This is a genomic window from Actinoallomurus purpureus, assembly GCF_024055795.1.
Classification (GTDB): domain Bacteria; phylum Actinomycetota; class Actinomycetes; order Streptosporangiales; family Streptosporangiaceae; genus Actinoallomurus; species Actinoallomurus purpureus.
The window spans coordinates 227,877-341,143 of sequence record NZ_JAMXMY010000006.1 but is presented as its reverse complement, the minus strand read 5'-3'; the positions used below and the strand labels follow the sequence as shown (position 1 = coordinate 341,143).

Sequence of the window (113,267 nt, the reverse complement as noted above, 5' to 3'; positions counted from 1 at the left end):
CCGCCGCCCCGACGGCGCAGTTCGTACGCCAGGTGCAGGACGAGGCGCGCTCCGGACATGCCGATCGGGTGCCCGAGCGCGATGGCCCCTCCGTTGACGTTGACCTTGCTCGCGTCGACGCCGAGGTCGCGCGTCGACTGGATGCCCACCGACGCGAACGCCTCGTTGATCTCGATGACGTCCAGGTCGCCGACGGTCAGCCCCTGCTTGCCCAGGGCGTGCTTGATGGCGTTGGCCGGCTGGGACTGCAGCGAGTTGTCCGGACCGGCGACGTTGCCGTGCGCGCCGATCTCGGCCAGCCAGGTCAGCCCGAGCTCCTCCGCCTTGGCCTTGGACATGACGACGACGGCGCACGCCCCGTCGGAGATCTGCGAGGACGACCCCGCGGTGATCGTGCCGTCCTTGCTGAAGGCGGGCCGCAGGCGCGCCAGCGACTCGGCGGTGGTGTCGGGACGCACGCCCTCATCGGCGGCGAACACGATCGGTTCGCGCTGCTTTCCACCCCCCTGGCTACGCCCCGCCGCCCCCGGACGCTGCGGGATCTCGACGGGGACGATCTCGTCATCGAACAGCTGGTTCTTGATCGCGTCGGCGGCCCGCTGGTGCGAGCGGGCGGCGAACTCGTCCTGCTCCTCACGGGAGATGCCCAGCTTCGCGTTGTACCGCTCGGTCGACTCGCCCATCGAGACGCCGTCGAAGGCGTCGGTGAGGCCGTCGTGCGCGGTGACGTCGAGCACCTCGATCGAGCCGTACTTGTAGCCCTGGCGCGATTTCGGCAGCAGGTGCGGCGCGTTGGTCATCGACTCCATGCCGCCCGCCACGACGACGTCGAACTCGCCCGCCCGGATGAGCTGGTCGGCGAGGGCGATGGCGTCCAGGCCGGACAGGCAGACCTTGTTGATCGTCAGCGAGGGGACGCTCATCGGGATGCCGGCCTTGACGGCGGCCTGCCGGGACGGGATCTGTCCCGCGCCCGCCTGCAGCACGTGGCCCATGATGACGTACTCGACCTGGTCGCCGGTGAGGCCGGCACGCTCGAGGGCGGCACGGATCGCGATCGCGCCGAGGTCCACCGCTGCGAAGTCCTTGAGAGAGCCGAGCAGGCGCCCGATGGGCGTCCGCGCTCCGGCGACGATGACGGATCCGGCCATGAAACGAGACCTCCGGCGAGTAATGGGGGCGACGTTTGCCAACATACCCACAAGAGAGCCGGGACTTTCCAGGGAGGCCAGTGCCATGCTCACCCGAATCGATCATGTCGGGATCGCGTGCCATGATCTTGAAGAGAAGATCGCTTTCTACGAGGGCGCGTTCGGTCTTGTCGTCGCGTCGCGGGAGGTCAATGAGCAGCAGGGGGTGAAGGAGGCGATGCTCCACGTCGCGGACGGCCCGGCGGGCGCGTCGTACGTCCAGCTGCTGGAGCCGTTGCACGCCGATACCCCGGTGGGGAGGTTCCTGGCGAAACGGGGAGAGGGCGTGCACCACATCGGATACGGCGTCGACGACGTGGTGGCGGCGCTGGAGACCGTCGGGGCGACGGGCGTGCGCCTGCTGGACGAGCGGCCGCGGCACGGTTCGATGGGGGCCTCGATCGCGTTCCTGCACCCCAAGGACGTCGGTGGCGTGCTGACCGAGCTCGTACAGGCGAGACCGCTCGACCACTGATCCCCGGATCACCGCCGGCATGGCGGGTGCCTTACCACGCGGCCACATGGGCTCAGACAATGACGACAAAGCGCCCAGGTCGTAAAGTTGAGCCCCCAACACGGCAGTGTCCGGAGTACTCTGCTGTCGCCGGAAAGTGGTCCCGCCCGTGCCGTACCCCGTAACACGCAGTACTCGCGCGGCCATCGTCTGGTACCTCCACCACTTGTAGCCGTCTCGTCACAGCAGGATTGAGCCTCATGCAGTCCGACATCGACGCCCAGCTCAGCAACTTCTTCGAAGACAGCACGCCCCCACGCGAGTTCGACGTGGTGCTGCGCGGCTACGACCGGCACCAGGTCGAAGAGCACATCAAGCAGCTCGACGGCGAGGTCCGACAAAGTCGTGAGCAGACCCAGGCGATGCAGCGGGAGCTTTCTGACGCCCATCGTCAGCTCCAGGAGCAGGAACGCCCCACCTATTCCGGCCTCGGCGCGCGCATCGAGCAGTTGCTGCGCCTCGCCGAGGAACAGGCGACCGAGCTCGTCCAGGCCGCCCGCACGGAGGCCAACGAGATCAAGGCGGCCGCCAAGGTCGACGCCGCCGAGCTGCGCGCCGCAGCTGAGAGCGAGGCGGCCGATGTCCGCGCCACCGCCAAGCGCGAGGGCGACGACATGCGCCAGAGCGCCGAGCGCGAGGCCGAGGAGGTGCGCACGACGGCACGCCGGCACGCCGACGAGCTGACCTCCACGACCGAGCGGGAGGTGGCGAAGCTGCGCGCCACCGCCGACCACGAGGTCGCCGAGAAGCGCGCCGCCGCCGAGCGGGAGATCGCCAAGCTCCGGACCACCACCGAGCGGGAGGTCGCCCAGCTACGGGCGTCCACCAAGCGCGAGCGCGACGAGATTCTCACCACGGCCAAGCGCCAGGCCGACGAGATGCGGGCACAGGCAACGCGCATCATGGAGGAGAGCGAGGCGCAGCGGGCTCAGGCCGAGGCCGAGTTCGAGATCCAGCTGGCCGCCCGGCGCGAAGAGGCCGAGCGGCAGGACGCCGAGCGGCACGCGGCGGCGCAGAGCGCCACGCAGAAGCTCGTGGCCGAGGCCGAGCAGCGGGCCGCGTCCGCCGAGCAGCGCGCCACGAAGGCGACCCAGCAGGCCGAGCAGACGCGCCGCGAGGCCGACAGCCACGCCAAGCAGCTCGTCGCCAACGCCCGCAAGAACTCCGACCAGATCATCGCCGAGGCGAAGTCCCAGGCGGAGCAGCTGCTCGGCGACACCAAGAGCGAAGCCGAGCGGATGCGCACCACGGCGCAGCGTCAGGTGGACGAGCTCACGCGTCAGCGCGACAGCATCACCAGCCACCTCAACCAGCTGCGTCAGCTCATCGGCGGGGTGTCCGCGCCGCTGGGCGGCGGGACCGAGGAGGCCATCTCCGCGCCGCCGGAGAAGCCCGCGATCGCTCCGGCCGAGCCGAGGCCCGCGCCCAAGCCGGCGCCCGCCGCGGCCGTCCCGCCGCCGGCGGAGGCCAAGAAGAAGGACGAGGAAGACGACTGGTGGCAGGAGTGACGTCGTCCGCCGCCCGGCTCCGCTGAGCGGCGGACGACGAACCGGTCCGCGGTGACCTGCGTCACCGCGGACCGTCGCACGAGATGGTGAAGAGCCTGGGGGCGATCTCCTAGGCTCTTTGTCATCATTGGGATAGTTCAAGGAGACGTGCGTGCCTGCCGAATCCCCCCACGACGGCGAACAGCGCGAGGAGGCCACCGTCCTCGCGGACAGTCCACGGCCCGCGGGCGAGGCAGAGAACCCGCGGTCCACCACGGGCGAGGCGGAGAGCCCACGGACCACGGGCGAGGCAGAGGGCCCACGGTCCGCGGGCGAGGTCGCCGCCGTCGACCCGGTCACCGACATCGAAGCCCGGCAGCGCGAGGCGGGCGTCGACGCGCTGTTCCCGTTCGGCCGCCCGGGCCGGCCGCTCACCCACAATCACCCGTTCGTGTTCGGCTTCTACGGCGCGCTCGGGGTGCTGGCCGCCTACATGATGGTCAAGGCGGTCACCGACGCCCGACAGGTGATCATCCTCATCGTCGTCGCGCTGTTCCTCGCCGTCGGCCTCAACCCGGCGGTCGAGGCCCTCACGCGGGTCGGGGTGTCCCGCCGGTGGGGCGTGCTCATCGTCTTCCTGTGCCTGGTCGGCTTCTTCGTCGGCTTCGGTTTCGCCATCGTGCCGCCGCTGACCGAGCAGATCACCGCGTTCGTCAACAACCTGACCAGCGGCAACGGCTACATCGAGCAGCTACAGCACAATCCGAAGCTCATGGACTGGGACCACCGCTACCACCTGCTCGAACGCGCCAGGAGCGCGCTGCAGAGCAAGGACCTCGGCAAGCAGGCCGCCAGCGGGATCATGGGCGTCGGCCAGGTCGTGATCAGCGGGGTGTTCAGCACGTTCACGGTGCTGATCCTCACGCTCTACTTCCTCGGGTCGCTGCCGAGCATCACGGGCTTCATGTACCGCCTGGCGCCACGGTCCCGGCGCGCCCGGGTCGCGCTGCTCGGCGACGAGATCCTCTCCCGCATCGGCGGGTACGTCGCCGGCAACGTCCTCATCTCGATCATCGCGGGCGTCGCCGCGTACATCTTCCTGCTGATCGTTGACGTGCCGTACGCGATCGCGCTGGCGCTGCTGGTGGCCATCACCGACCTGATCCCGCTGATCGGAGCGACGATCGGGGCGGTCCTCGTCACCGCGATCGCGTTCTTCTCCGGCTTCTGGGTCGGCATCGCGTCCCTGATCTACTTCCTGATCTACCAGCAGGTCGAGAACTACGTGATCCAGCCGCGCGTGATGAAGAAGTCCGTCGACGTCCAGCCGGCCGTCACGGTCATCGCCGCCCTGCTCGGCGGCGCGCTCCTCGGCGTGATCGGCGCGCTGCTCGCCATTCCTGCGGCCGCCGCGGTCGCGCTGATCATCCGCGAGGTCGCCATGCCCCGCCAGGAGAGCCTCTGATCGCGTCCCTCGCCGCAGTGGGCGGTCAGCGGGTCGTACGGCCCAGCGCCGCCGCGAACGCCGCGACCGCCTCGTTGAACGGCTGCGGCTGCTCGACCGCCGTGAGGTGACCCGATCGGGGCACGAGGACGAGCTCCGCGTTCGGCAGCGCCTCGGCCATCGCTCGGGCGTCCTCCGCCGTCGCGACGGCGTCCTCCGCGCCGTGGATCACCAGGGCGGGGGCCTGAAGCCCCGCGAGCATCTCAAGGGCGTCAGGACGGGCCGCCATGGCCCGCTGCGCCCACGCCGCAGCCGACGGAGGCGCCGACTGCACCAGGCCGCGCACGCGCCCGTAGATCAGCGCCCGCTGCCTCATGGTCGTCGGCCCGACCAGCCGCGGCAGTAATTCCTCGAGGAGGACGTCGACGGTCTGGTCCGACTCCAGCCGCTCGGCGATGCGCAGGCGCGTCGCACGCGCCGTGTCGGTGTCCGCCGTGGCCTTCGTGTCGGCGAGCACCACGCCCAGGACCCGGTCGGCGTGCCGTCGGCAGAACGCCAGCGTGACATAACCGCCCATCGACAGGCCGCCGACGACGGCCCGGTCGATTCCCTTCGCGTCGAGCAACGCCGCCACGTCGTCCGCCATGACGTCGACCGAGGGGTCGGCGGTGCCGAGCGGAGACCCCCCGAAGCCCCGCAGGTCCGGTGTCACCACCCGGAACCGCGCGGACAGGGCCTCCCGCTGAGCGAGCCACATGGCCGACGACAGCGGGAACGCGTGCAGAAGCACCAGCGGTGTCCCGTCTCCTACGTCACGGCAGTACAACTGCACGGCCATCACCTCATCAGGTACGAATCCCGCCCAGCCCGGCGAACGCAGGAGCCCAGATCATCCTCACCGCTGGGGATGGATCCGCCGAGAGGGTGGCCGTGTTCGGTCGTGGAGGTTTAGCGAACGTTGACGTCGGTCGCAGCTCTCTTACACCGATGCGACGAAAGCTTCTACTCCACCTCGGTGGGCAGCGGGAACGCCTCGGGCACGACGCGACGAACGATCTCGTTCAGCACGATCCGGACGTACGGCTCGCCCACCCACAGGTGCTTGGCGTCGTCGACGCCGACGACCTCCGCCTGCGGGACCCGCGTGAAGCGCTCGCGCGCCTCCGCCGGCCGCAGGTAGTCGTCGCGTTCCGGAACGAGCGCGACGAGCGGCCGGCCGAACTCCGCCCACGCGTCGAGGTCGGCGTCGGTCGCCCGGTGCAGCGGCGGGGACAGCAGGATCGCGCCCTCCACGAGCGGGTCGCGGCCCCACTTGAGGGCCAGCTCGGTGCCGAATGACCAGCCGAGCAGCCATGCGCGGGGGAGATCGTGGTAGTCGGCGTACTCCAGCGCCGCCGCCACGTCGTACCGTTCGGAGTCGCCGCCGCCGAACTCCCCCTCGCTCGTCCCCCGTTCACTGCTCGTCCCGCGCGTGTTGAACCGCAGTACGGCGAACCCGGCGAGGGCCGGCAGGCGGTACGACGCCTTGCGCAGCACGTGGCTGTCCATCATGCCGCCGTGGGTCGGCAGCGGGTGCAGGCAGATGAGGGTGGCGACCGGCGGGCGGTCCTCCGGCAGGGCCAGCTCGCCGACGAGGGTGAGGCCGTCGGCCGTCCGCAGGTCGATGTCCGTACGACGCGCGGGCAGCACCGTGCTCGCCCGGATCTCCCCCATCTCGTTCCCCTCAGTAGCGCGGGCCGCGGTGGGACCGCTGGATCTTCGGCAGCCGGGTGATCCGGTGGTTCCAGCACGGCCGGTGCCAGTGGCGCCGGTCGTCGGGCCCGCCGCCCTCGGCGGGCCAGGCCACGAGGTGCCCGACACCCGGCATGATCTCCTGGTCGCAGCCGGGGCAGCGGTACGCCTTCGACGCGCCCGCCACCGGCCGTACGACCCAGTCGCCGTCGGGGCCCTCCTCGATCCGCTGCGGACCGCCGTACGCGCCGGGCCCGGTCTCCCGGGCGGCGTCGCTGCTACGGCGGTTCTTGCGCGGACTCATGCCGTTCAGGGTACGGGCACCGGAACAGTCCAGGACGAACCACCCGCTTGTCGGCGCACCGACTCGCGGGGCACTAACGGGCGCGGGGCCTCGACCGAGTAATGGTTGCCACTCGGCCTCGTACGCGGACCGTTTACACCAAAGTAGTCCCGTTTCGTCAGCGGGACCCAACACAGAAGAGGTGTGGACGCATGACCAACGAGCAGCCGAAGCCGAAGCCGACGAACTACCCCAGCCCGTCTGCCAAGTCCCGGAACAACCTCACCCTTGAGGGCACCAGGGGCGTCGAGCCGACGCCCCGCTGGACGAGCTCCCCGAGCACGGCCAGGAAGACGGTGCGGTAGCCGACACCGGCGACCGCGACAACACCGGAGCGGCCCCCTGCGGGGCCGCTCCTTCCTTTTTGGGGTACCGGTCGTCTCAGCGGAATGTGCGGCCCGCGGTGAGCAGCTCCTCCAGTAGCGCGGCGGGCGCGTACGCGGGCTCGCGGTGCTCGGTGTAGAGGGCGCGCAGCACCTCCACCGCGTGGCCCAGGCCGATCCGGTCCAGGTCGGCGATCGGACCGATCGGGTACCCACAGCCGTACCGCATCGCGGCGTCGATCGCGTCCGCGTCGGCGTACCCGGACTCCAGCATCCGGACGGCGTCGCCCAGGTACGGGACGCGCAGCGCGTCGACGATGAAGCCGGCGCGGTCCCGGCAGCGCACCGGATGCTTGCCGAGCGCGGTGACGTACTCGGTGGCCCGTCGCACGACCTCCGGCGCGGTCACCACGGTCGCGGCGATCTCGGTGAGTTCGCCCTCCGGGTCGGGCAGGTGCAGCCCGATGACGTCCTGGGGCCGGTCCGTGGCGGTCGCCAGCTCGATCACCGGCACGGTCGTGGCCGTCGTGGCGAGGATGGCGCCCGGCTTGGCCACGTCGTCGACGGCGGCGAACAGCGACCGCTTCACCGAGGTGTCCTCGGCGACCGCCTCGATGATCAGATCGCACTCGGCGAGCAGGGTGAGCTCGGTGCCGCCCTCGACGGGCTGCTCGATCGCCGTACGGACGGCGTCGGCCTTCTCCTCGTCCCCCGCGACGAACCGGACGTAGGCGCCGGACCGCAGACACCCCCGGATGAGGGCGACGGCCAGCGGTCCCGAACCGACGACCCCGACCCGAGGCGGTGCCCCCGACGGTTCGTTCTCGGCGGCCTCGGCCGGCTCCTCGTACGAGTAGAAGCCGCGGCCGGTCTTGCGCCCCAGCAGTCCGGCGGCGACCAGCTGGCGGAGGATCGGCGCCGGTGCGTGCCGCCGGTCCCGCGTCTCCCGGTAGATCGCCTCGCAGACCTCCAGCGAGACGTCGAGGCCGATGAGGTCCATCAGCGTCAGCGGCCCCATGGGCAGGCCGGTGGCCTTCATCGCCGCGTCGATGTCCTCACGGGTGGCGTGCCCGGAGTCGTACATCGCCGCGGCCTGGTTCAGGTAGCCGAACAGCAGCCGGTTCGCGATGAACCCGGCCCGGTCGCCGACGGTGACCCCCACCTTGCCGAGCCGCTCCACCAGCCCCTGGACGACCGCCAGAGCCTCCGGCCGGGTCAGCACGGAGTGGATGATCTCGACCAGCTTCATCACCGGGGCCGGGTTGAAGAAGTGCACCCCGACCACCTGCTCCGGCCGGCTGGTGCTGACGGCGATCTCGGTGACCGACAGGGACGAGGTGTTCGTGGCGAGCACGGCGTCGGCCCGGCACACCTCGTCCAACTGCTCGAACACCCGCCGCTTGAGCGACATGCGCTCCGGCACCGCCTCGATGACCAGGTCACAGTCGGCGAGCGCGCCGAACGACGTGGACAACGTGATCCGGTCGAAAATCGCCTGCTGCTCCTCCGCCGAGAGCCTGCCGCGTTTCACCGCGCGGCCGGTCGAGCTCTCCAGGTGACCACGACCGCGCTTCAGCGCCTCGTCACCGACCTCGACCCCGACGACGTCCAGCCCGCTCCGGGCGAGCACCTCGGCGATCCCGGCCCCCATCGTGCCGAGCCCCACGACCCCGACCTTGTTCAGCGAAGCACCCATGCCCGCAGTCTCCCAGAATCGCCCGGCGTCACCCAAGGCCACGCCCGACGTCCTTCGCCTGCCCCAACGAACCCGTCCGCACACGAACGAGCCGCGGGGGGGGTGCGTTCGCTCAGGTGTGAGTGGTCGCCGGCGCGACTTCGTGTGCAAACGGGTCCGGCCACCAGACCAGCGCTCTTGGCCCTCCGCGGTCTCAGTGTTCCAAAACCGTCACGGGCTGATCCGACGATGACGACGAGTCGCAGTGGGGCGACATGACCTTGTGCATGAAGAAACTCTGAACGCCGAGGCCGCCTGAGCCGCCGTCATGGCGGCGGCTCAGGGCTCTCGATCGGCGGTGGGTCAGCGTAGTCCGTGGGCGAGGCTCATGGTCTGGGCCACACTGTCGCCCTTCCCGGAGCGGCAGGGTCGGTGGTCGGGCGCGTCCGGCTCATCCCGGGTCAGCCCTGAGCGATCTTCGGTGTCCACGTCGAGAGTTTTCGTCGTTCTGAGTGCGAAAACCCTCGACGGTACCGCCTTGGGCGGGTCACGGCCTGTACCTCTACTCCGCCGAGACCCTCGGTGTCGACTGGGTCGACCCGGCTTTGCCGCGCCGGGCCGTTGCTCATCATGAGCCGATGACCCCGCAGGCGACCCGCCGTCCAGTGTCGCCGGCCTTGCGCGTCTCGGCGTCGGGTCCGGTGGCACCGCCGGCGTGCCGGTAGCGGGGAGGGATATTCGACTGGTTGTCCGGAAGGGCGTGGATGACGACCGAACTACCGTCACGATCCAGCAACTGCCTCACCCGGAAACGGTCGGTCGCGAACGACGCTCTTCCGGAACCATTCGCGTTGACCAGCAGATCGGGCAGATCGCCGGAATGGTCGGGATGCGCGCTCGAGGTCAGGTCGAAATGCGGGCCCGCGCTGAAGAACGGACTTCCGGTGGCCGGGTCGGTCGACTTGGGATCGCAGACGCCTTTGGCGTGGATGTGGATGCCGTGGTATCCGGCGGGCAGGCCGTTCACCGTGACCGTGACCATGGGCCTGCCGTTCCCGTCATCGGCGATCCGCAGGGAACCGACCGCCTTACCGCCCACGTCCTTGATGACGGCCCCGGCCGACGAGCCGGACCGGCCGAACATCGCCTCGGCCGCCGCGGTGGCGCCGAGCGCGACCGCTCCCGCTCCGAGAGCGCCGACCACGACGAGATGCACCTTGCCTGGCATGAAGCTCCCATACCCAGGTGACATCGGCCCGGCGCCTGCCGTCCGTACGGATACACGGACCTGACGAAATGCTTACCGAGCCGCACGCCAGGCCTGCTGGAGGCCCAAGGAGTCAACCGCGGAGACGGAACCAGGTCGTGGTGCCGTCGCGTTCGGTCTCCACGCCCCATTCAGCGGCGAGCGCGGTCACGATGACGATGCCGCGGCCGTCCTCCGCGAACGGCTCATCCCGTACGTGCGGCACCTCGCCACCCGCGCCGTCGTCCGCGACGCAGACCTCCAGCGTGTCCCCGTCCCGCGCGACGGTGACGGTGACGTGGCCGCCCTTGCCGGAGTCGGAGTGCACGACGGCGTTGGTGACCAGCTCGCTGGTGCACAGCTCGGCGTCGTCGACGGCCGGATGGTCCTCACCCACCAGGTCGCGAACGAAGCGGCGGGCGTGCGCGACACACCGCTCGCTGCCCGGAAGCGTCAGCGTCCCCAGCACGATCATCGCCCCCATGACGGCTCCTCTCGCCGATGTCGCGGTAAGCATCGTCGCGGGGCGTGACACACTCAATGCGTTCCGTCAAAGGAGAGCGGCGGCGAGGAGCCGATTTGCACATCGGCGATTTCCGTGACGGCGGGACTTCTGCCTGGTCAAGATGGCGTCATGGCGACCATCACGCCGACGATCCGGCTGCGCAGGCTCGGCATGGCCCTCCGCGACCACCGCGAAGCGGCCGGCCTCACGTTAGATGAGGCCGCCCGCGTCCTGATGCGCTCGCCGTCGTCGCTGAGCCGCATCGAGAAGGGCCTGCACCACGTTCCGGTCCGCGACCTGGAGTACATCCTCGGCAAGTACGGCGTCACCGACCCCGCCGTGACCGACCGGCTGTTCGACTGGTGCCGCAACGGCCGCAAGAAGGGCTGGTGGCAACGCTACGCCACCGACCTGTCCCCCGAAATGATGGACTTCATCGGCCTCGAAGCCGACGCCACAACCATCGATTTCTTCGAGGTGATGCTAATTCCTGGGCTGCTTCAGACAGAGGAATATGCTCGCGCACTGATCAAAGCTGGCCCGTTCGCGAACGCATCTGATCGAGTAGAGCGCCTGGTCGCCATAAGAATGAAACGGCAAGAGGTCCTCAGCCGAGCTCACCCGCCACGCATCCACGCAGTCGTTGACGAGGCAGCGGTGAGACGGCGGGTCGGCGGGTCTTCGACCATGAAGAGGCAGCTCCAGCACCTGATAGAGGCATATGAGGCGCCGAACACGACACTGCAGATTCTGCCGTTGGAGCTCGGCGAATATCAGGGCATGACAGGCGCGTTCACGATCATGAACATAGCCACTCCTGGCGACCTCAGCCTCGTAACAGTCGATTCGCTGACTTCAATCTCCTACCGCGAGGAATTCGAAGATGTGCACGCCTACCTCGCCGCATTCGAGCGTCTACACACCAAGGCACTCTCCAAATACCGTTCCCGCACGATGATCGAGGGGCTAATGTCGCAGCTATGACACAAATCGATCTGACAAGTGCCACTTGGCGTACCAGCAGGCGCAGCGGCGAGCAGGGTGGGACCTGCGTGCAGGTGGCCGCCGCGTGGCGGACGAGCAGTCACAGCGCGGACCAAGGCGGCGAATGCGTGCAGGTCGCCGTCGTGAGTCCTGGGTTCAGCGGCCGGTAGCCGAGTTCCCGACTCGGTCGCGGGCCGGTCTGCACACAAAGTGCTCGCGGATCTCGCGTTTGGCCAGGTGGCGCTGATCAATGCTGCCCCTTTGTGTGCGAACGGGACCGGCCACCCAGGGCAAGTGCCGTCGGCGTTCGCTGGGGGCGTACCCAATGCTCGGTTCAGGCCTCCGACCGGCCGCACTATGTCCCCATTGACCTAATCTTCGCCCTCCCCTGCCGAGCCTTTCGCCCAGCCGTCGGCGTGGGCCTCACGGGTGCTGGTGACTCGTCGTCAGACCGGATCGTTCCAGCCCTCGCGGCGGGCGACGTCGCGCGCGGTGTCGATCAGAAGCCTGAGCGCGGCCGACGCGTTGCTCCGCTTCCACACCATCTGCAGTTCCAGGGGTGGCACGTCATCCGTGAGGGCGATGGTCACGGTGCCGACGGGCACCCGGCCGACCACGCTGGCCGCCACGAGAGCGAAGCTGCGCCGGTCCTGGAGGTCGAGGTGGCTCAGGCCGTGGATGGGGCTCTCCCAGTACTCGAAGGTCTCCCCCGTCCGTTCGAGGGCTTTCGCCATGAAGTCGTACCGGTCCGGTGCCAGGCGTCGAGCAGGGTGGCAGAACCGCTGTCCGGCGAACTCCCGCAGTCCGACCCGGCCTCGCCGGACCAGCGCGTGGCCCTCGTCGACGACCGCGACGATGCGCTCGCACCGCAACGTCTCGCGCCGGTACTCAGGACGCTGCGGAATGTCGCGCGACAGCACGAGGTCATGGCCGTCGGCCAGCAGTGCCGCGTCAAGCTCGGGAGTCCAGCCGTCGCGGACGTCGACCGTCACCCCGGGATGGCTCTCGCCCATCGCGGCGACGAGCCGCGGCAGGGTCTCGAAGACGGCTGAGAAGATGTAGCCGACGCGGACGGTGCCCAGCTCTCCGCGTCCGGCCAGCACGGTCCGCTCCACCAGACGGTCCGACTCGGCGAGGATCGTGCGCGCGGACTCCACGAAGATCCGGCCCGCCTCCGTCAGCCGGACGGCCGGCCGCCGCTCGAACAGCGTCACGCCCAACTCGCGCTCCAGGTCGCGGATCTGGCGGCTCAGCGGCGGCTGCGCGATCAACAGCCGATCGGCCGCTCGCTGAAAGCCGCCCTCTTCCGCCACGGCTACCACGTAGCGCATGAGCCGAAGATCGATCGCCATACCCGGAGGGTATCCGGAGGTGACCGAATTGATCTTGGACGTCCAGCGTCGCTCGAAACGACACTGGGCTCCGTGATCATCGCCGGCACCGACATGATCACGGCCGAGCGCGTGGCGATCGAGCGGGGCGGACGGCCCGCAAATCCGCGATCTCGCCGCGTCGTCGATCGCCCCTGGCGGCACTCCCCGAACAAGGAGAAGGACTGATGGAGACCCGTCGGCTCGTGGTGGGAATCAGCGGCGCGACCGGCATCGCGTACGGCATGCGGGTGTTGGAGCTGGCCCGCAAGGCAGGTGTGGAGACCCACCTGGTCGTCACTCCGGCCGGCCAGCAGACGCGGGCCTACGAGACGGATCTGTCTTTCCGGGATCTGGCGGCCATGGCGGACGTCTGCCATCGGCCCGCCGACGTCGGCGCGTCGATCGCGTCCGGGTCCTTCCGCACCGCCGGAATGATCGTTGCGCCGTGCTCCGTCAGAACCCTTTCGGCGATCGCCTACGCAGGCGGCGACAACCTGCTCACGCGTGCCGCCGACGTCACGCTCAAGGAACGGCGCCGACTGGTCCTCCTGGTCCGCGAGACGCCGCTGACACTGGGGCACCTGCGGGCCATGACCGCCGTGACCGAGTCCGGCGGGATCGTCATGCCGCCGGTGCCGGCCTTCTACCTGCGTCCGAACACCGTGGCGGACATCGTCGACCACACGGTGGGCCGGGCACTGGACCTGCTCGGGATCGAGGTCCCGGACATGCCCCGCTGGGGCGAGTGACATCAGACCTTTCGAGAGGATCCTTGCGTTGAAACACCTGCGTAGTCTGCGCGAGTTCGTGGAAGAGCTGGAGAGCATCGGCGAGCTCCGGAAGATCGACGAGGAGGTCGACTGGAGCCTGGAGATCGGAGCGGTCATCCGCCGCTCCTACGACCTGCGCGCTCCGGCCCCGTTGTTCACCAACATCACCGGGTACCAGGGCACCGGGTTCCGGGTGCTGGGCGCCCCCGGCGGCCTGTCCGGGCCGGGCCACCCGCTGGCCCGGATCGCGCTGGCACTCGGACTGCCCGCCGACGCTCCTGGGCGGGACATCATGGAGACGATCGTCGCCGCCCGGGACAAGCCGGGAGTCCCCCCGCAGGTCGTTTCCGCCCAGAACGCCCCGTGCAAGGAGAACATCCTGCTCGGCGACGACATCGACCTGTACACGTTCCCGACCCCGCTGATCCACGGCAACGACGGCGGCCGTTACATCCAGACCTACGGCATGAACATCGCCCGTACCCCGGATGGGTCGTGGACCAACTGGTCGGTCAACCGCATGATGATCGCCGGACGCGACACCCTGGCCTGCCTCATCCCCGGGCCGCAGCACCTGGGCATCATCCGCGCCCAGTGGGCCAAGGAGAACAAGCCGATGCCCGTCGCGCTCGCCCTGGGTGTCGAACCGGGCCTGCCCTACGTCGGGGCGATGCCGCTGCCCGAAGGGGCCGATGAGTCCCACTTCCTGGGGGCGCTGTTCGGCGAGGGCGTCGAGGTGGTCCCCGCCGAAACCGTCGACCTGCTGGTCCCCGCCACCGCCGAGATCGTCATCGAGGGCCACATCGCCTTCGACGAGACGGTCATGGAGGGGCCGATGAACGAGTACCCGGGCTACAACGCCCTGGAGAAGTCGCCCAAGCCCGTCTTCCATGTCACGGCGATCACTCACCGCGATGGCGCGATCCTGCCCGTCGTCGCCGCCGGCCCGCCGGTGGAGGAGGACCACACCGTCACCGGCACCATGCACGCCGCCGAAATCCTCTACCAGCTCCGCAAGGCCGACCTCCCCGTCGTCTCCACCTGGTTCTCCTTCGAATCGGCGATGCACTGGCTGATCGTGGCGGTCCGCTCCGACTGGCACGACACCCTGCCCGTCCCATCCGCCGACCTCGCCCACAAGATCGGCGAGGTGGTCTTCGCGGGCAAGGCCGGGTTCGGCGTCCCCAAGGTGCTGCTGGTCGAAGACGACATCGACATCACCAACATCAACGACATCGTGTGGGCCTTCGCCACCCGCACCCACCCCGAACACGGCGAGGTCCACTTCCCCGCCGAACCCCACGTCCAGCTCTCGGTCTACCTCTCCGAAGCCGAAGCGCACTCCTACCGGGCCGGAAAAGTTCTGTACAACTGCCTGCTCGCCGACCTCTTCGACGAAAAAAACCGCCCCGTCAAGGGCAGCTTCGAGAACGGGTGGCCGAAGGTGATCCGGGAGCGCGTGCTCAGCAGGTGGGAGGCGTACGGCTACCGCTGAGTCGACTTCGACCAGGACCCGGGTCCGGCGGCGCTCGTCACGGCGTCGCGGACCCAGCGCCGCCCGCGCCGTACGCCGGAGACCCGGGGCGCGACCGGCTTTCGCGCATCACCAGCGTTCCGACGCCGAGGGGGCGCCCCAGGGTTACGTGGTGGCCTAACTCGGCCGCGGATTCAGCCCTGGCTGAAAGACGGCCCCGTTCGGCGTCGAGCCGGACGAGCGTGGGGGCCGCACCTTCGCTCGGAGGTGTGTGCGAGGGGCTCATGCCCAGCAGAGCCCCTCCACCCCCGGAAGCCCCAGGAGGGCAACCATGCACCACTCGTCCACCAAGCGGAGGATCGGGAAGGCCGCGGCACTCGCGTTCGCCGCCGGCACCCTCACCGCGGCCGGTGCGCTCAGCGCCGGCTCGGCGAACGCCATCACCCCCGCCCACGCCGACTTCACCGCCCAGGCGAAGAGCGCGGGCCTCTCCAGCGCCAACGCCAAGGTGCTGCAGACGCGGGTCGACGGCTATCTCGCCAGGTACCACGGCACGCAGATCGCAGCCAACAAGGTCTCCGCGAAGGGCATGTACGTCACCGTCGCTCTTCCCGGCGAGAAGTACGCCCGCACTCTGCCGGACACCTCGGAAGTGCACGCCAACGACGCGTGGCAGGACAAGTGCCTTAATGGCAGCCCGGTCTACAGCGGATGGTTCTGCCTGTACAAGGGCGAGACCTTCCAGGGCGACGTCCTGTCGATGTACACGTGCGGTGACCACGCGATCTCCGGCTGGTACGGCAACGGCTCGTGGGTCAACGACCAGACGCAGAACACCGTCGCTCTGCTCCGGAGCGCCAGCGGGGGCTACAAGTTCTACACCCCTGGCGCGTACTCCTCCTCGTACAGCTTCAACTGGACGCCGGTGGACGTCGTTCACCCCTGCTGATCGAACATGACGGGTGCCGAGCCGACGGCGCTCCGGCGGGTGAGGGACCGAACCGTCACCCGTCGGGCGCCCGTCGCCGGATCATCTGCCGGTGCCGGGCCGGGGCGGCCGGAACGCCGCTCCGGCCCGGCACCGATTCCCGTCTTCGCGGCAGCCGTCCTGCGACACCCGCATCGGCCGCCAATCGTCCCAATCGTACGGACATGACCACATGCGGACATTGCTCGAAATTCAGGCTGACTCCGGCGAAACTGGTGAGTCGAACCATGAGTCATTCGGGGGAATCTCATGCTGCGTGTCCACTTCACGGGGGAAGACCTGTCCCGGACCCTGCTCTCCGCAGGACCGGATCCACTGTGGGACGTCCTCCTCAGCCTGCACCAACTGCCCGGCCACGACGGCGCACTGACATTCGGCCCCTGGCGGCGCCAGGTGCGCGCCGAGCTTCCGCCATCGCTCCGGTGGCTCGGAGGGCTCGCTCCACCGCGCGGATACTCTCCGGACTTCCTGACTCCGGGTGCCGACGGCCTGGAGCATGGGCTCGACCTGATCGCATCGACGCCACTCCGGGTGATCCGCCAAGACCTGCGCATCCTGGCCGTACAGCAGCGGTCGCGCGCTCCGGCCAGGGGCCTCGCCGACGGCTCCGCGGCGGCGATGCGCGGGCTGGTGGACGCCCTTCGCCGCTATCACCAGGTGGCTCTCGCGCCCTTCACACGACGGATCGAGCGGAGCGTGCGCACCGACGTCGCCGCGCGGGGCCGGACGCTGCAGCACGCCGGCATCGAGGGGCTGTTCGTCGGGCTGCACCATCAGGCCCGGTGGCGGCCGCCCGTGCTCGAACTGCCCTATCCGGTCGACCGGGACGTGCGTCTCGAGGGCCGTGGGCTGCGCCTGGTGCCGTCGTTCTTCTGCTGGAAGTATCCGATCGTGCTCCGGGATCCGGAACGGACGCCGGTGCTCGTGTTCCCGCTCGAACGCGACTTCGCCTGGTCCGTCGTGGACCTGAGGTCGGCGTCGCCCCGTTCCCTGGAGGCCCTGCTGGGCCGTACCCGGGCGAGCATCCTGTCCACGGTCGCGACGCGGGCGTGCAGCACGAGCGAGCTGGCCGCCAGGGTCGGTGTGTCCAAGTCCATGGCGAGTCAGCACGCCACCGTCCTGCGCGACGCCGGTCTGATCACGACGCATCGGATCGGCCGGCAGGTGATGCACAGCTCGACCGCCGCCGCGGACACGCTCCTGGAATCGGCGAGCTGACCCCCGCCGACCGATCGGACAGGTCCCCTCGCGTACCGAATGCTCGGTGGAACCGGCCTACCAGGGGCGACATGTCGCGGTTCGCCGCGTCTCCGCCGCGCTTCACCGAGCGTTGCGCCCGTGCCGTCGTCGCCGAAGCCCAGCGAGAGACTCAGCGGGACCAGTAGCCCCCTCTCAGACCTGATGACCGGCGGTAAGCCCGCCTTGCGGCGGGACGGCGAGACCGGACAGTGATTCCTGCGGCAAAAGCCGTGAAGGAATACAAAAACAGGAGTCACTGCCATGACATCAACTCAGACAATCCCGAAGGGCGCCAACGCCCCGATCGCCGCCGCCTCGTTCGACGTCGTGATGACGTGGAACCGGGGGCCGGACGCAAACATCTGCGTTCTCCTCCTCGGGGCGGACGGCAAGGTCCGTTCCGACGAGGACTTCGTGTTCTACAACCAGCCGAGGCACCCCTCCGAGGCCGCCTCGTACACCGGGAAGTCGACGGTCGGCACGATCCGCGACACGTTCCGGATCGACCTCGCGCAGGTCCCCGCGGACGTCGAACGGCTCGTCGTCGGCGCCTCTGTCGACGGCGGCACGTTCGGTCAGCTCGTGGGGCTCGGGCTCACGATGACCGGCGCGGGGAGCGGCGGAGCGGACCTCGTCTTCGAGGTCCCTGACGCCACCACCGAGGCCGCCCTCCTGCTGGGCGAGCTCTATCGCCGCGACGGAGCCTGGAAGGTCCGCGCGGTGGGCCAGGGGTACGACTCCGGGCTGGCCGGCTTCGCCACCGAGTTCGGTGTCGATGTCGGTGCGCCGGAGGCCCCGGCCGACGCCCAGCCCCCGGTCAGCAAGAGAGACAAGCTGATCAAGATGGAGAAGGAGGTCGCGAAGGTCAGCCCGGCACTGCTGAGCATGACCAAAACGGCAGCGTTCAGCCTTCACAAGCGAGGGCTGTCCGAGCACACGGCACGAGTGGGCCTGGTCGTCGACGTGTCCTTCTCCATGAAGTCGGACTTCTCGAAGTACCAGCTGCTCGTGGAGCGCGTGCTGGCCCTCGCGCTGCGGTTCGACGACAACGGCGAGATCGACGTGTGGCTGTTCGATGGTCGCACCATCCACGCCGAGCCGGTCACGCTGGCGAACTACGCGACGTACATCAAGGACGTCGCGAAGCGGTACCAGAACAAGATCTGGGGTGGTACGCAGTACGCCCAGGCCATGTGCAAGGTCCGCGAGCACTACTTCGGCAGCTCGCAGGTGCGCCGCACTCCGCTGGGCGCCCCCGTTCCCGTCTACGTCATGTTCGTGACGGACGGCGGCACGTGGGGTGACATACCGGAAACGGTGGAGCAGGTGCGTTCCAGCTCCTACGAACCGCTGTTCTGGCAGTTCATGGCGATCGGGAGCAAGGTGGACAGCGCCCGACCGCAGAAGTTCAAGAAGGGCTGGAGGCGTCCCGCCGGGCGGCGTGAGTTCGAGCTCCTGGAGGGGCTGGACGATCTCAACAACCGGCACGTGGACAACGCCGACTTCTTCGCCGTCAAGGATCCGGGCACCCTGAAGGATGAGGAGCTCTACGAGCTCCTCATGACCGAGTACCCCGGATGGTTCACCCAGGCACCCGCCAAGGGGCTCCTCCCCGTCGGCGCGTAGCCCGAACCCGGAGCCTCCCGTCTGTTCCAGGCGGGAGGCTTCTCTCTTTCTTACTTGGTCTGGCCCCCAGCGTTGCGCCCGTGCCGTCGTCGCCGGAGGCCCACCATGGGGGCCGGTCGGTCGGGCTCGCGGGTCGACGTGTAAAGGTGTGCCCGCCCCGGGGCGGGGCGCGGGGCGGGCGGCTCGTGGGTCGTGCGGGGACCGGGTGGCCCGCCCCGGAGGGCGGGTCACCCGGGGATTCACGGAGTGGCGTCGGGGTGCACACCGACGACGACGGTGGCGAGGAGGCCGTGAGTGGTCGGTCCCTTGCGCAGCGGCCGGAGGGTGAGGAGGCCGGCCGAGCCACCGTTGCGGTAGATGCCGTCCTCGTCCAGCGTCGTGCGGTGCGTGGTGTTGATCACGTACGGCTGGAGCTTGGCGATCCGCTCGGTGACCTTCTCGTCGAAGAAGAACTGGCCGGTGTGGGCGACGTGGCCGCCGGTGTACTTCCTGCCGACGACCTTGCCGCCGATGTGGACCTTGGCGTGGATGTGGATGGCCCTGCCCATGTACCAGCCGGGGTAGAGCGTGCGGAACTCCACGACGCCGTGCCGGTCGGTGAGCTGGACGCCCCGCAGGAAGGTCAGCTTGTCGGTCGGTTCGGCGTGACCTCCGCCGCCGCCCGGAGGCGGGGAGCCGGGGGGAGGTGCCGTCGGCGTGCCGGTGGGCGGTGTCCCGCCACCCGGGCCGCCGGGGCCGCCGCCGTTCGCGCCGCCGACGCCCATGGCCGTGTAGCCGGAGTACTCGCCGAGCGCGTCGGTGTGCCAGATGTCGAGCGCGGCCCGCGGGATGGGCGCGCAGGTGGTGGCGTCGACGACGACGGCGCGCAGGATGAGGGGCACGCCGTCCTTGTGCTCGGTGATGTCGCGGCGGAAGAGGTCGTAGTCGAGGTAGTAGGGGCCCTCGACCAATTCCGGCGCCAGCACGCAGGCCGGTCGCGGGGCCGAGGGTCGGTGGGCGGTGGAGGCGCCCGCCGTGCTGCCGAGCGCGACGATCCCGGCCGCTCCGAGACTCGCGCCGCCGAGGGCGGTGAGTGCGGCCCGGCGGTTCACCGCGCCGGATTCGGGTGACTGTCCCTGGTTTTCGTGGTCGGTCATGCGTTCGCCACCTTGGGTTGACAACGATGTTGACTACCAGTCGACCCCCGCACCGCGCGACGCTATCGGCGTCGCATGAGGATGGAATGAGAACGATCTGAGAACCATGAGATCTTCGATGCCGGTGCGGGCCACGAACGAATCTCAAGACACCGCGCGACGCCTGTCGATCCGGCGGGGGGACGTTCGTACAGAGGGCGAGAGCCGGCACGGCGCCGGTACCGCGAGAGGAGCACACCCGATGAAGCAGTACATGCTCAGCGTCTACCAGCCCGACGGGGCTCCGCCGCCCTCCGTCGACCTCGAGAAGATCATGAACGAGGTCGAGGCCTGGCGTCAGGAGGTGAAGGACGCCGGCGAGTGGGTCTTCACCGGACGCCTGCACGCTCCGGGCACGGCCACCGTGGTACGGCTCCGCGACGACGAGATGCTCATCACCGACGGCCCGTTCATCGAGGGCAAGGAGCACATCGGCGGCTTCACGATCGTCCAGGTGGCCGATCTGGACGCCGCCCTGGACTGGGCCGAGAAGTTCATCCGCATCGCCGGTCTCCCGGTGGAGGTGCGTCCACTTCTGGACGAAGACTGACATGTCAGCTCCTTCCGCCACCGCGAAGGTCGAGCGGGTCTTCCGCGAGGAGTACGGCCGCGCGGTGGCCGTCCTGGTCCGCGTCTTCGGTGACATCGGCATCGCCGAAGAGGCGATCCAGGACGCCTTCGCCGAGGCGCTGCGGCGCTGGCGGTCCGCCGGTCCGCCTCCGAGCCCGGCAGGGTGGATCATCACGACCGCCCGCAACCGGGCGATCGACCGGCTGCGACGCGAGGCGTCGCGTGCGGACCGGCACGCCCAGGCCGCCCTGCTGCACGCGGCCGACGAACCGCCCGAGGAGGGTCCGGTGCGCGACGACCGGCTGCGTCTCGTCTTCACCTGCTGTCACCCCGCGCTGGCGCCCGCCGCGCGGGTCGCGCTGACGCTCCGGCTGGTGGGCGGGCTCACGACGGCGGAGATCGCCCGCGCCTTCCTCGTCCCCGAGCCGACGATGGCCCAGCGGCTGGTCCGGGCCAAGGGCAAGATCCGCGATGCGCGCATCCCGTACCGGATTCCGAAGGACGCCGACCTGCCGGATCGTCTGAAGGCCGTGCTGGCCGTCGTCTATCTGATCTTCAACGAGGGCTACGTGGCCGGCTCGGGGGACCGGCTGATCCGGGAGGACCTGTGCGCGGAGGCGATCCGCCTCGGGCGGCTTCTGGCCCAGCTGATGCCCGACGAGCCGGAGGTGATGGGCCTGCTCGCGCTGATGCTGCTGATCGAGTCGCGCCGGGCGGCCCGTACCGGCCCCGGCGGCTCCCTCGTCCCGCTGGCCGAGCAGGACCGGGGCCGGTGGGACCGCGACCTGGTCGCCGAGGGCCAGGACCTCGTCCGTCGATGCCTCCGGCGGGACCGGCCGGGGCCGCACCAGATCCAGGCGGCGATCAACGCGGTGCACAGTGACGCGCCGGACGCGGAGGCCACGGACTGGGGGCAGATCCTGCGGCTGTACGACCTTCACCTCGCCCTCGCCCCGAGCCCGATCGTGGCCCTCAACCGCGCCGTCGCCGTGGCCGAGGTGGAGGGACCGGGTCCGGCGCTCGCCCTCGTCGACGGCCTGGACCTGGACCGCCACCACGTCTACCACGCCATCCGCGCCGACCTGCTCCGGCGCCTGGGCCGTACCGCCGAGGCGGCGGAGGCGTACGAGGCGGCGATCACCCGCACCGAGAACACGGTCGAGCGCGACTTCCTGCGGCGCCGCCTCAGGGCGCTCGCGACGTAAGAGCTCGCGCGGAAGGGCCTGCCGGGCTCGCGACGCCCATTCCGCGCGAGCTCCAAGCCGGGCGATTGCGCGCGGCGGGGACGCGCTGCGGCTAAGGTGGGCGACCGTGCGTCTCGTCATCGCCCGCTGCAGCGTCGATTATGCGGGCAAGCTCACCGCCCACCTGCCCCTGGCCACCCGGCTGATCCTCATGAAGTCCGACGGCAGCGTGTCGATCCACGCCGACGACCGCGCGTACAAGCCGCTCAACTGGATGAACCCGCCGTGCTCCCTCAAGGAGGAGGAGGGCCGGTGGACGGTCACGCACGGCAAGTCCGGCGAGCAGCTGATCCTGACGATCGAGGAGATCCTGCACGACTCCCGCCACGAGCTGGGCGTCGACCCGGGCCTGCAGAAGGACGGCGTCGAGGCGCACCTGCAGGAGCTGCTCGCCGAGCACATCACGACGCTGGGCGAGGGCTGGAAGCTCATCCGCCGGGAGTACCCCACCGCGATCGGCCCGGTCGACATCCTGTGCCGCGACCAGACGAGCACGACCGTGGCCGTCGAGATCAAACGGCGCGGCGAGATCGACGGTGTCGAGCAGCTCACCCGCTACCTCGAGCTGCTGAACCGCGATCCGCTGCTGGCACCCGTCCGCGGCATCTTCGCCGCGCAGGAGATCAAGCCGCAGGCGCGGGTGCTCGCCGCGGACCGCGGCATCGACTGCGTCACCCTCGACTACGACGCCCTCCGCGGCATCGAACGGGACGGCACCCTCTTTTAGCGCCGTTTCAACCAATAAACAGATATCGGCGCGAAAAGCGAATGAGCGGGAAGACCCGGCACCGGCCCCTCCCGCTCACTTCAGTGGCGCTTCGTCATGAGACGGTGGCCACGTGGACGTGGTCCTTGTGGCAGTCGGTCACTCCCTTGCACGGGTAGGGGCGCGCCTTCCAGTTACCCCCCGAGTAGATCCGGCTCTGCCAGATCACGTGGTGGAGGGAGTACTTCGAGTGGTGGGCGACGAGCCACTTGACCAGCTTGTTGCCGTCTTTGAGGTTGCCCTGCTTGGCCGGCGAGCCGAGCTTGCCGTAGATGAGGTCACAGGCGCGCCCACTCGGGTGCCAGTTCAGACGGTCGGCAGACTTACACCGGCCGGTCCGATCCCAGTGGTAGCCGCCGGCGCGGGATGCCTTGTCGGCCGCCTTGAACACCGCGCACATCTTCTTCGTGACCTTGTGGGCGGCACCGCATTCGACGTACGTCGGCTTGGCTGCCGCGTCGGCCGTCGTGGCGGCGCCGGCGAACACCGTCGTCATGAGACCGGCCGCAGCGAGAACTGTCGGGATCTTCGTCTTGAGCGTCACGTCAGACCTTTCTGATCGGGCTCTGATCCGTTCGGTTCGATGATGCTGACCTATCCGTTCCAACCACGACAACAGTTTTGAATCACGTCAAAAGAAGTCCAATCACGAACAGAAGGGACTAGACTCCCCAAAAAATGGCAGCCTTAATGCTCCAGGTCGCACGTAGCGATTTCAGATGCGTGCACTTCGGCGAGGATGAGCGGGCCGGCACGGTCTCTGCGGGGATACCTGACAGAGGATGGCAGTCTCCGCTGCGATGCTCCCGGCATGAGCAAGCGAGCAGAAGGCACGTTCGTCCTCGACACGTGGGACGCCGAGAAGCCGTACGACGAGCGGGAGGGCACGGCGCTCACGCGCGTCCACGTTGGGAAGACGTTCAGCGGTGACCTGTCCGGCACCAGCACCGCCGAGCTGATCACGGTGAGCACCGAGGCCGGTCCCGCCGCGTACGTCGGGGTCGAGCGCTTCACGGGCACGCTGAACGGCCGCACGGGGGGCTTCGTCCTCCAGCACAACGCGGGTGGCGAGAACGGCAGGCCCTGGCTGACCTGGAAGATCGTGGAGACGAGCGGAACCGGCGACCTCAAGGGGATCAAGGGCGAAGGGCAGATCACCATCGAGGAGGGCGGCGGCCACTCCTTCTCCCTCGACTACGAGCTCGGCTGAAGCCGGCCTGCCGGCGGGGCGCCGGTCAGCGTTTGTCCCGCTGGCTCTCGGAGAGCGCCCGGGTGATCTTCTGCGCGCCGGCCAGCCGCTGGACCCGGGCGGACAGGCCGGGTGCCAGGGCCGCGAGCCTCACGCCGAGGCGGACGGCCGGCGGCGCGACGTCGACCTCCGCGGCGTCGCGCTCGATGGCGCGGGCGACGGCGCGCGCCACGTCGCCGGGCGTGCGGGTGCCCACACCGGGAGGCAGGGTCACCCCGCTGTCGGCGAACATCCCGGCGTCCCGGATGAATCCCGGGTAGATCGCCGAGACACCGACGCCGTGCGGCCGCAGGTCCTCACGCAGGCCCAGGGCGAGGCCGCGCAGCCCGAACTTGGTCGCGTTGTACAGCGACGCGCCTCCTGTCGCGGTCTTGCCCCCGATCGACGACACGAAGACCAGGTGCCCGCGCCCGCGGGCGGTCATCTGCTCGGCCGCCAGCCGGGCCATGACGAGCGGCACGCGCAGGTTGACGTCGAGCGTCCGGTCGATGTCCTCGAGGGAGAAGCCGGTGAGCGGCCCGGTCGCGGGAAGCCCGGCGTTGGCGACGAGGATGTCCACCTCCCCGGCTTGGTCCAGGAGGCGCTCCGCGCCGTCCCGGTCGGAGAGGTCGGCGACGATCGCCCGGCCGCCGAGCTCGGCGGCGAGCGGTTCGAGTACGTCGGCGCGGCGGCCCGTGAGGACGACCGACGCGCCTCGAGCGGCGAGCTCGCGGGCGATGGCCTGGCCGATGCCTCCGGTCGCCCCGGTCACGAGGGCCTTCGCCCCAGAGATCCTCATGGTTCGCATCCTGTCATGTCAGGACACGGCCTCCACGGGGGCCGCGGCGCAGCGGGCCCGCGCCTCGTCGATCATCCGGTACCGGACGCCGTACCGGAGCGTGCGCACGAGGGCGTGGCCAGCGGCCCGCGTCGCGTACGGGAGGGGCGGGCGTCCGCCGAGGAGGGCGAGCGCCCAGTCCGGGAGCAGGTCGGTCGCGACCCGGGCGAGGAGCGCGCTGGAGATCCGGGTCGCCGGGCCGGCGCCCTTGGGCCTGCGCAGGAACGCGACGGCCTGGAGCACCTCCTCGCTGACGGTGAGCCGGGGGCGCATCGCCGTGAAGTAGTCCTCCGCCTCGGCGAGCGTCCGGGGCGAGTCGCGCGCGCCGAGCATCTCGTTGATCACCGCGTACTCGGCGAAGTACCGGTCGAGGTCGGGCCCGGTGAGCGGGCGCGGGTGGTACGCGACGTGCGCGCGGGCGACGGAGTACGCCTGGGTGATGCCGACCCACAGAATGTCGTCCGGGTCGGTGGCGGAGAAGGTGCGGCCGTCGGGCATCGCGCCCCGCACACGCTGGTGCATCGCCGTGACCGTGGCGGCGAGCCGCTCCGCCACGGGCGTCGAGCCGTACGTCATGCCGAGCACGAACGACGCGGTGAAGCCGAGCCGTTTGATCGGATCCTGGAGGTAGTCGGAGAAGCGGTTCGTCCCGTGGGTGACCGGCTCGTTCAGCGTGCCGAGGATGAGTCCGGACACGCCGCCGAGGACGGCCGAGACGTCGCCGTGGACGTGCCAGATGGCCGAGTCCGGCCCGAACAGCCCCGGATCACCGGGCGGTTCGGTGTACTGCTCCCCCGGCAGGTGCGCGGCGGCCATCATCGCCCAGAACGCGTCGTCGATGGAAATACGCGGATTCATCCGGCCTCCGGCGCTCGGGGGGTGCGGCGACCACGCTACGCCGATTGCACCAAGATACGAAATATGTCTCGTGTGTCGCACCACACGGGACCGGTACTCTGCCAGGCATGCCGCAGGTCACCACCGACGTCCGGGAGCGGATCGTCAACGCCGCCGAGCGTTGCTTCGCGCGGTACGGCGTCGGCAAGACGACGGTGGAGGACATCGCGGCGGCGGCGGGGCTGTCCCGGGCGACCGTCTACCGCAGCTTCGCCGGCGGGCGGGACGAGGTGATCCTCGCCGTCCTCCTCCGTGACATGCGCCGCTTCCTCGACCGCCTGGCCGTGCGGCTCGGCAAGGAGTCCTCGGTCGCCGACGGCATCGTCGAAGGCGTGGTCGACGCGGTCGCGTTCGTGCGCCGCGAGCCGAGGGTGGCCGCCCTGCTCACCCCGGAGGCGGCCGGTCACACCCAGACGGCCGTCGCCGGGGCCTCCGAGAGCGTCCTGCGCCTGTGCGCCGACCGCGTCCGGCCGTACTTCGCGACGGCCCAGCGCGAGCGCCTGCTCCGCGCGGACATCACGGTCGAGGGCACGATCGAGTTCCTCTTCCGGATCATCTCCTCGCTGATCGCCCTGCCCCGCGACGGCGACCCCCGAGACTTCCTGCGCACCTATGTCCTCCCCGCCCTCGTAGAGAGCGAATAATCGATGTCCACCAACGTAAGCGCGGTGCGGTCCTCCGTGCGCCCCAGCCCGGCGTTCCTGTTCGTCCTCGGCCTGTTCGCGCTGTCCGGCCTGGCGGTCTGGCAATACGGCATCAGCCCGGATCGGACCGCCCGGTTGTTCCTGTTCGTGTTCGTCGTCAGCGGGTGGATCGTGTCGCTGTGCCTGCACGAGTTCGGGCACGCGTTCTTCGCCTGGCGCTCCGGTGACCGGAGCGTCGCGACCAACGGCTACCTGACGCTGAACCCGCTGAAGTACGGCGACATCACGCTGAGCTTCCTGCTGCCCGTACTGTTCGTGCTGCTCGGCGGGATCGGCCTGCCGGGCGGCGCCGTCTACATCGACCGCGGGGCGATCCCCGGGAGGATCCGGCACAGCCTGATCTCCGCCGCCGGACCGATCGCCAACCTCATCTTCGCGATCGTCCTCGGCATCGTCATCACCAACCTCGCGAAGGACCCGGCACACCTGCTGTTCTGGACCGGCGCGGCGTTCCTGGCCTTCCTGCAGGTCACCGCCGCCGTGCTGAACCTGCTGCCGGTGCCCGGCCTGGACGGCTTCGGCATCGTCGAGCCCTACCTGCCGCGCAACTGGGTCGCGCAGGCGGACAAGATCGGCGGGTACGCCTTCATGGCGCTGCTCGCTCTGCTGTGGATCCCGGCGGTCAACGAGCAGTTCTTCTCCCTCGTCTACCACCTGACCGACCTGTTCGGCGTCGACCAGAACCTCATCGCCGTCGGACACGAGCTGTTCCGGTTCTGGCAGAGCGTCGACTTCGCGGGCTGAGGCCCCCGTGTCCACCGTTCGGTGGACACGGGAATGACCGGACCACCGATCCCGGACCGGCCAGGTCGCCGGGACGCTGGAGCCATGAACGAGACGGCGGTGCGGGTCCGCGGCCTGCGCAAGCGATACGGCGACGTCGACGCGGTGAACGGCGTCGACCTGGACATCTTCCGCGGTGAGGTCTTCGCCCTGCTCGGCCCCAACGGCGCCGGCAAGAGCACCACGGTCGAGATCCTCGAAGGACACCGGCGGCGGACCGGCGGTGACGTGTCCGTCCTCGGGGTGGACCCCGGAAAGCCGACCCGGGAGTGGCGCGCCCGGCTGGGCATCGTGCTGCAGACCTCGAACGAGCAGCCGGAGCTGAGCGTCCGGGAGATCGTCCGGCACTTCGCGGGCTACTACCCCCGGCCCCGTGACGTCGACGAGGTGATCGAGGCGGTCGGCCTCACCGAGAAGGCCGGGGCGCGGCTGGCGCTCCTGTCCGGCGGCCAGCGCCGGCGGGTCGACGTCGCCCTCGGCATCGTCGGCGGTCCCGAGCTGCTGTTCCTCGACGAGCCGACGACCGGGTTCGACCCGGACGCCCGGCGGCAATTCTGGAAGCTCATCGAAGGGCTGGCGCACGGCGGCACGACGATCCTGCTGACCACCCACTACCTGGACGAGGCCGAGACGCTCGCGGACCGCGTCGGCGTGATCGTCGGCGGCCGGGTCGTCGAGGTCGGCTCGCCGATGGAGCTGGGGGGCCGTGCCAACGCCACGGCGCGCGTCGGCTGGCTCGGTCCCCAGGGCCGGCAGTCCATCGAGACGGACTCCCCCACGCAGGTGGTGGCCGAGCTGAGCCAGAAGTTCGACGGCGAGGTGCCGGAGCTGACCGTCGCCCGTCCCACCCTCGAGGACGTCTACCTCGCCATGATCGGAGCAGACCGATGACCACCCCCGCCCTGCCGTCCACCGCGCGGATCGGGCTGTCCCGGGGAGCCCTGGAACTGAAGGGCTACTTCCGCGAGACGTCGGCCGTGGTCTTCACGCTCGCCATGCCCGTCATCCTGATGCTGATCTTCGGCTCGATCTTCAAGGGAGAGGTCGGCCATACGGGCGTGGACTTCCGGCAGTACTTCGCCGCCGGGATCATCGCCAGCGGCATCATGTCGACGACGTTCGTCAGCCTGGGCGTCTCCATCGCGCAGGAACGCGACGACGGCACGCTCAAGAGGCTGTACGGCACGCCGATGCCCAAGGCGGCGTACTTCATCGGCAAGACGATCTCGGCACTGGTGCTGTCGCTGCTGGAGACCCTCCTCCTGTTCGTGCTCGGGAACGTCCTGTTCGGCCTGAAGCCCCCGAGCACGCCGGAGCGCTGGCTCACGTTCGCGTGGGTCTTCGTGGCCGGGGTGGCCGTCTGCACGCTGCTCGGCATCGCGATCAGCAGCGTGCCGCGTTCGGGCCGGGGCGCGGCGGCCGTGCTCAACCTGCCGTACCTCGTCCTGCAGTTCATCTCCGGCGTCTACTTCACCTTCGGTGACCTGCCCTCGGGCGTGCGGCAGGTGGGCGCGATCTTCCCGCTCAAGTGGATGTGCCAGGGCCTGCGGTCGGCGCTGCTGCCGGACACGCTGCTGGCTGCGGAGCCCGCGCACGCGTGGGAGCACGGGCGCACCGGACTGGTGCTGGCCGCCTGGGGCGTCGCAGGATTGGCGCTGTGCATGACGACCTTCCGCTGGAAACGGCGCCGCGACGGATGACGACCAAGGACGCCTGGGAGTGGGGACTGGGCCGATGGGAGGCGTACTTCGGCCTGGTCCTGGTCTCCACCGTCATCTACGTGCTGGCGACCGAGCCGGTCGGCAGGAGCGCGGTCGCCGCCGCCGTTCTCCTGGCCCTGCTGCCGTGGTACCTGCTCCTCGGCCGGCGGCTCCTCGGGCACGAGCAGGCCGGCCCGATGTCGTACGTCTACATCGGCGGCATGGTCGTGCTGTCCGGTTCGGCCGCGCTGGCTGCCCCGGAGAGCTCGCTGGTCCTGTTCGCGGCGTCCCCGCAGTGCTTCATGCTGGTTCGCTGGCAGGAGAGCCTCGTCGCCCTGATCCTCCTCAACGCCGTCCCGGCGACGCGGTTCCTCGACAGCGACCCCGACGCCGGTTCGATCGCGTCGTTCGTGCTGTGGACGGTCGTGGTCATCGGATTCTCGACGTTCTTCGGGATCTGGATCGAGCGGATCATCGCCCAGAGCACGGACCGCCGGAACCTGATCCAGCAGCTGGAGACGACGCGAGCGGAGCTGGCCGAGGTCAGCCGGGAGGCCGGCGTGATGGCCGAGCGCGAGCGGATGGCCGCGGAGATCCACGACACGCTCGCCCAGGGGTTCACCAGCATCCTGATGCTGCTGCAGGCGGCCGACGCGTATGTCGGCCGTGCACCGGAAGAGGCGCGACGGCAGCTCGGCCTGGCGGCCCGCACCGCGCGGGAGAACCTCGCCGAGGCCCGCGCCCTGGTGGCCGCCCTGCCGCCCGCCCCGCTCGGCGGTTCCTCGCTGGACGAGGCCGTCGGCCGCCTGACGGAACGGATCCGTGAGGAGTTGGGGATGGCGGCGGACTACACGCTGACGGGCGAGCCGCGACGGCTGACCGCCAGGGCGGAGGTCGTGCTGCTGCGCGCCGCCCAGGAGGGCCTGGCCAACGTCCGCAAGCACGCGAAGGCGGACCGGGTCGAGGTGCGCCTGGCGTACGCGGCGGAGTCGGTACGCCTGGAGATACGCGATGATGGCGTCGGTTTCTCCCCCGGAACGGCGCGCGGCTTCGGCCTGCTCGGCATGCGCGAACGCGTCGGCCAGGTCGGCGGCACCCTCGACGTACGGAGCGAGCCGGGCGCGGGAACGGCCGTCGCGGTGGAGGTACCGGCGTGATCAAGGTGTTGCTCGTCGACGACCATCCGGTCGTACGCGAGGGGCTACGCGGCATGCTGTCGGCCGAGGACGACCTGACGGTCGTGGCCGAGGCCGGTGGCGCCGCCGAGGCGGTCGCGGCGGTCCGGGCGCACGAACCGGACGTCGTGCTGATGGACCTGCGGATGCCGGGCGGTGACGGCGTGGAGGCGACCGCGCGGGTGCTCGTCCAGCGCCCGCAGACCCGCGTCGTGGTGCTGACGACGTACGACACGGACGCCGACATCCTCCGCGCGGTCGAGGCGGGCGCCGCCGGATACCTGCTCAAGGACGCCTCGCGGCACGACCTCGCGCAGGCCGTCCGCGCGGCCGCGCGCGGCGAGACGGTGCTGGCCCCCTCGGTGGCCGCGAAGCTGGTGTCGCGGATACGCTCCCCCGTCGAGCTGTCCCGCCGGGAGATCGACGTGCTGCGGCTCGTCGCCCGCGGCCGTACCAACGCCGAGATCGGCCGGGAGTTGCTCATCAGCGAGGCGACGGTCAAGACCCACCTCCTGCGGACGTTCGGCAAGCTGGGGGTCTCCGGCCGGACCGCCGCGGTGACCGCGGCCATCGAACGCGGCATCCTCCCCTCCCCTGGGCGGTGACTTTCGGGCAGACCGCATTGGGACTGCAGACCCTTGACCCCGACGGCGCCGAGCCCCGACAGTTGATCTTCAAAATCCCGCTACCGAGGAGCGCCATGTCCTTCCTGTCCCGGCGCAGGGTCGCGGCCGTCGGCGCGGCCGCCGCCGTCGCCTGCGGCACCCTGGCCGTCGCCACCCCGGCCTATGCCTCATTGCCGCAGCCGATCACCTGTAAGAACAAGAAGTCGGGCGACGTCGCGACGTTCTACATCCACTTCACGCTCGGCAAGAACCGCACCAGGCACGTCAACTACATCACCTACAACATCAAGAAGAAGTACGCGAAGTCGAGGAACAAGAACAACATCTCCTTCAAGGACTACGGCGTCAATCCCACGAAAGAATGGGAGAACAGGGACAACGGCATGGGTGACGGCAAGACCCGCCACCTGCTGACGCCTGCGAAGAAGGATATTTCCTACACCCGCCATCAGCAGAGCATGTACATGTACGTCACCTTCGATCACCCAGGCGACGACCCGTCATGCAGTTCGGGACCGGTCTACTGGTAGTCCGGCGACCACCGGCTGCGCTCGGCCCGCCGTACGCTCGCCCGGGCGCACGGCGGGCCGCGGTTCGCGTTCCGCGCCGTTCCCACGCGGCGCGTAAGCGATAGATTACGGGGAAACCGAACCTCGTTATGGACCGGGTGACGCCGATGACCGCGACTGCGAACGAGAAGACCGCCGAGACGTTCCGTTCCCTGAACCCGGCGACCGGCGAGGTCCTCGGCGAGCACCCGGTCCACGACGAGGCCGCAGTGAACGCCGCCGTCGAGCGCGCCCGCGTCGCCTCGGTGTGGTGGGCGGACCTCGGCTGGAAGGAGCGCCGGGCCCGGCTGCTCAACATCAAGGGCGCCCTGACCCGCGCGCTGAACCGCGTGGCGGCCGCGATCCACCAGGAGACCGGCAAGCCGGTGGCCGACGCCCAGCTCGAGACGGTGCTGGCGATCACGCACCTGGACTGGGCGGCGCGTAACGCTCAGAAGGTCCTCGGCCCGCGCGGCGTCTTCCCGGGCCTCGTCGCGATCAACCAGAAGTGCGTCCTGGAGTACCAGCCGCTCGGCGTCGTCGGCGTGATCGGGCCGTGGAACTACCCACTCTTCACCCCCGTCGGCTCGATCGCGTACGCGCTGGCGGCGGGCAACGCGGTCGTCTTCAAACCCTCGGAGTACACCCCCGGCGTCGGCCTGCTGCTCGCCGAGATCGTCTCCGAGGTCATCCCGGAGCAGCCGGTGTTCCAGGTCGTGACCGGCCTGGGCGAGACCGGCGCGGCGCTCACCCGCGGTGCCGTCGACAAGATCGCCTTCACCGGGTCCGCGCCCACCGCGCGGAAGGTCATGGCGGCCTGCGCCGAGCGCCTCACCCCCATCGTCGCCGAGTGCGGCGGCAAGGACGCGTTCATCGTCGACGCCGACGCCGACCTCGACGAAGCCGCCGAGGCGGCGCTGTGGGGCGCGATGTCCAACGCGGGCCAGACCTGCGCCGGTGTCGAGCGGGTGTACGTCATCGACGGTGTCTACGACGATTTCGTCGCCAAGCTGACCGAACAGGCCAGGACGCTGCGGCCCGGCGAGGACCGCACCGCCGCGTACGGCCCGATCACCATGCCCGGCCAGCTCGACGTCATCAAGCGGCACGTCGACGACGCCCTGGCACGGGGCGGCCGGGCGATCGTCGGCGGCGCCGACGCGGTGAAGGAACCCTACGTCGAACCGGTGATCCTCGTGGACGTTCCGGACGACGCCCCCGCGGTCCGCGAGGAGACCTTCGGCCCGACCATCACCGTGCACCGGGTCAAGTCCATGGACGAGGCCGTCACCCGCGCCAACGCCACCCCGTACGCCCTGGCGGGCGCGATCTACTCCCGGAGCCGCTCGACGGCCATGGACACGGCGCGCCGGCTCCGCAGCGGCATGACCTCGATCAACGCCGTGATCGCCTTCGCGGCCGTCCCGGCCCTGCCGTTCGGCGGGGTGGGCGACTCCGGCTTCGGCCGCATCCACGGCGCCGACGGCCTGCGGGAGTTCGCCCGCGCCAAGGCCATCACCCGGCAGCGGTTCGCCGCGCCGATGAACCTCACGTCGTTCAAGCGCACCGACAAGGACATGGCCAAGCTGCTGCAGCTCGTCGGCCTGCTGCACGGCCGCCGCTACCGCTGACCAAGCGCGCGTGCGGCCGGCACCGCGCCGGCGCTACCGCTGACCGGGGCGCGGGAGCGGCCGGCCGCTCCCGCGCGCCGCTCACCAGTCGTGCATGCCGCCGTCCGGCAGCCGCGCGACCGGCAGGTACTTCGGGTCGTAGGGGTATCGCCGCGCGGCCTCCTCGTCGACCTCGACGCCGAGCCCCGGCCGGTCCGACAGCCACAGCATCCCGCTCTCGTACCGGTAGCCCCAGTCGAAGACCTCGCCGGCCGGGTCGCGGTGGCCCATGTACTCCTGGATCCCGAAGTTCGGGATGGCCAGGTCGAGATGCAGGTTGGCGGCCAGGCCGACCGGTGAGACGTCGCCCGGGCCGTGTGAGCCGGAGCGGACGCCGTACAGGTCGGCCAGGTCCATGATCCGGCGTACGTGGGAGATGCCGCCCGCGTGCGCGACGGACGTCCGGATGTAGTCGATGAGCCGTTCGGTGATCAGCTGCCGGCAGTCCCAGATGGTGTTGAAGACCTCGCCGACCGCCAGCGGCGTGACCGTGTGCGAGCGGATGAGGCGGAACGCCTCCTGGTCCTCGGCCGGGGTGGCGTCCTCCAGCCAGAACATGCGGTACGGCTCCAGCGCGCCGCCGAGCCGGGCCGCCTCGATCGGGGTCAGCCGGTGATGCGCGTCGTGCAGCAGGTGGAAGCCGTATCCGAACTCCTCGCGGACCCGCTTCATCAGGGTCGGGACGAAGTCGAGGTACGCGGCGGTGTTCCAGGTCTCCTCCCGGGGCAGCGCGCCGGACGCGGGCTCGTAGATCTGCGAGCCGGTGTGCATCCCGTACGTGGAGTCCATCCCGGGGATCTTGGCCTGCACGCGAACGGCGGTGTAGCCGAGCTCGAGGTGCCGCGCGACGTCGGCGAGGAGGTCGTCGACGTCGACGCCGCTGGCGTGCCCGTACACGGTGAGCGCCTCCCGTGCCCTGCCGCCGAGCAGCTGGTACACCGGCAGGCCCGCGGCCTTGCCCTTGATGTCCCACAGTGCCTGGTCGACCGCTGAGATCGCGGTCATCGTGACCGGGCCGCGCCGCCAGTACGCGCCCTTGTAGAGGTACTGCCAGGTGTCGCCGATCCGGGAGGCGTCGCGGCCGGCCAGCAGCGGCAGCACGTGCTCGCTCAGGTAGGCGGCGACGGCCAGCTCGCGTCCGTTCAGGGTCGCGTCGCCGTACCCGACGATGCCGTCGTCGGTCGTCAGTCTGAGGGTGACGTAGTTGCGTCCCGGCGCGGTGACGATGACCGCGGCGTCAGTGATCTTCATGTGCCCTCCGGGGCGACCAGCAGCTTCATCGCGGTCCCCGCCCGCAGCCGCTCGACCGCCTTCGCGGCGTCGCGCAGCGGCACGACCTCGGTCACGAAACGGGAGACGTCGACGCGGCCGGTCGCGATCAGCTCGATCGCGGCCAGGATGTCCGGGCGGGTGTAGATCCGCGTGCCGACGAGGGTGAGCTCGGCGAACATGATCGACAGTAGGGCCGTCCGCTGCGGCGCCGGCGGGTACGCCCCGACGAGGACGATGCGCCCGCCCGGCCGCGCCCATGACGTGATCTCGGGTGCCGCCGCCGGGTGCCCGGTCGCGTCGAAGACGACGTCGGCCGTCGGGGTGGCGCCGCCGTCCACGACGGTCAGGCCGAGCGCCGCCGCCTGCTCCCGCCGGAACGCCGACGGCTCGGACACGGTCACCTCGACGGCCCCGGCCATCCTGGCCAGCAGGCCGACGATGCAGCCGATCGGCCCCGCCCCGATGACGTGCACGCGGTCACCGAGACGCACCTCACCACGCCGGACGGCCCGTACGCCGACGGCGAGGGGCTCCACCAGTGCGGCGTCGGCGAGCGGCATCCCGGGCGGCAGCGGGTACAGCCCGTAGTCGGGCACCACGACCTCGGGGCAGGCGGCTCCGGGGTAGTCGATGCCGACCGACGTGAGGGACTGGCAGATGTTCACCCGGCCGCGCGTACAGGCGTCGCAGACGCCGCAGTGCACCATCGGATTGACGAACACGGGCGTGCCCGCCTCCAGCCCGGCGGCCGGTTCGTCGAGCGTGCCGGCGAACTCGTGCCCGATCACGATGCCCGGCTGCGCCCGGATGTGCTCACCGGCCAGGATGTGCAGGTCGCTGCCGCACAGCCCGGCGTACCCGACGCGGACCCGTGACCAGCCCTCGCGCGCCGCCGGACGCGGCACGTCGACGACGGCCGCCTCGCTCCCACCCCGCCAGATCAACGCCGGAAGTGTGGCCATGTGTCCTCCATGTTGAATTGCGCTCGCTTCGCGAGCGCGGTTCGCGGCGCCCAATGCGCCGTCTTCCCTCGTCGCTCCGGTCGCTTCGCTCCCTGCGCTCCTCAGTCCAGACGACGCGCGCCGCTCACGTGTCGATTGGGATCAGCGTGTCACCTCGGCCGCCGCGGCGTGGGCGCCGCCCCTCTGGAGGACGCCGACGTCAACGGACCGAAGCTCTGGGACATCTCTAACCGCCGCCGCGTCCCCCGCACCCGGGTGGCCTGAGGCGGCCTTAGGCGGCGTACGCGCGTCGGAGGGGTGCTTAGACCCCGGGCGGCCGAAGGATGAGGCATTGTTCCGATGCCCCGGACCCCGCCTTAGAACGAACCTTATGAGTGCGAGGCCGGATCGACCGGCTCGCACCGCAAGGAGCACGAAGATGCATCCGGACATCGTCAAGGCCCTCATGGACGAGCGCGTCCGCGAGCTGCGCGTCCAGGCGCGGGAGGAGAACCAGCCCCGCCGCCTTCTGCGTCGTCGTACGCGGTGACCCCGCCGGATCCGGGCGCCCCACGGATCGGGGCGCCCCTGCCGGATCTGTGCGCCCCCGCTGGGCCCCGCCCGTACAGGCGCCCTCCATCCGGGCGGGGCTCAACGCGGGCGCACAGCTCCCAGGGCCGCGAGACCACGATCTCCGGTCTACGGTCAGGCGAATTCGACCGGAGGCAGCAGCGTGCCGCCGGCGATCAGGTCGGCGGCCCGCTCGGCGATCGCGATCGTCGGGGCGTTCGTGTTGCCCCGGGGCACCGCCGGCATCACCGACGCGTCGACGACGCGCAGGCCGTCCACGCCGCGCACCCGTAGTTCGGGGTCGCAGACCGCGTCATCGGCCCCGCCCATCGCGCACGTGCTGGTGGGGTGGTAGAGCGTCACGACCTGCCCCCGGACCCACTCGGCGAGGTCCTCGACGTCCTCGCCGGGGGCGTACTCCCCGCCGACGATCCGGGCCAGCGGGCCGGTCGCCGCGATCTCCCGGGCCTGGCGGACGCCCGCGAGGAGCACGTCGAGATCCGCCGCGTCACCCAGGTAGTCCGGGTCGATCAGGGGCTTCCAGCGCGGGTCGGCGGACCGCAGGGTCACGCTGCCGCGACCGGCCACGGCCACGGTGGTGGCGAACACCGAGATGATCCGCTTGTTCGGGTCGGTCAGGCCCTGGTCGAGGTACGGCGTCGGCAGCACGTGGTACTGCAGGTCCGGCGCCGGCAGGTCGGGACGGGTCCGTACGAAGCCGCCGGCCTCGGCGACGTTCGAGGCGTACGGTCCGCGCCCCAGGGCCTGGTACAGCAGGAGGCTGCGCGTGTTGACGCCCTCCCAGAGCGCCTTCTTGCCCGGCGTGTGCCACATGACGGGCACCATCGGGTGATCCTGCAGCCCGGTTCCCACGGCGGGCAGGTCCACGACCACGTCGATGCCGAGCGAGCGCAGGTGGTCGGCGGGCCCCACGCCGGACAGCATGAGGACCTGCGGTGAGTTGACCGCTCCGCCGGACAGGATGACCTCGCGCCGGGCGACGGCCCGCTGCTCCGCCCCGCCGCGCACGTACGCGACGCCGGTGGCCCGGCCGTTCTCGATGACCACCCGGGTGACCAGCGCGTCGGTCGCCACCGTCAGGTTCGGGCGCTCCGCCGCTCGCGCCAGGTAGGCGTCGGCCGTCGACCACCGGCGGCCCCGCCGCTGCGTCACCTGGTAGAACCCGACCCCGTCCTGCTCGGCGCCGTTGAAGTCGTTGTTGGCGGGCAGGCCGAAGGCCGTCGCCGACTCGACCCAGGCACGGGTGAGCGGATGCTTGTAGCGCAGGTCCTCGACGCGGAGCGGCCCGTCGATGCCGTGGTAGTCCGACGCGCCGCGCTGCTGGTCCTCCGCGCGCAGGAAGTAGGGCAGCAGGTCGGCGTAGCCCCAGCCCTTGCAGCCGTACTCGTCGCGCCAGGTGTCGAAGTCGTGCCGGTGACCCCTGATGTAGATCATCGCGTTGGTCGACGAGCTGCCGCCCAGGGTCCGGCCGCGCGGCCAGTAGACCGTGCGGTCTCCCGCGCCGGGTTGCGGGGTGGTCGTGTAGTCCCAGTCGTACTGGCTCTTGAACAGCGCCGAGATCCCCGCCGGAATGTGGATCTCGGGGGCGTCATCGGGCGGTCCGGCCTCCAGGAGCAGGACCTTCGTCCCCGGGTCCGCACTGAGCCGCTCGGCGAGCACGCAGCCCGCGCTGCCGGCACCGACGATGACGAAGTCGTACACGGCCGCCTCCACGCCTTGTGAGCCTGCGCGAAACACTATCGATCACGGACGATTCCGGACAGTGCACCGAATCACGTTCTGGCGAACCGTTCCGATCTTCCGCAACGAGTCGGTCTCATGTCTGGCGGCGAGACTCCCGGCGATGTCACGATTTGCGCATTACCTCCCTTTTACCGTTTCAAGGGGCCCTCATTGCGCAAACTGGCCATCAGTACCCTCATCGGCCTGGCCGCCGCCTCCATCGGGGCGGCGGCCCCCGCTGACGCGGCCGCACGGCCGCGCCTCGACAAGCTGGTGAAGCTCAAGGACATCCGCCGGCATCAGAAAGACCTCCAGACGATCGCCACCTACAACGGCGGCACCCGCGCGGCGGGCGAATCCGGCTTCGAGATCTCCACGAAGTACGTCGTCAAGCAGCTGAAGAAGGCCGGCTACCGCCCGACGGTGCAGGACTTCCCCTTCGACTACTACAAGGAGAAGACGCCCGCGGTCCTCGACCGGCCGGGCGGCCCCTCGTACGTCTACGGCACCGACTACGCGACCCTGGACTTCTCCGGCTCCGGTGACGTCACCGCCGTCGCCACGGCGGTCGACGCGGCGGGCGCCGGCGTGGGCAGCGGCTGCGAGGCCGACGACTTCGCCGGCTTCCCGAAGGGGAACATCGCCCTGGTCAAGCGCGGCGGTTGCAACTTCTCGGTGAAGGCCGGCAACGCCCAGACCGCCGGCGCCGCCGCCATCGCGATCTACAACGACGGCGCGTCGCCCGAGCGCATGGGCCCGGTGCAGGGCACCGCCAGCACGCCGTGGAAGATCCCGGTGATCGGCCCGACCTACCAGCTCGGTACCGACCTGGTGAAGGATTCGGCGTCCGGAACGCTGAAGCTGCACATCAAGACCGACACGTTCAGCGAGAAGCGCACCGCGCACAACGTCCTCGCCGAGACCAGGCGCGGCCGCGCCGACAACGTCGTCGTCCTCGGCGCGCACCTCGACAGCGTCACGGCCGGCCCCGGCATCAACGACAACGGCAGCGGCACCGCCACGGTCCTCACCATCGCCGAGCAGATCGACAAGCTCGGCAAGGGCATCAAGAACAAGGTGCGATTCGCGTTCTGGGGTGCCGAGGAGGAGGGCCTGCTCGGCTCGGAGTACTACGTCGAGCACCTGACGGCCGCCCAGAAGTCCAGGATCGCCCTCAACCTCAACTTCGACATGCTCGGCTCGCCCAACGGCGTGCGCGGCGTGTACGACGGCGACGACTCGGAGGGCGCGGGCACCAACCCGCCCGCCGGCTCCGGCGCGATCGAGAAGGTCTTCCTCGACTACTACGGCACGCGGAAGCTGGCGACCTCGCCGAGCGAGTTCAACGGGCGCTCCGACTACGGGCCGTTCATCGAGAACGGCATCCCGGCCGGCGGCCTCGACTCCGGCGCGGAGAAGCTGAAGACCGAGGCCGAGGCGAAGATCTACGGCGGTGAGGCGGGCAAGGCGTACGACCCCTGCTACCACTTGGCTTGCGACACGTACGCCAACAACAACAGCACCATCCTCGACCAGCTCGCGGACGGTGCCGCGCACGCCGCGCAGGTGTTCGCGGGCAGCACCCTGCCGGTCAACGGCGGACGCGTCGCGGCTCCCAAGGCCGCCAAGGCCCGTGCCCACACCCCCGTGGGCCGCGACCTTCGCTGACCCCACACACCCCGTGACCACGCCGGGCGTGGTCACGGGTGTGAGGCCCGCCGCCGAGGTAGGCGGCGGGCCTCACACCCGCTTGCTCGTGTCGTAGACGGTGAAGAGCCGAGTCGTACTGGTCGCCGTCGCCGTGGTGGCGAAGCCGATGCAGAGCCGTGGTGCTCCGTTCACCACCTGGATCGCCAGTCCCTCCGGCTCACGCGTGTACAGGGACGAGCCCGCCGTGGTCCGCACCTGCCGCTGTTCGACCCGACCGGTGGCGAGGTCCACCGAGGTGAGCATGGTGTCGCCCTTTCCCGAGCGAGCGTTGTCGGTCCCGTACGCGGTGCCCTGGACCATGTAGAGATGACGGTCGTACGTCGTGTAGCCCTGGAAGGACGGAGTGCTCATCCATGAGGGCTCCTTGATGTCCGCGTAGACCTTCGTGAAGACGTGCTTCTTCTGGAAGGCCGCCAGGTCGTACGTCGCGTAGTGCTTGCTCGTCCCCTTGAAGTACCGGAGAACGATCCGCTTGTAGGTCTGGTCGATCGACACCGTCTCCGCCGTCGCCCCCGGCACGAGGTCGAACTTCTTCAGCGCGGATGAGGTGCTGGTCAGCGTCCTGCCGGCGGCGTACTTGAAGCGGGCGATGCGGCGGCCGCGTCCCTTCTTCGGATCGACGTCCACCTCGGTCCACAGGTACGGCGTGGAGCCCATCACCTCCAGGCCGATCGACACTCCGTGGCCGAATCCCTTGAGCGTCATGTGCCCGAGCCGGGTGCCGGACCAGTTCAGCTGGGTGATGTAAAGGTTGCCGCCGGATGTCGCGCCCGGGCCGAGCTCGGCGACATAGATACGCCGATGAGCGTTGTCGAACGCGAATGACTGCGCCGCCCGGGAGCCGGCCAGCCGTTTGTTCCGGAACAGCAGCGCCCAGGACCCCTTCAGCTCGAACCTGTTCGCGAACGCCGCCGGCGCCGAGTCCGTCACGGCGGTACCCCGGGCCGGGCTCGGCCCGCCGGCCGCGACGGCGGCCGTCGCGGCGAGGAGCACGCCACATCCGGCGAGGACTACCCTGCGCTTCATTCGATATGCACCTTTTGTCGCGTTCAATGGGGGAAGCGACCCTATCGCTGCGGGGGCATTCATGATCGATACGCCTGGCTCCTCGCGGCCGACGGCGTCATCGGGCGCAGGCGCGGGGACCGTCTCTCGTTAGGGTTACGGCATGGCCAAGAAGCGTGATGACCAGCCCGTCGTCCTGTCGAAGATCTACACGCGGACCGGCGACGACGGCACGACCAGCCTCGGCGACATGAGCCGCACCGCCAAGACCGATCCGCGGCTCGTGGCGTACGCGGACGTCGACGAGGCGAACAGCGCGATCGGCGTCGCCCTCGCCATGGGCGGCCTGCCCGAGGACATCGCGACGCTGCTCATCCGGGTGCAGAACGACCTGTTCGATGTCGGCGCGGACCTGTGCGTGCCGGTCGTCGCCGAGCCGGAGTTCCCGCCGCTGCGGGTCACCGAGGACTACGTCACCCTGCTGGAGCACGCCTGCGACGAGCACAACGCCGATCTGCCGAAACTGCGCAGCTTCGTGCTTCCCGGCGGCACTCCCGGCGCCGCCCTCCTCCACGTCGCCCGTACGGTCGTCCGGCGCGCCGAGCGCTCGGCGTGGACGGCCCTGTCGGCGCACGAGGACATGAACCCGCTGACCGCGCAGTACCTCAACCGGCTGTCCGACCTGCTGTTCATCCTCGCCCGCAAGGCCAACGCCGACCACGGCGACGTGCTGTGGAAGCCGGGCGGCGAACGCTGACCCGATCGCGGACGGATCTCAGGCGCGCCCTCGTCAGGTGATGGGCGACCCCGGCGGGGCCGCCTCCATCCAGGCGAGGAAGCCGGTCAGCGCCGATCCGCTCATCGCCAGCTCCACGGTGCCGCTGCCATCCTGGAGTTCGACGATGCCGACGTCCGGCTGGAGCGCGGCCTCCTCCTCGCCCTCCGGCTTGCGGCGGCCGGAAACGACGAGGCCCCGGCGGTGTACCACCCGCCGGGGCCTCAGCCGAACGCCGAAAATCGCGAACCAGAGCAGCTCGTCACCGTTGTAACGACCGATGCCGAGCCGCCATACGCCACGGCCGTGAGGGTCACGAAGGCTACATTCGACCGTGCCGCCGCGGCGTTCGAGTAGCCAACGCCGCACCGACAGCAGGGCGAACGTGGCGAGCACCGCCACCAGAATGACGACGAGCACCCCGCCGATGTCCCAAGCCAGGTACTCGCCCACTCCCCCCTGCTTCCCCCACGCGATCCGAGACGGTCAGACCTCTTGCCCTGCGGCCCGCAGTCGTGCCCGGGCGCGGCGCTGTGCGAGCGCCGCGTCCTCGCCCTCGAGCCCGGAGACCCGCTCGTACTCCTCGCGGGCGGCGTCGAGATCAATCTCGCCGCCCAGCTCGGCGTACTCGGCGAGCACCGACACCTCGTTGGAGGCGACCGAGAAGAAACCGCCGGAGACCATCGCGGAGATGATCTCCGACTCGTCGGCGGGCTTGATCCGCACGACACTGCCGTCCACCAGCAGGCCAAGGACCGGCGCGTGACCGGGCAGGATGCCCATCTCACCCTCGATGGTCTTGGCGACGACCATATCGGCTTCGCCGGCCCAGATCTCACGCTCCGGTGAGACGAGCTCGACGTGCAGCTTTGCCACTTGCTTCTCCTCCGAACGCCCGAGGCGTTACTTCTGCAGCTCCTGGGCCTTCTTCTCGGCCTGCTCGATGCCACCGACCATGAAGAACGCCTGCTCAGGGAGGTGGTCGTACTTGCCCTCGGTGATCGCCTTGAAGGACGAGATCGTCTCGCTCAGCGGGACGTTCTCACCGACCTGGCCGGTGAAGGCCTCGGCCATGTACATCGGGTGCGACAGGAACCGCTCAATACGGCGCGCGCGCTCGACCGTGACCTTGTCCTCTTCGGCGAGCTCGTCGATGCCGAGCAGGGAGATGATGTCCTGCAGCTCCTTGTAGCGCTGCAGGATCTGCTTCACCGCCTGGGCGGTGTCGTAGTGCTCCCGGCCGAGGATCACCGGGTCCATGATCCGCGACGTGGAGTCGAGCGGGTCCACCGCCGGGTAGATGCCCTTCTCCGTGATCGCGCGGGAGAGCACCGTGGTGGCGTCGAGGTGCGCGAACGTGGTGTGCGGCGCGGGGTCGGTGATGTCGTCCGCGGGCACGTAGATCGCCTGCATCGAGGTGATCGAGTGACCGCGGGTCGAGGTGATCCGCTCCTGCAGCTCGCCCATCTCGTCGGCCAGGGTCGGCTGGTAACCCACCGCGGACGGCATACGGCCGAGCAGCGTGGAGACCTCCGAACCCGCCTGGGTGAACCGGAAGATGTTGTCGATGAACAGCAGCACGTCCTGGTTCTGCACATCGCGGAAGTACTCCGCCATGGTCAGCGCGGACAGGGCCACCCGCAGACGGGTACCCGGCGGCTCGTCCATCTGGCCGAAGACGAGCGCCGTGTCCTTGAGGACGTCGGCCTCCTTCATCTCCAGCAGCAGGTCGGTGCCCTCACGGGTGCGCTCACCGACGCCCGCGAACACCGAGGTACCCCGGTGGTTACGCGCGACTCGGGTGATCATCTCCTGGATGAGGACCGTCTTGCCCACACCGGCGCCGCCGAACAGGCCGATCTTGCCGCCCTTGACGTACGGCGTGAGCAGGTCGATGACCTTGATGCCGGTCTCGAGGATCTCGGTCTTGCTCTCGAGCTGGTCGAACGCCGGCGCGTGCCGGTGGATCGGCCAGCGCTCGGTGACCTCGAGCGAGGCGGTCGGGACGTCGAGGGACTCGCCGATCGTGTTGAAGACGTGGCCCTTGACCCCGTCGCCGACCGGAACCGAGATCGCGGCGCCGGTGTCGACGACCGGGGCGCCGCGGACGACGCCGTCGGTCGGCTGCAGCGAGATGGCGCGGACCATGCTGTCGCCGATGTGCTGGGCGACCTCAAGGGTCAGCGTCCGGCTCCTGTCGCCGATCGTGACGTCGATCTTCAGCGCGTTGTAGATCTCCGGCATCGTCTCGACGGAGAACTCCACGTCGATGACGGCGCCGGTGACGCGGGCGACGCGGCCCGTCGCCGTGGCTGTTTCTACCGAAGCAGTCATGGTGACTCTCACTCACTCCCCGCGGAGCTCTCGGCGAGCGCGTTCGCGCCACCGACGATCTCGCTGATTTCCTGCGTGATCTCTGCCTGACGGGCCTGGTTCGCAACGCGCGTCAGGTTCTCGATCACATCGTTGGCGTTGTCGGTCGCCGACTTCATCGCTCGCCGCCGCTGCGCGTGCTCGGAGGCGGCCGACTGGAGCAGCATGTGCCAGATCCGGCTCTCGATGTAGTTCGGCAGGAGGGCATCGAGCACCGTCTCGGCCGACGGCTCGAACTCGTACGCGGGAAGCACCCCGTCGGACTGTTCCGACGGCGCTTCCTCGGCCTCTTCGATCTCCAGCGGAAGAAGACGGCGGACCTGCGCCGTCTGCGTCAGCATTGACATGAACTCGGTGTAGACGACGTGGATCTCGGCGACGCCGCCCTCGTCGGCGGGCTTCTCGAACTCCCCGACGAGGGTGCGGCCGATGGCCTCGGCGTGCTGGAACCGCGGCTTGTCGCTGAAGCCGGTCCACTCGGCCGCGAACTCGCGCTCGCGGAAGCGGTACCAGCCGACGCCCTTGCGTCCGACGATGTACGGGACGGGCTCCTTGCCCTGCTCCCGCAGCAGCGTCATCAGGCCCTCGGCCTCACGGATGACGTTGGCGTTGTAGCCGCCGGCGAACCCGCGGTCACTCGTGATGAGGAGCACGGCGACACGGTTGCTGTCGGTCCGCTCCGTCAGCAGCGGGTGGCCGACGCCGACGTTGTGGCTGACGAGCGCCGAGATCGCGCGTGTGATCTGCCGGGCGTACGGCCCCGACTCCCGCACCCGCTGCTGTGCCTTGACGATCCGCGAGGAAGCGATGAGCTCCTGGGCGCGCGTGATCTTCGCCATCGACTTGGTCGTGGCGATACGGCGCCGGATCGTCCGAAGCTGGGCACCCATGCCTTACTTCTTCCTCACGCGGGTGATCTTCTCCTGCTCGACGTCACCCTCATCGATGGCCTCGACCGGCTGTTCCTGGACCAGCAGGCCGTGGTGGGTGGTCTCGAAGCCCTTCTTGAACTCCGCGATGGAGTCCTTCAGGGTCGAGATGGCGTCGTCGTCGAGCTTGCCGGTCTCCCGGATGCTGTCCAGCAGACCCGCGTTGTTGCGCCTGACGTGGTCGAGGAGCTCCGCCTCGAACCGGCGGACGTCCTCGATCGGCACGTCGTCGAGCTCGCCGTTCGTGCCGGACCAGATCGAGACGACCTGCTGCTCCATCGGGAACGGTGCGTTCTGCGGCTGCTTGAGCAGCTCGACCAGGCGGACACCGCGGTCCAGCTGGGCGCGCGACGCGGCGTCGAGGTCGGACGCGAAGGCGGCGAACGCCTCCAGGTCACGGAACTGCGACAGGAACAGCTTCAGGTTGCTCGTGGCCTTCCGCATGGCCTTGGTCATCGCGGCGCCGCCGACGCGGGACACCGAGATACCGACGTTGATGGCCGGGCGGACACCCTGGTTGAACAGGTCCGTCTCCAGGAAGACCTGGCCGTCGGTGATCGAGATGACGTTGGTCGGGATGTAGGCCGAGACGTCGTTGCCCTTGGTCTCGATGATCGGCAGACCAGTCATCGAGCCGGCGCCCATGTCGTCCGACAGCTTCGCGCACCGCTCCAGCAGCCGCGAGTGCAGGTAGAACACGTCGCCGGGGTAGGCCTCACGGCCCGGCGGGCGGCGCAGCAGCAGCGAGATCGCGCGGTACGACTCGGCCTGCTTGGACAGGTCGTCGAACACGATCAGGACGTGCTTGCCCTCGTACATCCAGTGCTGGCCGATGGCCGAACCGGTGTAGGGGGCGATGTACTTGTAGCCCGCGGGCTCGGACGCCGGGGCCGCCACGATCGTGGTGTACTCCAGCGCGCCGGCCTCTTCGAGGGTGGCCCGCACCTGCGCGATGGTCGAGCCCTTCTGGCCGACCGCGACGTAGATGCAGCGGACCTGCTTGCTCGGGTCGCCGGTCTCCCACGCCTGCTTCTGGTTCAGGATGGTGTCGATCGCGACCGTGGTCTTGCCGGTCTGCCGGTCACCGATGATCAGCTGCCGCTGACCGCGGCCGATCGGCGTCAGCGCGTCGATCGCCTTGATGCCCGTCTGCAGCGGCTCGCCCACCGGCTGGCGCTGCATGACGCCCGGCGCCTGCAGCTCCAGCTCGCGACGGCCGGTCGTCTCGATCCCGCCCTTGCCGTCGATGGGGTTGCCCAGCGAGTCCACGACGCGGCCGAGGTAGCCATCGCCGATGGGGACCGAGAGGACCTCGCCGGTACGGCGTACCTGCTGGCCCTCTTCGATCTTGGAGAAGTCGCCCAGGATGACGACACCGATCTGCCGAACGTCAAGGTTCAGCGCGATACCGCGCGTGCCGTCCTCGAACTCAAGGAGCTCGTTCGCCATGGCCGAGGGCAGGCCCTCGACGAAGGCGATGCCGTCGAAGCACTCGACGACGGTCCCGACCTCCTCGCGCGCGGCGGTCTCCGGCTCATAGGCCTGGACGAAGCGCTCAAGTGCGCCCCGAATCTCCTCCGGCCGGATCGTCAGCTCCGCCATGTCTTCTTCGTCTCTCTCCGTGAGTCCGATGCTTGGTTCAGCTCGCCCGTTCGATTCGCCGGCGGACGTCTTCCAGCCGGCGAGCGATGGTGCCGTCGATTTCCTCGTCCCCGATTTGAACGGAAATACCGCCCAGAACCGAAGGATCCACCTCGATGTTCAGATGAACGTCGCGGCCGTACTGCGCCGAAAGCGCGGTGGTCAGGCGCGTCTTCTGCCCTTCGTCGAGCTCGACCGCCGTGCGGACCACCGCGACCAGCCGGTGACGACGCTCGGCCGCGATCCGTCCGTAGGTCTCGAGCGCTCGCTCCAGACTACGTCCTCGCGTGTGCGTCACCGCCTCGGTGACCAGCCGCAGCGTCGCCGCGGTGGTCTTGCCCTCCAGCAGCGTGGTCAGCAGCTCAGCCTTGGGCCCGCCCGGCACACGCCGGTCGACCAGCGCCCCGCGCAGCGCCGACTGCGCCTCGACGATCCGCCCGAACCGGAAGAGCTCGTCCTCCAGGTCGTCGATCCGCCGCTGCGCCTCGGCACCGGCCGCGACGGCCGACACCGCGAGCTCCTCGAACGCGTCGGCCAGCTCGACCGAGCGCACCCACCGGAGCCGGACGACGTCGGCGACGAAGTCGCGGACCGCCGCGGAGACCTTGCCGTCGAACACGGCCGTGGCCAGCCCGGCCCGCCGCTCGGCCGGCTGGGCCGGGTCCGACAGGGCCCGGCGCAGCACGTGCTCACGATCGAGCAGGTGCACCACGGCGAACAGCTCGTCGCCGAACGCCGCCGGGTCACCGGCGGACAGGGCGGCCTCGAGCCGCTCCCTTGCCTCGACGAACGAGGCCCTGCTCGCGCCGATCATTACGCCCCCGCCCGAGCCCGGTCCTCGAGCTCGTCGAGGAACCGGTCGACGGTGCCACGACGCCGGGACTCGTCCTCCAGGGACTCGCCGACGACACGACCGGCCAGCTCGACCGCGAGCTGCCCGATCTCCGCGCGGAGCTGGGTGAACGCCAGCTGCCGGTCCGCGTCGATCTGGGCGTGTGCCTGGTCGATGACCCGCTGCGCCTCGGCCTGCGCCTGGTCGCGCAGCTCCGCGATGATCTGGGCGCCCTGCTCGCGCGCCTCCTCGCGGATCCGCGCGGCCTCCTGCCGGGCCTCGGCCAGCTGCGTCTGGTACTGCTCAAGCGTCCGCTGGGCCTCGGCCTGCGCCTCCTCGGCCCGCTTGATCCCGCCCTCGATCGCGTCCGTACGCTCTTCGAGCGCCTTCTGGATGCGCGGCACGAGGATCTTGCCGAGGAAGAACAGCACGACGAGGAACGCGAAGATGCCGACGACCATCTCTGCCACGTCGGGCAGCAGAGGGTTCGGGTTCTCCGTGTTCTCGGCGAGTAGCCCGACGGTGTGTTCGGCCAAAAACATGGCGTGCACAGCCTTCCGTCAGAAGTGAGCCTGGGTCACTTGGCGTAGATGAAGGGCGCGACCAGACCGATGAGGGCGAGCGCCTCGGAGAAGGCGAAGCCCAGCAGCATGTTGGTCCGGATCACGCCGGTGAGCTCCGGCTGGCGGGCGATCGCGTTGACGCCCTGACCGAAGACGATGCCGACGCCGATGCCCGGGCCGATGGCCGACAGGCCATACCCGATGGACTTCAGACCGGGGTTGATGTTGGTCTCGGCGACGACGTGGAGAAGCGACATCTCTTTTCCTTTTCACTCGGCCGGCGGTCCGCCCGCCGGTCATGTCGTGGGGTTGAGTCTCAGTGGTCGGCGTGCAGGCCGGCGCTGATGTAGAACGCGGCCAGCAGCGTGAAGACGTAGGCTTGCACCGCCTGGATGAACAGCTCGAAGGCGGTCATGGCGATGGTGAGGACCACACCGAGCACGCCGACGCCGAAGCCCAGCGGGGTGACCTTCTCCCACAGGAAGTGGAAGCCGACGGTCGCGAACAGCGCGATCAGAATGTGACCCGCGAACATGTTGGCGAACAGCCGGACCGCATGGGTGAAGGGCCGGATGAAGAAGGTCGACACGAACTCGATCGGGATGACGATGAAGTACAGCGCCACCGGCAGGTCGGGCGGCATCGTCGCGTTCTTGAGCAGTCCGAAGAAGCCCTGGTTCTTCACGCCGACGACCCAGAAGGTCACGTAGACCAGCACGGCGAGGACCATCGGGAACGCGATCCGAGAGTTCACCGGGAACTGCGCGAACGGGATGACCGACATGAGGTTGCCGATCCACACGAAGAAGAAGAGCGGCACGAGCAGGCGCATCCACTTCTCGGCGTCCTTGCCGAGGAAGGGGCGGCCCATCTCGTCCCGGACGAAGATGTAGGCGACCTCGCCGAGGTTCTGCACGCCCCGCGGGACGATCTTCGGCTTGGCGAACGCGGCCCAGAAGAAGGCCACGACGATCACCATGACGAGCAGGCTCAGCACCATCGGTTTCGCGACGGCGACCGGGCCGATGTGGAAGAGGGGCTTCCACTGGAAAAGCCAGAGCCCAGGGGCTTCGAAGTCCTTGGCGAGGACGTGCGGCGCACTCACCCGGCGTTCCTTTCGCAGTCGTAGCTCATCAAGGCGGCAACCTTGCTGTCGTCTCGGTGGGCTACGGCTCCGCCGGACGCGCTCAGCGGCCGTAGCGGGCGTAGACCAGGTAGCCAGCGAAGACCAGGCCGAACACCAGCCCGATGGGGAACAACGCTGACAGGTGCAGCCAGCGAGCGAGCACCCAGCCCGCACCGCCATAGACCAGCATCCCAGCCACGATGGTGGCAGGTGCGGCCGACACGTCGTTGGCGAACTTGCGGTTCTCCGCTTCGCTGGGCTGACGCCCATTCCCGGTCATCGCGTCTCGGACGATAGCAGGCCACCTCCCGCGTAGTCATATTGGAGTAGTCCATTGTCATCATCCGCCCGACTTCTCCTGGTCACGCGACCGGGGGGCGGTTTCCGTGTACGGCGTCTTCGTGTTGATCGTCGCGTTCGTCTCGGCGGCGAGCCAGACGAGCGTGAGGGCGAGGACGGTCCATCCGAAGGCGTGCGCGCTCCAGAGGGTCACGCCTTTGAACGCCGCGATCAGGGCGAACACCGCGATGAACTTGATCAGAAAGCTGATCAGCCCCGCCATCATCATCAGCTGCTGGGAAATTTTCGTGACATAGCTGACGACGAGCACCCCGAAGGTGAAGAATACGAGAACAACCGCGACACCGATCGCGGAGCCGAGGGCTCCCTTAGCTCCGGCGAGCACCAGGCCGGCGACGATGGCCACCAGCCCGACGATGCCAGTCGGGATCGCGGCGCCGCGGAGAATCCGGGCGTCGTTGGACTGCATGAGTGCTCCGAGTGTTCACGGTGAGTGTTCGCTTGTCCGTTCGTGAAAGGTATCACAAGCTTCTCACACCTCGGAATTACCTGCCAAGTAACGGTAAAGTCCCCAGGTCAGGCAGCCTGCCGAGGACGCTTGTCCGAGGGGGTCTCGTCCTCCGTACGGTGCCGCCTCCCGTGCGGGCGCAACTGCGGAAACGCCATCACGACGAGCGCGGCGATGGCCACGACACTCGCGGCCGCCAGCACCACCAGCGGCGACTTGGCGGCGGACAGGGCGACCACCCCGAAGGAGAACAGCGCCGTCCAGAGGTACATGACCAGCGCGGCCCCCCGGTGCGAGTGGCCGAGGTTGAGCAGCCGGTGGTGCATGTGCTTCTTGTCCGGCGCGAACGGCGACCGCCCGCCGTACGTCCGGCGCACGACGGCCATGAGCATGTCGGCGTACGGCACGACCAGGATCGCGACCGGCAAGAGCGGCAGGATCGTCGGGAACCGGTTGATCGACCCCTTCAGCGCCGCCGGGTCGAAGCCCGACACCGTGATCATCGACGTGGCCAGCATCAGGCCGATCAGCATGGACCCGGTGTCGCCCATGAAGATCCGGGCCGGACTGAAGTTGTGCGGGAGGAACCCGACGCACATGCCGGCGAGGACCGCCGCGATCAACGCCGGAGCGCTCTGGTGGTCCAGGTGCGCCACGACCGTGACCAGATAGGCGTACACGAAGAAGGCGAGCGCCGAGACGCCCACGATGCCGGCAGCCAGGCCGTCGAGCCCGTCGATGAAGTTCACCGCGTTGATGGTCGCGACGACGATGAGGATCGTCAGCGGAACACCGTACGACGGCGGCAGCGCGAGAGTCTTACCCGGCAACGGGATCCACAGCAGCTGGACGCCGTTCATGATGAGCAGCCCGGCCGCCGCGACCTGACCGGCCATCTTCGTCAGCGCGTCGATCTCCCAGCGGTCGTCGGCGATGCCCACGACGACCAGCAGGCCGCCGGCCGACAACAGGCCGATCCACGTGGAGTTCTCGGTGAACACCTTGTGCAGGTGGGGCAGGCGGGAGGCCATCAGGAGCGCCGCGCACATCCCGAAGAACATCGCCAGGCCGCCGAGCCGTGGCGTGGGGATGGCGTGCACGTCCCGGTCGCGCACCGGGGTCATCGCCTTGAAGGCGATCGCGAACTTCAGCACCAAGGGGACGAGAAGGTAGGTGACGATCGACGCCGTCAAGAACGTGAGGATGTACTCCCGCACCGCCCACCTCCCTCCACCGTCGCCGAGCCTGCCGTGCGGGACCCAACTCTATTGCGGATGACCGAGCGACGGCGGTCACTCGCCCCCGACAGGCGAAGGATGATCGGCCGCGTCGCTCCCGGAGACGGCGCCCGCGACGCGCGTCGCCCCTCCGGGTGTGCGGGTGATCACATGGCCCCGCCGGTTCCTCCGAGACTGCTACGGTCCATGATCCTTAACCCCGTACCCACCACGGAGGATCAGTGCGTCGCATTGCGACTTCTCTCGCCGCGGGGACCGTCGCGGCCACCGCGGCCGCCGCTCTCCTCGCGGCACCGGCCACCGCCGCGACACCGGCGAACGGCGACGGGACAGGCCCCCTTCGGGGCGCCCGGCCGGTCATGACGATCGAGGCCCTCAAGCTCCACCCGTGGAAGACCGGCGGCGCGTCCGGCGTCGCGGGGGCGGCCGCCCAGGGCACGTGGGCGCGCTACACGAAGAACGGCAAGAAGAAGGTCAGGCTCGACATCAAGCTCAAGGACACCGCCCCGAAGGACGGCCTGAGCCCCGCCATCGGGATCAAGTTCCCCGGCCAGGCGGAGTACTTCCTGTTCCTGTGGCCGGGCGAAACCTCCGGCGAAGGGATCCTCACCTACACGGCCACCAGCGTCAAGGTACGCGAGGCGGTCGGCGTTCCGGTGTCGTCCAACCACTTCAAGACGTCCAGGGCCGGCAAGAAGTTCAAGAAGCTGTTCTGAGCCCCTCCACCGGGACTCACGAAAGGGCCTCGCGGCGCGGCGAGGCCCTTTCACTTCCCATGGCGTGTGCCCCCAGGGCGATTTGAAGGTTGTCTGCCTGGGGTTATTGCCGCCTGATGTCCAGATTGGATGCGACTGCGTTGCGTGGCCGGTAGGCAGCCGATCCACCGCAGGAGCTGTCGCGGTTGCCGGGCGCCCGCCGAGATCCGGTCGGACAGCGGTTCGCCGCGCCGAGTAGGGGACACCCGCCGGGGGTGCCGGTCACCACCGACACCGCGCGCACCCGCGCCGACACCGCCCGCTATCGCCCTGGCCTCGCGTGATATATACCCATGTAATGGGCGCCGACGGCACGTCACCGCCTCAGCCGCCTTCCACTGAGACGATAATTTTCCCGTCTCAGCGGACGGCGTGGAAATACACGGGTCCCCCCGGGACGATTTCGAGTTTGCCCGTCTGGGGCTATCGTCACCTGATGTCCGGATCGATTGCGGCTACTTAGCGTGACGTGAAAATGAGGATGACCTTCTGTAAGGTCACCGGCGCCAGTTTCGCATGGCCAATCTCAGGTCTCGTCGCTACTGGAGATGTTGGCGGGCATCACCGACCCGAGCGAGCCCTTCCGCTCATCACATAGCGTCACCGGCACTCGTCAGCCACCGGCTTTGAAATCGCCCTGGCGTGCCCCCTTCGGCCGATCTCGGGTCGACGCACCCCTGCGCTCCGCTCTTAGAGCTTGGCGAGCTCGCAACGGTTCCATCCTTTTTATGGCCGTAACCTGCCATAAAAATCGGTAAGTTGATCTTTCCGGAAGTGCTACGGTCCTTGATCGTTCGTCCAGAATCGATCACGGAGGATCAATGCGTCGCATCGCGACTCTTGTCGCCACGGGGGCCGTCGCAGCAACCACGGCCATCGCCCTCACGGCGGGACCGGCCAGCGCCGACACGGTACGTACGGCCGAGCCTCTTCGGGGCGGCCCGCAGGTCTCGGTCGATGCCGTCAACCACGCCTGGAAGACCTCCGGCAAGTACGGCATCTCGGGCGTCCAGGCTTACGGCTCTTGGGCCCACTACACCAAGAACGGCAAGAAGAAGATCAAGATCAACCTGACGGTGAAGGACACCAACCTGAAGGACGGCCTGACTGCCGCCCTCGAGGTCATCCACGGCAATAAGGTGGTCATCCTTCCCCTGCCCGCGGGCACCGTCAAGGCCTCCGGCACGGTGTACTACGCGGTCACGAAGGTGTATGTCCGCGAAGTGCTGGGCTACCCGATCTCCAGCACCAAGTTCAGGGTCACCAAGCACGCCAAGAGCTACAAGAAGCTGGGCTGACCGCCCTTCGCACAACGGATCGGCCCCGCCACACGGCGGGGCCTTTCCCGCTTTCTCACACAAAGCCAAAGCGGTCAAGATGGTAAGATCGCCAGCCGATTCCGCAAAAAAGCGATCCTGGAGGATCAATGCGGCGAATTGCGACGGCGACCCTCGCAGCCGGCGTTCTCATCACGACCTTCGCCCTGACCACCACGCCCGCGGACGCGGCGGTCGGCTTCTGGCGCACGGTGGGACTGTCCGGCGTCGACGCCTTCGGCTACTACAACGCCGAAGCGACCAAGGTCACGCTGAACTTCGACCTCAAGGACACGAAGAAGGACGGCTACAGCGCCGCGCTCCGCTTCACCTTCACCGGCACGAAGAAGCAGAAGGACGACGTGCGAGTCGTCGCGCTCCAGGGCGACCGGGTCCAGGACAAGTGGCAGACGGTGTCGTCCACCCGGCTCAAGCACCTGTACGTCCAGGAGTGCCGGGGCACGTGGAGCAAGGGCACCTTCAAGACCAAGAAGTGCGCCGGCTGGCGCCAGCACTACTGATCGTTCCCCTCCGCATTGCGTCGAGGTCTCAGAGCAGCCATCCGGCAGCGGGCTTCTATTCGGCTTTGGCCAGACCGAGACCGGACCTGCGCCCGGGTGACCGGGCGCAGGTTTCGAGATCAGCCCTGCGGCGGCTTCGGCAGGGTGTGCCGCGTGAAAGCCGGTCCGTTCACTCGGAGCGCGCTTGAGGCCGTTGATGAGATCGTGTAGACGCTGGTCTGGTTGTCCGTGTTGCGCACGACGTAGGCCCAAGCAGGCCCGTTGCTGTCTGTGTAGGTGAAGAGAGTGGGGTCCGTGGCCCATGTCGCGGCGTCCCCATCGGGCTGGGCGATCTTCCAGTCACCGAACGCCCCAGATCCCTGTGCCGTCTCAGTCGAGAAGTAAATGTGACCGTCCGTACCTCGTGAGAGCGCCGTGACCTTTCCCGACTGTGGGCTGATAACGGCAGTGGGAGAGCCAGCGGCGGAGAAGCCACTGCCGCCTACCCCATCCCAAGTGCCAGGGAAGGCACCGCTGTCGGTCTGGATCTGAGTCACGATCCTGCCCGTGCCATCACGACCGAAGACTCGGAGCCGATATCCCGGATAAAGCACGACGGAGGGAGTACCCGAAAACCCGGAGCCGCCGAGCGCCGTCCACGCAGAGACCTTGTTGTTCTGGTAGGTCGCCAGGTTGATCGCCCCGTTCGCGTCGTACGCGGTCACGGCGACAGCCTGATTGGCGATTCCTGTGGTGGTGATGGGACCGCGCATCCCTGTTCCCCCGAGTATCCGCCATCCCATGAAATCGCCGTTGGGGCCATCCTGCGGCCGACACCACAATCGCCCGTCCGAGTCCAAGGCGAACATGACAAGCGAGTTATCTGTCAGACGTGCCACTGCGGGATGTGACTTCATGGCACCAGCGAGATCATCCCATGGCTTCCAATCCGAGCTGCCGGCTGCCGACTGAGTACGCAACCAGGCGTTGCTGGTCGTATTCTGGGCTGCCACCTGCACTCGGCCGTCCTGATTCTGCGCAAGCGCCGGTATCCCTGAGAACGCTTCGTTTCCCGACAAGGGCGCCCACTGAATCGACTCGAAGTTCGCCGGATCGGTCTGCCTGCCGTATATGAGCCGCCCGAGATTGTCGGTAAAGGCGTATTCAAGGGATCCCGCAGATGACTGCATCGCATTAGTTGCGGTATAGCTCTCTGCTGGATTAGACGGGGTTGCAATCGCCGCCCTCGATAGCTTGCAACCATCAGCGTCCGCAGTCGTCGGGTAGTCGGGTACTACAGTACCTCCGCTATCATTATCAGCGATCTTCTTTCCAGAATTCTTGTGCCACGTAGCAGTATCGGGCAGGAAACGGTACCAATAGACATCCCCAGCGCCATTGGCAGTCATTTGTATGGCATAAAGGACGTCACCACCCGGAGAGAATACATTACTGTACTTCTGCCATCCAGTACCTACCTGCTTACCCCTTTCCAACCATCGCTGGCTGTTGATGTCATATATGTAGCGCTGCAGCACTCCAGCCCCCGTGCGCGCATAGAGAACGCCGTTGCCGGCCGCAACGATCAGATTGAAAGAATCCCAGCCGTTATCGATCACCTTCCCTCGGACGGTCCACGCCTTCGCAGTTTCATCATAATGATAAATGCGCAGCTTGCCGGCGGCATCTACTGCATAAAAGTAGCCAGCAGAATCAGCGGTGACCTGATTATGGCGAGCCGCCTGAGAGTAGTAACTCCAGCCGGTGTCAATCTGCTGGCGAAGTGGAGTATCCCAATCAGAACCATTCAGACGGTAACGCCATAGGTTACCGTTGGGCTCTATCGCGTATACCCTCCCGTCCGCTCCCCCGAAGACGTGGCCATACTTCTGCCATCCACTCCCGTGATCGGCCGCGAAGGAAGAAAGAGTCCCTCCGTCCTCGGCATCCGCCTTTGAGTGGTCGTACTCCGAAAATATGCCATCCCCGATCGAGTAAAGCCTGACTTCAGTATCACAGGCGAAGTCTGAGGCATTTGCAGAGCTCGGATGCGTCAGAAGCGGGCCAATCAATGCGGCCATCGCAAGCGCGGTCGCCAAGGACCGCGGAGTGCCGCAATGCAGGCCGCCAAACTTTCTCTTCATGACTTAACTCCTCAAACGTGAGACACCGGATGGACGCGTCGAGAACGCAGGAACGACGGAGATGCATGCGTTTGGCCGCAGCTAAAAATTCTTAGCCCCGCTGCCGACAATAACAGGACGAGCCATTCGGGGTATGTCCGCTTTTGGCCAGCTCCATCTACGTAACCAGTGACAGGAAAAGCAACGGACATCGGTCCACGTCAGCACACATGCAGGGCATTCGGTTTACATCAACAGATGTGACGTAGGCCACATTCGACCTACCTGTTCGAGCAGCCTTACCTTGCGCATGGATGCAACTCGGGTTACGTTCCAGAACGTTTTGCGTCATAACAGGTTTACCGAAATTGTAATGCCTTGAATGCGATAAGTGTTGATGCTGCTCCAGCTGGGGGATCCTCGTGCGCGGTCGCTTCCACTCAGTCCCTTCGCTGCTACGGATTACCGGCCAGCCTTATGCATGGCTTCGGCTGACCGCCGCGATCATGGCGTTGCTCGTGGTAGTCGGGCCGGCGCAGATACCGGTGACGGTCGGACACGGTGTGCCGAGCCATCGCGCACCGCGGCAGATGTGGGGATCGGCAAAAAGACTGCCGCACCTGGTCGGCTCGCAACGGAATCGTCGCGAACCCCGAACCTTGCGATCGCGGTACCCGGTGACGCAGTCCATGCAGGCCCGATCGGTGCAGCCGAACGTCGCCTCTGTGGCTCGTGCGCAGGTCTCATCGTCCTCAACACCCGAGGCACAACGGTTCGCCACGGATCTCGCCACGGGTGACGTCCAGAGGGCCGACGGCACGCCGCAGCTCGTGGACGCAAACACACGGACCGTGATCAACCCGGACGGTTCGCAGACGACCGAGCTCTCTCCCGGCCCGATCAATTTTCGGCGAGCCGACGGGAGCTGGGCGCCGATCGACACCCACGTCACACCGGTAGGTGAGAGCGGCACCGCCCGTGGTGCTGGAGACAACGGAGACACCTCAACGCCCCCTGCGGGTTGGAGGAACACGGCCGACGCGGTGGACGTCCGGCTGGCGGCACAGGCCGGCTCGGCGGGAATGGTCCAGATCGGTGTGGACTCTGACCACGCGATCGCCTTCGGGCTGCAGGACTCAGCGAAGGCGCCTGGCACTGCGGGTGAGCAGAACGTCCTCTACCCGGATGTCAGGCCCGATACCGATCTGAAGCTCGACATCGCGCCTGGCGGCGTCAAAGAGACGATCGTGCTGCGCTCGGCCGACGCGCCCAGCAGCTTCGTGTTCCCCCTCCAGCTGGAGGGCCTTACCGCCCAAGTGACCGGTGGGCAGGTCATCTTCACCGACGCGGCAGGTCGCACCCGCGCCGTGATCCCGGCCGGCTCCATGACGGATTCCGGGGCGAAGCCGCAGACTTCCACGGGCGTGACCTATCGCGTCATCTCGTCCGGAGGGACTCCGGCGCTCCAGGTGACTGCTGATCCCGGATGGCTGCACGACAAGGCACGTACATATCCCGTCAAGATCGACCCGAGCGTCTTCACCTCGGTCGCGGGCTCCGGGATATCGGTCAGCGACAGTGGGGCCAGCAGCGGCGCGCAGGACCTGACCATCGGTGCCCGATCGGCCGCGTACCTGTCGTTCCCGCAGCTCGAAGAGAAGCTGAAGTACCACCGGATCTTCGGAGCGTGGCTCTCGCTGGTCAATTATGACTCGGCGACATGCCGGTCGCGGCCGGTCACGGTGAACCCGGTCACCGAGGCTTGGGCGGGGAAGTCTGGGCTGGCGTATCCGGGGCCGAACACGAGTTCGCCCGTTGCGCGCTCGTCTTTCTCCTATGGCTACATCGCGACCGGCTCCACCAAGTCGGCCTGCCCGCCGAAGAAGGCCCAGCTGATCGACCTCGGTAAGGGCGGCCGTGACCTGGTTCAGCGATGGGTCAACGGAGACCAGCCCGACTATGGGCTTTCGGTGCGCGACGGATCGTCCGACGGCCTCGGTTACAAGAAGTTCACCGGCTACGACACGGCGAACCCGCCGCGCTTGTTCGTCACGCACAGCGCGTACAACGCCTCCTACTCGATCACCGACCCCGTGCCGAACCCACCGGTCACCCAGGCCCAGAACGGCAAGATCAAGATCGCCGTCAAGAACCTGGGTGCGGAGACGTGGACGCCGAGCACCTACTACCTCGGGTACCGCGTCTACGACACCAAGGGCAAGATCGTCACTCAGCAGCGATCGGCCAACCTGACGCAGGACGTGGCGCGCGGCGCGAAGGTGAAGCTCGACGCGACGATCAAACCGCTGAAGCCCGGTACGTACTCGATCGACTTCACGATGGTCCACACCGGCGGCCCGGTGTTCATTGACGAGCAGGTTCCACCGGTCCGTCTGATCATCAAGATCATTGACATCCCGCCAGTGCTGCAGGGCCTGTATCCGGAGAACGGGTACCAGGCGCCCACGCTGACTCCCGAGCTGTGGGCTACGGCGGTGGACCTGGACGCCCCGACCGGCTCGACGCTGCAGTACAAGTTCGAAGTCTGCGAGCGCCAGCCCGATGGCAGCGCCGCCAACTGCTTCGACTCGGGCTATTCGACAGCCTGGGCGTGGACCGTGCCGGCCGGAAAGCTGTCATGGAGCAGGGCGTACCTTTGGCGTGTCTTCGTCAAGGACACCGGCAGCGAGGTGCCCTCACCTCGCGTGGCGCTGCTCGCCTCGGTGCCGCAGCCCGTGGTGACATCCAAGCTGGCCGACGCGACGCAGGACTCCCAAGGCCGGGACTTCAACCCACAGGTCGGTAACTACTCCTCCAGCGCGCTGGACGCGTCGGTCGCGTCTGTGGGGCCGGAACTGAGTGTGGAACGCACCTACAACAGCCTGGATCCGCGGCGTGATGCGGCCTTCGGTGCGGGCTGGTCGACGCGTTACGACATGAAGCTGGTCGAGGATCAGGACGGTTCCGGCAACGTCGTGGTCACCTATCCCGACGGTCGGCAAGTGAGATTCGGCAAGAACCCGGACGGCTCGTACGCTCCGCCGGATGGTCATCAGGCCATTCTGACCAGCGATTCGGCGAACTCCTGGAAGCTCGTCGACAAGACCGGCACCGCGTATCAGTTCTCCTACGGGCGGCTGAGCAAGATCAGCGATGCCGCCGGCCATTCGGTCACGCTCACGTACGACACGAGCAACGGAAAACTGAGCAAGGTCTCGGCGCAGCCGGGAACCCGGGCCCTGTCCTTCACCTGGAACGGCGGCCACGTCGCGACGGTCAGCACCGACCCGGTCAACGGCAAGGCCCTGACGTGGGTGTACACGTACAGCGGCGACCTGCTGAAGACGGTGTGCGCCCCGGGAAACCGATGCACCTCCTACGACTACGGCCAGGGCTCGCACTATCGGAGCGTCGTCCTGGATTCCCAGCCGGAGTCCTACTACCGCCTCGGGGAGGACGACGGTTCGGCCGCGAACAGCGAAATCGCGGTCAATCTGGGCAAGGACCGCGGCACCTACAAGAACGTGACCCTGGGCGCGACCGGCGCGATCACCGGGGTGAACGACACCGCTGGCACGTTCAACGGCAACACCTCCTACGTGGCGCTGCCGAACGGCGCGGTGAAGAAGAGCCGCGATCTCGCGGTCGAGGTCTGGTTCAAGACGATCGCCACCGGCCTGGGCGGTCCCCTGATCGGTTATCAGGACAAGTCACTGGACTCCACCTCCACCCTCGGGGTGCCCGCCCTGTACGTGGGCACGGACGGGAAGCTGCGCGGACAGTTCTGGAGCGGCGCGATCTCCCCGATCACTTCTCTCGTCGCGGTCAACGACGGCAAGTGGCACCACGCCGTGCTGTCCGCCATGGGATCGACCCAGAACCTGTACCTGGACGGGAAGTCGATCGGGACGCTGACGGGCCAGACCCCTGGGCACAGCACGTTGACCTACGACCAGATCGGCGCGGCGTACGCCACCACGCCCGGATCCTGGCCCGGTTGGGGCAGCAGCCCCAAGCGCTTCTTCGCCGGCACCATCGACGAGACCGCCATCTATCAGCATCCGCTCGGACCCGAGGCCGTCGCGGCGCACTACCGCGAGGCGCTGCGCACCTCCGACCAGGTCACCAAAGTGACGCTACCGAACGGAACCACCGCCGCCGAGATCGACTATGACACCGAGGCCGACCGCGTCTCGGAGTACACCGACCAAGACGGTGGAACCTGGAAGATCAAGAAACCGGTCGTCTACGGCGATGACACGAACCTCCGGCGGGCGGTCGAGGTCAGTGACCCGGCCGACCACCCGTACCTGTACGAGTACGACGCCCTGACCGGAGCCATGGTCCGGCTCGGGATGCCGACCGGCTTGGGCGCTCGTGACGACGAACCCTCCGACTCCCCGAGCCCGACCCCGTCGCCGACGTACACCTGCACCAGCCCAGACCCGGGCGACCCGACGTTCTGCACCACTCTGCCGCCCGGAACCGGCGACGAGCCGGACTTCGTCCGGCACGACCTGGACGGGATGGCGCTTCGCACCTACGACTATGACGACGACGGATACCTCTCCCTCGTCACCAACGAGAACGGCGACTCGATCAACTTCGGGTACGACCAGCGCGGCAACATCACGTCGCGTACGACCTGCCGGGCGAAAGGCGACTGCCACACCGCGTACTCCACCTACCCCGCCACGGTGACCAACCTCGCCGATCCGCGTAACGACCGGCCTCTCGAAACCCGGGACGCACGATCGACCAGCGCGACCGACAACCGCTACAAGACCGCCTACACCTACACCACCATGGGGAACCTGGCGACACAGGCCAACCCCGATGGCGGATTGATCAAGTACACCTATACGAACGGAACCGAGCCCGCCACAGGTGGCGGTCAGATGCCCGCGGGGTTGCTCCTCACCGCCGCCGACGCCCGGAGCGCCACGACGCGTTACGCCTACTACAGCAACGGCGACCTGGCTCAGATCACCGATCCGTCCGACCTGGTGACCAAGTACACCTACGACGAGCTCGGCCGGCGGGCCTCTCAGACGGTCGTGTCCGACAGCGTTCCCGGCGGAGCCACCACGTCCTACGGGTACGACGAGTTGTCACGGATGACCAGCGTCATCTACCCGGCGGCGAAGAACGCGGTGACCGGTACCGCCCAGCAGCTTCGGACCGACAGTGCCTATGACGACGACGGGAACCTCCTAAGGCTCCAGAGCAGCGACACGGCACCGGACGCCGTACCACGGGTCGCGACGTTCGACTACGACGATCACGACCGCGTCGAGAAGGTCACCGACCCGGAGGGGAACGAGACCGACTACGACTACGACAGGTCCGGCAACGTCACCGCGATGGTCGACGGGAACCAGAACCGGTACGAGTACCGCTACACCGCGCGGAACATGATCGCCGAAGTTCGGCTCCGGGACTACGACGGTGATCCGGATGGGGCTCCTGACACCGGTGACTACCTCGTCCTGCACTCCTACGCCTACGACTGGGCCGGCCGGCAGGTACGGGACACCGACGCGATGGGACGGGAGATCGATTACGCCTATTACGGCGACGACCTGCTCAAGAACGTCACCCTCAAGGGCTTCCACAACCCCGACGGGACGAAGCGTGACTACGTCCTCCAGGCCCTTGAGTACGACGGAGACGGAAACCCGGCCAAGGAGACCACGGGCAACGGTACGACGATCACCCAGAACGAATTCGATGAAAGCGGCCAGCTCAAGGCCACGACCCTCGACCCGGGCGGGCTGAACCGCCGCACCGCCTACGCCTACGACCATGCGGGGAACGTCACCCAGCTCGCCTGGTCCGGCCTGGCGTCCAACGTCACGTGGCCGATGCCGACCGCGGCGCAGACCGTCGGCTACGAATACGACGCGGCCGAACGCCTCAGCAAACAGACCGAGATCAACGGTACCGACACCCGCGTCACCACATACGGGTACGACCAGCGCGGCCTGACCACCTCGATCACCGATCCCCGCGGCAATGTGGCCGGAGCCGACAAGACCGCCTTCACCACCAACGTCGACTACGACGAGCTCGGACGTCCGGTGAAGACGACCGGGCCGCCCGTCGCGGCGGAGAGCAACGGCGGTGCACCCGGCACCGTCCGGCCCGAGAGCGTGACGGGCTACAGCGCGTTCGACGAGCAGACGGAAGCCAAAGACCCGCTCGGAAACATCAACCGGATCGAGTACGACAAACTCGGCCGGATCGTGAAGGCGACCGCGCCGTCCTACACGCCGCCTGGATCGACGACACCGCTCACGCCGACGACCCGGTTCAAGTACGACGCCCTCGGAAACACCACCGAGGTCATCGACCCGCGCGACAACACCAGCCGCTACACCTACGACCGGCTCAACCACGTGAGCGCGGCGGACGAACCGGCCAAGGACGACGACGACCGCGCCAAGACCCGCTACACCCACACGCGCACCGGACAGCTGCTATCGGTCACCGGTCCGCTCGGTGCCCGCCTCGAGGCGACGTACGACGATCTTGATCGCCAGGTCACCACGACCCAGGTGGAGCGCTACCCGAACGCGGAGAACTACATAACCCGCAACTCGTACGACGATGCGGACAACCTCGTCGGAACGGCCAGGCCGAGCGGGGCGACGGCCGTGAACGTCTACGACAAGGTCGGCGAGCTGACAAAGGCCACCGACCCGGCCGGAACCGTCGCCCAGTACGGCTACGACTTCGGGGGCAGGCAGGTCCGCGTCAGCGATGGTCTGGGGCGTACCACCCGATCGGATTACGACCTCTTCGGGCAGTTGGTCGATCAGGCGGACCTCGACCCGAAGGGCAACGAGCTTCGCAGGGCCAAGTACGCCTACGACCCCGCCGGGAACCCGACGGAGGCGACCGACGCCCTCCACCACACGACGACCTTTGGCTACGACGCCGCGAACCAACTGACCAGGCAAGTCGAGCCCGTCACCGACAACTCATCGATCACCACGACTTTCGGCTACGACGCCGCGGGCGATCGAACCCGCTTCACCGACGGGCGTGGTAATTCGACCGTCTACACGGTGAACAGCCTCGGACTACCCGAGGCGGTCATCGAGCCGGCCACCAGCGCGACCCCGAATGCGGCCGACCGAACCTGGACCGCCTCCTACGACAAGGCGGGGAACCCATTCAAGCTCACCGCACCTGGCGGCGTGACCCAGGAACGCACGTTCGACGCGAACGGGCGAGTGCTGCAGGAAACGGGTACCGGAGCGGAGGCACCGACCGCCGACCGGATCCGCAGCTACGACCAGGCCGGCCGCCTCACGGAGGTCAACGCCGGCAATGACAAGAACACCTACACCTACAACGACCGGGACCTGCTCCTCTCCGCTGACGGGCCATCCGGCAAGGCCGGCTACACGTACAACCCTGACGGACAGGTCACCAGCCGTACCGACGGCGCGGGAACCAGTTCCTTCGGCTACGCCAAGGGCCGTCTCAACGCCGCGCAAGACGGCATCACCGGCCTGACGCGAACGATCGGCTATGACGACGCCGGGCAGCTCGACCAGATCGACTACGGAGCGGGCCGGACGCTGACCGTCGGCTACGACGACCTGTCCCGCCCCAAGTCCGACACCCTGAAGAACGCGGCCGGGAACACCGTCGCGTCGGTGAGCTACGGCTACGACGACAACGACAACACGACGAGCAAGACCACCGTCGGAACCGCGGGCGCAGGCGAGAACACCTACACCTATGACCAGGCCAACCGGCTTACGTCCTGGAAACAGGGCGACAAGACCACCGCCTACGCCTGGGACGACTCCGGAAACCGCACCAAGGCCGGGGACCGATCGGCCACCTTCGACGAGCGCAATCGCCGTATCACCGACGGACCCGACGCCTACACCTACACCCCCCGCGGCACCGTCGCGTCCAAGACCACGGACGGGAAGCAAGAGAAGTTCGACTTCGACGCCTTCGACCGGCTCATCGCCGACGACGCCACCCATTACACATACGACGGGCTCGACCGGCCGGCCGATCGCAACGGCACTGCCTTCAGCTATGCCGGTCTCAGCGCCGCGCCCGTCACCGACGGCACCAGCCGATACGCGCGCGGCCCGGACGATGGGGTCCTGGCCACCGGACAGGGCAGTGACGCGCGTATCCCGCTGACGGACGACCACGGTGACCTGATCGGTGACTTCAGCCCGACGGCCGACCTCAACGCGCTCACCAGCTCAACCGCCTATGACCCGTTCGGGCAGGTGACCGCAGCGTCCGGGACGCGATCCAACCTCGGCTTCCAAGGCGCCTGGACCGACCCGGATACCGGCAACGTCAATATGGGCGCCCGCTGGTACGACCCAAGTCAGGGCAGCTTCAGCTCCCGTGACAGCTGGAGCCTCGACCCGAGCCCCGCTTCGGTCAGCGCGAACCGCTACACCTACGGCGACGGCGACCCGCTCGACAACAGCGATCCCACCGGCCATAACCCCTGCGATGCGCGGATGACCACGCTGAGCAGCGGCTGTGGCGATAACGGTGGTTACTGGTGCAGTAAATACGGGATCAGCTACCCCTGCAGCAGCACGCCCCCTTCCCCCTGCATGCTCATGAGCACCGACGGATGTGGTGGCGGCGGTGGAGGGGGCAACCCCGGCAGCGGAGGCGGCGGCTCGAACGGTGGATCAACGGGCGGCGGAGGCGGCCAGGTCCACAGGGGACCTTCGCCGGCCGAACTCGCAAGGCGCCGGACCGAGGCCGCCCGCCGCCAAGCGGCCTACGCCGCCAAGCACCACGCCTTCGGGATCAACAAGAAGGCCAGGCTCCCCCACTTCGCCGACCCGCGAGAGAAGGTATCCAAGAACCCCCGGCAGCCTGCCGCCAAGACGTCCCAGACGCACAACGTCGTACGCGATACATCGGCCTCACTGAACGCCATCCACGCCAACGCAGTGAAGGCCGCCGGACCTGTCGTTTCAAATCTGTCACTAGCATCACAGGCACCACCGGAGATCACTCCCACCAGCGCCATGGATAGTGGCTCTGGGTCGACTCCTGCTTCGGTTCCGTACTTCGACGGCGAGCCTCCGAGGTGGGCAAAAACCGACGTCCGACCATACAACGTTGAAAAACCATCAAGTAGAGATAGGGAAGTTCAAAGCAAGCTTGGGCTTGTCGTTGTGGGCGGGGTGGTATCAGGGAAGGCCCCTGCAGCCAGCTATCTACTCAATCATTGGCTGGACAACTCAGGGTCTCCAGTAGTGACCGACCCCAAGGCCCTTATGGCACGGAGCCCATCGATGAATTCCCTAGTTAAGAGCCTGGTCGAAGCACACAAGGGAGAGCTCGCCTTCGACACCGGATGGAAGAGTACTAGATTCAACGAAAGAGAAAATCTAGATCTGTATTATGCATTCAATGGATACCAGGTCCGAGTTAGCGGCGGCTCCTACTCCACAGACGGCAAGACGGTATACCAAACCTATAGAGTAGACTTCTACAAACGGTACAACTTTGGAACCAAGGAGGAGGGACGCCGGCCCGTAAACTTCCCCCTGGTAGGCCAGATACCACAGGAGGACATTTCCCACCTCCACACATCGGGAGTAGCACGCGACTTCGACGTGTATGGTTCGGTAACGATCACACGCCGCGTGGACGGTGTTGACCCGGGTTCAGTATATTGGCCATGGAGGTAAACTCTCTTGCGAAGCCGAGCTGCAACGAAGCATGCATCCCAAGTGATCACTTGGTTTTCAGTGCCACTCTGCCTAATCAGCTTCGCGGGAGCCTGCGGCTTTGGGAACGGACCCCTATCGGACAAGAACAGCGATCCGCGAGCACAGCCCGGCAGCGACCCTGGAATCAGCTTGGGACGCACGCTCTCGGATCACTCCATAGAATTGCCGAAAAGTGCGGGAAAGGTGAGATTCAAGACTCGCCACGACGGAAATGCCTACTGGCTGGAGTTGACGTTCAGTCTCCACTGCAGCGAGTCATCACAATTCGCCTACCAGAGCCGACTAGCGAAGCGCCCTGGAAATACGGACGATGACATACTGGGATTGAACGAACTCGATCAAGCAGCCAATGAGTTTAAAATCCCTCCGCCAACGAGCGCGCCCCACACGCTCTATCGCGATGCTCACAGATCCGCTGCCGTCATCCCGCTCGGTAAAGACGAATGTCGAGCTTTGGTTTCCGCTCAATAGCTCCGGATTGGCCCCGGCCATATAGACGATGCCGAGAAGGATGGCCGTGCCGGGTCGGCCAATCCTCATTCGCGCCACTCCTACCGAATGACCGTCGGCGACGACATTCGCTGCGGATTAACCGGAGCATTGGGCGCGCCCAAGCTCCAGCATGCTCCGTGACGCGGTGCGAGCCATGGCCACCCATGTGCCTGGATGACCGCGTGTGTCAACTGCTCCGGGTCTGTCGCCTCGACCAGCCGCGGGCCGTCCGGAGGGGAAACCAGTGCCCACCACGTTCCCGTACGCCTGCCATACCAGAACACTAAGCCGGGAAAGCGCCGCCTCAGCACCGTAACGGGATCGGGCATCGCGCTCACGCCCCGGGTCCCGCGTCGCGTCGGTTGAGGTACTCGGTGATCTCAGCCGCCGCTCCGGCCGGATCGTTCACCGCGCGATGGACCCGGTCATCCAGCCGCCATACGAAGAACTCGCCGGTCGGATCGATCTCGATCCACAGCTTCCGCTCGACCAGAGCGCCCCGTACGGACAACGCCGGCCGCGCATCGCTCAAGCCGACCTTGACCCCGAGCTTGATCAGTTCCTGGCACAGCGCCACCAGCGTCTGAAGCTTCCGATCAGATGTCGATCCGCTCATACGGCACTCCTTCGTTCATGGGGAGACGATCGAAGTTCCATCTCGGAGGTTCGCGGATCGCAGGGGGTAAACCAATCTCATGGGATTAACCAGGCGTTGGATATAGGCTTCTCGTCATCGGTCACGCGACGTTATTGCCGCGCGTTTTGAGGAGATGGCTCCGTATGTCCGGGTCCGCGTTCGAGCCGATCAAGCTGCCGGATCAGCTCTGGCGGGACAAGGCGACAGTCGCCATGCTTCGCACTCGTGACATCGGCAGCCTCTTCCATCTCGCGAAGAAGTACGCCGGCGCCAGCCAGAACCGCATCGCCGCCGCAACCGGAGTGCCCCAGGGTCGGGTCAACGCTATGATGAGAAGAACCGGCGGACCGGTCCTCCAACTGGAGGTCTTCGAGCGCATCGCAGACGGTCTTAACATGCCCGATCACGCCCGCGTCCATCTTGGCCTCGCTCCCCGCAGCACTTTCCAGGAATCGCCTCAGGGGCGGCAAGATGAAGGAAGGATGCGGGTAGCGTCACTCCTTCCTGTTGTCGAGGGTACGGACATCGCCGCTGGCCTACGAGGAATCCTCAGAGCCCATGTTCGCGCAGAGGCCGGTATAGGCTCGCTCCTACTCTTGCCTGCCGCGGAAGCTCAAATACCTATCGTTGAGTTCCTATGTCGGACGGCAAGGGGGCCTGATCGTAGGCAGGTGCTGGACTTCGGCAGTGAATTCCTCGAATTCTGCGGATGGCTTCACCAAGATTCCGGCTCGTTCGAGAAAGCCATGTACTGGACCACCAGGGCACTGGATTACGCCTTGGAGCTCGGTGATCCACGGGTGACCTCCTATATCCTGATGCGCAAGAGCGATATCGCCGTCGAAGCGGGCGATCCCGGCCACGCGCTAAGCCTCGCTGACACTGCACTCAAGAACGTCGGCGACCTGACTCCTCGCCTGAAAGCCGTGACTCTTCGGTCGCGGGCGAAGGCCCATGCGATGCTCGGAGAGCAGAGCAAGTTCCAGGCCGACTCCGAGGAGGCCCTCGCCCAAGCCATGGAGGGCTCGAACAGTCACGAACAGGATCGCGCCGACTACTGCTCACCGGCGTTCATCCGGATGGAGGTAGGGGCTTCGCTCGTCGCATTAGGGCAGGCGGCCGCCGCAATCCCCGTCTTCGAGCGAAGCAGAGTCCACTTGCAGGGCTCAACTCAAACCCGAGATCGGGCCCTCTGCCTCGCCAGGCTGGCCACTGCTTATGCCACCGCCGACGAGCCGGAAGAGGCGCGCCACGTCACGTCCGAGGTGGTGCCACTCGCTCAGTCCCTTGGGTCGACCAGACTGCTGGCTCAACTCAAGCGCCTACATGATCATTTGACCCGATGGTCTCGGAATCCTGCGACGGCAGAATTGCTCGCAACGCTGGATCTCTTGATCGACTGATCCTCTCCCCCGTACCGCAGCCAGAGGAAGCCACCTGATGGACCTACTGTCAACGGCAACGACTGCCGAAGAGCAAGCCCGAAACGCACACATAGCGGTCCTGCCGGTCGGAAGTTTCGAACAGCACGGTGACTATCTGCCACTGATCACCGACACCGTCATAGCAGGCGCGATTTCGCGGAGGCTGGCGGACGCCTATGGGCTCCTCCTACTCCCACCTGTGACCATCTCATGTTCACACGAACACAGTGCATGGCCAGGGACGACCAGCATCTCGGCGCGGACTCTCCACGCCATCGTCACTGACGTCTACGACTCGGTCATCAGATCGGGTCTCTCCGCTCTCATCGTCGTGAACGGCCACGGCGGAAACTACGTACTCGGCAATGTCGTTCAGGAGGCCAACTCACAAGGACGCCGGATGGCCCTTTTCCCTCAGCATGCCGACTGGGACGACGCACGTGTAGCCGGTCGACTCACCACCACAACGAGTGAGGATATGCATGCGGGAGAGATCGAGACTTCCATCCTGCTACACGTCGCTCCGGATCTCGTGCGGGACGGCTACGAGTCCGCCGACTGCATCGCAAACGATCGCCGTCATTTGCTGATGACAGGCATGCAGGCCTACACCGAGAGTGGCGTGATCGGTCGACCTTCACTCGGCACCGCCGACAAGGGCAAGGCCGTCCTCGACTCCCTTGTGAGTGGCTTCGCCTCGGTGCTAAGCCTGTTGGACGACTCGCAGGGGCAAGATCAAGGAGTGCGCCGACCGCGGCAACACCACTGACCGCTCTCCCGGAGATCCACAAGGGGATCGTCAGCGATCGGCCGGCGGCGCGTCCTTCTCGGCGGCCGTACGGGTGGCCGGGCCAGCGGGCTTGGCTTCCTCGTCCCCTGCCGGGGAACGGCCGTCCTGGGTGCTCTCAGCGGCCTTCACGGCACCGTCCGGAGCCGCGTCCGCGCCCTCGTCGGTCGGGGTCTCTGCCGGCTCGGGGGCCGGGTCGTCCTCGTCGCTGAGGAGGACGCCGCAGACCTCGCGGAGGCGCTCCTCGGAGATGGCACCCGCGCGCAGCAGGCGGGGCACCGCGCCCGTCAGGTCGACGATCGACGACGGCATGCCGTCGCCGCTCGGTCCGTTGTCCAGGTAGACCGCCACCGAGTCGCCGAGCTGGGTCTCCGCCTCCTCGGCCGTACGCGCCGGGGCGGCGCCCGACCGGTTGGCGCTGCTGACCGCCATCGGGCCGGTCTCCTTCAGCAGCTCCAAGGCCAGCTGGTGCAGCGGCATCCGGATCGCGACGGTGCCCTTGGTCTCGCCGAGGTCCCACGCGAGGGTCGTGTTGGCGCGGCACACGATCGTCAGCGCGCCGGGCCAGAACTCGTCGATGAGGTCCTGGCCGTACGTGCCGAGGTCGTCGACCAGCGCCTGCGCGGCGCGCACCGACCCGACCAGCACGGGGGCCGGCATGTCGCGGCCTCGACCCTTGGCGTCGAGCAGGCCCGTCACCGCCGACGGCGTGAACGCGTCGGCGCCGATCCCGTACACCGTGTCGGTGGGCAGCACCACCAGCTCACCACGGCGGATCACCGAGACGGCGTCCGCGATCCCTTTCGTCCGCTCCAGCGGGTCCGAGCAGTCGTATCGTCGGCTCACGATCGCCATTCTTCCACTGCGGCGCACGCGCCCGGACAAGGATCGCCCCGGAGCAGGCCGATCGGCCAGGGTCAGACGGCCCCGATCAGCAACTCAGTCGGTGCCGAGGCGGGCGGTGACGAAGCGGTCGCGGCCGGTGAGGTCCTTGTGGTTGCGGACGTCGCGCCAGCCGTTCTCCTCGGAGAAGATCCAGTAGACCGGGTGGCCCTGGAGGTCGCTGTGCTCGACCGCGCTCCAGCCGCCTGGGCGCAGCAGTCGCCGGGCGGTGTGCTCGACGGCGCGCATGGCGTCGAGGCCGTCGTCTCCCCCACCCCACAGGGCCGCCGCCGGGTCGAAGTCGCGGACGTCCCCGGGGACGTACTCCCACTCCGACATCGGGATGTACGGCGGGTTGCTCACGACCAGGTCGACGGTGCCGTCCAGCTCACGGAGCGCGTCGGCGAAGTCGCCGAGGTGGAGCTGGACGCGGCCGCGCTCGTCGAGCTCCTCGACGTTGCGGGCGGCGTGGACGTACGCCTTGGGGTCCTTCTCGACCGCGTGCACCCGTGCGCGCGGCACCTCCTGGGCGATGGACAGCGCGATCGCGCCCGAGCCGGTGCCGAGGTCGACGACGAGGGGATCGCCGACGTCCATCTTGTGGAGCGTGTCGATGGCCCAGCCCGCCATCACCTCGGTCTCGGGACGGGGGACGAAGACGCCCGGCCCGACCTTCAGCTCGAGGTAGCGGAAGAACGCCCGCCCGGTGATGTGCTGGAGGGGCTCACCCGCCTCACGCCGCGCGATGCCCGCCCAGAACCGGGCGTCGAAGGAGGCATCGGGCACGGTGTGCAGCTCGGCGCGCTTGACGCCGTGCACGAATGCCGCGAGCTCCTCGGCGTCGGCGCGCGGGGACGGGACTCCCGCGGCGGCCAGGCGGGCCGTCGCGCGGGCGATCTCGTCGGAGAGCAGGTGGGTCATGTGGCTTCGGCGAGTCTTTGCTCCATGTCGGCGTCGACGAGCGCCTGCGTGACATTGTGCAGGTCCCCGTCAAGTACCTGGTCGAGGTTATATGCCTTGTAGCCCACGCGGTGGTCGGAGATGCGATTCTCCGGAAAGTTGTAGGTGCGAACCCGCTCAGAACGGTCGACCGTGCGCACCTGGCTCTTCCGCTCGGCCGACGCGGCGGCCTCGGCCTCCTCCTGGGCGGCGGCCAGCATCCGGGCGCGCAGGATGCGCATCGCCTGTTCCTTGTTCTGGAGCTGGCTCTTCTCGTTCTGGCAGGAGACGACGATGCCGGTGGGCACGTGGGTGATCCGGACGGCGGAGTCGGTCGTGTTCACGCTCTGGCCGCCGGGGCCGCTCGATCGGAAGACGTCGATGCGCAGGTCGTTCGGGTCGATCTGGACGTCGATGTCCTCGGCCTCGGGCATGACGAACACGCCGGCCGCGCTCGTGTGGATGCGCCCCTGCGACTCTGTGGCGGGGACCCGCTGGACGCGGTGCACGCCGCCCTCGTATTTCAGGCGCGCCCAGACGCCATCCTCGGACCCGCGGGACTTCACGGCGACCGTGACGTCCTTGTACCCGCCGAGGTCGGAGTGCTGGGCATCGATGACCTCGGTCTTCCACCCGGCGCGCTCGGCGTACCGCAGGTACATCCGCAGCAGGTCGCCGGCGAACAGCGCGGACTCCTCGCCGCCCTCCCCGGCCTTGATCTGGAGGATGGCGTCCTTGTCGTCGTTGGGGTCGCGGGGCACGAGCAGCCGCCGCAGCGTCTCCTCGAGCTCGCTGATGCGCTTGTCGAGGTCGGCCGCCTCCTCCGCGAAGGCGGGGTCCTCATCGGCCAGTTCGCGCGCGGCGGCGGCGTCGCCCTGGGCGGCCCGCAGGTCGCGGGCGGTCTCGACGATCGGCCGCAGCTCGGCGTAGCGCTTGCCCAGCCGGCGCGCCACGGCCTGGTCGGCGTGCACCGACGGATCGGAGAGCCGCTTTTCGATGTCGGCGTATTCGCCGACCAGATCGTCGAGATTCACGTCAGGGTCCTCGGGTTGGCTCGGTCGTGAACAGCCGGAACGCCGGCCGGAGGGGCGTGCCTCCGGCCGGCGTGGCGGTACGACCTACTTCTTGCCGCCCGCGGCCTTCTTGCCGAAACGCTTCTCGAAGCGCGCCACGCGACCGCCGGTGTCGAGGATCTTCTGCTTGCCCGTGTAGAACGGGTGGCAGCTCGAGCACACGTCGGCGTGGATCGCGCCGTTCTGCGCAGTGCTGCGGGTCTGGAAGGTGCTCCCGCACGTGCACGTCACCGTGGTGACGACGTATTCGGGGTGGATATCAGGCTTCACGACTTCTCCTCGCTTCTGGCGGTCGCCGGGTCATCCCAGAGGGAATTCGGGGATGTGAACCGGTACCACAGCGCGTACCAGTGTGCCAGAGATGACAACATGCCGAGGCCACCGGGCATTCCCCGGCCCGGCGGGTCACCGCAGGGGCTCGCCGACGGCCTGCAGGTGGCCGAGTGCGTGGGCGTAGGACTCGATGAGGCCCTCCTCGGCGTACGGGAGGCCGAGCCGCTCGCAGTGCGCCCGTACGAGGGGCTGCGCGCGGCGCAGGTTCGGGCGCGGCATGCCGGGGAAGAGGTGATGCTCGATCTGGTAGTTCAGCCCGCCCAGGAACCAGTCGGTGAGGAGGCCGCCGCGGACGTTCCGGGAGGTGAGGACCTGCTTGCGGAGGTGGTCCCACCGATCGTCCGGGCCGGGCATCGGCATGCCCTTGTGGTTCGGGGCGAACGCGGAGCCGAGGTGGACGCCGAGCAGCGCCTGGTGCACGAAGATGAAGGCGACCGCCTTGCCCGGGGACATGACGCTGAAGACCAGGCCGAGGTAGCCGGCGACGTGCACGGCCAGCAGGACCGCCTCGACGAGCGCGATGCGGCGCTGCCGGGCCCCGCACCGGCCGCGCGTCGCCGCGATGACCGACTGCACGCTGGAGACCTTGAGGTTGAACCCCTCCAGGAGGAGCAGCGGGAAGAACATCCGGCCCTGGTTCCGCGTCAGCCACCGGATGAGGGCGCCCTGGCGGTCCGCGGCCTGCTCGGCCGTCCAGACGAGGACCCCGACGCCGACGTCCGGGTCCTTGTCCACGTGGTTCGGGTTGGCGTGGTGCCGGTTGTGCTTGTCGGTCCACCAGCCGTAGCTCAGGCCGACCGAAAGGTTGCCGATCAGCAGCCCCATGAGCCGGTTCACGCGGCGGGTCCCGGCGATCTGCCCGTGCCCGGCGTCGTGACCGACGAAGTACAGCCGGGTGGTCAGGATCGCCGCGGGCACGGCCACCGCGAGCTGCCACCACGAATCGCCGACGAAGGCGACCAGGGCGAACACGGCGCCGTACAGCACCACGTCGAGCCCCATGGTGCCGGCGTAGCGCCGGGTGCGCCGCTCCAGCAGACCGGCGGCGCGCACCTCCCGGATCAGCGGCGCGAAGTCGCCTTTGGGCAGCGTGACGGTCTCGGGCATGCGGGATTCTCCTCGCGGTCGTCGGGATCCGTACTGACTGTCGCGAAACGCTACGGACCTGCCGACGACGCTCCCAGCCGGTGAGCACCCTAGGGGCCCGGAGGTATGCCCCAAGTAAAGAGTGGTGGTGGCACCACCATCGTCTGCCTCCCACACCCCGTGACCCGAGCGCCCGCCTCCGGCACGCTCGGTGGTGAATGATTGGCCTTGATCGGGAGGAACTATGAAGATAGGTGCCGCACTGCTCGCGGCCGTTCGCGGCCTCGCGCTGGCACTCTCCGCCATGCTCGGGTCGCTCGTGCTGTTCATCTTCTTCGTGGTGTCGTTCGCGCTGTCGATCATCGGCCTGGGCGTCTTCCTCGTGCCCCTCGTCACGAGCGCCATCCGGGGCTACACGAACGTGCGGCGGCGGCTGGCGCACCAGTGGTTCGGTGTGGAGATCAAGGAACCGTACAAGCCCACCCCGCGTTTCCGCGGCGGCCTGATCGGCATCGTGGAGCGCTACCGCTGGATCGTGACCGACCCGGCGACCTGGCGGGACCTGCTGTGGCTGATCGTGGACCCGACGGCGGGCTTCGTCCTGGCGATCTTGGCGTTCACCCTCCCGATGTACGGCCCGTACGGCTGGGTGCTCGCCGCCGGTGTGTGGAAGCCGATCTACAACTCGGGCGGCGGCGACTGGTACACCTTCGTCCACATCGTCAGTCAGGACGCGGCCGACAAGGCGGGGCTCCTCGGCATCGTCTACTCGGTGCTCGGCCTCTGGCTGGCTCCGAAACTGATGCGGGCCAACTCGAGCCTCGCACGCGGACTGCTCGCCCCGACGCGGGAGCGGGAACTGGCACTGCGCGTCGCCCACCTGACCGAGTCCCGCTCCGACGCCCTGGACACCCAGGCCGCCGAGCTGCGGCGGATCGAGCGCGACCTGCACGACGGCGCGCAGGCCCGGCTGGTCGCCATGGGCATGAGCCTCGGCACCATCGAGCACCTGATGACACGCGACCCGGAGAAGGCCCGGAAGCTGCTGGCGGAGGCGCGCGAGTCGTCCTCCAAGGCCCTCACCGAGCTGCGGGACCTCGTGCGCGGCATCCACCCGCCGGTGCTCGCCGAACGCGGCCTGGGCGACGCCGTACGCGCGCTGGCCATGGCGAGCCCCCTGAACACCGAGGTCGCCGTGGACCTCCCCGGCCGCCTCGAGGCCCCCGTCGAGTCCGCGGCCTATTTCGCGGTGTCGGAGGTGCTGACCAACGCCGCCAAGCACTCCGGTGCGGATCGTGTCTGGCTCGACCTCCGCTACGAAGGCGACCGGCTGCGAATCATGGTCACCGACGACGGCCGGGGCGGTGCGGACCTGGGCCACGGCACGGGACTGCGCGGAATCGAGCGGCGGCTCGGTACATTCGACGGTGTCCTCGCCCTGAGCAGCCCCATGGGCGGCCCGACGATCGTGACGATGGAGTTGCCGTGCGTCCTGTCCTCCCCTCGCAGCCGCCCTTCCTGAGGGAGATGTGATGCGCGTCGTCCTCGCGGAGGACCTGTTCCTGCTGCGTGACGGGCTCATCCGGCTGCTGGAGGCGTACGGCTTCGAGATCGCCGCGGCCGTCGACAACGGTCCCGAGCTGACCCGGGCGCTGCTGTCGGTCAAGCCCGACGTGGCCGTCGTCGACGTGCGCCTGCCGCCGACCTTCACCGACGAGGGCCTGCAGGCGGCGCTGCACGCCCGGCGGGAGATCCCTGGCCTGCCCGTGCTGGTGCTGTCCCAACACGTCGAGCAGCTGTACGCCCGGGAGCTCCTCGCCGACGGCAGCGGCGCCATCGGTTACCTGCTGAAGGACCGGGTCTTCGACGCGGACCAGTTCGTCGACGCCGTACGGCGCGTGGCGGGCGGCGGGACCGCGATGGATCCGCAGGTGATCTCCCAGCTGCTGGCGCGCAACTCCCGCAACGAACCGCTCGGCGGGCTGACACCCCGCGAGCGCGAGGTGCTGGAACTCATGGCCGAGGGGCGGTCCAACGTCGCGATCGCCCAGCGGCTCGTCGTCACCGAACGCGCCATCGCCAAGCACACGTCCAACATCTTCGCGAAGCTCGACCTGCCGCCGTCGGACGACGACAACCGCCGCGTCCTCGCCGTGCTGGCCTTCCTCGACGGCTCTTAGCTCTGGCCTAGGTAGGCGAGCACGGCCTTCACGCGGCGGTGGGTGCTGTCGGCGTGCTGCAGGTCCAGCTTGGCGAAGATGTTGGAGATGTGCTTCTCCACCGCGCCGTCGGTGACGTAGAGCTTGCGGGCCACGGCGGCGTTCGACAGGCCCTCCGCCATCAGGCCGAGCACCTCCCGCTCGCGCGGCGTGAGCGCCTCCAGCCGGTCGCCGCGGCGCCGCCGGCCCAGCAGCTGGGCGATCACCTCCGGGTCGATGACCGTGCCGCCGTCGGCGACCCGGCGTACGGCGGCGGTGAACTCCGCGACGTCGGCGACCCGCTCCTTCAGGAGGTATCCGACGCCTTCCGCGCCGGCCCCGATCAGGTCGGTGGCGTAGCGCTCCTCGACGTACTGGGAGAAGACCAGGATCGGCGTGCCCGGAACCCGGCGCCGGGCCTCCAGCGCGGCCCGCAGGCCCTCGTCGGTGAAGGAGGGCGGCATCCGGACGTCGACGATGGCCAGGTCCGGGCGGTGCTCCTCGACGATCGTGATCAGCCCGGGACCGTCACCCGACGTGGCGACCGTCTCGATGTCCTCGTCGGCGAGTAGGCGGATGAGCCCCTCGCGCAGCATTACGGCGTCTTCCGCGATCACCACCCGCACGGAGATCAGCGTAGAGGAAACTCACCAGACGCAGGGAAGATCCGCACGGATCACGGTCGGCCCCCCGACGGGGCTGTTCACCGTCAGGATGCCGTCGATGCCGGCCGCGCGGTCCGCGAGACCGGCCAGCCCGCCGCCGGGGGTGGCCTCGGCCCCGCCGACGCCGTTGTCGGCGACCTCGACGACGACCCAGTTCTGGTCCCGGGTGATCTGCACGGAGGCCTGCGTCGCCCGGGCGTACTTCGCCGCGTTGGTGAGCGCCTCGGAGACGATGAAGTACGCGATGCTCTCCACGGCGGCGGGCGGCCTGGTCGGCAGGTCGACCTCCACCTCGACGGGCAGGTGCGCCCGGGCCGCGACCGCGGAGATCGCCGCGTCCAGCCCCCGGTCGGTGAGGATCGCCGGGTAGATGCCGCGCGCGAGGTTGCGCAGCTCGACGATGGCCTCCTTGGCGCCCGCGTGGGCCTGCTGGAGCAGCTCCTGGGCGGCCACCGGGTCGGTCTCCAGCTTCGCCCGCGCACGGCCGAGGTCCATGGCGACGGCCAGCAGCTGCTGCTGGGCGCCGTCGTGCAGGTCGCGCTCGATCCGCCGGCGCTCGGCCTCCGCGGCGTCCACGCCGCGCGCCCGGCTCGCCTGCAGCTGCGCCGTACGGACTCGCAGCGCCTGCGTCTCGCTCGGCCCCAGGAGGTAGCGGCCGATCGCCCCGTGCGCCGCGCCGACGATGCGCACGGCGTACATCGCGAGGACGAAGACTCCCAGCCCCAGCGGCACCGCCGGCAGCGTGGTGATCGGGTCGTCCAGCCAGATCTCGTGGCCGCCGATCGTCACGTAGAGGTAGCCGCCGTGGTTCGTCATGATCCAGGCCGGCATCGTGACCAGCCACAACGCCGTCGACCACAGCGTGAGCGACAGCACGAACTCCGCCGTGCCGAGCGGGAACACCAGGATCAGGTAGAGCAGATCCTTCCAGGTGGCCGGGTCGGCGGCCATCGCCCTCCACTTGCGCAGCAGGTTGTTGCCGGGCGGGAGGGCGCGGTACGGGGCACGGAGCTCGACGCCGAAGGCCAGGTGCATGAGCCGTCGTTCCAGGATCGCGGCCCCCCGCCAGAGGATCATGGTGAGGGCGAAGCCGAGGACGCCCACCCAGATCACGATCGTCCCGACCGAGACCGACAGCAGCACGGCGAGGCCGATGAAGTAGGCCAGGCCAAGGGGGAAGTGGAGTAGAAGGTACGCGGCCGACCGCCAGGTCAGCGGGTCCTTCAACAGCCGTGTCGGGCCGTGTCTCCCGGAGGACGATGTGTCGACGGTGCCGTTCACCGGGGTCCCTTCTGCCGTATGGGCGTACGGGTCAAGCCTCCTGAACGGCGGAGCGTCCCACCATGGAGCATCCCAGCCTTCGGCGGGTAGGGCTATCCCTACCGGGCGCGGACACAACGACGCCCCGGAGACATGTCTCCGGGGCGTCGTCTACCGCTGGGTCAGTCGTTCAGCGTGGTCTTCTGCACCTGCAGGAGGAACTCGGCGTTCGACTTGGTCTCCTTCATCTTCTCGATGAGGAGCTCCAGCGCCTGCTGGGTGTCGAGCGCGTGCAGCACCCGGCGCAGCTGCCAGACGATCCGCAGCTCCTCCGGAGCCAGCAGGATCTCTTCCTTACGGGTGCTGGAGGCGTCGACGTCGATCGCCGGGAACACCCGCTTGTCGGCGAGCTCGCGGCGGAGGCGCACCTCCAGGTTGCCGGTGCCCTTGAACTCCTCGAAGATGACCTCGTCCATCCGCGAGCCGGTCTCGATCAGCGCGGTGGCCAGGATCGTCAGCGATCCGCCGTTCTCGATGTTGCGGGCGGCGCCGAAGAACCGCTTCGGCGGGTACAGCGCCGTGGAGTCCACACCACCGGACAGGATCCGGCCGCTGGCCGGGGCCGCCAGGTTGTAGGCGCGCCCGAGACGGGTGATCGAGTCGAGCAGCACGACGACGTCGTGGCCCAGCTCGACGAGCCGCTTGGCCCGCTCGATCGCCAGCTCGGCGACCATCGTGTGGTCCTCGGCGGGCCGGTCGAAGGTCGAGTGGATGACCTCGCCCTTCACCGACCGCTGCATGTCGGTGACCTCTTCCGGCCGCTCGTCGACGAGGACGACCATGAGGTGGCACTCGGGGTTGTTCTTGGTGATCGCGTTGGCGATCGCCTGCAGCACCATCGTCTTACCGGCCTTCGGCGGCGAGACGATCAGACCGCGCTGGCCCTTGCCGATCGGGCTGACCAGGTCGATGATCCGCGTGGTCAGCTGGTTCGGCTCGGTCTCCAGGCGGAGCCGATCCTGCGGGTACAGCGGGGTCAGTTTGGAGAAGTCGACGCGGCCCTTGGCCTGCTCCGGCTCCATGCCGTTGACGGTGTCGAGGCGCACGAGCGCGTTGAACTTCTCCCGGCGCTCGCCGTCGCGGGGCTGGCGCACCGCACCGGTGATCACGTCGCCCTTGCGCAGGCCGTTCTTGCGAACCTGGGCGAGGGAGACGTAGACGTCCTGCGGGCCCGGAAGGTAGCCGGTGGTCCGCACGAACGCGTAGTTGTCGCGGATGTCGAGGATGCCGGAGACCGGGATGAGGACGTCGTCCTCGCTGACCACGGGCTCGGGCTCGCCGAAACGCTCGCGCCCGCCACGGCCGCGGTTGCGCTCCCGGAACCGGCCGCGCCGACGCCGGCCGCTGGCGTCCTCGTCGTCGGAGTCGTTCTGCTGACGCTGGTTGGGACCGCGCTGGCCCTGGCCGCGGTCCTCGCCGCGCTGGCCGCGGTCGTCGTCACCGCGCTGCCGGCGGTTGTCCTCGCCGCGCTGGCCGCGGTTGTCGTCGCGCTGGCCGCGGTTGTCGTCGCGCTGGCCGCGGTTGTCCTCGCGCTGCCCGCGATTGTCGTCGCGCTGCCCACGGTTATCGTCGCGCTGGCCGCGGTTGTCGTTGCGGTTGCCGCGCTGGCGCTGACGCTGCTGGCCGCCCTCGCGGCCGGCGCTCTCACGCGCTCCGCTCTCGCCGGCGGTGGAGTCGGTGTCGACCTTGATCTCCTGCTGCTCCTGTGTCGGTGCCTCGTCGCGCTTGGCGGAGCGCTCGCGCTGCGGCTTCTGCGTCGTCGCGGCGGCCGAGGTGGTCGCCGCGACGGTGTCCTGCGCGACGGAGGGCTCGGCGTCGGTCTTGGCTTCAGTCTTGGTGGCGTCAGCCTTGGCGGAGGTCGCCGGCTCACCGCCTCCGGTGTTCTGCGCCTGCCGCTCTTGAATGGCGGCGATGAGCTGGCTCTTCCGCATTCCGCCCGTACCGCTGATCCCGAGGCTGGAGGCGAGTGCCTTCAGCTCGGGCAGCACCATCGCCGACAGGCCCGTGCCCGTACGGCGGCGCCGCGGAGCAGCCGTCGTCGCCTTCTCGGCGGGAACGGCTTCAGGAGCCGTGGTGACTGCTGAGTCCGAGAGGAGTTCGGTGGATTCGCTCACTAAGGGTCCTTCCCAGGGAGCGGGTGTGGCCGCCGTCGGCCAGGCAACCCGGTCGTGCGAACCGGCGGGGGCGCCGGATCAGTCGAGCTCTGCTGATCTCCATGTGATCGGCGAAGAGTTCTGGCCACATCCAGATGGTGGAGGCAGGTTCTCGCGAGAGATCCCCGATCCCGATACGTTCGAAGTTTTGATTGAACGCTGAACAACGAGCGGTTTCGTTGTCGGGGAAACACATCCGCGTCACGCGGCCGACGTCAGCCGAGGAGGCCGACGAGCCCACGCCCCCGTGCGGGGCATCTGGTGCGGCACTAAGCCTAACATCACCTGGGCACACTGCTATTCCCCGGAGACTCGCGTTTCCTGATCGATCGGCTGAACGCATGCGCCGTGGGGGTCAACGTTCAGCGGGTGTATGTGCCACGAAGTACCCACTTCCGAGCCGATCGAATCAACCTCGCCTGTGGAGACGAAGGCAAGGACGGTCGGCCCGGCCCCCGAGATCACCGCCGGCACCCCTCGCCCGCGCAGCCGGTCCACCAGCGCGGCCGACTCCGGCATGGCCGGAGCGCGGTACGCCTGGTGCAGGCGGTCCTCGGTGGCGTCCAGCAGCAGCTCGGGCCGGGCGGTGAGCGCGGCGACCAGGAGGGCGGCGCGCCCGGAGTTCGCCGCGGCGTCCGCGTGCGGAACGACGTCCGGCAGGAGGCCACGGGCGCGCTCGGTGGCGAGCCGGTGCTCGGGCACGAACGCCACGGGGCGTATGTCGGGGGCGACGTCCAGCCTCGTCATGCGGGGTCCGTCGCCGGTGTCCCACGCGATGGTCAGCCCGCCCGCCAGGCACGGCGCGACGTTGTCCGGGTGTCCCTCGAAGCCGGTGGCCAGGGCGAGGACGTCCGCGTCGGTGAAGCGCTCGCCCTCAGGGTGCAGGGCGCGGGCGGCGAGGATCCCGGTGACCGTCGCCGCCGAGGACGAGCCGAGCCCGCGCGCGTGCGGGATGCGGTTGACGCAGCGGATCCGCAGCCCGGGTGCGGGCGCCGCCCCGATGAGGGCGTACGCCTCCCGGAACGTCCGCACGATGAGGTGCTGTTCGCCCCGATTCGCGGTCTCCTCGCCCTCCCCCGTGACGTCGATCCACAGACCGGAGTCGGCGAGTTCGACCTCCACGTCGTCGTACAGGGTGACGGCCAGCCCCAGCGCGTCGAAGCCGGGGCCGAGGTTCGCGCTGGTCGCGGGCACCCGCACGTGGACGGCCACGGGCGGGGAGTGCCTCGCCGTCAAGCGAGTTCCAGTGCGGACGCGGCCGCGTGCGCGTCGACGGGCACCGTGATCGGCGCCGGCGCGCCCGAGATGGCCCAGTCGGGATCCTTGAGCCCGTTTCCGGTCACCGTGCAGACGACGCGCTCGCCCGGACGCACGAGACCCTCGTGACTGGCCTGCAGCAGCCCCGCGACGCTCGCCGCCGACGCGGGCTCGACGAACACGCCCTCCTCGCGGGCGAGCAGACGGTAGGCGGCCAGGATCTGCCGGTCGGTCACGGCCTCGATCGCTCCGCCGGACTCGTCGCGCGCCTTGAGCGCGAGGTCCCACGAGGCGGGGTTGCCGATACGGATCGCCGTCGCGATCGTCTGCGGTGCCGCGACCGGCTCCCCGCGGACGATCGGCGCGGCCCCGGCCGCCTGGAAGCCCAGCATGCGCGGGCGCGCGTCGGACTCCTTGTAGCCCATCCAGTACGCGCTGATGTTGCCGGCGTTGCCCACGGGCAGGCAGTGCACGTCCGGGGCCTCGCCGAGCGCGTCGATGATCTCGAAGGCCGCCGTCTTCTGGCCGTGCAGCCGGAACTTGTTCACCGAGTTGACGAGCGCCACGGGATAATCGGCGGCGAGCTTACGGGCGAGCTCCAGGCAGTCGTCGAAGTTGCCGTCGATCTGCAGCAGCTTCGCACCGTGCACCAGCGCCTGCGCGAGCTTGCCCATCGCGATCTTCCCGCGCGGCACGAGCACGGCGCACACCATCCCGGCCCGCACGGCGTACGCGGCCGCCGACGCGGAGGTGTTGCCGGTGGAGGCGCAGATGACCGCCTTGGCCCCCTCCTCGGCGGCCTTGCTGATCGCCATGGTCATGCCGCGGTCCTTGAACGACCCGGTCGGGTTGGCCCCTTCGACCTTGAGGTACACGTCGCAGCCGGTCAGCTGGGAGACCCGCGTCGCCGGCAGCAGAGGCGTGCCACCCTCCAGAAGGGTGACGACCGGCGTCCCGGCCGTCACGGGGAGCCGGTCGCGATACTCCTCGATGACGCCACGCCATGCCCTGCTCACGGATTCCTCCTGACCTGCGGTGTCGTTCAGCGAGTCTACGGCCCCGTGACCGTGTGTCTCACGTCGTTCCACATCGTGGACGACGCGGTGCGATTACCATCGTCTCTCGTGCACCCCCGAGCACGCGTCGCCGGCTACGCCACCGCCGCCGTCCTGGTCGTCGTGGGCACGCTCTGGGCGAACGGCGGCCTCGACTCCGCCGGCACCCCTGTCCGCGCCGGGCCGGGCAAGGAGATCGACCAGCACCTCTTCCATACGAGGCTCGTCGGCGCCCACGTCACCACCGTCAAGAAGTTCGGCGAGAACACGCGGATGCTGGTCGTGAACGCCTGGGTGACCAACCCGACCCGCGAGACGCTCGGGACGTACGGCACCGACGACAACGTCTTCGGGCACGGAGTGTTCCTCCACTGGCGATCGCAGGACGGTCCCCGCCCGGAGCCGATCGACGCCCAGGCCATCGCCGGGGACACCCTGTTCCGCTCCCTGCAGCCGCGCCTGCCGACCTATGTCGCGGTGCAGTACCGGCTGGCGGCCGCCACCCGCGTGCCGGACCACGTGACCGTGGCGCTGGCGGACTACGAGCGCACCGAGTCGGGCATCCTCGACCCGCGTGGCTACTGGGAGTGGAAGGCCCGCCGCCACGAGACCCGGTACGAGACGAACCCGCTGACGCACAAGTCGGGCCGGGTCACGCACATCATCCCCGTGCTCGTCGCCGACGTGACACTGCCGGTGCGGCGATGAGACGGATCGCGTCGATCGTGCTCGCCGTCGCCCTCGCCTGCGCGGCGGTGGCCCTGCAGGCCGCGCACTGGAGCTACACGCGGGCGTACGGGCCGTTCGTGAAGAGCGGGCGGATCGGCCGCACCGTCACCGAGCCGCTGTTCACCATCCGGGTCGACCAGGTCGACAGCGCACGGACGATCTCCATCCCCGGGACGGAGTACACCAAGGCACAGGAGATCCCAGCGAACGGCGTCTTCGTCGTCGTCCTGGCCACCATCGAGGCCCGCAGATCTCTCGTGTACGCCGGGCAGGCGCGGCTGCACACCCGGTACGGCGACTACTTCCCGACCGACAAGCTCGGCGGCGGAGGCGGACTCTCCAAGCCCCTCGTCACGCCGCTGAGCTACGTGCGCTTCCAGCCCGGCATGCCGCGCCGGGGCGCCTACGTCTTCGACGTGCCACGCGAGGCCGTCGCCGGCGCGCGGCTCTACGTCTCCGACCACGACGCCGAGGACGCGCCGTTCGGCTTCTACCGCGACGACCCGCGGCGGTTCGCCGACGAGGTCCACGTCGACCTCGGCCTCGACCCCGCCGAGGCCGCCCGGCTGACCCGGCCGCCGCCCATCGGGTATTCGGTCCCGGAGCCGTCATGAGGCGCGCCGCCCGGATCGTCGCCCTGCTCGCGCTCATGGGCGGGGCGATCTCCCTGCCGTTCCGCCCCGAGTGGGCGTACTACCGCAAGCACGTGCCCGCGACCCACACGCGTACGGTCGCGCCCGGCCGGTCGGCCGTCTTCCAGCAGATCCGCTGGACCCTGCTCCGCTACGGCAGGGCCGAACTGGGGCCCGGTGATCTACCGCCCGACCTGATCGGGTGGCCCGTTCGCCCCGGCGAGACGCTCGTGGTCGCCACGCTGCGGGCCGAACCGCTGACCAAGAAGCCGCGCGACTTCGAGATCGACTTCTCGCTGCGCGACCACGCCGGCCACAGCTGGAGCGCGGACGAGTGGCACACCACGATCATTCCCGGCGGCAAGGACCCCGCGTACGTGATGGGCCTGGTGCCCGAATGGGCGGTCGGCACGTTCGAACTGGTCATGCGTCACGAGCATCAGGATCTGTCTCCGGCGCTGGGCGGTCCGGAGCTGGTGTTCCGCCGCCGTTGACCCGGCGCATGACCAGGTCGAACGTCGCCGCCAGCAGGGCCAGCCGTAGGACCTCACCGACCATGCGGTGCCCGAACTCGATCGGCACCAGCACGAGGTTCCAGAACCGTACGGTGTGGTCGGTGCCGAACAGGGCGACGACGCCGCGCTGGAGCGGATCGAGCAGCAGGCCGATCGCCACGTAACAGAGGCAGAACCAGGCGAACACCGGCGCGCCCGCCCGATACGTCAGCCGCAGCGCGTGCACGACCGGCACGTACTTGTCCCGCAGGCTCCGGCTGGCCACCTCCGCCAGACGCCGGCGACGGCCCTCCAGACGGTCGGGAAGCCGCTCCAGAGGGGTACCGCGGATCGCCTCCCGGTGGTGCATCTCCAGCCCGTACACGATCGCGGCGATCGCCAGCCACACCAGCGGAAGGACGAGGGCGTCCTTGACCGGACCCGGCCGCGGCACGGGAAGGACATGGGTGAGCGCCTGCCAGAACACCCGGTCGGCGAGCCAGTTCCGGGCCGCGATCACGAGCTGCATGATCGAGTACAGCGTGTAGAGCGCGACGTTCACCTCGAGGAACGCGGTGAGCACGCCCATGGTGCGGCCGTGCTTCTCCTCGTACCGGCGTTCGCAGACCACCCGGAGCGCCCACGCCACCACGGCGACCAACAGGCAGACCGCGATCGGCAGGTCGAGGACGTTGCCGACGTTCATGACGTCGCCGGTGTTCACCCGCCGCTGGGCGTCCGCGCGCAGCACGTCGCGCAGATCCGTCGTGTAGAGGCTCCAGCCCAGGTAGACCAGGACGAAGGGGAACAGAGTCCGCCCGACCGCGGTGACGTACGGCTCGTCGGGATCCTTGATCACCGACAGGCCGCGGCCGAGCGTGAACATCATCCCGATCGTGACCACCAGCGAGGCCAGCACCGCCACGCTGAGCGGCAGCAGGACGACGGCCCGCCGAACGCCAGGATGACCGCCGCTTCCCAGATGCGAGATCCCCTGCAGCAGCAGGTAACGAATGATCGACCCGGCACTGAACCACATCGCCAGCGGGACGAAGAACCGCGCCGCGAGCCGGAGCGCCGACACCGGCAGCAGTACTGTGCCGAGCACTCCGTCACGCCGCCCGGCGGGCCGGCTCGGCCCTGCGGGTTCGGCGGGTTCGGCGGGTTCGGCGGCTGGTGCGGCGGATGCGGCCATCGCACCGCATGCTAACGCCCGTGTCAGCGCTTATCCGGGCCCATCGGCCGGTTCGCCCTTCTTAGAGCCCGCGCGGGCTCTTACTCGTCACCCTCGACGCGCATGACGCTGGCGACCTCGCGGACGATCTCCTGGTCGCGGAGGTTCTCCACGGTGGCCGACAGCGCGCCGTCGGGTGCCCGGTGGGTGACGATGACCAGCTGCGCCTCCTCGCCGTGGCCCTCCTGGCGGACCGCCTGGATCGAGACGCCGTGGTCGGCGAACACGTCGGCGACGCGAGCGAGCACGCCGGACCGGTCGGCCACGTCGAGGGCGACGTGGTAGCGCGTGACCGTGTCGGCCATGGGCAGCGCGGGCAGGTCCGCGTAGGTGGACTCGGCGGGTCCGCGGGTGCCGTTCACCCGGTTGCGGGCCACCGCGACCAGGTCGCCGAGCACCGCGCTCGCGGTCGGAGCACCGCCCGCGCCGGCACCGTAGAACATCAGCGAGCCGGCGGACTGCGCCTCCACGAACACCGCGTTGTACGCCTCGCGGACGCTCGCCAGCGGATGCGTGCGCGGGATCATCACCGGATGGACGCGGACCGACACGCCGCGGCCGTTCCGGTCGTCCTCGGACGGCACCCGCTCGCAGATCGCCAGGAGCTTGACGACACAGCCCATCGCGCGGGCGCTGGCCACGTCGGCGGAGGTGACCTCCGCGATGCCCTCCCGGTGCACGTCGGCGGCGGTGACCCGGGTGTGGAAGGCCAGCTGCGCGAGGATCGCCGCCTTGGCCGCCGCGTCGAAGCCCTCCACGTCGGCCGTCGGGTCCGCCTCGGCGTACCCGAGGGCCTGGGCCTCCTCCAGGGCGTCGGAGAAGCCGGCCCCCGAGGAGTCCATCTTGTCGAGGATGTAGTTGGTCGTGCCGTTGACGATGCCCATCACCCGATGCACGTGGTCACCGACCAGCGACTCGCGCAACGGACGCAACAGCGGGATCGCCCCCGCCACGGACGCCTCGTAGTAGATGTCGGCGCCGTGCTCGCGGGCCGCGCCGAAGAGCGTCGCGCTGTCCTCGGCGAGCAGGGCCTTGTTGGCCGTGACGACCGACTTGCCGGACTTCATCGCGTCCAGGAGCAGGCCGCGGGCGGGCTCGATGCCCCCGATCACCTCGATCACGATGTCGACGTCCGGGCGGGTCACCAGCCCGGTCGCGTCCGTCGTCAGCAGCTCCGGCGGCACGCCCTCGCGCCGCTTGTCCTTCCGGCGCACCGCGATGCCGACCAGCTCCAGCGGGGCGCCGACCCGTGCGGCGAGATCCTCCGCCTGCTCGTGCAGGAGGCGGACCACCTCGGTACCGACCACTCCACAGCCGAGCAGGGCGATCTTCAAGGGTCCTGCGGAACTCACGGCGAAACCTCCAGGCGCAGCAGGTCGTCCTCGGTCTCGCGGCGGAGGATGAGGCGCGCCCTGCCATCGCGGACGGCGACGACCGCCGGCTTGGGCACGTGGTTGTAGTTGTTGGCGAGTGAGCGGCAGTACGCTCCCGTCGCCGCGACCGCGACCAGGTCGCCCGGGGCGAGGTCCGCCGGAAGCCACAGGTCACGGACCACCATGTCGCCGCTCTCGCAGTGCTTGCCGACCATGCGGCTGAGCATCGGGGCCGCGTCGGAGCGCCGGGAGGCGAGCGCGGAGGTGTACTCGGCGCCGTACAGCGCGGTGCGGATGTTGTCGCTCATGCCGCCGTCGACGGAGACATAGGTGCGCAGGCCCTCGAGCGGCTTGATCGTGCCGACCTCGTACAGCGTGACGCCGCCCGGACCGACGATCGTACGGCCGGGTTCGACGGTCAGGCGGGGTACGGAGAGGCTCTTCTCCTCGCAGGCGCGGGTGACGATGCCGCGCAGGTTGTCGGCGATGCGCTTCGGGTCCAGCGGGTCGTCGCCCTCGGTGTAGGCGATGCCGTACCCTCCGCCGAGGTCGAGCTCGGGGAGCTCGATGCCGTGCTCGTCCCGGATGGCGACCATCAGCTCGACCACGCGCCGGGCGGCCAGCTCGAAGCCGTCGGTGTCGAAGATCTGCGAGCCGATGTGGGAGTGCAGGCCGACGAGCTCGAGCTCCTCGATGCCGACGACGCGGCGGGCGGCCTCCTGCGCGGTCTCCCGGGCGAACCCGAACTTCTGGTCCTCATGGGCCGTGGCGATGAACTCGTGCGTGTGCGCCTCGACGCCCGTCGTGACGCGGATCAGCACCTTGGCTCGGACGCCCCGTTCACGCGCGAGGTGGCCCAGGCGGACGATCTCCTCGAAGGAGTCGACGACGATGTGGCCGACGCCGACCTCCAGGGCCCGCGCCAGCTCGCCCGCCGACTTGTTGTTGCCGTGGAACGTGATCCGCTCCGGCGGGAACCCCGCCCGGAGCGCGACCGCGAGCTCTCCGCCGCTGCAGACGTCGAGTCCGAGCCCCTCGTCCCTCACCCACCGGGCGATCTCGGTGCACAGGAAGGCCTTGCCGGCGTAGTAGACGTCGCCGTCACTGAAGGCGGCCGCGAACTCCCGGCAGCGGGACCGGAAGTCCTCCTCGTCGTAGACGTACAACGGCGTGCCGAACTCCCCCGCGAGGTCGCGGACGTCCACACCGCCGACCGTCAGCACCCCGTCCTCACGACGGGCGCCGCGCGGCCAGATGCTCGGCGTGAGCGCGTTCAGGTCGCTCGGCGGAGGCAACGGGTGATCCTCGGGCAGCACGTCCGCGTGCCGAGGGCCGGCCGGGTGAACTCGACTCATCGACTGCTCTCTCCGTATGAACTCAAAGTCGGTCGTTCGGGGTCTCGCCGAGCATGCGCAGGCCATTGCCCAGAACGATGTACGCCGCTCCAGCCAGGCTAAGGCGTGCGGCGTGGTGACCGGTGATGGGCTCGTCGCCCTTCGGCAGCGGCGAACACCACTCGTGGACATCGTGGTACGCGTCGGCGATGAGTTCCAGCTGCCGGGTGAACGGCCGAGGGTCGTTCGTCCGGGCCGCCTGCTCGGCCCGGCCGGGGAACTCCGCGAGCAGTCCCAGCAGGCGCTTCTCGCGCGGGTCCGCCAGCGGTCCGTCGGCCGCGCGGATGCCCAGCTCGGCGGCCTGCCGGCGTACGGCGACCGCCCTCGCGTACGCGAAGCGCACCACGAATCCCGGGTTGTCGAACGTCAGTGGGTGCTCCGGCCAGGTGGCCCGCGGCACGGCGACGACGCCGTACGTCTCGTCGATGTGGGCGGCCAGTGAGGCGCTCACACCGATCGACAGGAAACCCGGCCCGGTGACCCGTACGTCGCCGACCCCGGGCATCCGGGCGAGCCGTGCCGCGAGCAGGTCCGCGATCTCCGTGGCCGGCCGCCCGGCGGCCCGCGCCAGGCGCAGCGGGAGCGGGGTGGCGTAGTCGCCGGTCGCGGTCGCCGTCACTGGAACGCGATCGGGTACGGGCGCGGCGAGCTCACCGTCGTCGACCGCACCGCGGACGGCGGCCACGACGGCGGCGTTCAACTCGGCCGGAGTCACGAGATGAGACTAACCGACCAGCATGTGGACATTCCTGCGCCGAGGACCACCTTCGGGCGAGATTCTCCGGCCAGAGCCGGGATGAGCGGAGGTTCTGCCACTCCCCCGGTCAGCCCGACGGCCCCGCACCGGCCAGCTCCCGGACCGTTCGGATCAGCTCGGCCGGGTCGAACGGCTTCGTCACATAGGCGTCGACGCCGATCTCGTGCCCGCGCCTGATGTCGTGCTCCTGGGCCCGCGCAGTGATCATGACCACCTTGATGTCACGCGTCACCGGATCGTCGCGCAGCTTGACGGCCGTCACCCAGCCGTCGAGCCGGGGCATCATGACGTCGAGGGTGATCACGTCCGGAGCGAGCTCCCGCACCCGTTCGAGGCAGTCCTTCCCGTCCACGGCGGTCACCACCTCGAATCCCTCCAGCTGGAGGTTCACGGCGATCAGCTGCCTGATCACCTCGTCGTCGTCAACGACCAGTACACGTCCCAATGTCACGGCCGCCAAGCTAACGCGTCCACGGGCCGGGACACACGGAGAACCGCGACATGCACCTCACCCGACCCGGGATTCGTGAGCGGAACGATCTTTTCGCGCCGTGGGGAGGACGACGTTCGCCCAGCTCATCGGCGTACGGCGGTCCACTCGGGCATCTAATGTGTCCGAGTGTGGTCGCTGAGCTGGTAGTCTCTACCCGTCCCGAGCCCCCTTAGCTCAGGGGATAGAGCACCGGCCTCCGGAGCCGGGTGCGCTGGTTCGAATCCAGCAGGGGGCGCACCACAGCAGCCAGCGTGATCAAGCTGCTGACCTGTGCAGACACACAAGAACGGGCCGAACTCAGGTCTCACTGAGTCCGGCCCGTTCTCGTTGTTCAGCACCTGCGACCTTATTCGTACGCCCACGCCGGACCACGCGATCTACGGCAAGTGATCGGCCGCTTCCCCTTGGAACTCCCGTACCTCGACGGGGAGCGTTGTCGCTCGGGCGAGCTTGCGGCCCCACTCGGTCGCGGAGTCGAGGTCGGAGGCCTTGATGATGGACAGTCCGCCGACGTGCTCCTTGCCTTCGGTGTACGGGCCGTCCGTGACGAGGACCTCACCTTCTCCCGGCTGGGCCACGACGGCCATGTAGGCCAGATGGAGCCCACCGGCGAAGACCCATGCCCCGGCGTCCCGTAGCTCCTGGTTGAAGGCCGCAACGTCCCGCATGATCGGCTCGAGGGTTTCGGGCGCGGGCGGGCCTCCGTCGGGCTGCTGGATGCTGAGCAGGTAGTGCTTCATTGTTTCGAGAGCCTCCTCGACTTGCCGTGGTCGCCGGCATCGTGCCGGCCCTTCACTTCTATACGGGCGGCTTGACGCCGAATCGACACGTGACCCGAGGTCGGTACGAAAACTCCTTATCTTGCATCACGGCATAGTGACCGAACGCCGCAGGAAGCCCGCCCTTTCGCCAGACCCTCACGCTGCCGGAGCTTGGGACAATTCGCCGGCCGTCCGATCAGTCGATCGGGGTCTTGGGCTTGGCGATGAACTCGCCGCCGGGGCCACCGATCGTCGTCAGCGACCTGTTCGGCGTCAGTGCCGGGACCGCTTACCGCTGGGCGCAGTACGCGCAGGACAGCTGGGCGGACTACCTCGCTGTCCATCTGAGCGGGGAACAGCGATGAGCTTGGCCCGTCCGTATGCGCTGACGTCGTTCACGCCGACATGGCCTGCTCGGCACGGTCGGCCTCCTCTACGCAAGCGGCGGCCAGCGCGTCCAAGGACAGGTTCAGTGCGGAGGCCAGGGCCGCCACGGTGAAGAAGGCCGGGGTCGGAGCCCGACCGGTCTCGATCTTGCGCAGCGTCTCCGCGGACAGCCCGGCCGCCGCCGCCACGTCCACCATGCTGCGGTCGCCGCGGGCCTGGCGGAGCAAAGCTCCGAACCGCTCTCCACGGTGCCGCTCCTGCGGAGTCAGAGGAGTTCTCACCATGACCGTGATACTAATACCGGTATAATAATTGGGTACCGTCGCACTGGGCAGGAGCCACAGCACATGGTGGAGATCAAGACTGATACGGCACTCGAAGCGATGCGCGAGGCCGGGCGCGTCGTCGCCCACGCGCTCGCTGCAGTCCGGCAGACGGCCGCCGTGGGAGTCCGCCTGCGAGAACTCGACAAAGTAGCCCGCACCGTCCTGAGCAAGGCCGGAGCACGCTCCCCCTTCCTGGGCTACCGCCCTTCCTTCGCTCCCACCGCCTTTCCCGCTGTGATCTGCGCATCGGTCAACGACGCCGTAGTCCACGGCATCCCCGACGACTACCGGCTGCGTGACGGCGACCTTGTCAGCATCGACTGCGGAGCCGAACTCGACGGCTGGACCGGCGACGCCGCCATCAGCTTCACCGTCGGCACCCCCCGCCCCGCCGACCTGGAACTCATCGCTGCCACCCAGCAAGCCCTGGACGCCGGCATCGCCGCCGCCACCGTTGGCAATCGCATCGGAGACATCTCCCACGCCGTCAGCACCGTGGCTCGAACCGCCGCATGCGGCATGCCCGCCGACTTCGGCGGCCACGGCATCGGCCGCCAGATGCACGAAGACCCGCACGTCCCCAACCACGGCCGCCCCGGCCGCGGCTTCCCCCTCCGCCACGGCCTCACCATCGCCATCGAACCCATGCTCATGGCCGGCGGACGCAACAACTACCGCACGGCCCCCGACGGATGGACCCTGCGCACCATCGACGGCAGCCGAGCCGCCCATATCGAGCACACCATCGCCATCACCGAACAAGGCCCCCTCATCCTCACGCTGCCCTGACCCGATCGGGAATAAAGGATGGCTCGTTGGTCACGCTGGTTGCCGCACGTGGACCAGCAAGCCGATTTGGGCCAGCCGACGGTGCCGTCCAGACGGACCCCGCGCCGAGCTCAACACCCGGGGTCCGCTGCCGCACGCGTGCCCGAGGTCATGTTTTCCGATCAGCGCGGCACGGCGCCGGGGAATGTATCGCTGCTCCAGGTCGGTCGCCGGTCGCTCACTTGGCCCAGATCTTGCGGTAGGCCTCCCGGTAGCCCTCGGCGTCCCAGGACAATGCGCCGCCGCTGTTGTCGGCGGTGGTGATGTGGACGGGGGCGATGTATCCGCTGGCGGGCTTGCCGGCGAAGGCGCGGTTGAACTCGTCGATGATCTGCCAGCCCTGTTCGGACAGGGGCTCGGGCACGGTGGCGGCCTGGAACTGCTTGCCGTTGATGCGCTGGAAGGCCGACGGGTCGCCGTCGCCGGCGCCGATGTTGAACGGGGCGTCGGCGCCCTGCTTGCTCGCGGCGCGCAGGGCTGGGGCAGCGTCGTCGAAGTACAGATCATTGATGGCGGCAGAGTAGGTCCACTTGCCGCCGAAGCGGGAGAGAAGGGAGGAGACCGCCTGGATGGTGCGGGTGTTGGATTCGGAGATGGGGATGTTCTCGTAGCTCAGCAGCTTGACGTCGGAGCAGATGCCGAGCTCCGTTTTGATCAGGTCGGACTTCTTCTTGGCGAAGGGGATCGAGGCGTCGGTGAACAGGACGACGCCCGCGCGGCCGTTGGACTGGGCGATGATCCAGTCGGCGCTGATCTTCGCGACGTCTTTGACCTTGGTGGTGATGTTGCTGAAGAGCTTCGGATCCTTGCTGGTGCCGGGGTTGGCGACGGCGTGCCAGCCGATAAGGGGGATGCCGGCGGCGTTGGCCCGCTCGACCTGCTTGGAGGTCGACTTGGGGTCGAAGCCCCCGATGACGATGCCGGCGGGCTTGAGGGCGACGGCCTGACTGAAAGCGGCCTGGAGGCCGGCGTGGGTGCCCCGGCCGTCGATGACGCGGACTTCCCAGCCGATGACCTTGGCGGCTTCCTGGACGCCCTGGGCGACGCCGACGACGCCAGGGTTGGCCATGCTCTGGGCGACATAGACGATGGCCTTGCCGGGGACGGCCTTCGGCCCGGTGCTTGGGCCGGTCCAGGGGGCGTTGACGTCTTCGGCCTTCTCGACGGCCTGCTTGGCGTTGGCCACGACGGTGGGGCAGCCCGGTTCGGAGGAGCCGGCGGCAGGGGACGCGGTGATGGCTGAGCCACCGTCGCAGCCGGCGACGGCGGTGACGGCCATGGCCAGCAGCGCGGCGGACGTCAGTGCCGCCTTGCGGGCAGGATGCATATGGGCTCCTCGCGGGCGCGAGAGGGGCGGGAGAGACGGATCGAGTCGCCAGGTGCCTGGGGGGATGTCGGGGCGCCGCCGACGATCCAAGCGACGCCTCCGACACACCGCCAAGAGTTGGCGGATCACCGGTCGGCATCGCTCGCGGTGACGGAGCGTACCAATAGACGAAACCCTGTGGCTGGCAGATAGTTCACGAATGATTCGTAACCAACTCTTCATTGGACATAACACGTGAACGGCTACGTGAACGATAATGCGAGCGGTAACCTACGCATCCTGCACCCGCAGTCCGGACACGTGGCGCACGATCCCGTTCACCGGTATTCGGGCGTGAGCTGCGACAGGGTCACTTCCGCTCCCCGGTCGCCGGCGGTCCAACGGCAACGACGCCCCAGTCGTCGCTAGAGAGCACATTGAAGGAGGCCGGGGTGTCTGCGAAGACAGTTGAGCCGCAGCTCGCACCCGACCCGCCCGGGCGTGGACACCCGACGCCGCGGTTCCGCCGAAGGGCGGGCGCCGTCCTCGACCGATGGCCGTTCCGGCGGAAACTCAACGTCTTGGTGATCCTGCCCATCGCGATCGTCGGCGCGCTTCTCGGCGTCGGCGTCGACGGTCAGGCGGAGCAGGCCCGGGCCGCCGGCCGGACCGCGGAGCTGGTGCGCGACAGCGAGCAGGTCGCGAGACTGATCAACGACATCCAGGCCGAACACCGGCAGGCGCTCCTGCTGTCCGTGCAGTACGAGTCGGCCCGCCCCGGAGCCGACCTGCCGTCGACCACCGCCTATCGCCGGGCACAGCGGGACACCGACGCGCAGGTCGCCGCCGTGCGTTCCGCGTTCGGGTCGAGCCTGGGCAAGGAGGAGGCGCAGGCACTGCAGTACATCGGTGGCCTTGCCGTCCTGCACGAGAAGCTCGAGCGAACCTACGTCCCCGCCGCCAACATCGACCCCGCATACGCCTCCGCGGTCGACTATCTGATCGACGGCATCGGGCTCGGCCGCATCGAAGACACCTCGTCGTCCTCGGTCGTCAATCTGCTCAACACGGTCCTGCGCGCCGACGCCGCCCATGCGGCCTTCGAGAGCAGTGTGTTCTCCGCCCAGACCCGGGACGCCAACGCCATCACCGAGTTCACCCGCGCGGTCGGCGCCCAAAAGCTCTACGAGTACCAGTTCGACCGATTCGTCCAGATCGCCACCCCAGGCCAGGTCCTGAGGCTGGACGGAATCAGGCGCAGTGCCGAGCAGAACGGCATCGCGTCCCAGTTCGCGGAGCTCCAGGTCGATCCGAGTTCCCTGCAGGGCCAGCGGCCGGAGCAGCTGCAGCAAGCGATCGCCGCCGGAACACGGCAGGCCGAAACCCGCCTCGGCATCACGCGGTCGCTGATCGGGCAGATCGCCGCCCAAGCCGAGACCGTCTCTGAGAACGCTCTGCGGAAGGCGTTGGTCCTACTCGGTCTGGCGCTGCTCGGCTTCGTCGCCTGGCTGACCTTCTGCGTCCTGGTCCGGCGCTCGGTCGTCCGTCCCCTGGCGACCCTGACCGACACCGCCCAGCAGGTGGTCGACGTGGCGGGCGAGGAACTCGCCCGGGTCTCAGACGACGAGTCCGCCGACAGCACCCCGCTGCGGCCGCAGGCGATCCCGGTCCCGGTCCGCGACGAGATCGGCAAGCTGGCCGAGGCGTTCAACCAGGTGCAGGTCACCGCCGCCCAGCTGCTGGAGCGGCAGGTGCTGAGCCGCCGCAATGTCGCCGAGATGTTCGGCAACGTCGGGCGCAGAGTCAGCAATCTGACCTCACGTCAGCTCATCCTGATCGACGCCGTCGAGCGCGAGGAGACCGACCCCGACGTCCTCGAGCGGCTCTACCGCATCGACCACATCGCCGTACGCCTCCAGCGCAACGCCGACAGCCTGATGCTGCTCGCCGGAATCCGCGAGACCGGCGTCGAGGCCCAGCCGACCACCATGGCCAACGTCATCCGGGCGGCGCTCGGCCAGATCGAGGGGTTCCAGCGGGTGTCCCTGCGGTCCGGGGCAGAGGCCACCGTCACGCCCGACATCATCGGCGACCTGACGCTGATGCTCGCCGAACTGCTGGAGAACGCGGTCACGTTCTCCCCGTCCCACGCGCCCGTCGAGGTGGTCGTCCGGCCCGGGACCGACATCACCCCGGATGGCGGCGCGCTGATCGAGGTCGTCGACCACGGCCTCGGCATGAGCGCGGAACGCCTCACCGAGGAGAACGCCCGGCTGATCCGCCGGGAACGGCTCGACCTCGTACCGACCAAGGTGCTCGGCCTCTTCGTGGTCGGCACCCTCGCCCGGCGCTGGGGCATACGCGTCACCCTGAGCCGGACGCCGGGTGGTGGCATCACCGGCACCGTCTGGATCCCCTCCGCGCTGCTGCTGAGTATGAACCCGGAAAACCCCGCGCCGTCCCCGGCCACGGACCCGGCCGGGACCGTGACGGCGCTCCCGGTGAGGCCCAAGCCGGAGGCCGTCGCACCCGCGTCCCTGCCCGTGCCGGCCCCCGCCGCCCCCGAACAGCAGCCGGCGGCCCCGTTGACGAAGGCCGGCCTCCCCCGGCGCGTCCGGGCCCGCACCGGCGTGGGGCAGACCGACGCCGCCCCCGACGACTCGCCCGCGCCGCAGGGCCGCCAGCAGCCGCTGCGGCGGCGGGTACGCGGCGCGACACTCGCCATGGCCGCCGCTCCGGCCGACGGCGGGATCGCGGCCGAGCGGGGGCCCGTCGACGCCGACGCGGTCCGCTCGGAACTCGAGGAGTTCGAGGCCGCCGTACGCCAGGCGGAGCAGGACAGCACCCTTACTCAGACGGACCCGGCACCACCACACCAGGAACCCAGGAAGGAGTCGGGCAGTGACCACGCCGACAGGTGAAGGCAAGCCCGAGTGGGCGGAACCCGCGGACTTGCGAGCCGCCGCAGCCGACTTCACCTGGCTGCTCAATCGGTTCGCCACTGAGACCGCCGGTGTCGTCGACGCCATCGCGGTATCGTCCGACGGCCTGCTGATCGCGGCCTCCCGGCTGCGCGACCAGGCCGATTCCGAGCGGCTCGCCGCGATCGTGTCCGGCCTCATCAGTCTCGCCGCAGGCGCCTCCGGCAGCTACGGCCTGGGCGGTCTCAACAAGGTCATCATTGACCTGGAGGGCGGCCATCTGCTGGTGTCGGCCATCGGAAGCGGCGCCGTCCTCGGCGTGGTCGCCTCGAAGGAGGCGAAGCTGGGCAACATCGCCTACGAGATGACCCTCTTCGCCAACCGCGTCGGGTCCGCGCTCAGCCCCCAACTGGTGCTGGAGCTGAAGAAGAGCGTCGGCGCCGCGTCGGCCGGCTGATCCGTCCCGCAGCCAGGGTCACGGGTACAGGCACGGAGGAGGAGATCGTGATGGCCGTCGGTGAACCAGTACCACGACCCCACGAAGCGGCAGAGGATGTCTCGGGGTCGCCGGAGCCGGTCGGCCGTGCCCCCGCGATCAGGCCGTTCCTGCTGACCGCCGGCCGGGTGTCGGGAGGCGGCAACGCGCCGCCCATGCCGCTCGAGACCCAGATCGTGTCGACCTCGGCAGGGCTGTCCGCCCTCAACTCGCTCACCTTCGAACACCGCGACATCGTCGCCGCCTGCCGATGGCCGGAGTCGGTGGCGGAACTCGCCGCCCGGCTCCGACAGCACCTCAACGTGACCCGCGTGCTGGCCGAGGACCTGTGCGCCGCCGGGTATCTGGAAATCTTCGTGCCGAACGCCAGAGCAACACAGGACGTCTCCGTACTACGAAGGATTATCGATGGTCTCCGTGCCGTCCCCGACTGACAGGGCGCACTCCGCGACGCCGGCCGAACGGCCGCCGCTCCCCGTCAAGCTGGTCATCGCCGGCGGCTTCGGGGTCGGCAAGACCACGGCCGTGGGCTCGATCTCCGAGATACGCCCGCTCACCACGGAGGCCGAGATCACCGAGGTCGCGGCGGGCGTGGACGATCTCACGCACACTCCTGCCAAGACCACCACCACGGTGGCCATGGACTTCGGTTGCATCACGATCGACCCGACATTGAAGCTGTACCTGTTCGGCACACCGGGCCAGGAGCGGTTCGGTTTCATGTGGGACGACCTGGTCGAGGGTGCCCTCGGCGGTCTGGTGATCGTGGACACCCGCCGCCTGGACGACTGTTACGCGGCGGTGGACTACTTCGAGTACAAGGACATCCCGTTCGTGGTCGCGGTCAACGCGTTCGACGGGAAGGTCGCGCACCCTCTGGACGAGGTGCGGTGGGCGCTGGACATCGCCGCGCACGTACCGCTGATCGTCTTTGACGCACGGAAGACGGGCTCGGTCCGGGACGCGCTACTGGCCGTACTCGAACTTGCCCTCTCCCGTGCCGAAGCAGCCACAGCGACCTGATTCAGGCGTGCGGTGCACGCCGTGCCGGGCAGTGACCGAGCCCCGTTGTGGCCGCGTCGGCCATGGCGGTCATTATGGTCGACCCTGATCTCTGCCCGGTGGGCCGGTGGTGTGAGACCTGGGCCGCTAGCCGGCCTGCCCGTGCGCCGCGTGCGCCCAGACGTCCAGCAGCCGAGCCGCGGAACCGCCGATCGGGCCGGCGGCGTCGGCCAGTGTGGCCGCGTCCGGAAGATGCGCCGCCTCGTTTCGGTCCGCTTGCCGTATGCGGAAATGACGGCTGGCGACTGCGACTGTTGTTCACATGACGGACAGGAGGACCTCGGGCATGGCTGTTCGCGTGCCGGCTGCTGAGCTGGTCTTCCAGGTTTGAGCGCGGCGGCCGCCCTGCGGCGGCCGCCGCAGCCGCAGGGCGGTGGCGTACTTGACCATCCGGTCGTACTGCTGGGCGATCAGGTCCCAGCGGATCGAGCGCGAGCCGCCGCGGAGCGGCGTCTCCGCAGCCTTCGCAGCAGCCTCGCCAGCGCCGCGGCGCGCCGCTGGCGCCGGAATTCGACGCGTCCGGCGATCCAGAGGAAGAAGGCGGCCAGCGGCAGTTCGCCGAACAACGCCAGTGCCAGCGCGAGCATCAGCTCGCCTCGGCTGTCGGCGGTCACCACATCGAACCACGCGTCCACCAACAGCAGAGTGCCCGTCATCGCCGCGCTCAACTCGATGTGCTCCCGGCCCTTCTGAGCCAGCCAGCCGGTGCGCAGGAGCATCGCGCACAGCCCGAGGTCGAAACCGATCCATGAGGCGTTGTAGTGGGCCGTCTCATGGCTGGTGGGCAGGACGAAACTCAAGCCGGTAATCCACGGCAACATGGCGACACCGGCGGCGATGACCAGCCAGCCGACCCAACGCGGCACCACCCGGGTCGGCCGAAGCTCACGCGTAAGCGTCCCTTCGACCTCTTCCGTGCGGGACGACTCGGGAGGCTTGACGGCGTGGGCCCTCTCCGAGGTGTGGGTCACGGTCAGGTCCGGGCCGGAACCGTCCGGAGCCGAGGTCGGGGCGCCGGCTACCGGGTCGGGCGCGGCCGCCGCGTGGCCTTCGTCGAAAAAGGGGTCTTTGGCCATGTCTCCATGATTCACCAGTTGCCTTGCAGATGGTCAGGTTGCTGTCACCGACTTAGTCGAAAACGGGGGGCGTTCCCGCCTGTCATCGTCACTCCTAGGAACGAGATCCGACGCTCCCGCCAATGCGCCCTGCTCTCGCCGACTGGCCGACAGCGTGCCCTGCAGGGGGCGCCCACCCGGCGACGGCGTCAGTCGGTTCTTCTTGGGGCACACCGTCGAGGACGGGTGTGGACAGCCCAACCGCCAAAATCGATCAAAGGGGTTAGTCATGGCCGTCGTTCATCACCGATACGCGACCGTGCAGGGCCAGCGGCTGTTCTACCGGGAGGCCGGTCCCGCCGACGCCCCGGCCATCGTGCTCCTGCACGGCTTCCCGACCAGCTCGTTCATGTTCCGCAACCTGATCCCCGCGCTGGCCGACCGCTATCATGTGATCGCCCCGGACCACCTCGGGTTCGGGCTGTCCGCCGCCCCGTCGGCCAACGAATTCGACTACACATTCGACGCCCTGGCCGACCTCACCGTGGCGTTGCTCGAACAACTGGGCGTGGCGTACTACGCCATGTACGTCCAGGACTACGGTGCCCCGATCGGCTGGCGCCTGGCGCTGGCCGACCCGCAGGCGATCACCGCGATCATCACGCAGAACGGCAACGGCTACGACGCCGGCTTCGTGGACAGCTTCTGGAATCCCGTGTGGGACTACCAGCGTGAGCAGACGCCCGAGACCGAGAGCAAGGTCCGTACCGCGCTGACACTCGAGGCCATCAGATGGCAGTACCTCACCGGCGTGCCGGACGAGAGCCTCGTCAGTCCGGACACCTGGCACCACGACTTCGCACTGGTGTCCCGGCCGGGCAACGACGCGATCCAGTTCGCCCTGTTCCGCGACTACGCGACCAACCCACCGCTGTATCCGGCACTGCACGAGTACCTGCGCAGCAACGTCCCGCCGGTGCTCGCGGTGTGGGGCAAGGGCGATGAGATCTTCGGCCCCGACGGTGCCCGCGCCTTCACCGAAGATCTCCCAGACGCCGAGATCCACCTTCTCGACGGTGGGCACTTCCTGCTGGAGAGCGCCGGCGACGAGGTCGCCGAGCTGATCCTCGACTTCATGGGCCGGATACCGGCGGCGCGCTGACCTGCGCAGCGAAATTTACGTTCGGTCGTTAACGACTACCATCTTTCCTTTGGCCTGGTTGGCCTCCATCACGCGGTGGGCCTCACGTACCTCCTCGAAACGGAACACGCGCGACGGCTTGGCCTTGAGCCGGCCCGCCGCCACCTGCTCGGCGATTGCCTGCAAGGGAACGTCGGACAGCGGGAAGCCGGGCGTTCCAAACACGAAACTCCCAAAGAAGGTCAGATAGACGCCACTTGCCATTTGCAGCAACGGGTTGAAGTCGGGAATCGGGTCGAGGCCGCCCAGCCAGCCGGCCAGGCAGGCGCGGCCGCCGCGCCGTAGCATCGCCAGGGAATCGAGGATGGTGCTGTTGCCCACCAGGTCGAGCACTGCGTCGAGTTGCTTGGCCTCGGCGATTCGCTGAGAGAGTTCGGGCCCCTCCAGCTCGGCGCGCTGCGCCCCGAGTTCCTCCAGCATGGCAAAGCGCTCGGGGTTGCGGGTGGTAGCGATGACTCGTGCGCCGGCATTGACCGCAAGGCCGATCGCGGCTTGGCCGAAGGAGGATGTCGCACCGCGGATGAGCAGGGTTTGCCCCTGGGTGATCTCCAGGTTACGGAACAGACAGGTCCAAGCGGTCGCATAGGTCTCTGGGATGACGGCGAGCTGATCCCAGGGCAGATCGGACTCGATGAGCGCCACGTTCGATACGGGTGCTCGGGTGTAGTCGGCATAGCTGCCGTTGATGGTACGCCCGAGACCGCCCATGAGCGCCGCGACCTTCGCGCCGATAGGAAACTCTCCACCGGGGCAGGACTTTACCAGCCCGACGCATTCAATGCCGCTCACCTTCGCCGCTTCCGCCCATTCGCCGCTGCGCATATGCATTTCGGCGTGGTTGATGCCGAATGCCTTGATCTCGATGACGACATGACCTGCGATGGGTTCAGGGTCGGGAAGTTCGGTGTAGACCAGGCAGTCCGGTCCACCGAATTTCTCGATGACGATGGCACGCATAACGACTCCCCAACGGACACCCCTCGAAACGCGTTTCTAGCACAAAGCAAAAAATCCCAAAGGCAACTGACGACCAAGAGATTTTCGTAGCAGGCTATACAGTTTCGTACTGCGACATGAGCACGAGATCGGTGTTGGCGTTCGATCTTGCCCGCAGCACACCACCGCCTACATTACGCCGCGCCAAGCAGTGACCATCATCCTCGGACCGGCTTTTCTACCGCCGGCGTGTGGAACCTTCGGAAGGACTCATGAGGCGATCCTGCACGCCCTCAATGCGGCCGTCGGCCTGCCCTCTCAGGCTGCGGTGCGCCGGCTCGTCCGGGTGGCGATGACCGGACTTCGCCGTCCATGGCACCTGGAATCCCTCTGCGCAGCGAGGCCGCCTTCGGCCGCTCGCCATGAAGCAGGGATGCGCCCTGCACGTTTACGCAGACCAGCGGCGCATGGCCCGCCGGAGCGCCCGTGTGTCGGAGTAGCCGAGACTGGCGGCGAGGCGATATTTGCCGGGGTTGTTCTCGCGAAGGAGCGTCCGTGCGTGTTCCTCGCGGACGGCGTCGATCTCCTGGCGCCAGGTCGTACCGGACTCGGCGAGACGGCGCTGCAAGGTCCTCGGGCTCATGGCTAGCTCGCCGGCGATCACCTCGAGCGTCGCGGTCCCGTCTGCCAGATGGTCACCGATCAGTCGCCGCAGCCGATCCTGCCAGGTCGTGATCGGTGCGGCCGGGCTGAATGTGGCGGCGTAGCGGCGTAGGACGGCGGCCAGGGCGGGGTCCGCGCCACGCAGCGGCAGATCCAGATCCGAGGCGCTCAGGGTGAAGGTGGTGGCCGGCAACCCGAAGTCGATCCGCTCGGTGCCGAACGCTTCCACGTAGGCGCCGCGATTCGGCGGAGCTGGATGGTCGAATCCGATGGCCAGCGGCGTGACGGGACGTCCGGCAGCGCGTCGCGCCCGGTTCAGCAGGACGCCGAGGGAGAACTCGCCGGCGAGGGCGCGGACCCGATCCTCCGCGTGCAGCGCTCGGTGGGAGACGGTCACCGTGCCGTCTCGGGATGTCACGTCGACGGCCCAGCTGTGGCCGACCAAGTGCATGTAGCGGCTGGTCAACTGGAGGCCGTCGCCCAGCGTGGCGGCGCTGGTGAACAGGTAGTCGAACAGGTCCAGCATGCCGGGCCGATAGAAGTCGGCGATCCGTAGGCCGACGTGCGGATGCGCCACGCTCGCCGAGATGGCCTCCCAAAGGCGCATCGACTGCTCGACGGTGATCCGCGCCTCGTCATCGGCGAGGACCGTTTCGGACAGGCCGGCCACTCTGACGAGGGCTCGCCGATCGGCGCCGGCGTGTTCGGCCGCGGCGAGGAGCAGCCTGGCCATGCTGACGGCCACCGAATCGTCGCGCCCGGGCTCGGTATGGGGTGACGTCGACATCTGCGGGCTACCTCGGCCGTCTTCCTGTCGCGTTTCGGACCGACCTTGGCATGTACGGTCCTCCTCCCTCGCGCCATGCCCTTCGTAACGTGATCGCCAGACCGGGACCCCAGGTTCGCGAACCAAATGGTGCCCGGCCACTTCGAGATCATACCCCCGAGGGGTAAAGACGTGCTCCTCGTCGGCGTCTACGCGAAAGGGAGTCCTGTGAGTAATCGGACGGAGGAACGGCTCGATCGAGGTCGTACCGGCCGATCGGATCGTCGACGGTGGCTGACGCTCGCGGTTCTTGGGGTCAGCCTGTTGATCGTCGGGCTGGACACGACGGTGCTGAACGTCGCTCTGCCCACCCTTTCGATCGAGTTGCGCGCTTCGACCAGCGATCTGCAGTGGATCGTCGACGTGTATGCGCTGATGGCCGCCGGGCTCATGCTGTTCTGCGGGAGCCTCGCCGACCGGCTCGGCCGCAAGCGCGTGTTCCTGGCCGGGATCGTGCTGTTCACCGGGGCGTCCGTGGTCGCGGCGTACGCCGGATCGGTCGCCACGCTGATGGTCGCCCGGGGTGCCATGGGAGTGGGTGAGGCGCTGATCATGCCGTCCACCCTGGCGATCATCGGCAACGTGTTCGGCGACCCGGTCGAGCGGGCCAAGGCCATCGGGATCTGGTCGGCCGCCGTCGGCCTGGGTATCGCGGTCGGCCCGCTCGTCGGTGGCTGGCTCCTCGGCCGGTTCTGGTGGGGATCCGTGTTCTTGATCAACCTGCCGATCGGCGTGCTGGGGCTGCTGGCGGCCGCCGCCGTGATCCCCCGGTCGCGGGCCGTGGGGCCACGCCGCCTGGATCCGCTCGGCGTGCTGTTGTCCGTCACCGGACCGGCCACGCTGGTGTGGGCGATCATCGAAGGCCCTTCGCGAGGCTGGGGCAGCCCGGCGGTAGTGGGCGTCGGGGCCATCGCGGTGGTGCTCACCGTCGCGTTCGTCGCATGGGAGCGTCGTAGCGGGCACCCGATGCTGCCGCTCGGGATCTTCCGGCACCGGCACCTCGCGGTCGGCGACCTGCTCATCCTGCTCGGAGCATTCGCGCTGATCGGCACGCTGTTCGTGCTCGTGCAGTACCTACAGTTCGTCCTCGGCTATCCGGCGCGGGAAACCGGCCTGCGGCTGGCCCCCACGGCGCTGGTGACCCTGGTGGCCGGGCCGCTGGCGGGTGTCCTCGGACAACGGATCGGAGGCCGCTGGGTATCGGCCGCGGGCATGGCGTTGACCCTGTCGAGTCTGGCGATACTCGGCACGACGTCCCCCGGAGACGGGTACGGGCGAGCACTGTTCGCGATGCTGCTGCTGGGTGGCGGCGCCGGCTTCATCATCACCGCGACCTCCGACGCCATCGTGGGATCGCTGCCCGAAGCCGATCTCGGGGTCGGATCGGCGACGAACAGCGCCGCGATCCAACTCGGTGCCGCCACCGGGGTGGCGGTGATGGGCAGCCTGCTGTCCGACACGTACGGCAGGCACCTACCCGCCCACAGCCCCGCATCGGTCAAGGCCTCACCGGCCGCGGCGCTGCACGTCCCCGGCCTGGCCCCCACCGTCCGTGAGGCGTTCGTCGCCGGGATGCATCCCGCGATGCTCACCGGAGTCGGCATCACCGCAGTCGGCACCGTGATGGCACTGCTGCTCTTCCCTCGGCGCTCGGCAGGCCGATCTGTTGGAGACAACCGATGAATCACACCGCATCCGCGCATGCTCACGTCGAGACACCGCCCGACCCGCGGCGTTGGCCGGCGCTCGCCCTGCTCAGCCTGGCGCAGTTCATGCTGATCCTGGACGTGACCGTGGTGAACGTCGCGCTGCCGAGCATGGGGCAGGACCTGCACCTCGGGCGAGAGGCCCTGACCTGGGCGGTGACCGCCTACACCCTGTGCTTCGGCGGGCTGATGCTGCTGGGCGGGCGCCTGGCGGACGCGTTCGGCGCACGCCGGATGGTGTTGACAGGTCTGGCCGTCTTCACGCTCGCCTCGCTGACCACCGGCCTGGCGAGCGACGGAACCACGCTGATCACCGGCCGCCTCGCCCAGGGAATCGGCGCGGCGCTGCTGTCCCCGGCCGCTCTGGCGATCGTCACCACGACGTTCCACGGCACCGAACGCAACAAGGCTCTCGGGATCTGGGCGGCGATCGGAGGAGCCGGGTCGGCGATAGGCGTCCTGCTCGGCGGTGCCCTCACCGCCGGCCCCGGCTGGCAGTGGGTGTTCTTCGTGAACGTCCCGGTCGGCGCGCTCGTCTTCATCTCGCTGCCGGCGCTCCTTCCGACCTCCGCGTCGAACCCGGCTGCGCGACGCATCGACCTCCCCGGAGCACTCGCCGTCACCACCGCCACCGCCGCTCTCATCTACGGGCTGGTCAAAGCCGGTGACGCGGGCTGGGGCGGCGGCGCCATTCTCATCTCCCTGGCGGCCGCCGTCATCCTGTACGGGGTGTTCGCGCTGATCGAGCGGTCCAGCCGGACGCCGCTGATGGATCTGCGGATGTTCGCCCACCGATCAGTGGTGGCCGGCGCCTTCTTGATGCTGATCGCCACCGGCCTGCTCATCTCCTTCTTCTTCCTGGGCTCGCTGTACCTCCAGCACGCACGCGGCTTCAGCGCCCTGAAGACCGGACTGTTGTTCCTGCCGGTCGCGGCGGCGACAGCGATCGGCGCCCACCTCGGCAGCCGGCTCATCGGCCGGATCGGCGGCCGCCCCGTCACCGCGACCGGACTCGTCCTGGCGGCGATCGGGGCCGGAGCGCTGACACGTCTGTCCGATCGCGCCGACGTCTACAGCGGCCTGCTCCCCGGCTTCGTGATCGCTGCCGTCGGCCTCGGCGCGGTGTTCGTCGCGGCCACCACCACGGCATTGGCCTTCGTCCCTCACCAAGAAGCCGGGCTCGCGTCCGCCGTCGTCAACACCTTCCACGAGGTCGGCGGCTCGATCGGCGTCGCGGTCGTGTCGACCGTCGCGGCCGCCGGTATTCAGGCCGGGACATCCGCCGGGTTCACGAACGCGTTCGGTGTCTGCACGGCGGCCGCCGCGATCGGCGCCGCGGTCGCGGTAGGCATCCTCCCGCCCGGCAAGCCCCAGATCACCGGTGGCCCGCATGTCCATTGACACTCCGGGCGAACACGACCACATATCCACGGCACTGATCCCTGGCCTGGACGTCGAATCCCGGTTCGCCGACACCCCGCGCTTCCGGTTTCACTACGTTCGTACGGGCACCGGCTCCCCTGTCGTCTTGATCCCCGGCGGCGGCGAATGGCTCTGCAGCTACCGCGAACTGATCCCCGCACTGGCCCACCGCCATACGGTCTACGCGTTCGACCCACCAGGGCACGGCTACACCGAGGTCCTCGACCCCGGCTTCGCCTGTACGACCGACGCGATGGCCGACGCGGTCGGCGTCTTCCTTGACGCCGTCGGCCTGCCCCAGGCCGCACTCGTGGGTCACTCCTGGGGTGGAGGGTGGGCGCTGCGGTTCGCTGAATCGCACCCGGAACGGGTGACCCGGCTCGCACTCATCGGCCCGACCGGATTGGACGTCAAGGACACCTGGGACTGGCGCATCCTCGAATACCCGCTCATCGGCGAACTCGCCACCAGATTCCTGCGAGAGGCCGACGTCGCGCGCATGCTGCGTAAGTCCTTCGCCCACCCGGACAGGGTCACCACGGAGAAGGTACGAAGGACCTGGGATGCGGCCCGGCGACCCGCCAACAGGCGCCTCATCCTGCGCCTGCAACGCCGCGTACGGTGGGCCGACACCGAGCGTGAACTCAGCAGAATCCATGCTCCGGTGCTGCTGATCTGGGGAGCCGAAGACCGCTATCTTCCCGCCACACTCGCCGGACGATTCACGCGGCGGCTACCCCAGGCCACGGTACGCATCCTCCCCGGCTGCGGCCACTCAGCGCACGAGGACTGCCCCGCACAGGTCAACCCGGCACTTGAAGAGTTCATCGGAGAAGACCCGACCGCGACGTAGCAACCGATCGCGAGGCCCGTCCTTGAACCTGGCCGGCTCGACCACGAACCGGCGAATCGCGCCGTGGGCGAGCGCACAGGGCGCCTCCGGTATGGTCAGGGGACATGAGCAGCAGGCAGCGCAGGCCGCACGCTTTGGCGGTATCGCCGGGCCACCTGCTGCTCTTGGCGCTGACGATGCTCGGCCTGTTCGCGATGCACGGGCTTCAGGCGACCGCCAGTCCCGTGGAGATGCGCCCGGCCACGGTCGCCGTCGTGATGCCCGGTATGGGTCACACGAGCGCCGAGACCGGGCACGACATGTCCGTCCCACCGTCGCACGACGCGCCCGGCCACAAGCACCCAGGCGGCCAGATATGCCTGGCCCTGTTGGTCGTGGCCGCGTTGCTGATCCTGTACGCCGTCTTCGTCGGCCGTAGCAGGCGGCCCGTCGCAACGGTCAGCCCGGCCGGGCTCGGAAGCGGCAGCCGAGGCCGAGCACCGCCTGGACCATCAGTCTTCCAACTTTCCGTACTCCGGCTGTGACAGGCGTCCGGGTCCGCCGATGACCCGTGACGCTCGATTCAGCACGCTCCGAATACGGAAGGTCGAAGATCGATGAAACGCGCTTTCTCCCTGCTCGTCGTCCCAATCGCCGCGCTCACCCTCGCCGCGTGCGGCGGAGGCGACAAGAAGGACTCCGGTCAGCCGATGAGCGGTCACTCCATGGGCCCGTCCATGAGCATGAGCTCGGCTCCGGCGACCGCCGGCCACAACGGCCAGGACGTGATGTTCGCGCAGATGATGGTCCCGCACCACCAGCAGGCGATCACCATGGCCAAGCAGGCCGCCACGAAGGCGTCCGCGCCCGAGGTGAAGAAGCTGGCCACCCAGATCGAGAACGCCCAGCAGCCGGAGATCGACAAGATGACCGGCTGGCTGAAGGCCTGGGGCGCTTCGTCGCCCTCGCCGGGCGGCATGCACCACATGGGTGAGGGGATGATGTCCGATCAGGACATGAAGAAGCTCGACACCCTGTCCGGCAAGGCCTTCGACAAGGCGTTCCTGCAGATGATGATCAAGCATCACCAGGGCGCCATCGCCATGGCCAAGGCGGAGCAGGCCCAGGGGTCGAACACCGACGCCAAGGCCCTGGCCGGCTCGATCGTCGGTTCACAGAGCACCGAGATCACCACGATGCGGAACCTGCTCAAGAACATGTGAGCCCTCGGGAGGGGCGGCCGACGCCGACCGCCCCTCCCCCTCGCAAGACGGCTCGGCGAGCCGGCCGCCGCGACATCGCCCGAGGACGAGGCGCATCGCCGCAGAGGCGGGCGACCACGCCTACCGCAGCGTCCGTGTGACGCGAAGGCCTCCTAATGTGGAGGAGGCCCGGGTGATCGATAGGTCACAATGGTGCGGGTCGGGGAGGGAGACGGACAGGTGGCGATCGCGGGGCCGCTCGAGCGAGCGATCATGGAGGCGCTGTGGGACGCCCAGAAGCCATTGCTGATCCGCGAGCTCATGGAGAAGGTGAACGCCGGATCGGCCAAACGATCGGCGTACACGACCGTGCAGACCGTCGCCGACCGGCTCGTCCAGAAGGGCTTCCTGTCTCGTACGGCCGACCGGAACGCCTGGCGGTACGCTCCGACGCGCAGCCGTGAGGATCACGTCGCGCAGGTGATGGCCGAGGCGCTGGCCGAGACCACCGACCGCGGACCGGTCCTGGCCCGGTTCGCCGAGACCATCGATCCGCAGGACGCGCACCGGCTCCTGATGGAGCTCGCGCAGCGTTCGGCGCCGACGGAATCGCGGTCGTGAGCCCGCTCGCCGAACTCGGTGCGATCACCCTCGCTCTCGGCGTCGGTGCCGGGCCGCTGCTGAGCCGGAGCGCCTGGTGTCAGCGGATTCCCCGGGTCGCCGCACTCGCGTGGCTGGGAGCCCTGGCGGGCACGCTTGCCGGCCTTGTCGGAGTGGTCGCGCTGGTTTCGACCGGCCGGCATGGTCTGGCGCACCGGGCCGCAGAGTGGGCGGCCAACTGCTGGCACCATCACGACGGATCCGGTGCCCCCGCGGCGTACGCCTTCAACGGGGCCCTCCTGCTCAGCGCGATCGCCGCGACGTATGTGGCCGTGACCCGATACCGCCGCACCGTGGCCCAGCGCCGCCGCCATCAGGAGGCGCTGCAGTTCGTCGTACGCCTTCCCGGCGACATCGACGATGTCTGCGTTCTCGATCACCCGCTGCCGGTCGCCTACTGCGTGCCGTCGCGCAAGCGCCCGATCGTGGTGAGCAGCGGGGCCCTCGACCAACTGGACGACGTTCAGCTTCAGGCGGTCCTGGCTCACGAACGGGCACATTTGCGCTACCGCCACCACCTGTTCCTCACGACCGTCGACGCGCTGGCGGCCGCGCTGTTCTGGCTGCCGACCTTTCGTGAAGGACGCCGTTGCCTGCCCATCCTGCTGGAGATGGCCGCCGACGACGTCGCGGCGCGGCGGTGCGGCCGGGGCACGGTCGCCGTCGCGCTCCGGAAACTGGCGATCGCCCCGAGCCCGCTCGGTGGGCTGGCCGCCCACAGTGCCCGCAGGTCAGAGATCGATCGTCGGCTCGCCCGGCTCGAAACGCCGACCGCCATCGCCGACAATGGTCGCCTCCGGCGCCTGACGTTGGTCATGGCGGTGACCTCGGTCGCTCTCCCGGCCCTGATCTCGGCAGGCTGGCTCGCCGAGATGCCGTTCTTCTGCTGACGACCTGGCTACCGGGAAGTGCTGCCGCAAGCGCAAGCGGTGGCGCGAGTTCCTCGGATTCGAGCGTTTTCGGGACGTCCTGGCTACGATCAGCGAAGGGGCACACGTTCAGGCCGCGAAACGCCCGCCGTGGGGCACCGCACGGATCGGGTCGGGGCGTTTAACGTGCTGGGCGCAGTCCGGACAGCGTGACGGCGATGAGGCGATGGACGGCGTCCTGGCCGGGCACGGCGCCGGCCGCGGTGAGGGAGTGCAGGCAGAAAACGGCGAGTTCGCCTGCGTCCACGTCGTCGCGCAGGTCGCCCGCCTGTGCGGCCTCATCGATCAGGTCTTCGACGAAACCACGTAGTCGTTCCTGTGCATGATCGACGTGCTCACCGCGGTGGAGCAGCGTAGCCAGTTCGCTGCTGTGGTGTCCGGCCGAGCGGTGCTGGATCTGGGCGTAGGCCTGAAGGACGGATTTCAGGCGCACGACGGCCGGGTCGGCGGTATCGGCGACGGCGGCGAGTTGGCTGAGATGCGTGGTGATCTGGCGCTCGTGCCAGGCGGCGAGGACGGCGTTGGCGTCCGGGAAGTACTTGTACAGCGTCGCACGTCCGATTCCCGCCCGCTCGGCAATCTGCGACATCGTCAGCGAAGCCAGCCCATGTTCTGCCACCAGCCGTGCTGTGGCGTCCAACGCCGCATCCCGTACCGCGGCCCGGTGCGCGTCGATCGTCTCAGTCCACAACTTCGGCATGCCTGGATCATACATGTCGTCCATAGCAAAACAGTCTGTCGTTGACAGAGACAACTTGTATTGATAAAACTCGGTGCCGACCGACGTCCCTATCTCAGCCGCCAGCCCCTGCAGGTCACCCCGGGGCGCTGTTTTCGTCGCCACGGCAGTTGGAAGGAATGCGATGCTGATCCTGGAAGCCCAGATCGAGACCGAGCGGGCGAGCCGCTATCTGATCCAGTTCTGTAAGCACGCCGCCGCCGTGGGCAGCGGGAGACACACGCCTCGCATGCACCTGCACGGCCCGACGACCCGTCGCCAGGTGCAGGTCGATGCCCGATGGTCTGACACCCGCGGCACTGTCACCTTTACTCCCTGGGGCCAGTGCACGCTCGCGGCCGAGATGAAGACTCTCACCCTGCGCATCGAGGCACCCAGCGAGGACGGTCTGCGCCAGATTCGAGACGTCATCGACCGGGATCTGGAGAGGTTCAGCCACCGCGATGCCCTGACCGTGACGTGGCGTCAGCCCGAAGCCTCCGACCCCGCGCCCACGGAAGAGGACGGGCAATGAGTACTCTCCGCGTCCCCGCAGCCCGTATCTACTACGAGACCCACGGCAGCGGGCCCCTCATGGTCATGTCCCCTGGCGCCAGCGGGACGGCCGAGAGTTTCCGCCGGGTGGCGGAGCATCTCGCGGCCCGCTACACCGTCGCTCTCTACGATCGGCGCGGCTTTTCGCGCAGCGATCTGGAGGGGCCACAGGACTACGATCGCCGCCTCGCGACCGACGCCGACGACCTCCGGCGCCTGGTCGAGCACCTCAGCGACGAACCAGCCGTCGTCTTCGGCGCCAGCTCCGGCGCGATCGTCACGCTGGAACTCCTGACACACCATCCGGACATGGTCCGCGTACTCGTGCCCTTCGAGCCCCCTGCGGTCCGGCTGCTGCCCAATGGGCAGAAATGGGTGGACTTCTTCTTCGGGACCTACGACCTCTACCATCGATCCGGGGCGGAGGCGGCGCTCAAGCAATTCCGCGAGGAGACCCTCGCCGTGTCGGACCGGCTCGCCATGGCCCGCGCGATCGACCTCAAAAACCAGCGTGCACTCGCCAACGCCACCTACTGGTTCGAGCATGAGCTGCGCCAATACCCCGCGACGGACCTCGATCTGGACCTGCTCGCCGCACACGCCGAGCGGATCGTCATGGCGGTCGGGCGGGAATCGCGTGGCCGCCCCTGCCGTGAAGCGACCGTAGAACTGGGCGAGCGACTCGGCCGGCAGGTGGTCGAGCTGCCCGGCGGTCACGTCGGCGCCATGACCGAACCCCTCGGCTTCGCCAGCGAGCTCGTGCATGCTCTCGCGGACCGCTGAGGGCGACGGGGACCGCCTTCGCCTGGAATCCACCCTTGGGTTAAGAGAGTTCAGCCGTTCCGGACGAGAGCGTCCGGCCACTGCTCCTGAATGTCGGCCAGCCGCTGCGCCGCCCGGTCCAGCGTCGCATCGATCTCGGCGGCCGATGCGGCTTCCCGGAGCCATGTCATGGTGCGAGGCCCCGGCATGTCGTCCCAGATCGCCTGCACCGTACGGCTCAGCGTCTGACCCGGTTCGCCGCACACGATGAGCAATCCGGCATTCGCCGGCGACGAGGTCCGAGGCCACCCGCGGTGACGTAGTCGCCTCTCCACCGCCGACCTGGCCTCGGTGGCTCCCGGAGCCGCGATCACGAGCACCGCCACGTACGGCTGCGTGACACTCCCCCTCGCCAGGACCGATCTCCTACAAGCCATAGGAGGATCCTAGCGTGGCTCTTCGCTGGGTTCCCCGGGTCCGGCGATGCCGGATCAGGGGCGCGCCCGGCCGCCACCAGGCCCACCATCCCCGACATGCGCCTCTACCGACGCCCCCCGCATCCCCGCCGTTTCGGCGATCGACCGAGCTCCACGTAATCGCTCCATCAGGTAGCAGAAGACCGAAAAGATCTCCTACACTCCGTCAGAGATCGGCTGCCCCCTGCTTCACACGAGGCACGGCCGACCGCCGAATCCCTCAGGGGAACCGGGGACCCGACTCCCGGGGCGAATCCGGAGCGCACGAGCACCCGGTAGGGCTACTCCGGCCCGAGCCCGACAGCTGACCCGGTAGGCGGCCAAGGAGAGGAGTTCTCAGGTGGCGTTCTTCCACCCCGTCACGAACGAGCACGCCGCGGATCGCTCCCGGCTGCGCCGATCGCTCCGGTTGTACGCGGCGCTCTCGGTCACGGCCGCCGTAACGCTCACGGCGGCCCCGGCCGAGGCCGGCCCCAAGCCGTCGGCCGCAGCCGCGAAGAAGCAGTTGGAGAAGCTCAACGGCCAGGTCGACAAAATCGTTGATCAGTACAACAAGGCCAAGACCGAACTGGACGCCGCGAAGAAGAAGCTCACGGTGCTGGGCAGCCAGACGAAGGGCGAGAGGCACGTCTACGAGGGACTGCGCGCGCGAGCCGCGCAGATCGCCGCCGACGCGTACAAGAACGGCAGCCTGGACTCGAGGACCGCCACGCTGCTCGCTTCCAAGAATCCGGACGCGGCGCTGAGTCAGATGTCGACCTTCACCCAGCTGTCGAACAACCGCGGCCAGGAGCTCGCAGCGTTCCTGGCCTCCACTCAGCGCCTGCGCCGCGAACAGGCCGAGGCCCAATCCGCTTACCAGACCGTCTCGCAGAAGGCGGCCGCGCTGAAAAAGCGCAAGGCCACGGTCGAGAAGGCCATCGCCAAGCAGAAGGGCCTGTTGCGCCAGGCGGGCGAGCCCACCAAGGCCGGCGGCTCGGGCGGCGGAGGCACCTACAACGGACCCGCATCCGGGCCCGCGCGTATGGCCGTGCAGTACGCCTACGCCCAGCTCGGCAAGCCCTACATCTGGGGCGGCACCGGCCCGAAGGGCTATGACTGTTCCGGGCTGACGATGATGTCCTGGCGCGCCGCGGGCGTGAACCTCCCTCGCGTCGTCCCCGACCAGTACAACGCCACCCGCCACGTCTCCAAGTCCGACCTACAGGCCGGCGACCTCGTCTACTTCGACGACATGGGCCACGAGGGCATATACGTCGGCGGCGGCAAGTTCATCCACGCACCGCGAACGGGGGAGGTCATCCGGCTGGACAGCATGTCCAACCCGTACTGGGTCTCCCACTACAACGGCGCCAGCCGCCCGTAGCGGACCTGACACGTCGGTGCCGCGAGCCGTTGGACCGCGTCGGCGGACCAGCCCCGAAGGATGAGCTGCCGCTACAGCGCACTGCCGCGCCAGGAGAGCGGGGTGCCGATCGGTTGCTACGATTCGAGTAGTAGTAAGGTTAGGCTCACCTTTCCAGCACGCACGAAAGTGCGGCGAGAGGCGTCCATCCTCCCGACTCTCGGAGTGTCCTCATGGGTTCCGCACAGGTCGCGCTGCTCGGAGCGATAGCCGGCTTCACCATCTATCTGGGCCTGCCGATCGGTCGGCTGCGTTCACCCCTGCCCAAGGTCAGAGCCCTGCTGAACGCGGCCGCCACCGGCATCCTGATCTTCCTGCTGTGGGACGTGCTCACTCACGCCTGGGAGCCGATCGACACCGCGCTCGGCCATCACCACTACGGCGCGGCGACCGGCAACGGGGCCGTGTTCGCGCTGTGCTTCGGCGTCGGGCTGGTCGGCCTGGTCCATTTCGACCGCATGGTCGCTCGCCGCACCGCACCGGCGGCTTCCAGGCCGTCCGGGCCCGGTGCCGCGTCGGCGACGGAACTGCGGGTTCGGCCCACCGGCCTGTCGCGTCTCGGCGACCTGCCCATGATGATCGCGATCGGTATCGGGCTGCACAACTTCGCCGAAGGCCTGGCGATCGGCAACTCCGCCGCCCACGGCGAGCTACAACTCGCCGTCCTGCTCATCATCGGATTCGGCCTGCACAACGCCACCGAGGGATTCGGGATCGTCGCGCCCATGGCCGCCGCGGGCCGCCTCCCCTCATGGGGCTACCTCGCCCTGCTCGGCCTCATCGGTGGCGGCCCCACCTTCCTGGGGACTCTTGTCGGCCAGCACGTCGTCAACGACACGGTCTCCATCGGATTCCTCACCCTGGCCGCCGGATCCATCCTTTACGTCGTCATCGAACTCCTGGCGGTGGCCCGCAAACAGGCGCTGAAGACGCTGACCACCTGGGGCATCCTGCTCGGCGTGCTGGCCGGTTTCGCCACCGACGCCATCGTGACGGCCGCAGGCGCCTGACCTGCCGCCGGGTTCCCCGGCCGCTGCGGCGATCCCACCTTGTCCAGGGCCTTCGGACGCTCCTGGGGAAGTCAGGGCCGTACGCGACCGTCCGTTCCGCCTGGCGGAACGGGCGTTCGGGGGCGCGGTCAGAAGAGGTCGGCGAAGCAGCCGAGAGTGACGGCGACCGTGATCAGGGCCACCGACGCAGCCATCAGCGCTCTGGGAATATGCATGGGGATCCTCCGTTGGAGAGCCGCCCGTCGGGCGTGGTGGTCGTCTTTTGCCGGCGCCGTTCAGAAACCGTCGACTTCGACGACGGCGTCGGCGAAGGCTTCGGGCGCTTCCTGGGGAACGTTGTGGCCGATGCCCTTCAGCGTCCGGTGCGCGTATTCGCCGGAGAACTTGCTGCGATAAGCCGCACCGTCTCCGGCAGGTGTGAAGGGATCCAGCTCACCGTCAAGGGTGATCGTCGGTACGGCGATGACGGGACCTGCCGCGAGTCGCTTCTCGAGACGGTCGTATCGCGGGTCGCCGTCGGCCAGGCCCAGGCGCCAGCGGTAGTTGTGAATCACGATGCTCACGTAGTCGGGGTTGTCGAAGGCCGCCGCGGTGCGATCGAACGTGGCATCGT

The 113,267-nt window shown here is 68.7% G+C and carries 109 protein-coding genes, 1 tRNA gene and 1 riboswitch (2 of these 111 cut by a window edge); of the genes, 55 read left to right on the top strand and 55 right to left on the bottom strand.

Features of this window, described 5'->3' with window-relative positions; translation table 11 throughout:
• Positions 1-1,151: the 5' portion of an acetyl-CoA C-acetyltransferase gene (locus NE236_RS14700; protein ID WP_252842510.1), read on the bottom strand. It extends 64 nt beyond the left edge of the window; the window shows 1,151 of its 1,215 coding nt (coding positions 1-1,151); the start codon lies at positions 1,149-1,151; the stop codon falls past the left edge of the window.
• An 85-nt stretch (positions 1,152-1,236) separates the two neighbouring features.
• On the opposite strand from NE236_RS14700, the gene mce reads away from it, so the two are divergent.
• The 3 genes from mce to NE236_RS14685 all read left to right on the top strand — a co-directional run bounded on the left by mce (position 1,237) and on the right by NE236_RS14685 (position 4,656).
• Positions 1,237-1,665 carry a methylmalonyl-CoA epimerase gene (gene mce / locus NE236_RS14695; RefSeq protein ID WP_252842509.1) on the top strand — a complete coding sequence of 143 codons (429 nt, stop codon included), beginning with the start codon at positions 1,237-1,239 and terminating at the stop codon, positions 1,663-1,665.
• Positions 1,666-1,904: 239 nt separating this feature from the next.
• Positions 1,905-3,212 carry a DivIVA domain-containing protein gene (locus NE236_RS14690; protein WP_252842508.1) on the top strand — a complete coding sequence of 436 codons (1,308 nt, stop codon included), beginning with the start codon at positions 1,905-1,907 and terminating at the stop codon, positions 3,210-3,212.
• A 151-nt stretch (positions 3,213-3,363) separates the two neighbouring features.
• A complete protein-coding gene (locus tag NE236_RS14685) occupies positions 3,364-4,656 on the top strand; it encodes an AI-2E family transporter (RefSeq protein WP_252842507.1) in 1,293 nt (430 codons plus the stop codon).
• 25 nt (positions 4,657-4,681) lie between these two features.
• On the opposite strand, the gene NE236_RS14680 is transcribed toward NE236_RS14685, so the two are convergent.
• From NE236_RS14680 to NE236_RS14670, 3 genes are all read right to left on the bottom strand, one after another.
• Positions 4,682-5,473 carry an alpha/beta fold hydrolase gene (locus NE236_RS14680; RefSeq protein ID WP_252842506.1) on the bottom strand — a complete coding sequence of 264 codons (792 nt, stop codon included), beginning with the start codon at positions 5,471-5,473 and terminating at the stop codon, positions 4,682-4,684.
• 164 nt (positions 5,474-5,637) lie between these two features.
• Positions 5,638-6,348, bottom strand: coding sequence for an alpha/beta hydrolase (locus NE236_RS14675; protein WP_252842505.1), 711 nt, complete (start codon positions 6,346-6,348; stop codon positions 5,638-5,640).
• Positions 6,349-6,358: 10 nt separating this feature from the next.
• On the bottom strand, positions 6,359-6,670 hold the full coding sequence (locus NE236_RS14670) for an Rv1322 family protein (protein WP_252842504.1): 312 nt from the start codon (positions 6,668-6,670) through the stop codon (positions 6,359-6,361).
• A 191-nt stretch (positions 6,671-6,861) separates the two neighbouring features.
• Here NE236_RS14670 and NE236_RS14665 point away from each other — a divergent pair, with 191 nt between their 5' ends.
• Positions 6,862-7,014: a hypothetical protein gene (locus NE236_RS14665; protein WP_252842503.1), complete on the top strand. Its 153-nt coding sequence runs from the start codon at positions 6,862-6,864 to the stop codon at positions 7,012-7,014.
• A gap of 76 nt (positions 7,015-7,090) precedes the next feature.
• On the opposite strand, the gene NE236_RS14660 is transcribed toward NE236_RS14665, so the two are convergent.
• The 3 genes from NE236_RS14660 to NE236_RS14650 all read right to left on the bottom strand — a co-directional run bounded on the left by NE236_RS14660 (position 7,091) and on the right by NE236_RS14650 (position 10,437).
• Positions 7,091-8,728, bottom strand: a complete 1,638-nt coding sequence (locus tag NE236_RS14660; protein WP_252842502.1) for a 3-hydroxyacyl-CoA dehydrogenase family protein — start codon at positions 8,726-8,728, stop codon at positions 7,091-7,093.
• A gap of 607 nt (positions 8,729-9,335) precedes the next feature.
• Entirely contained in the window at positions 9,336-9,935 is a 600-nt protein-coding gene (locus NE236_RS14655; RefSeq protein ID WP_252842501.1) for a superoxide dismutase family protein, read from the bottom strand.
• Positions 9,936-10,047: 112 nt separating this feature from the next.
• Positions 10,048-10,437, bottom strand: coding sequence for an ATP-binding protein (locus NE236_RS14650; protein WP_252842500.1), 390 nt, complete (start codon positions 10,435-10,437; stop codon positions 10,048-10,050).
• A gap of 150 nt (positions 10,438-10,587) precedes the next feature.
• Here NE236_RS14650 and NE236_RS14645 point away from each other — a divergent pair, with 150 nt between their 5' ends.
• Positions 10,588-11,442 (top strand): helix-turn-helix domain-containing protein, encoded by an 855-nt coding sequence (locus NE236_RS14645; protein WP_252842499.1) that lies wholly within the window; start codon positions 10,588-10,590, stop codon positions 11,440-11,442.
• A gap of 446 nt (positions 11,443-11,888) precedes the next feature.
• On the opposite strand, the gene NE236_RS14640 is transcribed toward NE236_RS14645, so the two are convergent.
• On the bottom strand, positions 11,889-12,794 hold the full coding sequence (locus NE236_RS14640) for a LysR family transcriptional regulator (RefSeq protein WP_252842498.1): 906 nt from the start codon (positions 12,792-12,794) through the stop codon (positions 11,889-11,891).
• Positions 12,795-12,866: 72 nt separating this feature from the next.
• On the opposite strand from NE236_RS14640, the gene NE236_RS43530 reads away from it, so the two are divergent.
• From NE236_RS43530 to NE236_RS14615, 6 genes are all read left to right on the top strand, one after another.
• Positions 12,867-13,001, top strand: coding sequence for a hypothetical protein (locus NE236_RS43530; protein WP_289850362.1), 135 nt, complete (start codon positions 12,867-12,869; stop codon positions 12,999-13,001).
• On the top strand, positions 13,001-13,564 hold the full coding sequence (locus NE236_RS14635; RefSeq protein WP_252842497.1) for a UbiX family flavin prenyltransferase: 564 nt from the start codon (positions 13,001-13,003) through the stop codon (positions 13,562-13,564). The genes NE236_RS43530 and NE236_RS14635 overlap by 1 nt, the downstream gene beginning before the upstream one ends.
• 28 nt (positions 13,565-13,592) lie before the next feature.
• A complete protein-coding gene (locus NE236_RS14630; protein ID WP_252842496.1) occupies positions 13,593-15,080 on the top strand; it encodes a UbiD family decarboxylase in 1,488 nt (495 codons plus the stop codon).
• Between the two features lie 310 nt (positions 15,081-15,390).
• Positions 15,391-16,008, top strand: coding sequence for a hypothetical protein (locus NE236_RS14625; RefSeq protein WP_252842495.1), 618 nt, complete (start codon positions 15,391-15,393; stop codon positions 16,006-16,008).
• Between the two features lie 288 nt (positions 16,009-16,296).
• Positions 16,297-17,265, top strand: coding sequence for an ArsR/SmtB family transcription factor (locus tag NE236_RS14620; protein ID WP_252842494.1), 969 nt, complete (start codon positions 16,297-16,299; stop codon positions 17,263-17,265).
• A 282-nt stretch (positions 17,266-17,547) separates the two neighbouring features.
• Complete coding sequence (locus NE236_RS14615) at positions 17,548-18,912, top strand: VWA domain-containing protein (protein ID WP_252842493.1); 1,365 nt, start codon at positions 17,548-17,550, stop codon at positions 18,910-18,912.
• Positions 18,913-19,151: 239 nt separating this feature from the next.
• Here the strand turns inward: NE236_RS14615 and NE236_RS14610 are convergent, their stop codons facing one another.
• Entirely contained in the window at positions 19,152-20,048 is an 897-nt protein-coding gene (locus tag NE236_RS14610; RefSeq protein WP_252842492.1) for an intradiol ring-cleavage dioxygenase, read from the bottom strand.
• Positions 20,049-20,289: 241 nt separating this feature from the next.
• Here NE236_RS14610 and NE236_RS14605 point away from each other — a divergent pair, with 241 nt between their 5' ends.
• From NE236_RS14605 to nucS, 3 genes are all read left to right on the top strand, one after another.
• Complete coding sequence (locus NE236_RS14605) at positions 20,290-20,637, top strand: YciI family protein (protein WP_252842491.1); 348 nt, start codon at positions 20,290-20,292, stop codon at positions 20,635-20,637.
• A 1-nt stretch (position 20,638) separates the two neighbouring features.
• The gene (locus NE236_RS14600; protein WP_252842490.1) at positions 20,639-21,862 is read left to right on the top strand and encodes an RNA polymerase sigma factor; all 1,224 of its coding nucleotides are present in this window, start codon (positions 20,639-20,641) and stop codon (positions 21,860-21,862) included.
• A gap of 106 nt (positions 21,863-21,968) precedes the next feature.
• Positions 21,969-22,628, top strand: coding sequence for an endonuclease NucS (nucS, locus tag NE236_RS14595; RefSeq protein WP_252842489.1), 660 nt, complete (start codon positions 21,969-21,971; stop codon positions 22,626-22,628).
• Positions 22,629-22,722: 94 nt separating this feature from the next.
• Here the strand turns inward: nucS and NE236_RS14590 are convergent, their stop codons facing one another.
• Positions 22,723-23,211: a VldE C-terminal domain-containing protein gene (locus NE236_RS14590; protein WP_252842488.1), complete on the bottom strand. Its 489-nt coding sequence runs from the start codon at positions 23,209-23,211 to the stop codon at positions 22,723-22,725.
• A 267-nt stretch (positions 23,212-23,478) separates the two neighbouring features.
• Between NE236_RS14590 and NE236_RS14585 the strand changes: the two genes are divergently transcribed.
• Complete coding sequence (locus NE236_RS14585; protein ID WP_252842487.1) at positions 23,479-23,877, top strand: DUF3224 domain-containing protein; 399 nt, start codon at positions 23,479-23,481, stop codon at positions 23,875-23,877.
• Positions 23,878-23,902: 25 nt separating this feature from the next.
• Here the strand turns inward: NE236_RS14585 and NE236_RS14580 are convergent, their stop codons facing one another.
• Both NE236_RS14580 and NE236_RS14575 read right to left on the bottom strand, forming a co-directional pair.
• The gene (locus NE236_RS14580; RefSeq protein WP_252842486.1) at positions 23,903-24,694 is read right to left on the bottom strand and encodes an SDR family NAD(P)-dependent oxidoreductase; all 792 of its coding nucleotides are present in this window, start codon (positions 24,692-24,694) and stop codon (positions 23,903-23,905) included.
• 18 nt (positions 24,695-24,712) lie between these two features.
• Positions 24,713-25,591 (bottom strand): oxygenase MpaB family protein, encoded by an 879-nt coding sequence (locus NE236_RS14575; protein ID WP_252842485.1) that lies wholly within the window; start codon positions 25,589-25,591, stop codon positions 24,713-24,715.
• 107 nt (positions 25,592-25,698) lie between these two features.
• On the opposite strand from NE236_RS14575, the gene NE236_RS14570 reads away from it, so the two are divergent.
• The 8 genes from NE236_RS14570 to NE236_RS14535 all read left to right on the top strand — a co-directional run bounded on the left by NE236_RS14570 (position 25,699) and on the right by NE236_RS14535 (position 32,797).
• Positions 25,699-26,274: a TetR/AcrR family transcriptional regulator gene (locus NE236_RS14570; RefSeq protein ID WP_252842484.1), complete on the top strand. Its 576-nt coding sequence runs from the start codon at positions 25,699-25,701 to the stop codon at positions 26,272-26,274.
• 3 nt (positions 26,275-26,277) lie between these two features.
• On the top strand, positions 26,278-27,078 hold the full coding sequence (locus NE236_RS14565; protein WP_252842483.1) for a site-2 protease family protein: 801 nt from the start codon (positions 26,278-26,280) through the stop codon (positions 27,076-27,078).
• An 84-nt stretch (positions 27,079-27,162) separates the two neighbouring features.
• Positions 27,163-28,008, top strand: coding sequence for an ABC transporter ATP-binding protein (locus NE236_RS14560; protein WP_252842482.1), 846 nt, complete (start codon positions 27,163-27,165; stop codon positions 28,006-28,008).
• Positions 28,005-28,817, top strand: coding sequence for an ABC transporter permease (locus NE236_RS14555; RefSeq protein WP_252842481.1), 813 nt, complete (start codon positions 28,005-28,007; stop codon positions 28,815-28,817). The genes NE236_RS14560 and NE236_RS14555 overlap by 4 nt, the downstream gene beginning before the upstream one ends.
• Positions 28,775-29,974 carry a sensor histidine kinase gene (locus NE236_RS44490; RefSeq protein WP_252842480.1) on the top strand — a complete coding sequence of 400 codons (1,200 nt, stop codon included), beginning with the start codon at positions 28,775-28,777 and terminating at the stop codon, positions 29,972-29,974. The genes NE236_RS14555 and NE236_RS44490 overlap by 43 nt, the downstream gene beginning before the upstream one ends.
• Positions 29,971-30,597 (top strand): response regulator, encoded by a 627-nt coding sequence (locus NE236_RS14545; protein WP_252842479.1) that lies wholly within the window; start codon positions 29,971-29,973, stop codon positions 30,595-30,597. The genes NE236_RS44490 and NE236_RS14545 overlap by 4 nt, the downstream gene beginning before the upstream one ends.
• A gap of 95 nt (positions 30,598-30,692) precedes the next feature.
• Positions 30,693-31,148, top strand: a complete 456-nt coding sequence (locus NE236_RS14540) for a hypothetical protein (protein ID WP_252842478.1) — start codon at positions 30,693-30,695, stop codon at positions 31,146-31,148.
• A 146-nt stretch (positions 31,149-31,294) separates the two neighbouring features.
• On the top strand, positions 31,295-32,797 hold the full coding sequence (locus NE236_RS14535) for an aldehyde dehydrogenase family protein (protein ID WP_252842477.1): 1,503 nt from the start codon (positions 31,295-31,297) through the stop codon (positions 32,795-32,797).
• An 81-nt stretch (positions 32,798-32,878) separates the two neighbouring features.
• Here the strand turns inward: NE236_RS14535 and manD are convergent, their stop codons facing one another.
• From manD to NE236_RS14520, 3 genes are all read right to left on the bottom strand, one after another.
• Positions 32,879-34,087: a D-mannonate dehydratase ManD gene (gene manD, locus NE236_RS14530; protein WP_252842476.1), complete on the bottom strand. Its 1,209-nt coding sequence runs from the start codon at positions 34,085-34,087 to the stop codon at positions 32,879-32,881.
• Entirely contained in the window at positions 34,084-35,070 is a 987-nt protein-coding gene (locus NE236_RS14525; RefSeq protein ID WP_252842475.1) for a zinc-dependent alcohol dehydrogenase, read from the bottom strand. The genes manD and NE236_RS14525 overlap by 4 nt, the downstream gene beginning before the upstream one ends.
• A 684-nt stretch (positions 35,071-35,754) precedes the next feature.
• Complete coding sequence (locus NE236_RS14520) at positions 35,755-37,341, bottom strand: GMC family oxidoreductase (protein ID WP_443612857.1); 1,587 nt, start codon at positions 37,339-37,341, stop codon at positions 35,755-35,757.
• A 192-nt stretch (positions 37,342-37,533) separates the two neighbouring features.
• Between NE236_RS14520 and NE236_RS14515 the strand changes: the two genes are divergently transcribed.
• On the top strand, positions 37,534-39,030 hold the full coding sequence (locus tag NE236_RS14515; RefSeq protein ID WP_252842473.1) for a M20/M25/M40 family metallo-hydrolase: 1,497 nt from the start codon (positions 37,534-37,536) through the stop codon (positions 39,028-39,030).
• 72 nt (positions 39,031-39,102) lie between these two features.
• Here NE236_RS14515 and NE236_RS14510 read toward each other — a convergent pair whose 3' ends face one another.
• Entirely contained in the window at positions 39,103-40,098 is a 996-nt protein-coding gene (locus NE236_RS14510; RefSeq protein ID WP_252842472.1) for a phage baseplate protein, read from the bottom strand.
• A gap of 142 nt (positions 40,099-40,240) precedes the next feature.
• Between NE236_RS14510 and NE236_RS14505 the strand changes: the two genes are divergently transcribed.
• Complete coding sequence (locus NE236_RS14505; RefSeq protein WP_252842471.1) at positions 40,241-40,834, top strand: cob(I)yrinic acid a,c-diamide adenosyltransferase; 594 nt, start codon at positions 40,241-40,243, stop codon at positions 40,832-40,834.
• 33 nt (positions 40,835-40,867) lie between these two features.
• Here the strand turns inward: NE236_RS14505 and NE236_RS14500 are convergent, their stop codons facing one another.
• The 12 genes from NE236_RS14500 to NE236_RS14445 form a co-directional block, all read right to left on the bottom strand.
• Positions 40,868-41,305 (bottom strand): DUF2550 domain-containing protein, encoded by a 438-nt coding sequence (locus NE236_RS14500; RefSeq protein WP_252842470.1) that lies wholly within the window; start codon positions 41,303-41,305, stop codon positions 40,868-40,870.
• A gap of 33 nt (positions 41,306-41,338) precedes the next feature.
• Entirely contained in the window at positions 41,339-41,728 is a 390-nt protein-coding gene (locus NE236_RS14495) for a F0F1 ATP synthase subunit epsilon (RefSeq protein ID WP_252842469.1), read from the bottom strand.
• A 27-nt stretch (positions 41,729-41,755) separates the two neighbouring features.
• Complete coding sequence (gene atpD / locus NE236_RS14490; RefSeq protein WP_252842468.1) at positions 41,756-43,186, bottom strand: F0F1 ATP synthase subunit beta; 1,431 nt, start codon at positions 43,184-43,186, stop codon at positions 41,756-41,758.
• Positions 43,187-43,194: 8 nt separating this feature from the next.
• A complete protein-coding gene (locus NE236_RS14485; RefSeq protein ID WP_252842467.1) occupies positions 43,195-44,115 on the bottom strand; it encodes a F0F1 ATP synthase subunit gamma in 921 nt (306 codons plus the stop codon).
• A gap of 3 nt (positions 44,116-44,118) precedes the next feature.
• Positions 44,119-45,756, bottom strand: coding sequence for a F0F1 ATP synthase subunit alpha (gene atpA, locus NE236_RS14480; RefSeq protein WP_252842466.1), 1,638 nt, complete (start codon positions 45,754-45,756; stop codon positions 44,119-44,121).
• Between the two features lie 37 nt (positions 45,757-45,793).
• On the bottom strand, positions 45,794-46,609 hold the full coding sequence (locus NE236_RS14475) for a F0F1 ATP synthase subunit delta (protein WP_252842465.1): 816 nt from the start codon (positions 46,607-46,609) through the stop codon (positions 45,794-45,796).
• On the bottom strand, positions 46,609-47,163 hold the full coding sequence (locus tag NE236_RS14470; protein ID WP_289850360.1) for a F0F1 ATP synthase subunit B: 555 nt from the start codon (positions 47,161-47,163) through the stop codon (positions 46,609-46,611). Before NE236_RS14470 ends, NE236_RS14475 begins: the two co-directional genes overlap by 1 nt.
• A 41-nt stretch (positions 47,164-47,204) precedes the next feature.
• Entirely contained in the window at positions 47,205-47,447 is a 243-nt protein-coding gene (gene atpE, locus NE236_RS14465) for an ATP synthase F0 subunit C (RefSeq protein ID WP_252842464.1), read from the bottom strand.
• A 59-nt stretch (positions 47,448-47,506) separates the two neighbouring features.
• A complete protein-coding gene (gene atpB / locus NE236_RS14460; RefSeq protein ID WP_252842463.1) occupies positions 47,507-48,295 on the bottom strand; it encodes a F0F1 ATP synthase subunit A in 789 nt (262 codons plus the stop codon).
• A gap of 82 nt (positions 48,296-48,377) precedes the next feature.
• Positions 48,378-48,596 carry a hypothetical protein gene (locus NE236_RS14455; protein ID WP_252842462.1) on the bottom strand — a complete coding sequence of 73 codons (219 nt, stop codon included), beginning with the start codon at positions 48,594-48,596 and terminating at the stop codon, positions 48,378-48,380.
• A gap of 60 nt (positions 48,597-48,656) precedes the next feature.
• Positions 48,657-49,085: a Cg1360 family ATP-synthase-associated protein gene (locus NE236_RS14450; protein ID WP_252842461.1), complete on the bottom strand. Its 429-nt coding sequence runs from the start codon at positions 49,083-49,085 to the stop codon at positions 48,657-48,659.
• Between the two features lie 107 nt (positions 49,086-49,192).
• Entirely contained in the window at positions 49,193-50,341 is a 1,149-nt protein-coding gene (locus tag NE236_RS14445; protein ID WP_252842460.1) for an MraY family glycosyltransferase, read from the bottom strand.
• Between the two features lie 242 nt (positions 50,342-50,583).
• Between NE236_RS14445 and NE236_RS14440 the strand changes: the two genes are divergently transcribed.
• From NE236_RS14440 to NE236_RS14430, 3 genes are all read left to right on the top strand, one after another.
• Positions 50,584-51,078 carry a hypothetical protein gene (locus tag NE236_RS14440; protein WP_252842459.1) on the top strand — a complete coding sequence of 165 codons (495 nt, stop codon included), beginning with the start codon at positions 50,584-50,586 and terminating at the stop codon, positions 51,076-51,078.
• Between the two features lie 860 nt (positions 51,079-51,938).
• Positions 51,939-52,415, top strand: a complete 477-nt coding sequence (locus NE236_RS14435; protein ID WP_252842458.1) for a hypothetical protein — start codon at positions 51,939-51,941, stop codon at positions 52,413-52,415.
• A gap of 128 nt (positions 52,416-52,543) precedes the next feature.
• Positions 52,544-52,954 (top strand): hypothetical protein, encoded by a 411-nt coding sequence (locus NE236_RS14430; protein ID WP_252842457.1) that lies wholly within the window; start codon positions 52,544-52,546, stop codon positions 52,952-52,954.
• A 119-nt stretch (positions 52,955-53,073) separates the two neighbouring features.
• On the opposite strand, the gene NE236_RS14425 is transcribed toward NE236_RS14430, so the two are convergent.
• A complete protein-coding gene (locus NE236_RS14425) occupies positions 53,074-55,077 on the bottom strand; it encodes a tachylectin-related carbohydrate-binding protein (protein WP_252842456.1) in 2,004 nt (667 codons plus the stop codon).
• A gap of 809 nt (positions 55,078-55,886) precedes the next feature.
• Here NE236_RS14425 and NE236_RS14420 point away from each other — a divergent pair.
• Positions 55,887-64,760, top strand: coding sequence for a LamG-like jellyroll fold domain-containing protein (locus tag NE236_RS14420; RefSeq protein WP_252842455.1), 8,874 nt, complete (start codon positions 55,887-55,889; stop codon positions 64,758-64,760).
• A gap of 868 nt (positions 64,761-65,628) precedes the next feature.
• On the opposite strand, the gene NE236_RS14415 is transcribed toward NE236_RS14420, so the two are convergent.
• Positions 65,629-65,910: a hypothetical protein gene (locus tag NE236_RS14415; RefSeq protein ID WP_252842454.1), complete on the bottom strand. Its 282-nt coding sequence runs from the start codon at positions 65,908-65,910 to the stop codon at positions 65,629-65,631.
• Between the two features lie 131 nt (positions 65,911-66,041).
• Entirely contained in the window at positions 66,042-66,350 is a 309-nt protein-coding gene (locus tag NE236_RS14410; protein WP_252842453.1) for a hypothetical protein, read from the bottom strand.
• Here NE236_RS14410 and NE236_RS14405 point away from each other — a divergent pair.
• Together NE236_RS14405 and NE236_RS14400 are read left to right on the top strand one after the other, a co-directional pair.
• Positions 66,258-67,334 carry an NsdA family TPR-like regulatory protein gene (locus NE236_RS14405; protein ID WP_504915078.1) on the top strand — a complete coding sequence of 359 codons (1,077 nt, stop codon included), beginning with the start codon at positions 66,258-66,260 and terminating at the stop codon, positions 67,332-67,334. The two genes, NE236_RS14410 and NE236_RS14405, sit on opposite strands and share 93 nt — an antisense overlap.
• Positions 67,335-67,371: 37 nt before the next feature.
• Positions 67,372-68,124 carry a creatininase family protein gene (locus NE236_RS14400; RefSeq protein WP_252842451.1) on the top strand — a complete coding sequence of 251 codons (753 nt, stop codon included), beginning with the start codon at positions 67,372-67,374 and terminating at the stop codon, positions 68,122-68,124.
• A 30-nt stretch (positions 68,125-68,154) separates the two neighbouring features.
• Here NE236_RS14400 and NE236_RS14395 read toward each other — a convergent pair whose 3' ends face one another.
• The 5 genes from NE236_RS14395 to NE236_RS14375 form a co-directional block, all read right to left on the bottom strand.
• Complete coding sequence (locus NE236_RS14395) at positions 68,155-68,988, bottom strand: L-threonylcarbamoyladenylate synthase (protein ID WP_252842450.1); 834 nt, start codon at positions 68,986-68,988, stop codon at positions 68,155-68,157.
• Between the two features lie 93 nt (positions 68,989-69,081).
• A complete protein-coding gene (gene prmC / locus NE236_RS14390; RefSeq protein ID WP_252842449.1) occupies positions 69,082-69,945 on the bottom strand; it encodes a peptide chain release factor N(5)-glutamine methyltransferase in 864 nt (287 codons plus the stop codon).
• Positions 69,942-70,997 (bottom strand): peptide chain release factor 1, encoded by a 1,056-nt coding sequence (gene prfA / locus NE236_RS14385; RefSeq protein WP_252842448.1) that lies wholly within the window; start codon positions 70,995-70,997, stop codon positions 69,942-69,944. The genes prmC and prfA overlap by 4 nt, the downstream gene beginning before the upstream one ends.
• Before the next feature lie 84 nt (positions 70,998-71,081).
• A complete protein-coding gene (rpmE, locus tag NE236_RS14380; RefSeq protein ID WP_252842447.1) occupies positions 71,082-71,306 on the bottom strand; it encodes a 50S ribosomal protein L31 in 225 nt (74 codons plus the stop codon).
• A 135-nt stretch (positions 71,307-71,441) separates the two neighbouring features.
• Positions 71,442-72,476 (bottom strand): fatty acid desaturase family protein, encoded by a 1,035-nt coding sequence (locus NE236_RS14375; RefSeq protein ID WP_252842446.1) that lies wholly within the window; start codon positions 72,474-72,476, stop codon positions 71,442-71,444.
• Between the two features lie 223 nt (positions 72,477-72,699).
• Between NE236_RS14375 and NE236_RS14370 the strand changes: the two genes are divergently transcribed.
• Together NE236_RS14370 and NE236_RS14365 are read left to right on the top strand one after the other, a co-directional pair.
• Complete coding sequence (locus NE236_RS14370) at positions 72,700-73,977, top strand: sensor histidine kinase (protein WP_252842445.1); 1,278 nt, start codon at positions 72,700-72,702, stop codon at positions 73,975-73,977.
• A gap of 10 nt (positions 73,978-73,987) precedes the next feature.
• Positions 73,988-74,635 carry a LuxR C-terminal-related transcriptional regulator gene (locus tag NE236_RS14365; RefSeq protein ID WP_252842444.1) on the top strand — a complete coding sequence of 216 codons (648 nt, stop codon included), beginning with the start codon at positions 73,988-73,990 and terminating at the stop codon, positions 74,633-74,635.
• Here the strand turns inward: NE236_RS14365 and NE236_RS14360 are convergent.
• The 5 genes from NE236_RS14360 to thrC all read right to left on the bottom strand — a co-directional run bounded on the left by NE236_RS14360 (position 74,632) and on the right by thrC (position 81,064).
• Positions 74,632-75,279: a response regulator transcription factor gene (locus NE236_RS14360; protein WP_252842443.1), complete on the bottom strand. Its 648-nt coding sequence runs from the start codon at positions 75,277-75,279 to the stop codon at positions 74,632-74,634. The genes NE236_RS14365 and NE236_RS14360 overlap by 4 nt on opposite strands.
• A gap of 21 nt (positions 75,280-75,300) precedes the next feature.
• Complete coding sequence (locus tag NE236_RS14355) at positions 75,301-76,599, bottom strand: sensor histidine kinase (RefSeq protein ID WP_252842442.1); 1,299 nt, start codon at positions 76,597-76,599, stop codon at positions 75,301-75,303.
• A gap of 161 nt (positions 76,600-76,760) precedes the next feature.
• Complete coding sequence (gene rho / locus NE236_RS14350) at positions 76,761-78,752, bottom strand: transcription termination factor Rho (RefSeq protein WP_252842441.1); 1,992 nt, start codon at positions 78,750-78,752, stop codon at positions 76,761-76,763.
• A gap of 336 nt (positions 78,753-79,088) precedes the next feature.
• Positions 79,089-80,027 carry a homoserine kinase gene (gene thrB, locus NE236_RS14345; protein WP_252842440.1) on the bottom strand — a complete coding sequence of 313 codons (939 nt, stop codon included), beginning with the start codon at positions 80,025-80,027 and terminating at the stop codon, positions 79,089-79,091.
• On the bottom strand, positions 80,024-81,064 hold the full coding sequence (gene thrC / locus NE236_RS14340; protein ID WP_252842439.1) for a threonine synthase: 1,041 nt from the start codon (positions 81,062-81,064) through the stop codon (positions 80,024-80,026). Before thrC ends, thrB begins: the two co-directional genes overlap by 4 nt.
• Positions 81,065-81,172: 108 nt before the next feature.
• Between thrC and NE236_RS14335 the strand changes: the two genes are divergently transcribed.
• The 3 genes from NE236_RS14335 to NE236_RS14325 are packed head-to-tail and all read left to right on the top strand — an operon-like array spanning position 81,173 to position 82,958.
• Complete coding sequence (locus NE236_RS14335) at positions 81,173-81,811, top strand: hypothetical protein (protein ID WP_252842438.1); 639 nt, start codon at positions 81,173-81,175, stop codon at positions 81,809-81,811.
• Complete coding sequence (locus tag NE236_RS14330; protein ID WP_252842437.1) at positions 81,808-82,446, top strand: hypothetical protein; 639 nt, start codon at positions 81,808-81,810, stop codon at positions 82,444-82,446. Before NE236_RS14335 ends, NE236_RS14330 begins: the two co-directional genes overlap by 4 nt.
• Entirely contained in the window at positions 82,443-82,958 is a 516-nt protein-coding gene (locus NE236_RS14325; protein WP_252842436.1) for a hypothetical protein, read from the top strand. The genes NE236_RS14330 and NE236_RS14325 overlap by 4 nt, the downstream gene beginning before the upstream one ends.
• On the opposite strand, the gene NE236_RS14320 is transcribed toward NE236_RS14325, so the two are convergent.
• From NE236_RS14320 to NE236_RS14300, 5 genes are all read right to left on the bottom strand, one after another.
• Positions 82,888-84,153, bottom strand: a complete 1,266-nt coding sequence (locus NE236_RS14320) for a hypothetical protein (protein ID WP_252842435.1) — start codon at positions 84,151-84,153, stop codon at positions 82,888-82,890. The genes NE236_RS14325 and NE236_RS14320 overlap by 71 nt on opposite strands.
• Positions 84,154-84,233: 80 nt before the next feature.
• Entirely contained in the window at positions 84,234-85,520 is a 1,287-nt protein-coding gene (locus NE236_RS14315) for a homoserine dehydrogenase (protein ID WP_372494344.1), read from the bottom strand.
• A gap of 20 nt (positions 85,521-85,540) precedes the next feature.
• Complete coding sequence (gene lysA, locus NE236_RS14310; protein WP_252842433.1) at positions 85,541-86,920, bottom strand: diaminopimelate decarboxylase; 1,380 nt, start codon at positions 86,918-86,920, stop codon at positions 85,541-85,543.
• A gap of 22 nt (positions 86,921-86,942) precedes the next feature.
• Positions 86,943-87,674: an arginine--tRNA ligase gene (locus NE236_RS14305; RefSeq protein ID WP_252842432.1), complete on the bottom strand. Its 732-nt coding sequence runs from the start codon at positions 87,672-87,674 to the stop codon at positions 86,943-86,945.
• A 109-nt stretch (positions 87,675-87,783) separates the two neighbouring features.
• Positions 87,784-88,161: a response regulator transcription factor gene (locus tag NE236_RS14300; protein ID WP_252842523.1), complete on the bottom strand. Its 378-nt coding sequence runs from the start codon at positions 88,159-88,161 to the stop codon at positions 87,784-87,786.
• 211 nt (positions 88,162-88,372) lie between these two features.
• On the opposite strand from NE236_RS14300, the gene NE236_RS14295 reads away from it, so the two are divergent.
• A tRNA-Arg gene (locus tag NE236_RS14295) sits at positions 88,373-88,444 on the top strand.
• A 142-nt stretch (positions 88,445-88,586) separates the two neighbouring features.
• Here NE236_RS14295 and NE236_RS14290 read toward each other — a convergent pair.
• Positions 88,587-88,949, bottom strand: a complete 363-nt coding sequence (locus NE236_RS14290) for a YciI family protein (RefSeq protein ID WP_252842431.1) — start codon at positions 88,947-88,949, stop codon at positions 88,587-88,589.
• Positions 88,950-89,182: 233 nt separating this feature from the next.
• On the opposite strand from NE236_RS14290, the gene NE236_RS14285 reads away from it, so the two are divergent.
• A complete protein-coding gene (locus tag NE236_RS14285; RefSeq protein WP_252842430.1) occupies positions 89,183-89,335 on the top strand; it encodes a hypothetical protein in 153 nt (50 codons plus the stop codon).
• Positions 89,336-89,365: 30 nt separating this feature from the next.
• Here NE236_RS14285 and NE236_RS14280 read toward each other — a convergent pair whose 3' ends face one another.
• The gene (locus NE236_RS14280; RefSeq protein WP_252842429.1) at positions 89,366-89,641 is read right to left on the bottom strand and encodes a helix-turn-helix domain-containing protein; all 276 of its coding nucleotides are present in this window, start codon (positions 89,639-89,641) and stop codon (positions 89,366-89,368) included.
• Between the two features lie 63 nt (positions 89,642-89,704).
• Here NE236_RS14280 and map point away from each other — a divergent pair, with 63 nt between their 5' ends.
• Positions 89,705-90,472 carry a type I methionyl aminopeptidase gene (map, locus tag NE236_RS14275; protein ID WP_252842428.1) on the top strand — a complete coding sequence of 256 codons (768 nt, stop codon included), beginning with the start codon at positions 89,705-89,707 and terminating at the stop codon, positions 90,470-90,472.
• Positions 90,473-90,689: 217 nt separating this feature from the next.
• Here the strand turns inward: map and NE236_RS14270 are convergent, their stop codons facing one another.
• Positions 90,690-91,838, bottom strand: a complete 1,149-nt coding sequence (locus NE236_RS14270) for a substrate-binding domain-containing protein (RefSeq protein WP_289850358.1) — start codon at positions 91,836-91,838, stop codon at positions 90,690-90,692.
• 431 nt (positions 91,839-92,269) lie between these two features.
• On the opposite strand from NE236_RS14270, the gene NE236_RS44485 reads away from it, so the two are divergent.
• The 4 genes from NE236_RS44485 to NE236_RS14245 are packed head-to-tail and all read left to right on the top strand — an operon-like array spanning position 92,270 to position 96,257.
• Positions 92,270-94,738 (top strand): sensor histidine kinase, encoded by a 2,469-nt coding sequence (locus NE236_RS44485; protein ID WP_252842427.1) that lies wholly within the window; start codon positions 92,270-92,272, stop codon positions 94,736-94,738.
• The gene (locus NE236_RS14255; RefSeq protein ID WP_252842426.1) at positions 94,719-95,195 is read left to right on the top strand and encodes a roadblock/LC7 domain-containing protein; all 477 of its coding nucleotides are present in this window, start codon (positions 94,719-94,721) and stop codon (positions 95,193-95,195) included. The genes NE236_RS44485 and NE236_RS14255 overlap by 20 nt, the downstream gene beginning before the upstream one ends.
• Positions 95,196-95,245: 50 nt before the next feature.
• Entirely contained in the window at positions 95,246-95,668 is a 423-nt protein-coding gene (locus NE236_RS14250) for a DUF742 domain-containing protein (protein ID WP_252842425.1), read from the top strand.
• The gene (locus NE236_RS14245; RefSeq protein WP_252842424.1) at positions 95,643-96,257 is read left to right on the top strand and encodes a GTP-binding protein; all 615 of its coding nucleotides are present in this window, start codon (positions 95,643-95,645) and stop codon (positions 96,255-96,257) included. Before NE236_RS14250 ends, NE236_RS14245 begins: the two co-directional genes overlap by 26 nt.
• Before the next feature lie 449 nt (positions 96,258-96,706).
• On the opposite strand, the gene NE236_RS14240 is transcribed toward NE236_RS14245, so the two are convergent.
• Positions 96,707-97,372, bottom strand: coding sequence for a hypothetical protein (locus NE236_RS14240; RefSeq protein WP_252842423.1), 666 nt, complete (start codon positions 97,370-97,372; stop codon positions 96,707-96,709).
• Between the two features lie 268 nt (positions 97,373-97,640).
• Between NE236_RS14240 and NE236_RS14235 the strand changes: the two genes are divergently transcribed.
• Entirely contained in the window at positions 97,641-98,513 is an 873-nt protein-coding gene (locus tag NE236_RS14235) for an alpha/beta fold hydrolase (RefSeq protein ID WP_252842422.1), read from the top strand.
• Between the two features lie 15 nt (positions 98,514-98,528).
• On the opposite strand, the gene NE236_RS14230 is transcribed toward NE236_RS14235, so the two are convergent.
• Together NE236_RS14230 and NE236_RS14225 are read right to left on the bottom strand one after the other, a co-directional pair.
• Complete coding sequence (locus NE236_RS14230; protein WP_252842421.1) at positions 98,529-99,509, bottom strand: zinc-binding alcohol dehydrogenase family protein; 981 nt, start codon at positions 99,507-99,509, stop codon at positions 98,529-98,531.
• A gap of 427 nt (positions 99,510-99,936) precedes the next feature.
• Complete coding sequence (locus tag NE236_RS14225) at positions 99,937-100,938, bottom strand: AraC family transcriptional regulator (RefSeq protein WP_252842420.1); 1,002 nt, start codon at positions 100,936-100,938, stop codon at positions 99,937-99,939.
• A gap of 126 nt (positions 100,939-101,064) precedes the next feature.
• Between NE236_RS14225 and NE236_RS14220 the strand changes: the two genes are divergently transcribed.
• The 7 genes from NE236_RS14220 (at position 101,065) to NE236_RS44480 (ending at position 107,689) form a co-directional block, all read left to right on the top strand.
• On the top strand, positions 101,065-102,660 hold the full coding sequence (locus NE236_RS14220) for an MFS transporter (RefSeq protein WP_289850357.1): 1,596 nt from the start codon (positions 101,065-101,067) through the stop codon (positions 102,658-102,660).
• Positions 102,657-104,084 carry an MFS transporter gene (locus tag NE236_RS14215; protein ID WP_252842418.1) on the top strand — a complete coding sequence of 476 codons (1,428 nt, stop codon included), beginning with the start codon at positions 102,657-102,659 and terminating at the stop codon, positions 104,082-104,084. The genes NE236_RS14220 and NE236_RS14215 overlap by 4 nt, the downstream gene beginning before the upstream one ends.
• Positions 104,074-104,958 carry an alpha/beta fold hydrolase gene (locus NE236_RS14210; protein WP_252842417.1) on the top strand — a complete coding sequence of 295 codons (885 nt, stop codon included), beginning with the start codon at positions 104,074-104,076 and terminating at the stop codon, positions 104,956-104,958. Before NE236_RS14215 ends, NE236_RS14210 begins: the two co-directional genes overlap by 11 nt.
• A 104-nt stretch (positions 104,959-105,062) precedes the next feature.
• A complete protein-coding gene (locus NE236_RS14205) occupies positions 105,063-105,482 on the top strand; it encodes a DUF6153 family protein (RefSeq protein WP_252842416.1) in 420 nt (139 codons plus the stop codon).
• A 72-nt stretch (positions 105,483-105,554) separates the two neighbouring features.
• Positions 105,555-106,160: a DUF305 domain-containing protein gene (locus NE236_RS14200; RefSeq protein WP_252842415.1), complete on the top strand. Its 606-nt coding sequence runs from the start codon at positions 105,555-105,557 to the stop codon at positions 106,158-106,160.
• A gap of 219 nt (positions 106,161-106,379) precedes the next feature.
• Positions 106,380-106,760 (top strand): BlaI/MecI/CopY family transcriptional regulator, encoded by a 381-nt coding sequence (locus NE236_RS14195; protein ID WP_252842414.1) that lies wholly within the window; start codon positions 106,380-106,382, stop codon positions 106,758-106,760.
• Positions 106,757-107,689, top strand: a complete 933-nt coding sequence (locus NE236_RS44480) for a M56 family metallopeptidase (RefSeq protein WP_252842413.1) — start codon at positions 106,757-106,759, stop codon at positions 107,687-107,689. Before NE236_RS14195 ends, NE236_RS44480 begins: the two co-directional genes overlap by 4 nt.
• A gap of 160 nt (positions 107,690-107,849) precedes the next feature.
• Here the strand turns inward: NE236_RS44480 and NE236_RS14185 are convergent, their stop codons facing one another.
• Positions 107,850-108,428 (bottom strand): TetR/AcrR family transcriptional regulator, encoded by a 579-nt coding sequence (locus NE236_RS14185; protein ID WP_252842412.1) that lies wholly within the window; start codon positions 108,426-108,428, stop codon positions 107,850-107,852.
• Between the two features lie 163 nt (positions 108,429-108,591).
• On the opposite strand from NE236_RS14185, the gene NE236_RS14180 reads away from it, so the two are divergent.
• The gene (locus NE236_RS14180; RefSeq protein WP_252842411.1) at positions 108,592-108,981 is read left to right on the top strand and encodes a DUF2218 domain-containing protein; all 390 of its coding nucleotides are present in this window, start codon (positions 108,592-108,594) and stop codon (positions 108,979-108,981) included.
• A complete protein-coding gene (locus tag NE236_RS14175) occupies positions 108,978-109,784 on the top strand; it encodes an alpha/beta hydrolase (protein WP_308209095.1) in 807 nt (268 codons plus the stop codon). The genes NE236_RS14180 and NE236_RS14175 overlap by 4 nt, the downstream gene beginning before the upstream one ends.
• Positions 109,785-109,834: 50 nt before the next feature.
• Here NE236_RS14175 and NE236_RS14170 read toward each other — a convergent pair whose 3' ends face one another.
• Complete coding sequence (locus tag NE236_RS14170; RefSeq protein ID WP_252842409.1) at positions 109,835-110,029, bottom strand: hypothetical protein; 195 nt, start codon at positions 110,027-110,029, stop codon at positions 109,835-109,837.
• A 409-nt stretch (positions 110,030-110,438) separates the two neighbouring features.
• A riboswitch (cyclic di-AMP (ydaO/yuaA leader) is annotated at positions 110,439-110,574 on the top strand.
• A 5-nt stretch (positions 110,575-110,579) separates the two neighbouring features.
• On the opposite strand from NE236_RS14170, the gene NE236_RS14165 reads away from it, so the two are divergent.
• The gene (locus NE236_RS14165; protein WP_252842408.1) at positions 110,580-111,605 is read left to right on the top strand and encodes a C40 family peptidase; all 1,026 of its coding nucleotides are present in this window, start codon (positions 110,580-110,582) and stop codon (positions 111,603-111,605) included.
• Between the two features lie 212 nt (positions 111,606-111,817).
• Positions 111,818-112,654: a ZIP family metal transporter gene (locus tag NE236_RS14160; RefSeq protein WP_252842407.1), complete on the top strand. Its 837-nt coding sequence runs from the start codon at positions 111,818-111,820 to the stop codon at positions 112,652-112,654.
• 275 nt (positions 112,655-112,929) lie between these two features.
• On the opposite strand, the gene NE236_RS14155 is transcribed toward NE236_RS14160, so the two are convergent.
• Positions 112,930-113,267, bottom strand: partial view of an alpha/beta fold hydrolase gene (locus NE236_RS14155; protein ID WP_252842406.1) — the 3' portion only. The gene runs 151 nt beyond the window's last position; the window shows 338 of its 489 coding nt (coding positions 152-489); its start codon lies beyond the right edge, outside the window — the gene reads right to left on this strand; it ends in the stop codon at positions 112,930-112,932.

Bases quoted from the DNA above. Each gene is read 5' to 3' on its own strand.
- mce (WP_252842509.1), top strand. From the start codon at position 1,237: ATGCTCACCCGAATCGATCATGTCGGGATCGCGTGCCATGATCTTGAA.
- NE236_RS14690 (WP_252842508.1), top strand. From the start codon at position 1,905: ATGCAGTCCGACATCGACGCCCAGCTCAGCAACTTCTTCGAAGACAGC.
- NE236_RS14680 (WP_252842506.1), bottom strand. From the start codon at position 5,473: ATGGCCGTGCAGTTGTACTGCCGTGACGTAGGAGACGGGACACCGCTG.
- NE236_RS14675 (WP_252842505.1), bottom strand. From the start codon at position 6,348: ATGGGGGAGATCCGGGCGAGCACGGTGCTGCCCGCGCGTCGTACGGAC.
- NE236_RS14670 (WP_252842504.1), bottom strand. From the start codon at position 6,670: ATGAGTCCGCGCAAGAACCGCCGTAGCAGCGACGCCGCCCGGGAGACC.
- NE236_RS14665 (WP_252842503.1), top strand. From the start codon at position 6,862: ATGACCAACGAGCAGCCGAAGCCGAAGCCGACGAACTACCCCAGCCCG.
- NE236_RS14660 (WP_252842502.1), bottom strand. From the start codon at position 8,728: ATGGGTGCTTCGCTGAACAAGGTCGGGGTCGTGGGGCTCGGCACGATG.
- NE236_RS14655 (WP_252842501.1), bottom strand. From the start codon at position 9,935: ATGCCAGGCAAGGTGCATCTCGTCGTGGTCGGCGCTCTCGGAGCGGGA.
- NE236_RS14650 (WP_252842500.1), bottom strand. From the start codon at position 10,437: ATGGGGGCGATGATCGTGCTGGGGACGCTGACGCTTCCGGGCAGCGAG.
- NE236_RS14645 (WP_252842499.1), top strand. From the start codon at position 10,588: ATGGCGACCATCACGCCGACGATCCGGCTGCGCAGGCTCGGCATGGCC.
- NE236_RS14640 (WP_252842498.1), bottom strand. From the start codon at position 12,794: ATGGCGATCGATCTTCGGCTCATGCGCTACGTGGTAGCCGTGGCGGAA.
- NE236_RS14635 (WP_252842497.1), top strand. From the start codon at position 13,001: ATGGAGACCCGTCGGCTCGTGGTGGGAATCAGCGGCGCGACCGGCATC.
- NE236_RS14625 (WP_252842495.1), top strand. From the start codon at position 15,391: ATGCACCACTCGTCCACCAAGCGGAGGATCGGGAAGGCCGCGGCACTC.
- NE236_RS14620 (WP_252842494.1), top strand. From the start codon at position 16,297: ATGCTGCGTGTCCACTTCACGGGGGAAGACCTGTCCCGGACCCTGCTC.
- NE236_RS14615 (WP_252842493.1), top strand. From the start codon at position 17,548: ATGACATCAACTCAGACAATCCCGAAGGGCGCCAACGCCCCGATCGCC.
- NE236_RS14610 (WP_252842492.1), bottom strand. From the start codon at position 20,048: ATGACCGACCACGAAAACCAGGGACAGTCACCCGAATCCGGCGCGGTG.
- NE236_RS14605 (WP_252842491.1), top strand. From the start codon at position 20,290: ATGAAGCAGTACATGCTCAGCGTCTACCAGCCCGACGGGGCTCCGCCG.
- NE236_RS14600 (WP_252842490.1), top strand. From the start codon at position 20,639: ATGTCAGCTCCTTCCGCCACCGCGAAGGTCGAGCGGGTCTTCCGCGAG.
- NE236_RS14585 (WP_252842487.1), top strand. From the start codon at position 23,479: ATGAGCAAGCGAGCAGAAGGCACGTTCGTCCTCGACACGTGGGACGCC.
- NE236_RS14580 (WP_252842486.1), bottom strand. From the start codon at position 24,694: ATGAGGATCTCTGGGGCGAAGGCCCTCGTGACCGGGGCGACCGGAGGC.
- NE236_RS14575 (WP_252842485.1), bottom strand. From the start codon at position 25,591: ATGAATCCGCGTATTTCCATCGACGACGCGTTCTGGGCGATGATGGCC.
- NE236_RS14570 (WP_252842484.1), top strand. From the start codon at position 25,699: ATGCCGCAGGTCACCACCGACGTCCGGGAGCGGATCGTCAACGCCGCC.
- NE236_RS14565 (WP_252842483.1), top strand. From the start codon at position 26,278: ATGTCCACCAACGTAAGCGCGGTGCGGTCCTCCGTGCGCCCCAGCCCG.
- NE236_RS14560 (WP_252842482.1), top strand. From the start codon at position 27,163: ATGAACGAGACGGCGGTGCGGGTCCGCGGCCTGCGCAAGCGATACGGC.
- NE236_RS14555 (WP_252842481.1), top strand. From the start codon at position 28,005: ATGACCACCCCCGCCCTGCCGTCCACCGCGCGGATCGGGCTGTCCCGG.
- NE236_RS14540 (WP_252842478.1), top strand. From the start codon at position 30,693: ATGTCCTTCCTGTCCCGGCGCAGGGTCGCGGCCGTCGGCGCGGCCGCC.
- NE236_RS14535 (WP_252842477.1), top strand. From the start codon at position 31,295: ATGACCGCGACTGCGAACGAGAAGACCGCCGAGACGTTCCGTTCCCTG.
- manD (WP_252842476.1), bottom strand. From the start codon at position 34,087: ATGAAGATCACTGACGCCGCGGTCATCGTCACCGCGCCGGGACGCAAC.
- NE236_RS14525 (WP_252842475.1), bottom strand. From the start codon at position 35,070: ATGGCCACACTTCCGGCGTTGATCTGGCGGGGTGGGAGCGAGGCGGCC.
- NE236_RS14510 (WP_252842472.1), bottom strand. From the start codon at position 40,098: ATGAAGCGCAGGGTAGTCCTCGCCGGATGTGGCGTGCTCCTCGCCGCG.
- NE236_RS14505 (WP_252842471.1), top strand. From the start codon at position 40,241: ATGGCCAAGAAGCGTGATGACCAGCCCGTCGTCCTGTCGAAGATCTAC.
- atpD (WP_252842468.1), bottom strand. From the start codon at position 43,186: ATGACTGCTTCGGTAGAAACAGCCACGGCGACGGGCCGCGTCGCCCGC.
- NE236_RS14485 (WP_252842467.1), bottom strand. From the start codon at position 44,115: ATGGGTGCCCAGCTTCGGACGATCCGGCGCCGTATCGCCACGACCAAG.
- atpA (WP_252842466.1), bottom strand. From the start codon at position 45,756: ATGGCGGAGCTGACGATCCGGCCGGAGGAGATTCGGGGCGCACTTGAG.
- NE236_RS14475 (WP_252842465.1), bottom strand. From the start codon at position 46,609: ATGATCGGCGCGAGCAGGGCCTCGTTCGTCGAGGCAAGGGAGCGGCTC.
- atpE (WP_252842464.1), bottom strand. From the start codon at position 47,447: ATGTCGCTTCTCCACGTCGTCGCCGAGACCAACATCAACCCCGGTCTG.
- NE236_RS14455 (WP_252842462.1), bottom strand. From the start codon at position 48,596: ATGACCGGGAATGGGCGTCAGCCCAGCGAAGCGGAGAACCGCAAGTTC.
- NE236_RS14450 (WP_252842461.1), bottom strand. From the start codon at position 49,085: ATGCAGTCCAACGACGCCCGGATTCTCCGCGGCGCCGCGATCCCGACT.
- NE236_RS14435 (WP_252842458.1), top strand. From the start codon at position 51,939: ATGCGTCGCATCGCGACTCTTGTCGCCACGGGGGCCGTCGCAGCAACC.
- NE236_RS14430 (WP_252842457.1), top strand. From the start codon at position 52,544: ATGCGGCGAATTGCGACGGCGACCCTCGCAGCCGGCGTTCTCATCACG.
- NE236_RS14425 (WP_252842456.1), bottom strand. From the start codon at position 55,077: ATGAAGAGAAAGTTTGGCGGCCTGCATTGCGGCACTCCGCGGTCCTTG.
- NE236_RS14415 (WP_252842454.1), bottom strand. From the start codon at position 65,910: ATGAGCGGATCGACATCTGATCGGAAGCTTCAGACGCTGGTGGCGCTG.
- NE236_RS14405 (WP_504915078.1), top strand. From the start codon at position 66,258: ATGATGAGAAGAACCGGCGGACCGGTCCTCCAACTGGAGGTCTTCGAG.
- NE236_RS14410 (WP_252842453.1), bottom strand. From the start codon at position 66,350: ATGGACGCGGGCGTGATCGGGCATGTTAAGACCGTCTGCGATGCGCTC.
- NE236_RS14400 (WP_252842451.1), top strand. From the start codon at position 67,372: ATGGACCTACTGTCAACGGCAACGACTGCCGAAGAGCAAGCCCGAAAC.
- prmC (WP_252842449.1), bottom strand. From the start codon at position 69,945: ATGACCCACCTGCTCTCCGACGAGATCGCCCGCGCGACGGCCCGCCTG.
- NE236_RS14375 (WP_252842446.1), bottom strand. From the start codon at position 72,476: ATGCCCGAGACCGTCACGCTGCCCAAAGGCGACTTCGCGCCGCTGATC.
- NE236_RS14370 (WP_252842445.1), top strand. From the start codon at position 72,700: ATGAAGATAGGTGCCGCACTGCTCGCGGCCGTTCGCGGCCTCGCGCTG.
- NE236_RS14365 (WP_252842444.1), top strand. From the start codon at position 73,988: ATGCGCGTCGTCCTCGCGGAGGACCTGTTCCTGCTGCGTGACGGGCTC.
- NE236_RS14330 (WP_252842437.1), top strand. From the start codon at position 81,808: ATGAGACGGATCGCGTCGATCGTGCTCGCCGTCGCCCTCGCCTGCGCG.
- NE236_RS14325 (WP_252842436.1), top strand. From the start codon at position 82,443: ATGAGGCGCGCCGCCCGGATCGTCGCCCTGCTCGCGCTCATGGGCGGG.
- NE236_RS14320 (WP_252842435.1), bottom strand. From the start codon at position 84,153: ATGGCCGCATCCGCCGCACCAGCCGCCGAACCCGCCGAACCCGCCGAA.
- lysA (WP_252842433.1), bottom strand. From the start codon at position 86,920: ATGAGTCGAGTTCACCCGGCCGGCCCTCGGCACGCGGACGTGCTGCCC.
- NE236_RS14290 (WP_252842431.1), bottom strand. From the start codon at position 88,949: ATGAAGCACTACCTGCTCAGCATCCAGCAGCCCGACGGAGGCCCGCCC.
- NE236_RS14280 (WP_252842429.1), bottom strand. From the start codon at position 89,641: ATGGTGAGAACTCCTCTGACTCCGCAGGAGCGGCACCGTGGAGAGCGG.
- map (WP_252842428.1), top strand. From the start codon at position 89,705: ATGGTGGAGATCAAGACTGATACGGCACTCGAAGCGATGCGCGAGGCC.
- NE236_RS14270 (WP_289850358.1), bottom strand. From the start codon at position 91,838: ATGCATCCTGCCCGCAAGGCGGCACTGACGTCCGCCGCGCTGCTGGCC.
- NE236_RS14250 (WP_252842425.1), top strand. From the start codon at position 95,246: ATGGCCGTCGGTGAACCAGTACCACGACCCCACGAAGCGGCAGAGGAT.
- NE236_RS14245 (WP_252842424.1), top strand. From the start codon at position 95,643: ATGGTCTCCGTGCCGTCCCCGACTGACAGGGCGCACTCCGCGACGCCG.
- NE236_RS14240 (WP_252842423.1), bottom strand. From the start codon at position 97,372: ATGGCCAAAGACCCCTTTTTCGACGAAGGCCACGCGGCGGCCGCGCCC.
- NE236_RS14235 (WP_252842422.1), top strand. From the start codon at position 97,641: ATGGCCGTCGTTCATCACCGATACGCGACCGTGCAGGGCCAGCGGCTG.
- NE236_RS14230 (WP_252842421.1), bottom strand. From the start codon at position 99,509: ATGCGTGCCATCGTCATCGAGAAATTCGGTGGACCGGACTGCCTGGTC.
- NE236_RS14225 (WP_252842420.1), bottom strand. From the start codon at position 100,938: ATGTCGACGTCACCCCATACCGAGCCCGGGCGCGACGATTCGGTGGCC.
- NE236_RS14220 (WP_289850357.1), top strand. From the start codon at position 101,065: ATGGTGCCCGGCCACTTCGAGATCATACCCCCGAGGGGTAAAGACGTG.
- NE236_RS14215 (WP_252842418.1), top strand. From the start codon at position 102,657: ATGAATCACACCGCATCCGCGCATGCTCACGTCGAGACACCGCCCGAC.
- NE236_RS14210 (WP_252842417.1), top strand. From the start codon at position 104,074: ATGTCCATTGACACTCCGGGCGAACACGACCACATATCCACGGCACTG.
- NE236_RS14205 (WP_252842416.1), top strand. From the start codon at position 105,063: ATGAGCAGCAGGCAGCGCAGGCCGCACGCTTTGGCGGTATCGCCGGGC.
- NE236_RS14200 (WP_252842415.1), top strand. From the start codon at position 105,555: ATGAAACGCGCTTTCTCCCTGCTCGTCGTCCCAATCGCCGCGCTCACC.
- NE236_RS14185 (WP_252842412.1), bottom strand. From the start codon at position 108,428: ATGCCGAAGTTGTGGACTGAGACGATCGACGCGCACCGGGCCGCGGTA.
- NE236_RS14180 (WP_252842411.1), top strand. From the start codon at position 108,592: ATGCTGATCCTGGAAGCCCAGATCGAGACCGAGCGGGCGAGCCGCTAT.
- NE236_RS14175 (WP_308209095.1), top strand. From the start codon at position 108,978: ATGAGTACTCTCCGCGTCCCCGCAGCCCGTATCTACTACGAGACCCAC.
- NE236_RS14160 (WP_252842407.1), top strand. From the start codon at position 111,818: ATGGGTTCCGCACAGGTCGCGCTGCTCGGAGCGATAGCCGGCTTCACC.